The sequence below is a fragment of the Vitiosangium sp. GDMCC 1.1324 genome (assembly GCF_003044305.1).
Taxonomy (GTDB): Bacteria; Myxococcota; Myxococcia; order Myxococcales; family Myxococcaceae; genus Archangium.
In genome coordinates this window covers 749,463-864,805 of sequence record NZ_PZOX01000001.1, presented here as the reverse complement: position 1 = coordinate 864,805, position 115,343 = coordinate 749,463, and the positions used below count along the sequence as shown (strand labels likewise).

The following is a 115,343-nucleotide window of genomic DNA, read 5'->3' as shown; positions in this document are numbered from 1 at the left end:
TCGGTCTGCCCGAAAGCGGGGGCTTCCCACCGGGCTACCTCCCCACGGGGGTCGCCGTGGGCAGCTCGGGGACCATCTACTTGACGTCCGACATCGAGAGCGCCCTCTATCGGTTCGTCCCCGCGCCCTGACCTGAGCGCGAGCAGAGGAGAGCACGGCAATGAAGCTGCAAAAGAAGATCGTCGTCGTGACCGGTGGTGGAAATGGCATGGGCAGGGAGCTCGTCCTCGCGCTGCTGTCGAAGGGCGCGAGCGTCGCCGCTGTCGACATCAACGCGGCTGCCCTCCAGGAAACCGTCGAGCTGGCGGGGATGAACCGAGCCAACCTGGCCACCTACACCGTGAACATCACGGATCGGGCCCTGGTGGATGCGCTCCCGGAGCAGGTCATCTCCCGCTTCGGGGCGGTCGACGGCATCATCAACAACGCGGGCATCATTCAACCCTTTGTCAGGTTGAAGGATCTCGATTACGCGGCGATCGACCGGGTGATGAACGTCAACCTGTTCGGAACGCTCTACATGACCAAGGCGTTCCTGCCTCACCTGCTCGCACGCCCAGAGGCGCACATCACGAACATCTCCAGCATGGGTGGCTTCCTGCCCGTGCCGGGACAGACCATCTACGGAGCCGCCAAGGCGGCCGTGAAGCTCCTGACGGAAGGTCTGAATTCGGAGCTCCTGGGGACGAACGTGCGGGTCACGGTTGTCTTCCCGGGAGCGATTGGCACGAACATCGCGGGGAACTCGGGTGTGGTGATCGACAACCAGCAAGAGAAGCTCCGCGAGGGGCCGATCAAGGTGCTGGCGCCTGGCAAGGCCGCGCAGATCATCATCGAAGGCATCGAGCAGAACCGCTACCGCGTCCTGGTGGGCTCCGACGCCACCCTCATGGACGCGGTCTACAGACTGAACCCCCAGCGCGCGGCGCGGTTCATCTACAACCAGATGAGCTCCTTGTTGCCGAAGTAGGAGTAGGTCCCCCCAAAACCCTGTCCCTGCCCGGAAACACGTCCCCATGGTCGACACCAATCCCCTGACGCTGCCCGAAAACCCCTCCCTGTTCACCCGCCTGCGCGTGGCGCTCTATGCCCTGAAAAAGGTCAGGGGCGACGAGGGAAATCCCGTGTATGGCCAGGCGATCCAGGCCAGCCTGGACCTCAACGTCTACGCATCGCTCACCCAGCGGCTCCGGCTCACCGAGGACGGGCGCCGCATGCTGTCCGAGCGCCCTTCCCTCGATGCCAGGGATCTGGATCTGGGTATGCTCGAGCGCCTGCCCGAGGGAACGCTCGGCCAGGCGTACGCGCGCTACTACCGCGACAACAAGATCTCTCCCTTCGAAACGACGCTCGAGATCAAGAACGATGTCGACTTCATCTCCAAGCGCTACCGCGAGACGCATGACGTGTTGCACCTGGTGACGGGCTACCACACGGACGTGATCGGCGAGATAGAGCTGCAGGCGTATGTCCTGGGCAACCTGGGCATCCGGAGCGCGGCGCTCATCGTGCTGCTCGGCACGCTCGGACAACTCAAGAAGCGGGAATCCGGCGTCGATATGTCCGTGTACGCGCGGCGGGTGTGGGCTGCGTACCGGCGTGGCCGCGCGTCCCCGCTGTTCCTCGACTTCTGGTTCGAGAAGAACTGGGAGACCCTCGTGACCGCGGTGAGCGCGCGGCTGTGCGCCCCCGTGGAGCTGATGAACTGACCGTGGGCTCGAGGGCAGGCAAATCCGATCGGGGCAGCGAGACACGCGAGCTGCTCCTCGTCACCGCGGAGCGGCTGTTCGCCGAGCATGGCGTGGAGGCGGTCTCCAACCGCCAGGTGAGCGAGGCCGCGGGCCAGTCCAACAACTTCGCGGTCGGCTACCACTTCGGCACCAAGGATGACCTCGTGTTGGCGATCATGCGCCGTCACTCGGAGCCAGTAGAGCGTCGGCGTACGGAGATGCTCGCGCAGCTCACCGGCTCGCCCGATCTGCGCGACTGGGTGTCCTGCCTCGTGAGGCCGACCACCGAGCACCTCGCCTCGCTGGGCAGCCCCTCTTGGTTCGCGCGGTTCATCGCCCAGGTGACGACCCATCCCGCCTTTCGGGAACTCATGATCAACGAGTCGTCCACCTCGCGGTCGCTGCAACAGGGCCTCGAAGGCATGTTCCGGCTGATCCCGCCGCTCCCGGAGGCAGTGTGGCAGGAGCGGAGCGACATGGGCCGGTTGCTGATCGTGCACATGTGCGCCGAGCGGGAACGCGCGCTGCAAGAGGGCACTGCCCCACCCCACTCCACGTGGGAATCCACTGCGGACGGCCTGATCGACGCCCTCGCCGGAATATGGCTGGCACCCGTCTCCGCCCGGCGGTGACCTCGCAGGACGGAAACGGCACACCCAGGAAAGGCAACACACCCAGCCGTCCACCTCGCTCATGCGGCACGCGAGGTCAGGACCTGGCCAGGCCGCTGCTTTGAGCATGGAGAGAGGAACGTCACGGCAATGGAAGAGCGCATCGTCATCGTGGGAGCCGGCCAGGCCGGAGGCGAGCTGGCTACCGGCTTGCGAAAGCAGGGCTACAAGGGGCGCGTCCTCCTGTTGGGAGACGAAGCGCATCCACCCTACCAGCGGCCTCCGCTCTCGAAGGGGTTCCTGCAGGGAAAGGTGGCGCTGAGCGACCTCTACCTCAAGCCACTGGCGACCTATGAGCGCTTCGACATCGAGCTCAAGACGGGCACGCGCGCCGAGACCATCCACCGCGCCACGCGAGAGCTCTCCCTGGGGGATGGAAGCCGGCTGGCCTACGACAAGCTCGTGCTGGCCACGGGAGGCCGGGCACGGCCCTTGAGTCTTCCCGGGCTGGAAGGTGCCCGGCCAGAGAACCTGTTCTCCCTGCGCTCCATCTCCGACGTCGAGGCCATGCGCGGGAGGTTCGTCCCCGGCAGCCGCCTGGTCATCATCGGTGGAGGCTACGTGGGACTGGAGGTCGCGGCCGTGGCCGTGCAGCTCGGGCTGCGTGTGACGCTGCTGGAGGCGGCGCCTCGCCTGCTCTGCCGGGTGACAGGTCCGGAGGTGTCCTCGTTCATCGAGCAGCTCCACCGCGAGCGGGGCGTGGAGTTCCGACTCTCGTGCGAGGTGTGGGGCATGGATCTCGACGAGGCACGGCGCCAGGTACGAGGGGTGAGCATCTCGTGTCACGGCGTGCAGGAGTTGCTCGCGGCCGACCTGGTGCTGGTGGGAATCGGCCTCATCCCCAACACGGAGCTGGCCTCCGCGGCGGGCCTGGCCGTCGACAATGGCATCGTCGTGGACGAGTACGCCTGTACGGCCGATCCGGACATCCTCGCCATTGGAGACTGCGCGAATCAGCCCAGCGCCTACACGGGCGGACGCATCCGGCTCGAGTCCGTGCCCAATGCCATCGAGCATGCACGCGTCGCGGCGGCCACCCTGATGGGCAAGCAGGAGCCCTATGCCGCCATTCCCTGGTTCTGGTCGGACCAGTACGGATTGAAGCTGCAGATGGTGGGTCTCTCCACCGGTTACGAGCAGTGCGTCACGCGGGGCTCCGTCGAGGGCAAGGAATTCTCTGCCTTCTACCTCAAGGGCAGACGGGTCATCGCCGCGGATGTCATTGGCCGCCCCGCGGAGTTCATGGCCGCGAAGCGGCTGGTCTCGAGCCGGGTGGAGGTGGACGCCACCCGCCTGGGCGACGCGACCGTCCCGCTCAACAGCATCGCCGCTTGAAGACAGTTCAACCCCCGAAGGACCCCGAGAGGACATGATGGCGAAGATCAAATTCATCGAGGCGGATGGGAAGGAACACGACGTCGAGGCGCAGGAGGGACAGTCCGTCATGCAGGCGGCGATGGACAACCTCGTGCCGGGAATCGTCGCCGAGTGCGGAGGTTTCGCCAGCTGCGCGACCTGCCACGGCTACGTCGATGAGGCCTGGCTGAAGAAACTCCCCCCGCCCGATTCGGCGGAAGAGGGAATGATCTCGTGCGCCTACCACGTGCAACCCAACAGCCGGCTGACCTGTCAGCTCAAGGTGACGCCCGCGGTGGATGGGCTGGTGGTTCGTCTTCCCGTCTCGCAGACGAGCGAGTGAGGACCGGACAGGTCCCCGCGCTTCTTTCTCCGATAATCCGAGAGCTCAAACATGCACGCCGACAGCGGAAGTCAGAAGTTGGACAAGATTCCCGCGCACGTCCCGCCGGAGCTTGTCTATGAATACGACATCTCCAGGGATTCGCGGATGCTGGAGGATCCGCACGCCCGGATGCGCTCCCTCATCCACGAGGCCCCGCCCATCTTCTTCTCCCCGTGTAATGGGGGCCAGTGGATGGTGACGCGGAAGAAGGTCATCGTGGACATGACGATGAACCCGGAGGTCTTCAGCAGTCGCTCCACGGTCACAGGGGGACACGGGGAAGACAAGGACCCGCAACAGGGTTTGACGCTGCTGCCCATCTCGGTGGATCCGCCGCAGCACACGATGTACCGGACGCCGCTCAACCAGCAGCTGTCGGCCAAATCCGTTGCCGGACTCGAGCCGGCGATCCGGGCCATGACGAACGAGCTCATCGACAAGGTGCTCGCCGCGGGACGCTGTGACTTCCTCCCGGACATCGCCGAGCCGCTGCCTGTCACGTTGTTCCTGAAGCTGGCCGGCATGCCGACCAACCGCCTGGCGGAGTTCCGTCAACTGGCCGCGCAGGCGTCGTCCCCCACGGTGGACGCCGCGACCCGCGAGGCGACCTTCAAGCACATCGCGGGAATCCTGGCGGAGACCATCAAGGCCCGGCAGGAGAAGCGCGAGGATGATCTGGTCAGCCGGCTGCTCGACGCGAACATCGACGGCCGCAATCCCACGTTCCACGAGATGTTGGGCTACAGTATCCTCCTGTTCCTCGGGGGGCTGGACACCGTGGTGAATGCCCTGTGCTTTGGTGTCCGGCACCTGGCACGTGATCAGGAGCTGCAGGCGAAGCTCCGAGCCGACCCCAGCCTGCTGCCCGGAGCCATCGAGGAGCTGCTGCGGCTCTATGGCATCGTGACCATGCCACGGCGGGTGGCGCGCGATGAGGTCTGCCATGGCGTCCAGTTCAAGAAGGGCGACTCGGTGTTGTTGCTCCTGCCCGCGGCCAACTACGACGACACGGCGTTCCCCAACTCCGAGCAGTTCATCCTGGGCCGTAAGGAGCAACACCAGACGTTCAACACAGGTCCGCACCGGTGCGTCGGCCTGAATCTGGCCCGCCTGGAAATGAAGGTGTTCTACCAGGAGTGGTTGAAGCGCGTCCCGCCGTTCCGGCTGGACCCCGAGAAGAAGCCGCGGTTCATCGGTGGCTACACCCTGGCGATCACGAGCCTGCCGCTGGTCTGGTAGGCGCCAGAAGCTGCTTTTTCTCCAACAGTCAGAGAGGTTCGAACATGAGTGCCTTTAGCGGACAGAAGTTGGACAAGATTCCCGCGCACATTCCGCCGGAGCTGGTCTAGGAGTATGACAACGCCAGGGATCCGCGAATGCTGGAGGATCCGCACGCCCGGATGCGCTCCCTCATCCACGAGGCCCCGCCCATCTTCTTCTCCCCGTGTAATGGTGGCACGTGGTTCGTGACCCGGAAGAAGGCCATCGTGGACATCACGATGAACCCGGAGGTCTACAGCAACAGCTTCCTCGCCGCCGCGACCTCCGGGGAACACGCGGGGGAACACAAGGCGCAGCAGGGCTTCATGTTGCTGCCCATCTCGGTGGATCCGCCGCAGCACACCGCGTACCGGGCGCCGCTCAACCAGCCGCTGGCGGCCAAATCCGTTGCCGGACTCGAGCCGGCGATCCGGGCCATGACGAACGAGCTCATCGACAAGGTGCTCGCCACGGGCCGCTGCGACTTCTTCTCGGAGATCGCCGAGCCGCTGCCCGTCACGTTGTTCATGAAGTTGGCCGGCATGCCGACCGACCGCCTGGCGGAGTTCCGTCACCTGGCCACGCAGGCGACGTCCGCTACGGTGGATCCCGCGACTCGCGAGGCGACCTTCAAGCGCATCGCGGGAATCCTGGCGGAGACCATCAAGGCCCGGCAGGAGAAGCGCGAGGATGATCTGATCAGCCATCTGCTCGACGTGAACATCAACGGCCGCAATCCCACGTTCCACGAGATGTTGGGCTACAGCATCACCCTGTTCCTTGGGGGGCTGGAGACCGTGGTGAATGCCCTGAGCTTCGGTGTCCGGCACCTGGCGCGCGATCAGGAGTTGCAGGCGAAGCTCCGGGCCGACCCCAGCCTCCTGCCCGGAGCCATCGAGGAGCTACTGCGGCTCTATGGCGTCGCGTCCACGCCCCGGCGGGTGATGCGCGACGTGGTCTGCCACGGCGTCCAGTTCAAGGAGGGCGACATGGTGTTGTTGCTCCTGCCCGCGGCCAACTACGACGACGCGGCGTTCCCGAACCCCGAGCAGCTCATCATCGACCGGAAGGAGCAGCACCAGACATTCAACACGGGTCCGCACCGGTGCGTCGGTCTGAATCTGGCCCGCCTGGAGATGAAGGTGTTCTACCAGGAGTGGTTGAAGCGCGTCCCGCCGTTCCGGCTGGACCCCGAGAAGAAGCCGCAGTTCATGGGTGGCTTCAACCTGGCGGTCACGAGCCTGCCACTGGTCTGGTAACAACCCCGTCTCACGAAGGGCGAGTGAACCCGATGTCCCTGCACCCACCCGAAGAGCCACGAGCCACCCGGTTCTGGCCGTTCATGTTCGCCCTCTTCGTCGGGTCGTTCATGTCCGTGTTGAGCTCCAGCACGATCACGATCGCCATTCCCGAGCTGCAGAGGCATTTCGGTGCCGAACTCTCCCTGCTGCAGTGGACCCTGACGGGCTTCATGCTCGCCATGGGCACGAGCGCGCCGCTCACCGGCTATCTGGGCGGGCGCTTCAGTTTCAAATGGCTGTACGTGGCCAGCCTGGTGGGCTTCATCCTGGCGTCCGTGCTGTGCGGGATGGCCTGGGATACGCGCTCGCTCGTGGTCTTCCGGTTCCTGCAGGGCGCGTTCAGCGGCACCATCATGCCCGTGACCATGACGCTCATCTACCAGCTCATTCCCCGAGAGCGGCAGGCGCTGGCCGCCAGTCTCTGGAGCCTGGCGGCGAGCCTCGCTCCCGCGTTCGGGCCAACCTTCGCGGGCTGGTTGATCACCCTGGGCAACTGGCGGTGGTTGTTCTTCTTCAACGTTCCGCTCGGTCTCGTCGCCGTGGGCCTGGCCGTGCGGACCATTCCCTTCTACCGCCTGCAAGTTCCGAAGGCGTTCGATCTCCCCGGACTGCTCACCGTCATCACCGGCACCCTGTCGCTCCTGATCGCCCTGAGCCAGGGAAGGGCCTGGGGCTGGACGGAGGTGAAGACTGTGTCCCTGTTCATACTCGGGACGCTGTCATTGATCGTCTTCGTCGTCAGGGAATTGAGGACGAGCGCTCCACTGCTCGACCTGCGGGTGTTCGCGAATGGCCGCTATGTGGTGACGCTGATCATCTCGAGCATCATCACGATCAGCCTGTATTCGGGCGCGTTCCTCGTGCCTGTATTCCTGCAGAAGATCCAGGGCGTGACGCCGCTCGAGACCGGGTTGATCCTCCTTCCGGCGTCCCTGGCCATGGCGCTCCTGATGCCCCTGGTCGGACGCCTGTATGGCACGCTCGGGCCGAGCACGCTCATGACGGCCGGTGTCCTGTTGATCGCGGGAGGCACATATGCCTTGAGCCGTCTGACGCCGGACGTTCCACGCACCTACATGGTGGTGTGGATGCTGGTGCGAAACGTGGGGATCTCCCTCTCCATGATGCCGGCCAGCAACGCGGGCATGGAGCAGATTTCACGCGAGCTGAGCGGCCACGCCTCGTCCATCAGCAACTGGTTGCGAAATGTGTTCGGGGCGTTCTCGATTGCCATCTTCACGTCGCTCCTGTCCGCCTTCACGGCCCAAGAAGCGGAGGCGCTCGTGCAGCAGGGGATGACGGAGCGCCGTCACATCGAGTTGTTCTCGTTCGTGGCGGGCATCAACGACGTCTACCTGGTGGCCACGGCCATCGTATTGGTGGCCGTGCCACTCAGCCTGGGGATCCGCAAGCAGCCGGCGGTGCTCAAGGCCGCCGTGGAAGCGCGATAGGGGCTTCAGTGCCGCTGGCCGAGGATGGCCGCGATCCGCAGCGGCCCACCACTGCCACCCTTGATCTTCATCGGGAAGGCGATGACGACGAAGCCGCTGGCGGGCAGCCGGTCGAGGTTGGCGACGTTCTCGAACGCCGGGATGTCGTGCGCGAAGAGCTCCCGATGGCTCTCGAAGAGGCTCGACTGGCCGTAGTCGATGCTCGCCGTGTCCAGGCCAATGGCCTTGATGGAGCGGTTGCCCGTCAACCACCGGGCTGCATCGGGATGGAGCCCCGGAAAGTGGAGCTTCGCGACCGCCTCCGGGCCACGCTCGTCGGTGCCCAGGTAGCTCTTGCGGTCGGGCCACCGCGTGCCGAAGCCCGTCCTCAGCAGGACGATGGCCCCGTTCGGAATCTGCCCATGCTCCTTCTCCCAGCCCACGAAGTCCTCTGGGGAGATCTGGTAGTCCGGGTTCGCCGCGCACTGCCGCGACACGTCGATGAGGATGGCCTCTCCCATCAATTGTTCGAGCGGGATCTGGTCGACGGAGGGATGCCCTTCCGCGAAGTGGATGGGCGAGTCGATGTGCGTCCCGCCATGCTCGGCCGCGGAGAAGCTGTTGGCGGCATAGAAGTACCCCTTGGGCGTCTGCCCAAAGGACTCCTTCTGGAGATGGAAGCCCTCCGCCGTGGGCCAGTAGATGGTCTGCTCATCGAACGGATGGGTCATGTCGATGACCTCTCCCGAAGGGATGCGGGGGCCCGTCGTCGCGCAGGCGCAGACCACGAGGGGAAGGACGAGCAACAGGAGGGGTGAACGCTTCGTCATCCGGACACTCCGGCAGGGGGTGGAGCGCGGAATGTAGCCGAGCGGGCCTGCTCGCGGCGGTGTCTTGTCACGGCCTCTGTTGACGCTTCGGTGCTATGGAGCGCCCCGATGACGAAACACCGCTTTTCTCCCTCGGAGCGTGAAGCCGTCTACCGCGCGATCAGCGAGCGCCGGGACATGCGCCACTTCCGGCCCGAGCCCATCGATCCCGAGGTCATCACCCGCCTCTTGCGTGCGGCGCATCTCGGGCCGAGCGTGGGCTTCATGCAGCCCTGGCGCTTCATTCGCATCACGGATGAGGCGCTGCGCGGTGCGATCGCCGGCATGGTCGAGCAGGAGCGCCTCCGCACCGCCGAGGCGCTGGGCGAACGCGGCGAGGAGTTCATGCGCCTCAAGGTCGAGGGCATCAAGGAATGCCCCGAGCTCTGGGTCGTCGCGCTGACCGACCGACGTGAGCGCTATGTCTTCGGGCGGCGCACCATGCCGAGCATGGACCTCGCGTCCGCCAGTTGCGCCATCCAGAATCTCTGGCTCGCCGCGAGGGCCGAGGGGATTGGCATGGGCTGGGTCTCTCTGTTCGAGCCCGCCCGGCTGGCGGAGCTGTTGGAGGCACCAGAAGGCAGCGAGCCGATTGCCATCTTGTGCCTGGGCCACGTGGACGCCTTCTATGAGCGGCCGATGCTGGAGCTGGAGGGCTGGGATTCGCGCCGGCCGCTGGAAGAGCTGGTCTGGGAGAACCGCTGGCGGAGATGAAGGAGCCGCTGCCCCTCACGGATGCGCGATGACGATGAGCGTTGGCGCCCGGGCCTCGACGCACGCCATCACCTTGCGCATCGTCACGGGATCCAGCGCACCGAAGGATTCGTCCAGCACCACGACCCGGGCCCGCTGCAACAGCGCCCGTGCCAGGAAGACACGGCTCTGCTCCCCATGCGAGAGCTGCCAACCGCGCTCCCCTACCAGCTGCATCAATCCCGAGGGCATCCGCGACAACAGCTCCCCCAGCCCCAGCTCCTCACAGATCGCTCTCGCGTTGTTCAGGTCCTCGAGGGAGGGGGGCCAGGTACGTCCCAACAACAGGTTCATGGCCAACGTACCGGACACGATGTGGTTCTCGTGGAACTGGGGAGCACCCGCGATCTGCGTGCCCCACCCGCTCGTCGTCCAGGTCGCCCTGTCCAGGCCCCCCAGCAACAACAGCCCCGAGCCCTGGCCGCGCAGTCCCGTCAGGATGGAAGCAAACGTCGACTTGCCGGAGCCAGAGGGGCCCTCGAGCAGCAGCCGCTCTCCAGCGCGCACCACCAGCGAAGCCCGCTCGAGCACCGCCCGTGGAGCCCCCGCATGCTTGAAGACGAGATCGCGCACCTCGAGCAGGGCCTGTGTCTCCGGGAGCGCCGCTCCAGGCGAGACAGGAGACACCGCGCCCACCTCGGCGTTGGAGTTCCTCGCGGCGTCCAGGATGGGACGGACGCTGCGAAACAACACGCGCGCACCTGTGAGGGCGAGGACTCCAACGCTCAGCGTCCCCACGGCGCGCGCCGCCATGAGCGCGGCTCCCACACCTACGGCGATCCTCGCGCTCGAGGCTCCCGCGAGCACACCCGGGAGCGTCGCGAGGATCGCCACCGGGAGGAGTCCCCGCCGGGAGAGCGCCGTCACTCTCGCCGTGGCCGAGTCCCACAGCTCGGAGGCCTCGGCGTAATGCTCCAGCTCATGGTCCTCCTCCACGTGCCACTTCTCCGGCTGCTCCTGTGCGAGCCGCGTCCGGTGACCGAGCATGCGCTCGATGAGCGCATGCGTCATGCCGATACGCGCCTCCGTCCATTCGCGAAAGCGTGACGACTGGCGCACGACGAGCACTCCCAGCACGAAGCAGAAGCCCCCCAGCGCCACCAATCCGTACCAGCCCGCGGGGCCGGTGAGCATCACCCCCGCCGCCAGCAGCAGATCGACCACCGCCAGCAGACTGGTGAAGCTGCCCGCGAGCGCCATCTGTTCCATCCCCGCGCTCTCGAAAGTCCTCCCGACGTACTCGCCTATTCCACCGCGGCGCGCCTGGTCCACGGGCAACGCGAGCGCCCCCGCCAGCAGTTGCCTGCGCAGCAGCGCGGAGAGCTCCATCACCAGGGTTCCCTGCGACCAGGCCAGCACCGCCTGGAGCGGGACCATCGTCAACCCCATGAGGGCCCAGGCCCAGATCCACCCCGGGTCGAGCTGCCCCTCGAATGCGCCCCGCCCCATCAGCCACCAACCGGAGAGCACACACACCTGGATGAGCCCCGTCAGCAACAGGAGCATGAGCAGCCGCCATCCGGCCCGCAGCGCCCGCAGGTGATGGACGAGGCGCGCTCCGGGTGGCAGCCGAAGCCTGCGCGCGGCGAAGAGGTAGGTCTGGGCCAGCTGGGCTCCCAGCAACGCCTGCCGGGCCATGGCCCGCTGGGGTCCCCGCAGTCCAGCCCGCTCCAGGACGCGCTCCGCCACGGGCCCCTGCTGATGCTCGACACGCGCCCGCACAGCGGCGGCCAACGTGGAGAAGTCAACCCGGTGCAGCGTCTCGTCCGGGGCGATGACCTGCGCGATCCTCCCCGAGGAAGACAGGCGAAGCAGTGCGATCACCGCGCGCCCGTGGACGCTCGTCATCTCCACGAGGGCCGGAGCCGCACGGCCCAGGGCCCTGTCGACTCCGCCATGGCGCGTATAGAGCACCTCCAGCTCGAGCCCGAGGGTCTGGGCCAGGGTATCCATCCACTCTCCCACGCGATCCGGCTCCGCCGGCACCGTGCGCGAGAGGGCTGGGAGTGGATGAGGGAGCGGCAGCCGCGCCGCACGCGCCAATGCTTCCAGGGCCTCGCCCGCGCGCTCGAGCGGCCAGGCCACCGCCTCCAGCACAGCATCAGTCTCCATGATCGCCCCCCTCCCCGAGCCGCTCGGAGAGCACGCCTTGCTCCAGGACAATCCGCCGCCACCCCTCTCGTCCCGACAACGCCCGCTGCATCGTCTGCTCTTCCTCCAGCAATGAGCGGTAGTGGGAATCCTCGCGCGCCGCGAGCGCCCGCGGCGCCCCATCCTCGACGACCTGCCCGCCCTTGATGACCAGGACGCGGTCGAAGGAGAGCGTCTCCGCGATGTCATGCATGATGCAGAGCAGCGTGACTCCCTCGAAACCCTGTCGCGCCCGCTCCAGCAGCGCCGAGCGGCGGTCACGCTCGAGCCCCCGGAATGGCTCGTCGAAGATGGCCAGCCGAACCCCTGGCCGGAGCAGCGCCCGGCCCAGACGCACCCGCTGCCCCTCTCCGCCCGACAGCAGACCACCACTCTCGCCCAGACGGGTCTGAAGCCCCTGGGGCAGCTTGTCGATCAGCTCGATGAGGTCCGCCTTGTGCAGCACCTGGCCCACCCGTGGCAGCGCCTCGTCCGCTTCGACGCCATAGGCCAGGTTGTCCACCATCGATCTGTTCCAGAGCGACACCTCGGGCTCCACCCACGCGGTCTCCTGCCTCAACCGCCACAGGGCCTCTCCCTCCAGGGGCTCGCCATCCACCTCGACCTGGCCTTGGGACGCCCGGTGCCATCCCAGAAGGAGCCCCACCAGGGATGACTTTCCAGCGCCCGAGGGGCCAACGATGGCGACATGCTCACCCGGCTGAACCGACACATCAATCCCTTGCAGGAGGGTATGGCCTGCGGCTCTCACCTCCACCTGGCGCAGCGCGAAGGAGACCCCCCGGGCCACGCCCGCTGGCGGCTCCGCCCGCTTCCGCGGGGCCAATGCGACGGGAGTGGCCACCTCGTCCGGGGCGAGCAGCGGCTCGATCAAGCGGCCGGTGAGCGACGACGCGGCGGGGTACTGACGCAACCCCTCGGCGATCTGCCTGCCCAGTGTCACCAGGGCCAGTGCCCAATAGACGAGCAGCAGGACAGCGCCGGGCTGTATCCCTTGCGAGAGCGCGTGCAGGACAATCGCGGCCGAGCCTCCGGTGGCGGCAAGGGAGGAGATCGCCTCGACGGTGACGCCACGGCGCAGCAACGCGCGAGCCGAGGAGACGTACTCCTGCAGGGGCTCTTCCTGGGCCCGGCGGAGCGTCGACTCGGCACGGTGGGCCCGCAGGGCCACGGCCCCGCGCAAGGCATCCAGATAGTAGCCCGAGAGCATCCCGTCGAAGTCCCGCAGCCGGCGATCGGCCTCGAGCAGCGAGCGCTGCGAGAGCAAGGGAATGGCGAGCGCCAACCCACCCGCCAGGAAGATCAGCGGTGCGCTACGAGGTGCCAACCACGTCAGCCCCACGAGCGTCACGATCAGCTCGGCGGAAGCGCGCAGCACCTGGACCGCGAGGGTGGGCACGTTGCGGACCAGGTGGATGCCATGACAGCGCTGAGCCATGTCCGAGATGAGCCTGCTGCGGAAATAGCGGTCCCCCAGGCGCGGTATCTTGTCGAGAAACGCAAGCCTGAGACGGAGCTCCAATCGCCGCCCCAGGCGGAGCGTCCCGAACGACAGTGGCAGCTCCAGCGTGAGCAGCAGACCCAGCAGGGCGAGCAGCGTCACGACGCCGGCGATCCGCTGCTCCGCGGTCGTGAGATAGCGCCCCGCATCGATGACACCGCGCAGGAGCAGTGCCTCCACGAAACCGCCCACCGCCGCGGTCATCCCGATGGCGGCGAGCACCACCGGGGTGAGCACCCCATCCCGGCGCAACAACGCCACGAGCTCGCGCAGGGGGCGGGTGGGAGCCTCGCTCAAGGCAGCCTTGAGCTCGGGCGGCAGCGGAGGCTCATCGTCCCCTCTCTCGCGGCGCAGCCCCCTGGCATGAACGCACACGGCTCCACGCAAGATGAGCTGCTCACTGTCGGGCCTTCCCACCGCCGTCCAGTAGGCGGGGGGAATGAGCTCCAGGGCGCGCCCCTCTTCCAGTGCTGTGCGCACCTCGCGCAGGAGTTGTTCGACGAACCCCGCCACCGGTGCACCCCGCTCGATACCGCCGCCCTCCACGAGCGTCTGCACCAACCGCACCGTCGCATCCAGACAGGCCAGGCCCTTCCAGGTGGGGTCTCCGAGGGCATCGGCGACGAGCCGCTCCGACAAGGGCCCAGGGACGAGCGCTGACACCCTGCTGCGCAGCCCCGCGAGAAACTCTTCCGTGCCGGCCCACTCGCGGAACGCCTCGGCGGACACAGGCATCGCGTGCACGAAGAGCCGGCCGAGCAGCTCGGTCACGGACACCCACCGGCGCCCCTGCGCCGGATCCATGATTTGAACGAAGTTGCCCGATCGCTTCCAGAGCACCACGAAGTGGAGGTTGTCGTTCGCGAGCCTCACCACCGCAATCGCTGGCAGCGCCCCGGTCTCGGGGAGGAGCACTTGATCATGCGGGAGCATGCTCTGCTCGGCATCCAATCCCAGCCTGATGGCCATCTCCTCGAGCACATCCACGGACGTACCGTCGATGTCGGTCTGGCAGGCCTCTCGAAGCCGTCCATAGCTGACCGGCACGCCAAAGCCATCGAGCAAGGCCTTGAGGGCCGCCGGACCGCAGTCCATGGCCGACGTCTGGATGACCTCCGGGACGAAAAGACGTGGTGCACCCGTCATGAGCTCAGCTCCCGCCGCCCTTCGGCAACTCCGTCACACCTTGGACCTGCGAAGCCCTGGGGTCCCGAGCCGGTCCGTTGAGCGCCCGCCCCACGGCGCGAAGCACGAGCCACGACGGCGTGGACTGCTCCACGGCGACGTCCACGACGCCCGGCAGGCCATGCTCGAGCGGAATGCCTGGAGGTAGCGAATCCACCGAGAGCTCGACGCGCACCAGACCATCACGCGCCTCACTCGCCACCGCCGTCACCGTGCCCTCGAGCATGCCAAACTCGGTCCAGGAGAAACCTTCCAGCCGCATGCGCGCCCGGTATCCCTCACGGATGCGCCCCAGGGCCTCCGGGGAGAACTGGGCGACGATGCGCACGGGTCCACCCGCGACGACGGTCGCGATGGGGTCCCCGGGCTTGACCTGCGCACCCACTCGCACGGAGCTCGTCTCGCCGAGCACCCCATCCGCCGGTGCACGCACGAGACGGCTCTCCACGTCCGCGCGCAGGCTCTCCACGTTGGCACGCGAGACGCTCTGGTTCGCCTCGAGCTTGGCAATCTCCCCCTGCAGCGCGGCGATGCGGGTGCGCCGCTCGGTGGACTGCACCGTCCCTTCCGATCTCACGCGCGACAACGCGGCACGCGCGGCCTCCGCCGCGGCCTGCGAGCGATCCCGCTCCGTGCGGAACCTGCTCCACTCCATCTCGCTCACCACCCCGCGCTTCCAGAGCTGCTCGGTGCTCGCCGCATCCTCCTGGGCCCGCCGCGAGGCCGCTTCGGCATCGACGAGCCGGGCCCGAGCCTCCTCCACGCCGGCGACCCCCTGCCCCTTCTGCTCCACCAGCCCACGCTGCTCGCCCTCGAGCTCCGCGCGCGCGGCTTCGAGCTGCGGCCCCAATCCTTGAAGCGCGGCCTCCGCCTCCGCGAGCCGCCGCGTCTCGTTCTCCCGGTCCAGCTCGACGAGGACCTCCCCGGTACGCACGGGGCGGTGAAGCTCCACCTGCGTCGACACCACCCGCCCCGCCACGGGTGCATCAATCGAGTACACCTCGCGATGGACTTCCAGCTGTGCCTGGACGCTGCGCTCGTAGACGGTGACGTGCGCCCGGAAGAACCAGACGGCCCAGACCGCGATCAGCCCCACCGGCAACAGCCAGAGCGCCGACCGCCCCCGTCCGCGGACCAGTACGCGCAAGGTCCGTGGGAACATGCCTTCACCCCTCATGGAGGACTCCATGGAGGACTTTGAGAGTGCCAGACAAAATCGCCCCCACCTCGACTGCGCGGTCCTCGGGATGGAGCGCGCCCGCCGGATTGGTGAGGAAGGCTCACGCTGTGGCGGAGCCGCCCTGCCCGTCCTCCAGGCAGGCATTCGGGGAAGTGACTCGGGTCACAAGAGCCCCGCCCGTGCTCAATCCGTGACGGGACTCGGGGCGCCAGACGGGAAGCAGACAGAAGCCTCTCGTCCGGCGCCCCTCTACATCAGGGAGCCCTGGGGCTCAGGGCGCCCAGGGGGCGACCACGCTCCAGCTCACATCCGCGCTGAAGTTGGTGGAGGAATTCCAGGTGCCGCCACCACCGCTGGCGCTCCACAGCTCGGAGGCGTAGTGACGGATGTAGCGGCCCGGGTAGTTGTAGGACTCGAACGAGACACCACTGCCATAGAGCCCCGGCTGCGCGCAGAAGGTGGCGTCCATATCGAAGAGCGTCGAGCCATCGCGCGGATCCTTGTGGATGCGGTCGGAGGCATGCCGCAGGTACTGGCCCGGGTAGTTGCGCGACTCGAAGGAGTAGCAGCTCGAGTCAGCCAGTCCTGGAACGATCTTGAACGTCGCGTCCTGCTTGAGCGTGCTGTCGCTGCTGCTGGTCACCACCTCGGTCCAGCCCAGCGCGTCGCGGTGGCGCGCATAGCGGTCGGTGTAACCCGGCGTCACCACCTGGAACGACTTGTACGTGTTCACCGCCAGGTCCGCGCCACTCTTCCACCAGGGCCCCACCAGGGCCCAGGTCGCGTCCTGCCGGAAGCCCTGGGTGTCCGTGAAGGAATCGACCCACAGCTCGGAGTTGCGGTGGCGGAGATAGGAGCCGGCCAGGTTCTTCGACTCCAGCGAGAAGTTGCCGGAGCCGTCGAGCGCGGCGCGTGCGCAGAAGGTGGCGTCCTGATCGAAGAGCGCCGAGCCGTCGCGGGCATCCCTGCGGATGCGCGAGGCGGAGTGCCGCAGGTAGCTGCCGGGGTAGTTACGCGACTCGAAGGAGTAGCAGCTCGCATCCGCCAGACCGGCCACGATCTTGTAGGTCGCATCCAGCTTGAGCGTGGCGCTGCTCGAGGCGTCGACGACCTCCGTGGCGCCCAGGCTGTCGTAGTGTCGGATGTAGCGGTTGGTGTAACCGGGCGTCGTCACCTGGAACGAGCGATACTGATTGAGCGGCAGCAGCCCCTGGTTGTTGATCAGGCGCGACGCGGCGATCAAATTGTCATGCGCGGCGCGCACCTGGGTCGCGTCCGGCTTCACGATGGACCGATCGTAGGTCAACATGCCGTTGACCTCGTTCTCCACGTCGGTGATCTCCGTGTAGACCGCTGCACTCAGACCGGGCTGGCTCATCAGGGTCTGGACCTGCTGGATGAGGCCAACGTAGCGGGTGGTCAGCGCCGCGCCGTCGCTCACCATCTCGTAGCCAAAGCCATTGCCGGGGCTCCACTCGTGCCCGGTCACCCGCAGACCCAGACCGCCGAACTCGCCCAGCACGGACGCTCGCGAGCCCGAGGGCTGAGGCGCGCCCGGACCGACATAGACGTGCCAGTCCGCCAGATCGCCGTTGCCGCCGTCGACCGCGCCACAGCAGTTGATGCCGCTCATGTTGTCGACCAGCCGGCTGGGATCCCAGCTCTTCACGAGGCTGGCGAGCCGGGCCTGGTCATACTGGCCCCAGCCCTCGTTCTGTACCACCCAGGTGATGACCGAGGTCGCGCTGCGGTGCTCATCCACCAGCTCGCGCAGCTCCGCCTCGAACTGCGTCCGCGCGCTCGTCGAGGGATTCCTGCCGGCCTCCATCAGGGGCATGTCCTGCCAGACCAGGATGCCCAGCTTGTCAGCCCAGTAGAACCAGCGCTGCGGCTCCACCTTGATGTGCTTGCGGAGCATGTTGTAGCCCAGGTCCTTGTGCTTCTGGATGTCGAACTTCAGCGCCGCGTCGGTGGGCGCGGTGTAGATGCCGTCCGGCCAGTAGCCCTGATCCAGCGTGCCGATCTGGAAGACGAACTGGCCGTTGAGCACCGGGCGCAGCGCGCCACCCACCAGCTTCAGGCCCACCGAGCGCATTCCGAAGTAGCTCGTCACCTGCTCCACGGTGTTCGCACCGCTCTTGAGCGACACGCGCAGGTCGTAGAGGAAGGGACTCTCGGGCGACCAGAGCTTGGCGTTGGGCACGGGGATGCGAATCTCACTGCCCACGTTGCCCGTCGTGGAGCCCACCTGCACGGTACCGTCGAACGCCACCGCCTCGATGGTCTGGCCGTTGATGCCCGCGCCCTGGACCGTCAGCCTCAGCGCCTGCCCGGCCACGTCCGGAGTCATGTCCAGACGGGTGATGCGCGCGGCGGGCGTCGGCTCCAGCCAGACGGTCTGCCAGATGCCGGAGGCAGCGGTGTACCAGATGCCGTTCGGCGTGTTGCGCTGCTTGCCAATCGGCTGCCCACCCACGTCGGTGGGATCGTACACCCCGACGATCAGCTCGTTCGTGCCTCCGTTCAGCCGGTCCGTGATGTCGAAGCTGAAACCGTCATAGCCGCCCTGGTGAGAGCCGACCAACTGGCCGTTGACGTAGACCGTCGCCTCCCAGTCGACCGCGCCGAAGTTGAGCTGCACACGCTTCCCACTCCAGCTCGCCGGCACGGTGAAGGTGCGCCGGTACCACATGCGGTCCTGGTGACGTTGGATGCCGGACAGCGCGGACTCGATGGGAAATGGGACCAGCACACTCTCGGTCAGGTTCTGGCCAAACGGAGGAGTCTGTCCCGCGCTGGCATTGGCGAACTGCCACTCGCCATTGAGGTTCAACCAGTCGGCACGTACCAACTGCGGACGCGGATACTCCGGTAACGCGTTGGTAGGTGAAACCTGGGACGTCCACTGTGTCGAGAGCGGCGGTGTCTTGCGCACCCAGGCCGCCTGCGCGTTCCCCATCGGAAACACTTCACACAGTAACGGCAACAACAACAGAGCAACTCTTCCTACAGCCGTGGTTCCTGCTCGCTTCATGGTACTTCCTCCCTCAAAACTCGGAATACCAGTAAAGCAACAGGTACCACTTATTCCTGATATGATCAAGGATTGTCGGTTAAACACGACAAGGCCGCACGAGCCTCCTCGTTCAATCCCATCCATTGGGAGGAAGCAGGACCAATCCCATCCATTGGGAGCGGGACCAATCCCATCCGTTCAAGATGGAATCAATCCCATCCATTGGGAACGAGGGCCGCGCGGTCGCGCTGGCCGCCTACGTTGCCCGCGCCACTCCGACCATGCGCCGCGTCAGTAGCTTCTGCAGCAACACGAACCCGAGCAGAAGCGCCCCAATGGCGACACGTGTCAGCCCCGAGCTCAGCATGCCTTCATACGTCGTGATGGACGTCAGGATGAGGCCGAGCATCAAGACCCCGATGAGCGTGCCAAACACCGATCCAACCCCACCCACGAGGAGGGTTCCGCCAATCACAACCGTGGCGATCGCGTCGAGCTCCATCCCAACACCTTCCAGGTGGCTACCGCTCGACAGGAAGAAGGTGAGCGCGGCACCAGCGAAGGAGGCACAGAAGCCACTCAGCGCATAGACGGCGATCTTCGTGCGCTTGACGGGCAGCCCCATCAGGAGCGCGGCCTCCTCACTCCCCCCGAGCGCGTAGACGTTCCGGCCGAAGGGGGTGAGCACCGCCACGTACCAGCCGATGGCGACGAAGGCCAGGAACAGCACGGCGGTCAGGGGCAGCCGGCCCAGCCGCAGGGTCGCGAGGGCGGTATGGCGCGCATCCACGATGGCAATCGATTCCAGGTGGATGATGAAGGCCAGGCCCCGGACGAAGAACATCCCCGCGAGGGTGACGATGAACGGCTTGATGCCGGTCGTGTGGATGATGGCGCCCTGCAAGGCCCCGAGGAGAGTCGCACACGCGAGCGTCACCGCGATCGCGGCGAAGACGTGCCAATGGTGGTCCATGATGAGGACCCCGATGAGCACGCTGGAGAAGGACATGACGGCCCCGACGGAGAGATCGATCCCTCCGGAGAGGATGACGAACGTCATGCCCACCGCGACGATGCCGAGCACCGCGTTGTTGGAGAGGAAGTTGATGAAGACTGGCAGCGAGAAGAAGCCGTCGTACCTCATCGCCGCGACGGCGTAGAGCACCACGTAGGCCAGGACTCCCGCCACGACCGTCACATGCTTGCGCAGGAAGCTCACGCGCCCTCCACGGCGCGAAACCGCCGGACCAGCCGCTCGAACGCCGCCGTCTGCATGAAGCAGACCCCGAGCGCGACGATGGACTTGATGATGAGCGTATGCTCGGTGATGACGCCTCGCATCTGGAGCATGATGGTGAGTGTCTGGATGAAGGTGGCGCCAATGAGCGAGCCAACGAGGTTGGCGCGGCCACCCGTCAGGCTGGTCCCTCCCAACACGACGGCCAGGATGGCATCCAGCTCGAGGTAGAGACCGCTGTTGGCCACGTCTGCCTCCTGGATGTCGGCCGCCGCGATCAGACCGGCCAGGCCTGCGCACAGCGCGCTCGTCATGTAGGCCGTCATCTGGATGGTGTGGACCCGCAGACCGCACAGCCGGGCCGCCATCGGATTGCCTCCGGTGGCTTCCAGGTACAGCCCCGTCACGGTCTTCCGCAGCAGCAGTGCGACGATGAAGGCCACGACGGCGACGATGAGGACCGGCACCGGGATGCCCAGCACGCTGCCGTTTCCGAGGAAGTCGAAGGCCGGGTTCGAGAAACGGACCTTCTGGTCCTGGGTGAGCGCCTGCGCCAGTCCCCGCCCCATCACCAGGGTCACGAGTGTGACGATGATGGGCTGGACCCCCCCATAGGTGACGAGCGCCCCGTTGACGGCGCCCACGACCAGGGACATGCCGAGGGCGGCGGCGATCGCCACGGGTGCGGACTGCCCATGCTCCGTCAGCAGGAGCGCCGCGACCGCCCCGGCCAGTGCCATTCCCGAGCCGACCGACAGATCGATTCCTCCCAGTGCGATCACGAGCGTCATGCCCACCGCGAGCAGCATGACGGGTGCGCCATTCTGGAAGACATCGACGAGCGCGCCGAAGAGCCGGCCGTCCCGGAGCTCGATCCGCGCGAAGCCCGTGGTGAAGAGGAGGTTGAAGACCAGCAGCGCCACCAGCGCTACCAGCGGCCAGAAGTTCCTAGGGCGCATGATGCTCCTCGCCCGCGATCAGCTTCATGACCTCGGGAAGCGTCGCGCTGGAGAGCTCGCCGACCTTCTTCCGGTCCCGGAAGACGGCGATGCGGTGGGAGAGCCGGAGCACCTCTTCCAGTGCGGCCGAGATGAAGAGGACCGCGAGCCCTCTCTGGGAAAGCTCATGGATGAGGCGCTCGATTTCCGTCTTCGCGCCCACGTCGATGCCTCGGGTCGGCTCGTCGAGGATCAGCACGCGCGGGTCATACGCCAGCCACCGGGCGAGGATGACCTTCTGCTGGTTCCCGCCGCTCAGCAGCCGGACGGGCTGTTCGACCGAGGGCGTCTTGATGCCCAGCTTCGTCACGAGCTCCTGGGCCAGCCGCTCCTGCTGTGCGCGGGAGATGGTGAAGCCCAGCTTCCGCTGGACGACCAGCGCGATGTTCTCGCGCACGGAGAGGTCGGGGATGATGCCCTCCGCCTTGCGGTCCTCGGGGCAGAACGCCACGCCCTGCTCGATGGCCTGCCGGGGGCTCGTCGGAATCGCACCGTTCACCGTGCCACTCCTCGCGCGATCGGCGCCGAAGAGCAGACGGGCGGCCTCCGTGCGTCCGGAGCCCAGGAGGCCCGCGAACCCGACCACCTCGCCCTCGTGCAGGGTCAGATCGAACGGCTCCACGCCCTTCCGGGACAGATCCCGGGCGGAGACCACCGCGGACAGCTTGTCCTCGGTGCGCGGTGGGAGCGAGACCTCCTCGGGGAGCTTGCCCAGCATGAGGGTGACGAGCTCGAGACGCGAGAGCTGGGAGGCATCGAACGTCCCCACGAGCGTGCCGTTGCGCAGGACCGTGATGCGGTCGCTGACCTTGTAGACCTGATCGAGGAAGTGGCTGACGAAGACGATGCCGATGCCCCGGGCCTTCAACCGCCCGATGATGTCCAGCAGCAGCTCCGTCTCATGACGGTCCAGGCTCGAGGTCGGCTCGTCCATGATGATGACTCGCGCGTCCGTCTGGACGGCGCGGGCGATCGCGATGAGCTGCTGGATCGCGGCCGAGAGGGATCCCACCGGCTGCTCGACGTTGACCTGCAGGTCGAAGGACGCGAGGAGCTCCTCCGCCTTGCGCCGCATGGCGCGCCAGTCGATGCCAAACCAGCGCCGGGGCGCGCGGCCCAGGAACAGGTTCTCCGCCACGGACAGGGTCGGGACGAGGTTCACTTCCTGGTAGATGGTGCTGATGCCCTTGCGCTGGGCATCGCCCGGCGAGGTGGGGCGGAAGTCGCGCCCTTCCAGGGAGAGGGTTCCCCCGTCGCGCGAGTAGACCCCGGTCAGGATCTTGATGAGCGTCGACTTGCCCGCGCCGTTCTGCCCCATCAGCGCATGCACTTCTCCCGCTCGTACCTCGAGGTCCACGCCACAGAGGGCATGGACCCCGGGGAAGCGCTTCTCGATCCCTCGTGCGATGAGGACCGGCTCAGTACTCACGGGAGCTGATGACCTGGGCGGCGGTGGACTGCTCGAAGAGCTGGTCCTTGCTCTGGATGAACTTCGGGACCTTCTCGCCAGCGCGGACCTTGGCGACCGTGTCGAAGACGGTGGCGCCCATCAGCGGGTTGCACTCGACGGTGGCGTTGAGCTTGCCCGCGATCATGGCCTCGAAAGCCCCCTTCACACCGTCGATCGAGATCAGCGTGACGTCCTTGCCCGGATTCATGCCGGCCTCCTCGAGCGCCTGGATGGCGCCGAGCGCCATGTCATCGTTGTGGGCGTAGACGGCCTGGATGTTCTCGCGATCCGACTTGATGAAGGCCTCCATGACCTCCTTGCCCTTGGCGCGGGTGAAGTCGGCGCTCTGGCTCTTGACGATGGTCATCTCGGGGTAGTTCTTGAGCGCCGCCTCGAAGCCCTTCTTGCGATCAATGGCCGGGGCGGCGCCGGTGGTGCCCTGGAGCTCGAAGATGCGGGCCTTGCCGTTCGTCTTCTTCGCGAGCCACTCGGCCGCCATCTTCCCCTCTTCCACGAAGTCGCTGGCGATCAGCGTGGTGTAGAGGCTCTCGTCGCTCACCTTGATGCCACGGTCGACGAGGATGACCGGGATGTTGGCCTCCTTGGCCTGGGTCAGCACGGGCTCCCAGCCGGTCTCGACGACCGGGGCGAGCACGATGGCATCCACCTTCTGCGCGATGAAGGAGCTGATCGCGTTGATCTGGTTGGCCTGCTTGCCCTGCGCGTCCGAGAACTTGAGTTCAACTCCGCGCTTCTCGGCCTCGCCCCGGATGGACTTCGTCTCCGCGGTGCGCCAGGCGCTCTCGGCACCTACCTGCGAAAACCCGATGGTGAGCTTCCGGGCCGCGGCCGGCGGCGACCCAGCGGGTTGCTGCTGTGGCTCGGAAGACTGCTGCTTACAGCCGACCAGGGAGAGCAGCGCAACGGCGATCATCCACCTCATGTGTCGTTCCCTTCTCGAATGGCGGCGTCCTGCCGGGGCCGCCGGGTTGATGGACATCCACTGCATCAGCGCACCTGGATATCGGGCCGGGCGTACCCATCCACCTCGAAGGTGGGCCAGCGAGGATCCACGGTGAGCAATTCAATTCCGTCATCCGTGAGGACGGCGGTGTCTTCGATCTTCATGCCCGGCAGCGACGGGTTCCACGCCACGGCATTGCCCGGCTGCAGCACCACCTTCGAACCAGGCCCCGCCACCACGTCGCGCGCGAGGTAACCGCACGAGCCCCCCTGATGGTGAAAGGCCTCCGCGCCGGGATGACCGCGCTCCGCGTAGCTCCGGACGATGGCGGCGTAGACGACCCCGAGCGTCTCTCCCGGCCGTGACGCCTGGAAGGCGGCTGCCTCCACGCGAGCCACATCCGCCAACAGCCGGCGCTCCTCACCCGTCGGAGCACGGAAGGACACGAACCGGGTGAGGTTGGCGTACAGCCCATGCCGGCGCGCACAGAAGACGAGCATGGCCCGCTCCCCGAGCCGCTCCGCGCTGGCCGTGGGATGGCGGTACACCGGAAGCCGCCGCGCTTCCCCCACCAGGACGAGGGCGGGATGGATGCCTCGGGCCCACAGCGCTTCCGCGCCCGCGCCCGCGAGCTGCCAGCCCGTCCACTCCGGCCTGGCCGCGCCCAGCACCTCCGTCATGGCCTCCGCCGCATCGCGTCCCAAGGCCCGGTAGCGAACGAGCTCCTCGGGCATCAGCGAGCTGCGTACCGCCATCAGCTCGGCGGGCAGAGGAACCTCCCGTCCCTCGGGGCGATCCGAGGCCACGGGCCCGGCGCCACTCCGCTCCGCGACGAAGCCCTCGCGCCGCGCGCGCTCCGCCCACGGGCCGGACCAGATGGGCAGGCCAACGGGCACCTCCTCCTTTTCGAGCCGCTCCGCCTCGATGGCGTCCGTCAGCACCCAGGCCCCGTCACGAGAGACAAGCACCTCCGCCACGCCCGTCTCGGCCGCGAGCAGCACGGTGTTCGATCCGCCGCAGGTGGCCCAGGCGAACCAGTCCGTCCCGCGCAGGCGCACCGCGCCCAGCGCGTGTTTCTCCAGGATGGCCCGGACCCGGGCGAGCTTTGTCTCCAATTCCTTCATGGCTTCCTCTCCCCGCTCATGGGACCGGGGCACGCTCGGGGTGGATGTCATCGGGCCGGTGGCCGGCCGACGAAACGCGGCTCTGGCACCCCTCGGAAACCAGGCTCGGTGGCGAAGAGTCCACCCGCGTGGGTGTCGTAGCGCAGGGCCTCCACGGAGAGCCCTTCACGTGCGCTGGTGATGTAGAAGTCCTCGAGCTTGGGCCCGCCAAAAGTGCCGCGGGTCGGCTGCGACGCCGGCACCTGGAGCACACGGTCCACTGTGCCATCGGGCCGGTAGCGCACCACCCGCCAGGCACCCCACTTCGCGTTCCACACGCCGCCCTCGGAATCCACTGCCGAGCCATCCGGGGCGCCGGGCTCGTCGCGGAGATCGACGAAGACGCGATGATTGTCGATCGTGCCATCCGCGCGGTAGTCGCAGCAGCGGATGGTCAGATCATGAGGACCACAGTGGTAGTACATCGTGCCGCCGTCGGGGCTGAAAGCGATCGCATTGCTGATGGAGGCGCCGGGCAGTGGCAGGCGCTCCAGCGTGAGATCGGCATTCAGGCGGTAGAAGCCACCCACCGGTTGCTTCTCGGAGACCTCGTGCAGGGTGCCGAAGACGAACCGCCCCTGGCGGTCACAGGCGCCGTCGTTCGAGCGTGTTTCGAGCCCGGGCTCGACCAGGTGCAGGTCGAAGCAGCGCTCGCTCTGCAGGTGGAAGAAGACGAGCTTCTTGGCGAGCGCCAGCAGCAACCAACCCGGCTCCGCGCAGAGCGCAAATGAGCCCAACCGATCGGGCAGCTGCCACTTGCGCACGGCACCGTCGGATGGGCGGTAGCGCCACAACGTGGACCCGTGGATGTCTGTCCAATACAGCACCTGCTCGCGGTCGCACCACGTCACGCCTTCGCCGAGCGTGTTGCCAACCTCGAGCAGCGGGCGGCCCAACAGGGCCGGAGAGGGCACGCTCATACCCAGCCTCCGTCCACGATGAAGTCCTGTCCCGTGCACATCCGGCTGTCATCCGCGGCGAGGAACAGCGCGGTGCGCGCCACGTCCTCGGCCATCAGGTAGCCGGGGAGGCACTGCGCCCGCGCGATCTCGCGCTTGCCTTCCTCGTCCAGCCACAGGCGCCGCTGCTTCTCGGTGATCACCCAACCCGGTACCAGGGCGTTGATGCGGATGCGGTGCTTGCCGAGGTCCCGGGCAAGGCCGTTGACCAGGCCATGGACCGCGGCCTTGGCAGTGGCGTAGACGGGGTAGCCGGCGTTCTTCTGCATCCAGCCGGTGGAGCCAAAACAGATCACCGAGCCACCCCCTGCATTCTTCATGTCCTCGACCACCGCCTGGGTGGCGAAGAACTGGTGGCGCAGGTTGACCGCGATCCCCCGGTCGAAGCTCTCCGGGGTGGTGTCCTCGAGCGTGTGACGCACATCATTGGCGGCGTTGTTGATCAGCACGGAGATCGGGCCGAGCCGCTCCCGCACCTGGGCGATCCCGGTGCCGAGGGCGGTGAGATCGGTGAGGTCACACGCCAGGAACAACGGCGGATGATGGCTGCCGGCGAGACGCTCGGCGAGCGCAAGCCCCGCGGAGCGATCGATGTCGAGGAAGCCGACCCTCGCGCCCTGTCCGGCGAACGCCTCGACCATGGACTCACCGATGCCCGTAGCACCGCCGGTGATGAGCACGACGCGGTCGCGCAGACTTGGATACGTCGCGAATGACATTCCGATTCCCTTCCCTGCTCAGGCCTGGCGGCCCCGGTTCTTCAGTTGGTCCAAGAGCACGGCGATCAGCAGGATCGCTCCGCGCACGAGGTATTGATAGAAGGCGTCGATGTTGAGCAGGTTCATCACGTTCTCGACCGTGCCCATGATGAGCACGCCGACGACGACGCCCGAGATGGTCGCACGCCCTCCGGCCAGCGACACACCACCGAGCACGCAACCAGACATGACGCTGAGCTCGAAGCCTTGCGCCGCGTTCGGCTGCCCGCTGGTGATGCGCGAGGCCAGGATGACCCCGGCGAACGCGGCCACCGCGCCCTGGAGCAGGAAGATCAGCACACGCGTGCGCTCGACGCGGATGCCCGCCAGACGGGAAGCCTCAGGGTTGCCGCCAATGGCCAGCGTGTTGCGGCCGTAGAGCGTGTTGTTGAGCAGCACTCCGAAGCCGATGAAACAGCCCAGCGTCACCCAGATGGGCACCGCGATGCCGAACAAGGAGACGATGCCCAGCTCGATGAACTGCTCATTGGAAACGCCCACCGCCTGGCCGTGCGAGACGATGAAGCCGAGACCGCGCACGATCTCCATGGTCGCCAGCGTGGTGATGAGGGCGTTGATGCGGAGATAGGCGATCACCGCGCCGTTGATGAAGCCAATCACCGCGCCGGCCAGCACGGCGCCGCCGATGGCGAGGAACAGGCTGTCCGTCGCCTCGAGGATCATCGCGCAGAGCACGCCAGCGAAGGCCACCGTCGAGCCCACCGAGAGATCGAAATCGCGCGAGGCGAGGCAGAACATCATCGTGCAGGCGACCATGCCGATCTGCGACACCGAGAGCGCCAGCCCGAGCATGTTCTCGACCGAGAAGAAGTGGTCGACGGTGAACGAGAGCGCGACGAAGACGGCGGCGAACAGCAGCACCAGGCTGTAGTCGGCCAGGGCCGCCGTCAGCTCGGTACGGCGCGATGGACCCGGCTGCACCGGCTCGCGGGCGGGGGGAACCTCGGGTTCGAGATCGGCGGTGATCTTGGGTTGGACGGACATGGGGGCCTCTGGATGGGGAGCCGCGTGGGGGCTTACGCGGCGGCGGAATCGGCGGGCAGTGCGAGCCGCAGCACGCTGCGCTCGTTGGCCTGCTCCCGGGAGAGCACTCCGGCGATGCGGCGCTCGCGCATCACCACGACGCGGTCGGAGATACCGAGGACCTCGGGCAGCTCGCTGGAGACCACGACGATCGCCACGCCCCGCTCGGCGAGCTGGTAGATGACCTGGTAGATCTCATGCTTGGCGCCCACGTCGATGCCGCGCGTGGGCTCGTCCAGGATCATCACCTTGAGCCCGGGCTCGGCCAGCCAGCGAGAGAGGATGGTCTTCTGCTGGTTGCCTCCGGAAAGAAAGCGCACGTGCTGACGGCGGTTCGGCGTCTTGATGCGCAGGCGCTGGATGAAGTCATCCGCCGTGCGTGCCTCGCGGCCCTTGTCGAGGAACAAGGCCCCGCGCAGATAGTGCCGGCGGCAGCTGATGTTGATGTTCTCGCTGACCGAGCTGTCAGCGATGATGCCCTCCTCCTTGCGGTCCTCCGGGCACAGCACGAGGCCGTGAGCGATGGCGTCGCTAGGGTGGCGGATGCGCACCGGAGCACCGTCCAGGCGCACCTCGCCGGCCGTGCGGCGGTCGGCACCGTAGACCAGGCGCATCAGCTCGCTGCGGCCGGCTCCGACCAGTCCGAAGAAGCCGAGGATCTCTCCGGCGCTGACTTCGAAGCTGGCCGGAGCCGCAAGCGAAGGACCGGCCACGAGGTCCACGGAGAGGCGCACCTCCCCCGCGGGGCGTGCGCGATAGCCGTAGATGTCGTTGATCTCGCGGCCGACCATCTCGCTGACCAGGGCGTCGCGCGTCACCCCGGTGAGGTTGGCGTGGGTGGAGACACGGCGGCCATCACGGAAGATGGTGCAGGCGTCACACAGCCGGTAGATCTCATCCAGCCGGTGGGAGATGTAGATCAGCGTCTTGCCGGCGGCCTTGAGGTCGGCTACCAGGCGGAACAGGATCTCGGTCTCGCCGTGGGACAGGCTGCTGGTCGGCTCATCGAAGGCAATCACCTGCGCGTTGCGCAGCAGGGCCTTGCAGATCTCCACCATCTGCCGCTGGGCGACGGAGAGCTGACCGAGCCGTGCGCGCGGATCCAGATCGACCCCCATCGCCGTGAGCCGCTCACGCACGAAGCGGTGTGCCTCGCCGTGCCGCACCACACCGAACCGGTGGGGCATGCGCCCGAGCAGCAGGTTCTCGGTGACGCTCATGTCCGGAACGTATTGCAGTTCCTGATGGATGATGGCGACGCCCGCGGCGATGGCGGCTGCGGGCGTGGCGAAACGCACCGGACGGCCATCCAGAAGGATGCGCCCGGCGTCTGGCTGGTATTGGCCACCCAGGATCTTGAGCAGCGTCGACTTGCCGGCACCGTTCTCGCCGAGCAGGCCATGCACCGCGCCAGCGTGTGCGTCAAAGCTCACGCCGTCCAGCGCGCGCACGCCGGGAAAGGTCTTGCTGACGCTGTCGAACCGCAAAAAGGCAGACATGTGCCGCCTCCAGTCGAGCTGCCCATCGTGGATGGCCAGGCGGAGAGACCCTGGCGCTACCACCCGTGCGCCAAGGCCGCCGCTCCGTCAGGGATTGGCGTCGAGCCCCATCGCCATACGGACCTCGGTGGTGTTGCTCCGCGTCATCAGCATGCCGTCGGTCAGGGTGAGCATCGGCGGCTTCTGGTCCTTGGTGATCCAGAGGTACATCTGGTCCGAGGTCTCGAGGCCATGGCGCTTCGGGCTGATCAGGATGCTGCCGAAGAAGCCGGTCGGCTTCGCCTTGGCGAACTCGTTGGTGGCCGCCCTGCTGCCGCCGATGCCGATGCCAATCATCTTGTCGGCGGCAAAGCCGCGCTGCTCGGCCGCGCGCACCGCTCCCAGCACGGCCTCGTCATTGAGTCCGAACGCCACCCAGTTCTTGAAGTTCGGGTGCTTGGTGATGGCGATGTTGGCCGCATTGAAAGCGTTTTCAGTATCGGTCTTGGCTTGCGGCGCGTCAACGAGGTTGGCGACCGGAAAGCCCGCGGCCTTCAGCGCGTCGATGGCGCCCTGGGCGCGGTCATGCGCGGTGGGGAGCTGCTCGTAGGAGATCTTCAGCGCGCCGACCTCGCTCGGGTTCCAGCCGCGCTTCTTGATCTCCGCGGCGATCGCCTCGCCCACCTGCTTGCCGATGTTGTACGCCGAGATGCCCATGTGGGGGACGGACTCGATGGGCTGGCCCTTGCCATCCTGGAGGCGGTCGTCCACCGACATGAGCTTGAGGCCATGGGCACGTGCCTTGGCGACGATGCCCGGCCCCAGCTTGACGTCCGGCGCACAGATCACGAAGCCCTGCGCGCCCTGCGCGTGGAGGTTGTCGATCGCCGTCATCACCTGCTCGCCGCTGGGCACGCCAATCTTGACCAGCGTGAAGCCGTTCTTCTGCGCCGACATCGACGCGAACTTCCACTCATCCTGGAACCACGGCTCCTCCGGCTGCTTCACCAGAAAGCCAATCTTCACCGGGTCCGCCGCCGAGGCCGATCGCCCGGGGGCAAACACCATCATCAGCGCCGCCGCCAGCATTCCTGCGCACCACTTGTTCATTGCGACTCCCTCCCATGTGGATACCGAGGTTGCTTCGGACAACAGGTCATTCCCCCAGGACTTCGGACGTCTCCGTGAAGACCCGGGCGCGGTGATGAGGCCGCGGGACTACCACTCGGCCACGCTGCCGTCGGCGTGCCGCCACACCGGGTTGCGCCAGCGGTGGCCGATCCGGGCGCGCTCGGCGACGTAGGTCTCGTTGACCTCGATGCCCAGGCCGGGCCCTCTCGGGATGGTGACGAACCCCTCCTGGTACGCGAAGGCCTCGGGCGTGGTGAGGTAATCGAGCAGGTCGTTGGTCTCGTTGTAGTGGATGCCCAGGCTCTGCTCCTGGATGAAGGCATTGTAGGCCACCGCATCCAATTGCAGACACGCGGCGAGCGCGATCGGCCCCAGTGGACAGTGCAGGGCCAGCGCGACGTCGAAGGCCTCGGCCATGGCGGCGATCTTCCGCGTCTCGGTGATGCCGCCCGCGTGCGAGGGGTCGGGCTGGATGATGTCCACGCCGCCGCGCTCCAGCACGCGCTTGAAGTCCCAGCGCGAGTACAGCCGCTCGCCGAGCGCGATGGGTGCCGGAGAGATCGCCGCGAGTTCGGGGATCGCCTCCAGGTGCTCCGACAGCACCGGCTCCTCGATGAACATCAACTTGTAGGCGCTGAGCTCGCGCATCAGCACCTTGGCCATCGGCTTGTGCACGCGCCCGTGGAAGTCGAGCCCGATGCCGACGTGCGGGCCGACCGCGCTGCGCACCGCCTCGACGTTGGCGAGCACGCCCTCGACCTTGGCGTGGGAGTCCACGAACTGCATCTCCTCCGTGGCGTTCATCTTCACCGCGGTGAAGCCGCGAGAGACCGCGGCCTTGGCCGCCGCCGCGGTGGCCGCCGGGCGATCGCCCCCAATCCAGGAGTACACGCGGATGCGATCGCGCACCGGGCCGCCGAGCAGCGCGTGGACGGACTGGCCCAGGGCCTTGCCCTTGATGTCCCACAACGCCTGGTCAATGCCGGCGAGCGCGCTCATCAGCACCGGCCCACCGCGGTAGAAACCGGCGCGGTAGAGCACGTTCCAGTGGTCCTCGATCGGGCTCGGGTCCTTGCCAATGAGATAGTCGGCGAGCTCGTCCACCGCCGCGGCCACCGTGTGCGCGCGGCCTTCCACGATCGGCTCGCCCCAGCCGGTGATTCCCGAGTCGGTTTCGATGCGCACGAACAGCCAGCGCGGTGGCACGACATACGTGGTGACTTTGGTGATTTTCATGATGAGTCTGTCTCAGGAGCGAGAGGAAGCGGCACGGCGCCAGGCTTCGACGAAGGCGCGGGCACGCACGCTCACGTCCTCCGCGCCACGCCCGGGTGCGTACAGCGCCGAGCCGAGACCGAAACCATCGGCGCCAGCGGCGGCGTAGGTCGCGAGGTTGTCCGGAGTGATGCCGCCCACCGGAATCATCAGCGTCTGGCGCGGGAACACGGCGCGCCAAGCCTTGATGACCGACGGCCCGAGCTGCTCCGCCGGGAACAGCTTGATGGCGTCCGCGCCAGCGGCGAGCGCGGCGAAGCCCTCGGTCGGAGTGGCCACGCCAGGCGTACAGACCATGCCGGCGAGCTTCGCCGCCGAGATCACCGCGGGATCTCCATGGGGCATCACCACCAGCCGGCCACCGGCGGCGGCGATCTCCCGCACGTGGGCGGGGTCGAGCACCGTGCCCGCACCAATCAAGCAGTCCGACCCGAAGGCATCGACCAGGCGGCGGATGCTCTCCATGGGAGAGGACGAATTGAGCGGCACCTCGAGGATGCGGAACCCGGCGTCCACCAGGGCGCGGCCGACGCCAACGGCATCCTCCGGGCGCAGGCCCCGCAGGATGGCGATCAAGGGAAGCTGTTCGAAGTAGGCGCGGATCATGCGAACGTGCTCCCAGCGGTGTCAGTGACGGAGACGGCGTCTACGAGCCCGGCGGTACACGCGATGTGCCAGAGGCCCATGCTCGCCGCGTCCTCGACCACCTCGGGCTCGGGCAGATCGAAGCGCGCGAAGGCGCGCCGGTAGAGGCGGCACAGCAGCGGATCGGCGATCAGGGTCACCGCCGGCAGGGGGTGCACCTCATAGGCGGTGAGCGCGCTGCGCAGCTCCTCGCCAATCAGCATGCCGGACAGGTAGTCCAGGCTCTCCACGGCGGCGAGGGCGCCGGTCAGCACCAGGCTGCGCGCCGAGAACAGCCGCGCCATCACCCCTGCCCTACCGCTGTCACGCACGGTATCCACACCGCGCTCGAAGGCGCTGCCAGGCTCGCCGGTGCGCGCCTCCGCGCCCGCGTCGCGCGCCGGCCTGCCGAGGATGGAGTGCTCGCGCAGCAGCGCGAACAGCTCGCCGGCCATATAGGTTTCGAAGCGGCCAATGGCGCCGTCACGCACCTCGACCCATTTGCTGTGCGTGCCCGGGAGCACCAGCAGCGCGCGCTCGGCGAGCGAGGGGCGCAGCACGAGCGCACCGACGATCTGCGTCTCCTCGCCACGCAACACGGAAGGCACGGGGCCGTCGTGGCGGACGCCGGGCACGATGTGCAGCCTGCTCCCGGAAGCCGTGAGCACGTTGGCGAGCCCGGCGCTGAGCGTGGCCACGTCCGCCGGGCTCCTCACATAGGGCACCTCGCGCCAGCCCTGCGCACTCCCAATCATCCCGCAGGCGAGCTGCGGCAGTCCGCCGGGCACGGCTTCGTGCCAGCCTTCGGTGACCTCGGCGAAGGTGGCGGCGAAATCGCCACCCGGGACGCGCAGGATGCCGCGCGGCATGGCGCGCTGCTCGAGCACGTGGCCATCATCGCCCATCAGGTAGGCACGCAGACTGGATGTGCCCCAGTCGAGACCAATGAGGCAGGGCGCGTTCATCGCGGCCTCCAGCCGAGCTCGATGGAGATCGCCCTGGCCGCGGCCAGCACCTCCGGGACCAGCGCCTGCATGCGGGTCTTCGGCATGTAGGGCCTGGCGCTCGCCACGCTGACAGAGGCCTGGATCGCGCCGCTGGCATCGCGCACAGGCGCCGCCACGCAGCGGATGCCGACCTCGTTCTCCTCGAGGTCGAAGGCAAAGCCCAGACGCGAATAGCGCCGCATGCCAGCGAGGAAGGCGGGCCAGGCGCGCGTGCGGGCGAGAGTGGCCGGGTCGCGGTGGCGCATCGCCTCGGCGTGCAGCGCTGCCAGCGCATCATGGTCGAGGTCGAGCAGCAACGCCTTGCCGAGACCGGTCACCGCCAGCGGCATCCGGTTCCCAATGCGCGAGCGCATCTCCAGCCCACGCACCCCCGGCAGCTTGTCGAGGTAGAGGACCTCGCTCCCATCCCGCACACCCAGGTGCACGGTGTCTCGCGTGCTCGCGGCCAGCGATTCCAGGTGCGGACGCGCGGCCTGGATCAGCGGAAGCGATGCCCGCGCCTGGTACCCGAGGTCGATCAGCCGGGCACCGAGGGCGTAGCCATCACTGTCGCGGCGCAGGTACCCGGCGCGCTGCAGGGCATCGAGCAGCCGGTGGGTGGTGCTGCGCGTGCAACCGATGGCCTCGCCAATGGCAGACAGCGACCGTGCACCCGCGGCCACTGCTTCCATCGCGGCGAGGCCGCGGTAGAGCGCCTGGGCACCAGCGGGAGCGGTGGAATGATCAGTGGCGGCTTCCTTGGTCATGCGCGGCGGACTGTAAAGAGATTGCCCGCGCATCTCAAGGGGCGGGATGCACTCCCACAATATGGGATTGAAACACAATGGCGCGGTGCGCCATGAATGCACAACGCGGCCACACACCGGCCGCTGAGCCGAACCTCCGGGTTCGACACACTGCGTCGCGCCGACTGCCACGAGAGCGAATCTGAAGGGGAATCCGTGACGGAGTGCCTCAGGGGAGCACGGCCCATCCCGGCTGCTCGCAGCCGGCGATACAGCCGAAGCTCAACCCCGAGGCTCCGGAAACTACGCGAGGCGGCCGTGCACCCGCGCCTGGGTCGCCGCGGGCCGCAACCGGGAGGCGGAAGCCGCGCCCGGGATCTCCTGCGCTTCGGAGTGGATGCGGCCTCCGGGGAAGACCGCGGCCGAGTCCACGCGGAAGAAGCTCACCAGCCGCAGGAGGCTCTCCGCCTGTGACGCCATCTCCTCCGCGGTGCCTGAGAGCTCCTCGGCGGCCACCGCGTTCTGCTGCGTCACCTCGTTCAGGCCGAGCATCGCCTTGTTGATCTCGCCGACACTCGACGACTGCTCGCTCGACGTGGCGGCGACGCCCTTCACCAGATGCGACGTCGTGCCGATCGACGGAACGAGCTCGCGCAGCCGCAGGCCCGAGTTCTCGGCGATCTGCACGCTGCTCGATGCAACCGTGACGATCTGCTTCGCGGCGTTCTGGCTCCCCTCCGCGAGCTTGCGGACCTCGGACGCCACGACCGCGAAGCCCTTTCCGTGCGCCCCCGCCCGCGCGGCCTCGATGGAGGCATTCAGCGCGAGGAGGTTCGTCTGGTAGGAAATCTCCTCGATGACGGAGATGCTCGAGGCGATCTGCTTCATCGCTTCCACCGTCTCGGCCACGGCCCTGCTGCTCGCCTCGGCATCGGCCGCGCCCTTGTTCGCGATCGTCTCCACCCGGCGGCTGCTCTCGGCGTTCTTGATGATGGACGCGCCCACGGACTCGAGGCTGGTCGTCATCTCCTCGAAGGTGGCGGCCTGTTCGCTCGTGCGGCTCGCGAGCGACTGAGAGGTCATCGATACCTGCGTGGCAGCCGCCGAGAGCGCCGCCGCGCCGTCACGGACCTCGCCAATCACCTCCGCCAGCCGGTCACGCATCGCACGGAACGCATTGGCGAGGATGCCGATCTCATCCTCCGAGCGATGGTCGAGCGTCCCCGTGAGGTCGCCGTCCGCGATACGGCTGGCGACGGCGGAGATCGTCTCCAGTGGCTTCGTGATGCGACGGATCACGATGAGGACGGCGACGCCGAGCGCGAGGAGCGAGAGCGCTCCGAGAATGAGCGTGAACTGGCGCAGCGCCCGCGCCGGCGCGAGCACCGCGTCCAGGGGAGCGAAGACGGCGAGCGCCCAGGGCGTCACGGTCTCGCCGACGCGGACCGGGACCACCACCTCGATCGCCCCGGCGCCGAGCACGTCGGAGTGGACCCGCGCGGAGAGCGCGCCGTCGTGCGACAGAGCGCTCCTCACCAGGTCTTCCGCGGGAGAGGAACCGAGCTGCTTCGCGCGGCGCTCCTCCGATGGGTGCGCGACGAACGTGCCATTGTTCGAGACGAGCACCGCGTACCCCGTGTCAAAGGGGGCGATCTCCGAGACCTGTTTCTGGACCTGCTCAAGCGAGAGATCAGCTCCGAGGACACCGACGACCCGGCCGTCGATCACGATGGGCACGGCGACGCTCGTGAGCATCATCGGCCTCCCCGACACGGTGTAGAGGTAGGGGTTGATGATCGTCTCGTTCCCGCTCTTGTGCGCGAGGAGGTAGTAGTCCCCCGCGCCTGGCGTCTCGTAGTCGACCAGTGCCTCCAGCTTGACGCGTCCGGCGCCGCGGTTCCAATACGGGATGTAGCGTCCGGTGGCATCCGTGCCGGGCGTGTTCGCGTATTTCTCGTCGAGTCCGTCGAACGCGTTGGGCTCCCACACCGTCCAGACGCCGAGAAGCTTTGGATTGTCCTCGAGGACCTTCTTGAGCGCCGCGTCCGCGAGGCGGCGATCGGCCAGACCGGCGGCCTTCTGGGCCACGAGCGCCTGCGCGAGCGTCCGGGCGGGGATGATCGCCGCGTTGAGCTCGGCGTTGATCATCTGCGCATGGCGCTCGGCCATCTGCAGGGCCGTCTGACCCGCCTGCTCTTCCGCGACACGCGAGGACTGCCGGTTGACAACGAGAACGAGAATGCCGAGCGCGATGCTGATGACACCGCAAAGGGCGACGAGGAGTTTTGTCGCCAGGCTCTTCGTGAATCCCAGGGTGATGGAAGTCTCTTCGCTCATCCGACCCAGAAGTAGAGCACGGCGCGCAATGCCGGTTTGGGCGCGCCGCGTGAGCCAGCGCTCGAACGGCTCCTCGCCCTCCCCCGTCACATGGATGGACGGGCGCGTTTCCAGACCACCTCGCCGGTGGCCGTCCCACCGGTCGTCGGCGTCGGAACGGTGTACTTCAGCTCGTCGCCCGTGAGTGTGAATGTGCGCTTCTGCTCGGTTCCCTCCCAGTTCGGGAAGAAGGCATGTTCGATGTGGAAGGTCACGGTGCGCTCCGCCTCATTGACCGAGTAGCGGCCGAAGTGGGAGTTGCTCCCCTGTACCGCGGCCTTGTTCTCCTCGGGCGTCCCCTTGCTCTTGTCATTGGACGTGAACCTGGCCCGGCCTGCTCGCAGGATCTGCAGGGAGTAGCGGCCCTGGGCGTCGAACATCAGGAGCCCCTGCGGATGGGGGCCATACAGCTCGACCCTGCTCCCATCCGGGAGCACGTTGTCCACCAGGACGAGCGTCCAGGTTCCCACGAGCTCCTCCTGGAGGGTCTGTGGCTCCGCCATGGCGCCGCCCGCGGGCAGCGCGAGTCCCAGGAACAGCAGCGCCCTCGCCGCGAGAATGAGTACGCCGAGCCGGTTCATGGGTGTCTTTGCCTCAGTGGATGTCTGGCTTTCTGGATTCATGGCGTTCCTCACATCAGGTGACCACCGCCGTCCACGGCGAGGACGGTTCCAGTGAGGAAGGGATTGACCATCGCGAAGAGCGTGGCGGCGGCCAGATCCTCGGGCTGGCCCACCCGGCGGGCGGGAGCCTTCTGGGCGAAGTCCGAGAAGAGTCGATCCCGCGCTTCGGTACCGAGCCGATCCCAGAAGGACCCCGAGTCCACCACCCCTGGGGAAATGGCATTCACCCGAATGGGCGCCAGCTCCACGGCCATGGCCTTGGTGAAGGCCTCCAGGCCCCCGTTAACCAGACTGGTGATGGACGCCCCTGGTGAAGGCTTCACGGCCCGGAACCCGGAGAAGAAGGTGAAGGACCCTTCTCGGGCAATGCGCCGGGCGGCGTGCTTGACCAGAAAGATGGGAGCCCAGAGCTTGGCGGCGAAGGCCCGCTCGATGGCAGCTGTCCCCAGCTCCGTGATGGATCCAGAGGCGCCCTGGCTGGCGGTGCTCACCAGATGATCGAACGGACCGATGGTCTCGAAGAAGGCCCCCACCTCGTCCTCTCGCGAGGCATCCAGGGGCCGCACCTCGCGCGGACCCTTCAGCAATGCGGCGGTGGCCTCGAGCGCCTCCCGCTTGCGGCCCGCGAGGACCACGCTGGCTCCCGCCTCCGAAGCAGCGATGGCCACGCTCCGGCCGATGCCAGAACCCGCACCCACGACGATCACTCTCCTGCTCTCCAGCTTCATGGGGACTCCTCCGAGACCAAGGAATCAGTAACCCCTCAAACGGGTTACCAACAGCGGACACACTTGTGGATCGGCCCCCTGTAACTTGTCAAGCCGGTTTCATTGCTCTATTGAGGACCCACATGGCCTCCAAGAAGCCTCGAGCCTCGAGTCAGCACGCGGCGCCGGCGGGCGAGCTGCGAGACGGGTTCAAGTTCCGCTCCGGCCGCCTGGCCCTGGACATGCCCGCCACCCTCGCCGGCCGCCTCAAAGCCGAGCCCAGGGAGTTGCTGGAGACACCTCATGATCTGGGCCGCTGGCTCGTCGCCGCCGGGCTGGCGGCACGGGTTGCGGAGCCCACGGCGGAGGAGCTCCACCAGGCGCGAGAGCTTCGAGAGGTCCTCTACCGGCTGGCGGTGGCGTGCGTGCGGGAGGAAGGATTCGCCTCGGGAGATCGCGCCACGCTGAACCGCTGGGCGGCGGAACCCGCGCCCGTGCCCCAACTGGGGCCCGAGGGGCTCACCTGGACCCACGGCGGCGTGCGCAGCCTGCTGGCGGCGGTGGCGAGGGATGGCGTGGAGCTGTTCGGCGGCCCGCTGGCGGAGCGGATCCGCAAGTGCACCCAGGAAGGCTGTGCCCTGCTCTTCGTGGACACCTCGCGCTCCGGTCAGCGGCGCTGGTGTTCCATGGCGGGCTGCGGCAACAAGGCCAAGGTGGCGGAGTTCCGGCGGCGGCAACGGGAAGACGCCGAGTAACTCGCGCCGGAGCTCCCCGGGCCCACTGACCCGGAGAGCCCATGGCCTCCGTCGTCAGAAGAGGAAGTCGGTGGTGAGGAAGTCCGACTCGCGGCGGGTGAGGATGGACTGCACCAGCGCCGTGTTGGCGGGGGTCGTCTTCGCCGCGACGAGCGTGCGAATCGAGAACACCCGCAGCGCGTCCGCCACCGACAGCGTGCCCTCCGCCGAGTCCTTGCGACCGTTGAAGGGGAACGTGTCGGGCCCTCGCTGGCACTGGCAGTTGAGGTTGATGCGGCCCACCTGGTTGGCGAACGCGTCGATGAGCCGCCCGATGCGCGTCGAGTCCTGGCCGAAGATGCTCAACTGCTGGCCGAAGTTGGAGTCGACGACGAAGCGCACGACCTGGTCGTCGTCGTCGAAGACCATCACCGGAATCACCGGACCGAACTGCTCCTCGTGTGCCAGGCGCATCTCGCCCGTCACCGGGTACACCACCGCCGGTGAGTAGAACGAGCGGTTCGTCCGCGCACCGGTCTGGTTGACGACGCGCGCCCCCTTCGACACGGCGTCATCCACCAGGCCCTGCAGGTACGTCGTCTTTCCAGGCTCGGGCAGGGGCGTGATCGCGACACCCGGCTCCCACGGCATGCCCGGCTTCAGGCGATCCACCGCGGCGTTGAAGCGCTCGAGGAACGGCTCGACGATGCGCCGGTGCACCATGAGCAGCTTGAGCGCCGTGCACCGCTGTCCGTTGAAGGAGAGCGTGCCGGTGATGCACTCCTTCACCGTGTTCTCGAGGTCGGCGTCCTCGAGGATGATGGCCGGGTTCTTCGCGTCCAGGCCGAGCACGGCCTTCAGGCGGTGCGGCCGGGGGTGCATCCGCTTGAGCTCGCTGGCGCCGCGGTTGGTCCCGATGAACGCGAAGACGTCCACGTGGCCGCTCTCCATCAGCGCGCCGACCGTCTCGCGCCCCCGGCCGTAGATGATGTTGATGACGCCCGGCGGGAAGCAGTCGCGGAACGCCTCCAGCAGCGGGCGGATGAGCAGCACGCCGAACTTCGCCGGCTTGAAGACCACGGCATTGCCCATCAGCAGGGCGGGAAAGAGCGTGCTGAAGGTCTCGTTGAGCGGGTAGTTGTACGGGCCCATGCACAGCGCCACGCCAATGGGCGCCCGGCGGATCTGCGCCATGATGCCCTGCTCCTGCACGAAGCGGGACGAGGTGCGATCCAGCTCCTTGAGCGCGCGGATCGTCTCGACGATGAGATCGATGGTGCGGTCGAACTCCTTCTCCGAGTCGGACTGCGTCTTGCCGATCTCCCACATCAGCAGGTTCACCACCGCGGTGCGCTGCGCGCGCATGGCCACGAGGAAGCGCTCGACGTGCTCGATGCGGTCGGCGACGCGCATCGACGGCCAGGCGCCGCGGCCATGGTCGTACGCCTTCACCGCGGCCTCCAGCGCCTCGAGGGACTCGCGGGAGGTGAGCAGCGGCGTGGCGCCAATCACCTTGGGCTCCACACCCCGGGGCGTCTTCACGAACACCGGGCTCTGGACGGGGTTGAGCTCGCCCGTCCAGGTCCGCAGCTCGCCACCCACGAGGTACTCGCGCTGTTCAATGTACCCCGGGAGCCGCACGCCCGCGGGAATTTGCTCTTCTGAGGGGAAAAGGTCGTCGAGGGAGGTCATGGAGAGTGTCCTTTCTTCAACGCTCCCCAATGTACGACCCCGCGGTTTTTCGTGCTCTGGAATCCGAACCTAGAACGTCCCCATGCCCACCAGCCCGAAGGTGTGCCTCGTGGTCCCCTGGACACCGAAGAAGAGCCCTGAGAGCACCGGACCCGTACGCACCGTGGCCGTGGCCATGGCGGCGGTCCGCGTGGTCGCCCACTGGTAGCTGCACACGGCGCGCAGGTCGAAGTGCGCGTGCCGTACGATCGTCTCGACATCCGTCCAGAGGGGCGGCTCGTCATGGTTGGAGCGGACCCCCATGGACAGCTCGAACCAGGACAGCCGGCCTCGCAGGCGGGCCCACCGCGAATCGAGCAGGAACCCCTGGGAGACGCGCGCGGCCGTTCCCCCCACCTCGAGCTGCTCGATCCGGCCGCCGAACACCGGCAGCCGCAGCACCTCCGGCAGGAAGATGCGCGCCGCCACGTCCGCGCGTGCATTCTTGAAGTGGGGCTCGCTCTGCAACTGGATGGACCCCTGCAGGTGCCCATCCAGAATGGTGCCACTGAACACGGGTGTCAGGCCGAGCGCTTGCGCATGCGTGGTGCCGAACTGCCAGAGCAGCCCGAGCCCCGCCACGCTCGCCGCGACCACCGCGGTCGTCTCCTTCCCGGGAATGCTGTCGAGCATCGGGCGCAGGGTCGTCTGGAGCGGGCTCTGGGGCCCTCGGAGCCAGGGGCCAAGGTCGCGCACCCGCATCTGCTCGCCCTGGGGACCGAGCTCCAGGAACCGGGCGAAGCGGCTTCCCGCCGGAAGGTCGGACAGGGTGATGTCCTGCGCCGACAGGGAGAGCACCTCCCAGGCCTCGCGCTGCTCGCGCATCCCGGGCCGCATGAATGCCCAGGCCTTCGCGCGCACGGCGAGTGACAGGGAGGGCGCGGCGAAGCCCCCCTCCAGGGCGCGCTGCGGATCCGCGAAGGACCAGAGGAGCTCCTCGAACGCGTGGCGCTCCGGCAGCTCCGGAGGAGGAACGAAGGGCTGGCGCACCTCGAGGAGCTCAGCCCCTACAGGGAGCGCCCAGAGCGACACCATGAGCGACACTGCCCATGCAATGCACCGGCCCATTGGGGACAAAAGTGGGCACCCTTCCCCCTGGCCGCAAGCAAGCCCCTCGGCGCCCAGGGCAAGGGAGTGCACACTCGTGGTCGGCTGCCTGGGCCCGTGCCGTCATGGGGGAGCAGCCAGGCACACCCGGCGAGCGGGTTCCGAGCGTCAGCTCGCGAGCAGAAAGCCGCTGATGCGCTCCGACAGCCAGCGCCGGAAATCGTCTGTCGTTGGCGGACAGTGACGGCAATCCTTGATGAGCTCCTTGCCGGCGAGCGATGGAAAGAGCTCGGGCGCACGAGCGAGCAGCCGTTGACCCGGAAAGCTCACATCCCTGTCCGCGCCAAGCACGAGCGTGGGCGCCGTCAACCCCTCGAGCTCCTCCGGTGTCGCCAGCGCGGGCACCCGCATGTCCATGTTGTATGAGCGGAGGGCATCACCCAGATAGGGCACCCAGTCATCATCCGTGGTCGTGAGCATGTGACGGACGAACGCCTTCAACCGCTGCTCGGAAGGCGACATGCGGTAGAGCATCATCGGGATGCCCACCTTGGTGAACCCCTCCCACGACGAGCCGTTCACCACGCCCGCCGGAACGAGGAGGACGAGTCGATCGATACGCGCCGGCGCGACGGCGGCGAGGCGGATGGCGACGAAGCCGCCCCAGCTCACCCCCACCACGTGCGCCCGCGGAAGCGAGAGCCCATCCAGGACGTCCGAGAGCCACTCACCGTACTCGTTGTTGGAGACCGAGGGCCGCGCGTCCGCGCTCTTCACCGACTGGCCCACGATGTCGACCGCATGGACCCGGAAGCGCTCGAGCAGCGGGGCCAGCTCCCCCAGCACGTGCGCCGAGCTCGCCAACGCACCGTGAAGCAAGACCACCGGTGGCGCGCCCTCCGGTCCTCCGACGAGGACGTGGGTGTCTCCAAACCGGGTCTTCACGCTCCTGCTCTCGGTCGGCACCTTGATCCGATCCCGGAAGCGGTCGAACCACTGCGAGAGCACCGCCTTCGCCTGCTCGCCTTTGAACGCGGACCTCATGATCTTCTCCTCCTGGACGGCTTTTCACCCGGACGCAGGCCCTCGAGATGTCTGTTTCCTGGATTCGATGAGCATGCCGATCCCATCGAGCACGCGGCGCAGGCCGAACTCCAGCCCATCACTCTCGGACGGGCCGAAGGCCCCCCCCGAGAGCGCGGACACCAGCGCCGGGTAGCGCTCGCCGTGCGTCTCCAGCAACCTCGCGACAGTGGCCACCCACTGCTCTTTGGTGAGGGCCTGCTCGTCACGCGGAATGTCCACCGAGAACTGCGCGGCGATCCGGACGTGGCCGTTGATCACCAGGAACGACTCCATCAACTCCCTGCCCGCGAGGCCGGTTCCGCTCAACGCGGCCAGCGCGGCGTCCAGCCAGCCCAGCTCGTTGGGTCCCATCACCCGCAGGCTGCCCGTGGCCTCCAGGAGCCAGGGGTGCTGATGGAAGACAGCCCAGAGCCGACGCGCCCAGTGCTCGAGCCTGGGACGCCACCCTCCTTGAATTCCGTCCAGCTTGGGCGGCTCGCCGATCGCCGCGTCGATCATGAGCGCGAAGAGCTCGGCCTTGCTCGGCACGTAGCGGTACAGCGCCATCGTCGTGAAGCCGAACTCGCTCGAGACCCGCTGCATCGACACCGCATGGACCCCATCGGCGTCGGCGATCTCGATGGCGGCCTGAACGACCCGGTCGACACTGAGGCTCGGCTTGGGCCCCCGGCTCGGCGGCTCCGCCTCCCCCCAGAGGAGCGCCAGCTCGCGCGCCTGGGCTTCGAAGACATCCCCCTTCTTCGCGGCCCCGCGCGTTCCCTTCGGTGCCTTCCGGGGCCGTCCCTGCCGCTTCTTACCGTTCATCACGAAACTGTGTATAGCTCGCGCCAAATGGTGTGCCACATCCACGGTTTCATGAACACCAAGGGAGCGCTCGACCCTCGCCTCCCAGGATGCCGAGCACTCGGGCCCGCGCCTCACGCCAGCAACTGACCGATCTGCCCCGCCAGCTCGAGATCGAGCGGCTCGAACTCCAGCGCACCAGAGAGGACGGCCATCTTCGCGTCCTTCCGGCCGGTGGCGATCTTCAGGAAGTCGCTGTCCGCACAGCGCACCGTCACCCGGGGCTCCCCCTTCAGTCCCTGGCCGACCCAGCGGTCAGCGCGCGTCAGGTCCACGGTCCACTGACCGCCCTCATCACCACGAATGTCCAGGTGGATGACGGCCTGGATGTCGCGAGCCAGCTCGTTCCTGGCCTTGATACGGCGCGGCAGCTCTCGCTCGATCAGGGTCCGCACGGTGAGAGGCGCCTCGGCACCTTCCTCCGGCTCGGAACTCTGAGCAGCAGCCTTGCGGGACGCCTTCTTCGCGGCGGCCTTCTTCGCGGTGGCGGGCTTGCCCAGGGGCTTCTTCTCTACCGCCTTCTTCGTGGTGGCCTTCTTCTTCGCCGCCGGAGCCGCGGCCCTTGCCTGCTCGGGCTCTTCGTCCGGAGACGGCTCCGCGTCCTGCGCCTTCGCTACTGCGTGGATGTCGGCCTCGTTCTTCTTCCGGAAGTTGTTGAAGGCATCCTTGGAGAAGAGCGAGTTGCCCTCTTCCTTGGCACGCTCGAAGACCTGCTTCAGCTCCTCCTTGCTGGCGTCCGGGTTCTTGAAGTACTCCATCGCCACGCGGCCCATGGCCCAGTTGGCCGCGAAGGCCGGCACCACGGTGAGCAGCGCGCCGAAGACCGGCAGCAGGGCCTTGATGCCCTGCCGAGCCAGGAAGCCCACGCCCGCGGTGGCGCCCAGCTCGAGGATGAGATCCTTGGCGGAGGCCTTGTCCACCCTCCGCCCGTAGATGTGCCCCACCGTCATCACCATGCCCGTCTGGATGGGCAGCATCAGCACCACGTCCGAGAATGGGATGGGAGAGATGGCCACCACCGCGGACGCGTAGGAGCACAGGTTGATGACGTCCCGTGCGGCCTTCTCCCTTTCCTGCGCGGACACCTTGCTGAAGTCCCGCGTCCGAATGTCATCCAACGTATCGAGCCACGACATGGGCACCCCCTTGGACAAAGCGTTAGACTTCCACTCATCGTCTCGAGCTATCGGCGGCGCGAGCAGCCTCGGCACGCGCCATGATCTCGGCAATCACCGTCGACTTGGCATCGGCGTAGTTCTGCACGTACTTCCAGGTGCGTGACGCCAGCTCTCGTTTCGTGGCGGCGTAGAGCTCGCGCTCGGCCTCGTTCGAGCGCAACCAGTCACGCATCATCAGCATGCGGCTGATCTCCCTCGAACCGATGGTGAAGACGTGCATGTTCACGTCGGGATGGGTCCCTTTCAAGAGGCGATGCTGCTCCCACTCCGGTTCGCGAATGCGGAGCTGGTAGCCAACCGCCTCCAGGGCGGGAACGTAGGTCGATTCATCCCCGGAGTCCGCCACGGCGACGATGATGTCGATGATGGGCTTCGCCATCAAACCCGGTACCGACGTGGACCCGGCGTGCTCGATCAGGAGCGCCCGGTCCCCCAGCGCCGCACGAATCTTCTCCGCTTCCCGTGCGAACAGCACCGGCCATTCGGGATCGTAGTCGACGAGCAGGATCTGACCGTTGACCTCGGTCGGCGCACCGATCGTCGCTTCCCGCAGTTCATCCTCCGTCGTCGGTTCTTGTGCCCGGTCGCGCTCAGCCATGGCAACGCATCCTCCCGCCTCCGTTCGAACATCGGAGCATCCGGCCGCTAGAGATTCTCCTGGAAGTAGCGTACCAGCCTCGCCCAGACCCGCTCGTTCATGGCGGGATCGGCGACCATGTGTGTGGACCCGCTCAGCGGCAGCACCTCGTGAGGCTTGCCGGCGCGGAACAACGCATCGGAGAGCTTCAGCGTGTGCGAGAAGAAGACGTTGTCATCGGCGGTGCCATGGATGAGCAGCAGCTTGCCCATGGGCTTGTCCGCCTTCGCATAAGTGAGCAGCGAATTCTTCTCGTATGCATCCGGGTGTTCCTCCGGCAGCCCGAGGTAACGCTCGGCGAGGTGGCTGTCGTAGTCGCGCCAGTCCGCCACCGGGGCGCCAGCGACCGCGGCCTTGAAGACATCCGGGCGCGCGAGCACCGCCAGCGCGGACATGAACCCGCCGTGGCTCCACCCCTCGATGCCCACGCGCGTGAGGTCCATCTCCGGCACCTCGGCGGCGAGCGCCCGCAGCGCGGCGATCTGATCGTCGAGCACGCCGGCGAAGTCGAACTTGATCTTCCGTTCCCACGCGCGGTCGCGCAGCTGCGTTCCACGGCCATCCAGCTTCACCACGAGGAAGCCCTGGTCCGCCATCCACTGAGAGATGAGGTTCATCGCCATGCTCTGGTGGACCACCGGGTAGGCGGCCCCGTAGATCTCGACGATGACCGGCAGCTTCACGCCGGGCTTGAAGTTCCGGGGCCGGATGATCGAGGTCCAGAACCGCTCGGGCCCGACCTGCCGCAGCTCGAACCGGGGCTCATACGGAGGCTCGCGCGCGACCGAAGGCAGCTCGCCGAGGCGCGTCCCGTCGGAGCGATGGACGTACACCCGGCGCAGGCTCGAGGGACCTTCGGTCGTGACGACGATCAAGCCGCCCCGGGCGGAGACGACCGCCCGTTCGAGCGCGGGGCCGCCCGAGGTGATGCGCTCGGGCTCACCGCCGCCCTTGACCCGCCACAGGTACCGCTCGGTCGGGTTGGGCCCGCCCAGGAAGTACAGGACGTCTTCCTTCGGCTGATAGCGCACCAGCGTCTGGAAGCCGGCGCCCGGCCTCACCAGCGACCGCGCCAGGCTTCCGTCGGCGCGGCGGAGCTCCACTTCCGAGGCCCCATTGCGCTCGGTGGACCAAAGGAAGCCACTGCCGTCCTCCAGCCACTCGGGGAAGGTCTGGTCCAGCGCGAGCCACGCGTCGTCCTTCTCGACGAGGAGCGGGCGCGTCTGGCCCGTGCGCGGATCCGCCGCGAGGAGCACCTCTTCCGTCTGCGTGCGGTTCTGTACCAGCAAGGTGAGCGGGCCCGACTTCGGCCACCTCACCGTTGCCATGTAGGGGTACTTCTCCGCGTCCCATTTGACTTCCTTCGCCGGGCCACCCGCGACCGGCACGACGAAGAGCCGCACCCGGGCGTTCGGCTTGCCGGGCCGTGGGTACGCGAACGGTTGGGCGCCCTGCTCCGGGCTCGCCGGGTCGATGATGTGGATCTTCTCGACGCCGGACGTATCGGCCTCGGCGTAGACGATGTGCTTCGCGTCGGGGCTCCACCAGTAGCCGGTGAAGCGGTACATCTCTTCCTGCGCCACGAACTCGGCGAGGCCGTGCGTCCGGTCGGGAGTGCCGCCACGAGTGACCCGGCGCTCTTCGTTGGTGGCGAGCTCGACGCGGAACACGTCGTTGTCGCGGACGTAGGCGACCTGCTTGCCGTCGGGCGAGAACTGCGGGTCGATGACACCCGCGCCCGCGTTGAGCTGGGTGCTCTTCCCGGAGCCGCGCTCGACGACATAGAGCTTGCCCGAGAGCGAGAGCAGCACCTTCCGCCCATCGTTGGAGAGTGCATACGAGGTGAAGCCGCGGCCTGTGACGCGCATGCGCTCACGGCGCGCCTTCTCCTCGGGGGACAAGGTCTCCTGCGCGCCCGCGATGACGCTCTCTGGCGTGAGCAGCTCGCGAGTTTGTCCGGTGGCGACGTCAAATGCAAACAACGAGCTCACGCCGGACGTTGGCGGGCTCCGGAGGAAGAGCACCGTCTCTTCGTCGGGCGTGATCCGCACCGCCGCTGGCCGGCCCAGGTTGAAGTAACGCGTCTCCGCGAGCTGCCGGAAGAGGGAGTCGGATTCAGAGGGTGCGGCAGCGCTCACCAGCGCGACCACGGCTAGCAACGGGATCATGGGGCAGCCGAGTCTGTCAGCCACTTCTGCGGAACGCCCGCGGTTTCGTGGCTCAGCAGAGGACCTCAGGGCCCCATCCCCCACCCCAACCGGAAGATTTCAAAGAAACTGCGATCGGCGGACGCGAAACGGCCCACTCCCGCCGCGAAGCTGCTCGGGGGAGTGGGCCGCTCGAGTCGAGACCTCTACAGACCCTTAAGGCTTGGTCCAGGTGTACGTCGGAGTGTCGTACTGCGCGCCGTTCTTGTTGTAGGTGAACGAGTACGAGAGCGTCACACCCGAGGTCAGACCGTTCACGGGGGTCTCCCAACGGCCCGTGCCGCTGTTGTACGTCATGGTGACGTTCTGCTGCCCGAGGCCCGGGTAGCTGTAGTGGATGATGACGTAGTTCGCCGTGAAGCCGGTGGGCACGAACCACGTAAGCGCCTGGGTGGAGCTGACGCTGCTCGCCCCGTAGGTGAACTCGCTACCAGTGCCGCCGCCGCTCGACTGCGTGGTCGCGCTGGCGGTGTTGCTGGCGGCCGAGACGTTGCCAGCCGCGTCCTTCGCCTTGACCGTATAGCTATAGGTGGTCGAAGCCGTCAGCCCCGTATTGCTGTACGACGTCGTGGTCGACGAGCCAATCAGCGTACCGTTGCGGTAGATGTCATAGCCGGTCACGCCCACGTTGTCCGTCGAAGCACCCCAGCTCAGGTTGATCTGGCTGCTCGACACGGCCGTGGCCGTCAGGCTCGCCGGAGCGGTCGGCGCCTGGGTGTCGCTCCCAGCCGGAGTGGTGGCGCTGGCGGTGTTGCTGGCAGCCGAGACGTTGCCGGCCGCATCCTTCGCCTTGACCGTATAGCTATAGGTGGTCGAAGCCGTCAGCCCGGTGCTGCTGTACGACGTCGTGGTCGACGAGCCGATGAGCGTGCCGTTGCGGTAGATGTCATAGCCGGTCACGCCCACGTTGTCCGTCGAAGCGCCCCAGCTCAGGTTGATCTGGCTGCTCGACACGGCCGTGGCCGTCAGGTTCGCCGGAGCGGTCGGCGCCTGGGTGTCGGTCGGCGGCGGCGTCCCTGTGCCCGCGTACTCAGCAACGGTCTGCCTCATGGCATCGGCGGGAGTGCTGCCGTAGACCCTGCCACCGGTATTGTTGATCACGTGGGTGATCTCACTGCCCGCCATTCCATTCAGCCAGATGGTGGTCATGTGGTGGATCTTGATGCCCGGGTAGTTGGGCGCCTCGATCGCAGTGTTCAGCTTGACGGCCGCGTCCCGGAAGTAGGAGTACACACCCAGACCCCACGCCTCGTGCGTGGTCACCGTGTCGGCAATCTTGTACGACGCGTAGCCGTTCACCGCGCCATTCATCCACGACGCCTGGTTGGGGACGTCGTAGGGAATCTCGGACTGGTAGAAGTACACCCGGCCGCCATTGCCGTTCCACAAGGTCTGATACTCTTCGTGGTGCTCGTTGAACAAGCCGTAGATCGTGACGTTCTTCCCGTTCACGACGAGGCCGTTCTTCGTGATGTTGGTGTTCCAGAAGGCGCTCTCTCCGTGATCCGCGCGCCACAGCCAGAGCTGATCACCCACGACGTTGTTGCTGTTGATCTTGATACCCACGTCGTTCCGCCCGGGGAACGCCCCACCGGTCCGGACGGTCAGATCGTACAGGAAGGTCGGGTTGGCCGAGTGATCGATCGAGCTGCCCGTGGGGCCGACTTCCAGGAGGCTGGCGGAGTTGACCGTACCGGCCTCGAGGATCATGCCGCCGATCTTCACGCCAGGCACGTCGGCGACCGAGATGGCCGGGGTTCCACTCGTCGGAATCAGCGAGGGAACACCAATGCCGAGGAGGATGGTGTTGGCGTTGTTGACGCGAAGCGTGTCATTCAGCGAGTAGACGCCCGGGGTGAACAGGATGTGCTTGCCCTGGCTCAGCGCGCTGTTGAGGCTGGCGGCGCTGTCCGTCTCCGGACGGGCAATGTAGAACTGGGAGATGGGGAGGGACTGTCCCGGCGTGGGGCCCGCGGCCCAGCTGGTGCCCTGGGTATTCGTCTGCAGGTCCGGGACGAAGACGTAGTACTGCCCGCCGCTGGTATAGAGGTAGGGCTTCTCCCGGATGACCGGCGTCCGGTCGACGATCGTGTAGGGCGGATCCGGCCACGAGGCGGCCGGCGTATTGACGCTTCCCACGAACACCATGTTCCACACGGCGTTCGACCAGCTCCCCCACTTGCTGTTTCGGGAGAGCCATTGCTGCTGCGAGGCGGGAACGACGGTCGAATCTACGAGGGAATCGGCGAGAAATCCGCCGCTGGCCCAGCCGGCATTCCAGTTCGCGTCAAAGTCGAACAGGTGCAGCTCGCCCTTGACGTGCAGGCGCCGCAAGGGAGCGGCCTGTGAAACGGCGATCCGCGTGACGCCGTTGGACGGGGTGACGGCGAAGTTCTCGAGGGTGCGCCAGAAGTTGCAGGTCGCGTTGGCGTTGGGCATCCACTGGGCGTTGACGTTCACCCCGCCGTTGATGTTCACGTCGTCCGGGTTCTGTCCCAGACCCGCGACGTGGGTGTAGAAGCCCACGTTGAAGGTGACGTTATACGTGCCCGGCTTGAAGAGCAGCGCATACCGGTCGGTGCCAAACTGATTGGCCTCCATCTTGGTGAAGACCGTATTGGCGACATTGTTGATGTCACCCGCCGCCATGGTCGGATCGAAGACGTAGACGCGAGGGCCAAAGATGGTGGTGTTCGCCTGGGAAATAGGCGTCTGCGCTTCGGCCACACCCGGATAGGCCGCGCACAGGCCCGCCGCTGTGGCCAATGCGGAAATCGTGGATGCCACTTTTTTGATCATTGCATTCTCTCCTGGAGAGTGAACCGCTCGGGTTGAAGCCTTTCAGACTGTCAGGGTTGGGGACGGGTGCTACGCCAAGGTTTCTGGCAAGAAACGAGCGTCACGCCGGCTCGGACGCGAGCCGCGTGGGAGTCCCTCCATCCGGAGGCATGTCCTTGCCTCGGTCTGCGTTTCGCGCTGCGTCAAAGCACCGCAGCTCAGCTCGAGGCTGCTCCGTGCTTTCCACAACAGACTTAAAGCAGATTATCCGGCGAGTAAAGAGATCTTTTGAAAGCGCAGTCAAATAGTGATGGCAGCCTTGTGCGAAAGGCTAGAAATCGAGGGTGATGGCCTCGTGCGTCAAACCCGATGGCAATTCCGCTCAATAGTGGACACTCATAGGGTTTGACGCAGCCAGACAATCCTTCTTCGGGTGGGTGTCGTCATTGACGCAATGTGTTGTTCCAGGTGGCGCACCCATTCCGGGTCCTGCATCGCGTCGCATTTCCGGTCCGCGAGCGAGACCACTCCCGTGGATGGCGAAATCGCTTTCAGCGGGGGAAGTGCCCTGAGGCGGGAGTCACTTCGAGTTGGAGGTTTTCCTGGAAGTGGCTGTAGCCTCCTGCGTTTCGAGGAGGGCTCGCCAGGTGTTCAACGGTCTTCGGTGGTTGGAATCGCTGCTAGAGCGCGTGGGTCTCGCGGGCGTGGTGGGTGAAACGTACGAGACGCTGCGGGACTACGTCCTGGGCAGACAGCCCGGTGAGTCCCTTCGTCCGATGAGAGACACCCCTTCGGTTGCTCCGCGCGGGGAGGTGCACGAGGTCCCAGAGCCCGTCGTGTCGCTCTCACTCCCGCCGCTGCCAGCCACGGGACGCATGGAGGTGCGGCGAGCGGAGACCTGGCGCGAGGCGTCCGCCGGGTCGCGGAAGGCGCCGCGTGCGAAGAAGGTCGCCAGGCCGAAGAAGAAGGCCAGGCCCACCGCCGTGCGCAAGACGGCCTCCGAGAGCCATAAGAAGACCGCGGTGGGGAAGACACCCGGCCCGGCGCGGGCCCCGGCTTCGGAACCGGAGGATGCCGTGGGAACGCTGGTGGACGCGCTACGGGCCCATCCCAAGCAGGAGGAGTTGGTGGCGGCCGGGCGACAGAAGGATCAACTCCTGCGCTCGCTCATTCCGCTCTACCTCGCGCGGAGCCTGGACGTGGAGGTGACGTCGGGTACGACCTCGCGCTTCTGGGGTGAGCTCGGCGTGACGTACGCCGCCCCGAATGCGGCCAAGGCGCTGCGCCTGCACACCGGCTTCGCGCAGGACACGAAGAAGGGCAAGGCGATCACCTCCAAGGGCATCAAGTATGTCGAGTCGGCGCTGGCCCAACGCCGCTGACACCGGGAATCGAATAGGGCGCCCAATGGTCCTTCCATGGGCGCGCCTGTTCGAGCTGGTACGCGAGGCCGAAGAGCAACGCGTCAGCACCCGGGGCCGCGGCGAAGTGTGTGCCGATGGGGAGACCGTCTTTCGGGAAGTGAAGAGGGACGGACATCCCGGGGCACCCCGCGATGTTGTGGATCGGCGTGTAACCGACGGCGCGCCCCGTGCGGCGGATCAGCTCTTCTCGTCCGAGAATCGGCGAGAGGTGCCCGATGAGCCACGGCTCGGTGGCAATCGTCGGCGTGAGCACCACGTCGTACCCTCGTGTCGTCTCGAGATAGGTCTGCACCGCCTTCGCGAAGGCGGCGCGCGATTGTGGCAGCGCGTCGGGACCTCGCGCGAGGAAGGTCTCGACCAGCGCCCAGGTGAATGGCTCGAGCTCATCGTTCTGCACGGGCATGCCACGCAGCTGATCGACCCTCTCGACGATGTCCGCGATGGCCGCACCCGCAACGAGGAAGAACGCGTCGCTCAGCACGGGAGCGTCGAAGCCAGGCGGCGCGATCGGCTCGACCCTGTGACCGAGCTCGGTGAGCAGCGCCACCGCCTCATCGTAGGCGCGGCGGACCGCGGGCTCCGGCTCCGCCCCCATCATCGTCCGCGTCCAGGTCGCGATGCGCAGCTTGCGAGCGATCGGCTCACGCACGAAGCCGACGGGCGCACCACTCGAGCGATCCTCGGTGATCGATAGGAACAGTGCGCTGTCACGCACGGAGCGGCTGATGCAGTGATCGCTCGTCATGTCCCCGAAATCCGAGCTGGCGAAGCTCGCTGGCACCGTGCGGCCCCGGCTCGGCTTGAAGCCGAAGAGACCACACGCCGACGCGGGGTTGCGGATTGAACCGCCCCCGTCGTTGGCGTGCGCGAGCGGGACGAGCCCCGCGGCGACGGCAGCCGCGCTTCCGCCGGACGAGCCCGTGGCCGAGCAGGCGAGGTTCCACGGGTTGTGTGTCACGCCCTCCAGCAACGTCTCGGTGCTGCCGAGCAGACCGAACTCCGACAGCGCGCTCTTGCCGACGCACACGAGCCCCGACTCTTCGAGCCGCCTGCCGTAGGGCGTCTGCTGCTGGGCGACATTGGCCGCGAACAGCCGTGAGCCCATCGACCAACGCAGACCTGGCCACGGCGTGGAGTCCTTCACCAGGAACGGCACCCCGGAGAATGGCCCCGAGCTCGCCGGACGGGGGCGCTCGCGCTCGACCGTGACGACCGAACGCAACAGCGGATTCAACGCCTCGATGCGCGCCATGCACGCGTCGAACAACTCGGCCGCCGAGACCTCTCCCCGAGCACACAGCTCCGCCTGCGCCATGCCGTCGAGGCGGGCCAGAGACACCAACGCCTTCATGAACACCCCCGCTCTGAAGCGGCAACGACATGCTCGTGATCGCCGTCGCGGTCAAGGCCTCACTGTGGCGGCAAGGCAGCGCCAGGGGCGCCGGCCCCCTGCTGCGCCCCCTCGCCCGGGTGCACCGTCTCGGACGGCCCGTGCATGCTGGTGCGCCGGGATTCGGACGCGGCGGCGGAGGCCAGGTAGGCGTGCAACTGCGCCACCACGGCCGCGCCCTCGCCGATCGCGCTGCCAACGCGCTTGACGGAGCCTGAGCGCACGTCGCCGATGGCGAACACACCGGGCAGGCTCGTCTCGAACGCGAGCGGCACCCGTCCGGCGGCCTCCCAGGTATCCGCCTGGAGCGGCTCCTCGCCGAGCTCCGCGCCCGTGCGCACGAAGCCCTTCGCGTCCAGCGCTACACCGCAGCCCGCGAGCCACTCCGTGGCCGGGTCCGCCCCGATGAAGAGGAAGAGGTGGCGCATGTCATGCTCCTCCTCGTGCCCGCTGGGCCGGTGCCGCCAGCGCACGCGCTGCAAGCCGCGCTCGTCCGAGCCCTCCAGCCCAACCACCTCCGTCTCCATCATCAGCTCGATGCGAGGAGACGCGGCCATGCGCTCGATGAGGTAGCTGGACATGCTCGCGGCGAGCACCCGGCCGCGCACGAGCACACGGACCCGGCACGCGTGGTCCGCGAGGAACACGGCCGCCTGGCCCGCGGAGTTGCCACCGCCCACGAGCACGACCTCCTCGCCGTCGCACATGCGAGCCTCGATGGGGCTGGCCCAGTAGAAGACCCCACGGCCCTCGAACCGGCCGAGGTTCGCGAGCGCGGGACGGCGGTAGCGTGCACCGCTGGCCACCACCACAGTCCGCGCGCGCACCTTCCGCCCGTCGGTCAGCGCGAGCGTGAGCGGCGCGCCAGAGGCCTCGCAGCGCAGGGAGGCGACCTCTGCCGGGATGGCCATCTCCACGCCGAACTTCTGCGCTTGCACGTAGGCGCGCGCGGTGAGCGCCTGGCCGGTGATGCCGGTGGGGAAGCCCAGATAGTTCTCGATGCGCGCGCTCGCACCCGCCTGCCCCCCGAAGGCCCGCAGGTCCAGGACGAGCACCCGCAGTCCCTCGGAGGCCGCGTACACGGCGGTGGAGAGCCCCGCGGGGCCCGCGCCCACCACGGCGACATCATAGAGCGTCTCGAAGGCCGCCTCCGGGAGCAGTCCGAGCGCCCGGGCGATGGTGCGCTCCGAGGGGTTCTTCAGGACCGACCCATCGGGGCACACCACGAGCGGGAGCTCCTCCTCGCGCGGCGAATAGCGCTCGATCAGCGAGACCGCCTCGTCGTCCCGCGCCGGGTCCAGCACGAGGTACGGGTGGCCATTGCGCGAGAGGAAGCCCTCCAGGCGCACCATGCCCGCGCACTCGAGAGGGCTCACCAGGACGGGCCCTCCCCCACCCGTCTCGATCAGACCCACGCGACGCAGGATGAGGGCGCGCATGATGCGCTCGCCGAGGTCCGCCTCCGCCACTAGCAGCGCGCGCAGACGAGGCGGGGGAATGACCAGCGCTTCCACCTCGCCCACCGCGTGAGCGTCAACGAGCGCGGGGCGTCCGGAGAGCTGGGCCACCTCGCCGAGAAACTGTCCCGGGCCCTCCTCCACAATGGGAATCGAGTGCCCCAGACCATCGCGCCGGGAGAGGGCCACGCGGCCCTGGACGAGCACGAGCATCCCGGGGCTCGGCTGCCCGGCCGCCACGAGGCATTCCCCATCACGGAAGCGCCGAACTTCACCGAAGCGTTGCATGCGCTCGCGATCCCGGGCGTCCAGGACGGGGAATATCTGGGAGCGGCGCGACTCGAGGTGCGGAGGAAGAGGTGGGGGAATCATGATCGTGCCCAATGCATGGACACGAGACGCGCGAGTGACACGAGCGCGGGCATCCACCTGAGCCCTCGCCCGGATGCTCCCCTCAATTACCTACCACTGGAGCCCGAGACCGCCCCGGAGCGAGCAACTACTGGTCGGCCGCTGCCGCACGGGCCATCGGCTTTCCGGACCCCGCCCGCGACGCGGATTTGCTCTCACGGGCGCGGCGCACCGCGACGGGCGGGTGGGTCGTGCAGCTCACCGATGCGCCGCTCGACCTGGACAACCCTACTCACCTGGATGCGCTCAAACGGGCCTACGAACGCTTCCCGGAGATTGGCGGGCACTCCACCCCTTGAGGCTCGGCACGGCTCGCGGTGGCCGTGCTCAGGGCGCCGCCTTCTGGCTCACCAGGGATGGCGGTGCACCTGGTGGAGCGGGTGTTGCCGCACGTGCCCTACCGGCAGTGGACGTGGATCAATATTCCATCCATATCAAGTTATTATTACCCTTCTACAAGCACGTCAGCTACGGAGCCTCGGGCAACAAGCTCGCCAGCTGCGAGCGCTATGCCGTGAGCACGGCAGGTGGGGCTCCCCCAAACAGGAGCGGAGGAGGCGAACGTGGCACCCCAAGCAGTTGGGTGTGTTGCTTTGGAAGCAATCGGGAAAGCGTCTTTTCCTTGATTCCCAGGCAACAGCGGAGCCATGGGTTGCCCTCCCTCCCGAGTATGGAAGGCTTCTGGCTTCCCTGGCTCGCTCCCTGCATTGGCGTCTGTTCGCTGTTCCCGTCTCGTTTCAAGGAACCCCCTCATGTCCAATCACCCCCGTATCGCCACCACGGCCTCGCGCCGTGGATGGAACATCCTTGCCCTCTGTCTGGCCACCGCCTACGCGCTCGCGGCGAGCCCGTCCGCGCACGCGCAAGACAAGGAGCCCGAGCCCATCCCCGAGGAGGAGGTCTACCAGGAGAAGGTGCTCGACCAGGGCGAGGGCTGGACGTTGCGAAACATCAGCGGCTACACGGTGGATGACACCGGGGAGTACTTCTCACGGGACGTCTACACGGTGAGCGACCCGAAGGCCGTCTTCGAATTGTCCTTGAGCAATGGATTGCGGGAGGAGATCGTCGCCGAGTTCGAGCGGTCCAAGGAGAGAGGCGAGGAGGGACTGGTGCTCTCCGTGGACAAACGGATCGCCGACGAGATCGCGATCTCCGAGGAGATGGGTGAGTTGACCCCTTACCTCAAGCAGATCGCCGAGTCGGCGGAAGACGGGAAGGTGGGGCAGCGCCTCGCCTCGTGCTCGAGCGTCCTGCACAGCTGGAGCAAGAGCTTCTCATTCAATACACCCATCGGCGCCTCCAAAAACTTTGGAGGCGGGTTTTCCGGCTCGCTCAGCACCACGGGCAACATCTCCGGCGGCGCCACGGGCGAGGTGGTGACAGCCACCAAGCGAGTGAAAATCTTCGGGGCGTGTATTCCCTATTCGGTCGGGTTCGACCACGCGCACATCTATGGCAATGCGGCGGTGAGCCACGGTACCACGGTGAATGGCACGCTCAACTACGGCTTCAGCTGGTCGGACGAGATCGCCAAGCCCTATCTCGGCTCGGTGACCGCCTGGGTGGGCCCCCTCCCGGTGCATATCGGCTTCAACCTGCCCATCAACCTGGGACTGGACATCAACGCAAGCGCCTCGGGCACGGTCGCCTACAATGGCCAGCAGACGGCCACGGGTAGCTTCGATTACACCTGCAGCACCGGAGGCTGCAGCGGTTCCGCCAGCTACAGCCTGGGCAGCGCACCTACGCCCCAGCCGGTGACGGGCAGTGTGTCTGGCCACATCTATCCCACGGTCTGGGCCCAGGTCGCCGTGCGTGCCTACCTCTATAATGAGTGGCTCGCCCACGCGCAGGTAGGCGCGCGTCCCTACCTGTACGGCGACCTGTGGGGCTACTACGGCAACACGTGCGGTGACGCGGATGGCGACGGCACCAACGAGACGGTCAGCGCAAGCACCTTCGATCTGGACTGGCAGCTGTTCATCACCGCGCGCGCCTCGGCTGCCGGATACTCACAAGACTGGAACAACCTGTGGAGCACCTCGCGCAGGCACATCCGGTTCTGGGATCTCGTGGGCACGGGCTCCACGGGCTCCACCGCGTTTCGCCCCCTGCTGCTGGGGCCCTCGTCGGTGCCGATGAACAACGCGGCCCCCTACACCACGAGAATGCGCCCCTGCTGGCCCTACTCGGACCCCGTGAGCTTCAAGTTCACCTGGGGGGACGGCACCCTCTTCCCCTTCACCGCGGCCCCGAGCACCCCGACGACCCAGTTCAAGTCCTGGAGCTACACGGGACCCAAGACGGTGCAGGCCGCGGCGCTCAATGACAGCCATGGCCGGGTGCTCAACGCCTACACCGCGCGCTCCATCAACGTCACGGCCAGCACGCCCACCTGGACGCAGTGGATCAGCCGCGATGACGCCGGTGGCTACGGCGACTTCGAGACGCTGGCGGCGATCCAGAGCGAGGGCTACGCGGTGTGTTCCAACCCCATCGCCATTGAGTGCCGGACAATCAGCGGCGTGCCCTGGAACAGCACCGGTCAGGTCTATTCCTGCTCACTGCCCACCGGGGGATATTGCTACAACGCTCAGCAGTCCAATGGCATGTGCCAGGACTACCAGGTGCGCTTTCTCTGCCCCTGAGCCCTGAGACCCGGCGCCCCCTCCGCGGCGAGCGAGGGGACGAGAAGGCACATCATCGCTAGAGCGTTCTGGACGCACCATACCAGGGGGCTCTAGCGTCCGCTCCTCTACCGCTCGCCGCAGCAGCGACTGCGCTGGCCGGAGGTGGACGCGCCGGAGGCCTCGCCCCGCATGTTTCCCTCTTCCTCCGAGGTGGAGCAGAGGTAGCTTCCGGAGCATGCGGAGGGAGAGAACCATGTGGAAGGACCGTCATCCACGCCTGTCCGGCGCGTGCCGCCGTGGCGTGTTCGTGTTCATCGCCATATTGGGAAGTCTGACCGCGGCGTCCGCCAGGGCCAGAGCTTCGGACAAGGCCTGCGACTCGGTGGATCCCTTCATCGGAACGGGAGGTGATGGCCACACCTTCCCCGGTGCCGTCGTGCCGTTCGGGATGATCCAGTTGAGCCCCGACACGCAGATCCGCCATTTCCGCGAAAGCTACAAATGGGCGTCGGGCTATCGCTACGACGACGGCACCATCCAGGGGTTCTCCCATACGCACTTCTCCGGCACCGGGCACTCCGATCTCGGCGACGTGCTGGTGATGCCCCTCGCAGGCGAGGTCCGGTTGGAGCCGGGCGACCCGGACAAGCCGGGCAGCGGCTACCGCTCGCGCTTCAGCCATGACGACGAGAAGGCCGAGCCCGGCTACTACGCGGTCACCTTGTCGGACCCTGGCATCCGCGCCGAGCTGACGGCAAACCGGCGTGTCGGCCTGCACCGGTACCGGTTCTCGAAAGGGACTCCCGCCCACCTGCTGATCGATCAGCGCTCGAGCATCTACAACCATCCCGGCAAGGTGCTGTGGTCGCGCTTGCGCGTGCTCAAGGACGGGACGGTCACCGGCTTCCGCGAGGTTCGCGGTTGGGCACCGGGCCGGCCCCTGTTCTTCGCCATGCGCTTCTCACAGCCCCTGACCGGACACGCGCTGCACAACCGCGAGGAGAAGATCGAATACAAGGGTTTCTCGACCCCGGGCCGAGGAACCGCCGAGCGCGCGCAGCTCGAGGGCCGGGAGCTGGTCGGCGTGTTCGACTTCGGCGACCTGAAGGACCGCGAGCTGCTGGTGAAGGTGGCGATCTCTCCGGTGAGCGAGGAGAACGCCCTGAGCAACCTGGAAGGCGACATGCCGGGCTGGGACTTCGATGCCACCCGGGCCGCGGCGCGCGAGGAGTGGCGGAAGGCTCTCTCGGTGGTCGACATCGACGCGCCGGCTCCGATGCGGAAGATGCTCTACACAGCGCTCTACCACGCGATGATCGCGCCCAGCTTGTTCACCGACATCGATGGCCGCTACCGGGGCCCCGACAACCAGGTCCATCAGGCAGAGGGGTTCTCGTTCTACTCGACGTTCTCGCTGTGGGACACCTACCGCGCCGAACACCCCCTGCTGACGTTGCTCCAGCCCGAGCAGCGCAACAATGACTTCATCCATTCCCTCATCGCATCCCAGCGGGTGAGCCCCTACGGCGTCCTGCCGGTCTGGCAATTCCACGGGTTGGAGACGTGGTGCATGATCGGCTACCACGCGGTGCCGGTGATCGCCGACGCGTACATGAAGGGCATCCGCGGTTACCCGGCGGACCAGGCGCTCGAGGCGATGGTGGCCAGCGCCACCTACAAGCCCTACGGCGGCCTCGAGCACTACATGGCGCTCGGCTATGTGCCGATCGACCAGGAGCCGGAGGCGGCCTCCAAGACGCTCGAGTACGCCTACGATGACTGGACCATCGCGAGGATGGCGCGCGCGCTGGGGCGCGAGGAGCTGGCCGCCCGGTTCGAGAAGCGCGCGCAGAACTACCGCAACGTGTTCGATACACGGACCGGCTTCGTGCGCGCGCGCAAGTCCGATGGCAGCTACCGCGAGCCGTTCGATCCGGCCGCCGTGGGTTACGGCAGTGACTACACCGAAGGCAACGCCTGGCAGTATTCCTGGTACATGCCGCAGGACACCGCCGGGTTGATCTCGCTGCTCGGCGGCGACGCGAAGCTGGTCGCGAAGCTGGATTCCGTCTTCGACGCCCGGGTGTCCGCCGAGTCGTTCGCGCACGTCGAGGACATCTCCGGCCTCATCGGCCATTACGCACACGGCAACGAGCCGAGCCACCACGTCGCCTATCTGTACAATTACGCCGGGCAGCCCTGGCGCACGCAGGAGCGCCTGAAGCAGATCGTCGACAGTCAGTACAAGGCGGCGACCGATGGGCTGGCCGGCAATGACGACTGCGGTCAGATGTCGGCCTGGCTGGTATTCACCGCGCTCGGCTTCTATCCGGTGACACCGGGCAGCAACGAATATGTCATTGGGCGTCCCTTCGTCGAGCGCGCCACGCTGGAGCTGCCCAATGGCAAGCGCTTCACGATCGTGGCCGAGAAGCTCGGAGATGCCCATCCGTACATCGGCAAGGTGACGCTCAATGGCAAGCCGCTGGAGCGCAGCTACGTGCGCCACGAGGAGCTCCTGGCGGGCGGCGAGCTTCGCTTCGTGATGCAGGCCAGACCGGACAAGACCTGGGCCACGAAACCGGGCAGCCGGCCCTACTCCATGTCACCCTACTCGCGCTGAGCCACGACGCCTCCCTCCCGCCGCCTACAGTTCCACGCCGAGCGTGAAGACACCGTAGGCGTCCTCCGAACCCGGGTTGAACCAGTACGCCGCCACCGAGAGGTGCCGGTACGCGAGCCCGATGAGGAAGCCGCGTTGGAACTGGATGCGCGTCTGGACCACCCTGGTCCGCTGCACGGCGAAGCCAGCGCGCGCCCATTCCACCGGCCAGAGCGAAAGCTCCGACCACTCATAGAAGAAGCTGGCGCTCGGCTCCACGAGGTCGAAGACGTACTCGCTCTCCGAGGAGAGCGCGAGCTTCCAGAAGGAAAGGTCGAGCTCGAGCCCGGGCGCGACCCCGCTCATCCCTCCGAAGACCCCGCCGACCATCGGCGTGAGCTCGAGCCGGAGCTTCTCGCCGAAGCCGAAGTTCCACCCGAGGAAGACGGAGGCGGCGTGGAGCTGCTCGTAGTTGTAACGGGCCTCGAGGGCCAGGGGGCCGCGGTTCACATGCGCGCGTCCGACGACGTAGCCCGTGTCATCGGGGAGGATGTAGAGGCTGCCCTCGCCGCCGAACGACCATCGCGGCGCTTCCGTATCCCCGGAGGCGGGAGCATCGCTCGCGGAGGCGGGCGCTGCGGCGAGCAGGAGCCCGAGCAGCGGCCCTCCGAGGCCCGCGGAGAGAGAGAGAGCGGACATGGCCCGCCCTCAATCTGGGGAGGTATTTCAGAGAGGAAAGCGCCGAGCGTTCGTGCGCCCGGTTCCTCGGCCTGATGCCTACTGTTTGGGGAGGAGGATGAGATCCTCGTCCTGCTCCAGGCGATAGACGCCGTCGGGGCCGCGGCAGCGCTCGGCATGCGCGCGAAGCTTGTCATCGAGCTGGCGCGCCTCGTCCTCGCTCAAGGCGGCGAGCTGCTCGTGGGTGTAACAGTCCTCGAGGACCAGGAAGCGGCAAAGGGTGTACATCTCCTCGAAGCTGGAGGCGGAGAAGCCATTCATGGCCGCCGCGACCTCATGGGGGATTCGCTTCTCTTTCAGGAGCTGAATGAGCCGCTCACTGACCGCCTCCGTCGGAGCGAAGTCACAATGCATCTGGTAGCTCTGCCCGCGGGCAGCGCCGAGGACCAGCAGGCAGGCCCCTCCCGGGCGGGTGAGCGCGAGCAGCCTGTCGATGTACCCACCCCAGTCCGCGAGGGGCACGTGGTACAGGACGTGGGAGCAGAGCACGAGGTCATACTGCTCCGGTGAGGCATAGTGCTCCAGGAGGCCGTGAAATATCTTGGCGCCCGCGAGCTCGAACCCGCGGAGCTGGTCCGGATTGGGCTCGATGAGGGTCAGGGAGCCAAACAGCGGTGCGAGCCGTCTGGCGACCGTGCCCGGCCCCGCGCCGACATCGAGCAGGGAGGGCCGCTCGGGCAGCCGGGGCAGGACGCGCTCCTGGATGAGCCGCGCGATGTTCTCGTGATGTCTGGAAGTCCTGGTCAGCAGGCGGAAGGCCGTGGCGTAGTCCTGGGGCGACAGCGTGATGTTCATGCGAGCTCTCCTGGGTCGCGTACCCGAAGAGCATGCCAGAGCCCGGAGTGGTGAAGACGGGCTTCTTCCGATGAGAGGTACTGACACCCTTCATTCTGGTTGGGTAGATTGCATCCCCCCGGGTGCTGTTCGAAGCACCCATTCCCGTTTCCACTACGAGGTTCCCATGAAGAGAGTCGTCGGCGCCCTGTTGCTCTGTGTCCTGGTCACGTCTGGTTGCGTCTCCACTGGAGCGGCCACCCATCCGCCTCCCGCGCCGCTCATTTCGCGGTGCGATGCCACGCAAGCCCAGATCTCCGCTGAGGCGGATCAGCGCGCCAGCCCCTGGAACATCGAGAAGCACGTCGCCAAGAACTTCCCGGGCCGCCAGGTGTCGTGGCTGATGAAGGACAGCGCCTACCAGACGTTCGTCGTCCAGACGAACGCGAAGAACTTTGGCCGGTGCAACGACACCGGCTGTTACCTGTTCGCGGCGCCCGCGACCGTCATCCAGCATGCCGTCCAGGAGTCGATGAAGGACGGCAAGCATGACCCGGCGGTCCTCGGCAAGGCGCTCGGCCTGCCGGCCAAGAACTTCGAGGGGACGCTGCGGATGATGACGCTCGATCTCGATGCCGCTGGCGTCTGCGTGCGCCTGCCCGTCGACAGCGATCCGGGCGTGTGGAAGTGCACCAGCGCCGAGGACACGGATTGTTTCAAGTTCGGCGGGTACACCTCCGGTGGGGTGCCGGAGGCGATGGTGATCAACGCCCCGGTCGCGCAGGCCCGGGTCGAAGAGGTCCCGTGAGCGACGAAGAGGTGCTGCTCCAGAGCCCGCTCCTGTACAGGCTGGTGCGCGACAGGAGCGGGGCGCTGATCATCGAGGTGGTGGTCGGCGGCATCGCGATGTCGGCGGTGCGGGTGCGCCTGAATCCGCAGGAGACGGCCGCCTACGCCCGGGAGGGCCAGGCCTTCGCCGATCGTCTGGCCAAGGCCATCATGGCGGACCCACCATTCGGGGGACGTGCGGTGGACGTGCCCTAGTTCGTCACCCTGCCCTGCCCCACCCTGTCCCCCGTTTGGGCGGCGTGCCGGGTGGGGCAGGACGAACAGCCCCAGGGACCTGGCCTGCCGGCCCTCAGCGGTCGACGATGCCACCGGGCGTGTAGCCGAGCAGGCGGCGGCACGTGCGCGAGAAGTGGGCGTGGTCCGAAAAGCCCGCCGCCGTCGCCGCGGTGGTCAGCGAGACGCCCGACAACGCGATGCGCAGCGCGCGGACGAGGCGATTCCACAACAGCCAGGTGCGCGGCGAGATGCCGATGTCGCGGAGGAAGAGCGCGCGGAAGTGCTGGATCGTCACGCCGAGGTGCGATTGCAGCTCGAGCTCCCCGCCGTCGGCATCATCGAGGTGAGCGCGAAAGCGCTCGAGGGCGTACTCGACGCGCACATCGAAGTTCGCGCGGTGGAGGGTGCTCGGAAACGCGATCGCCTGCAGCTCTTCACCGAGCGCGTCGAGATGCCGCGGGCTCTCGAGATAGCACCGCGTCGACCAGGCCAGGTCGCGCAGCCGGCGCGCCGTGGCCAGCTCGATCGGCACTGTGCCGCCGAGCGCCCGTGTGCTCGCGTTCGGCTCGCGATTGTGCTCCGGATCGAGCAATACCGAAATCACCGGGCCTCGGCTCACCACACACGAGGCGATGTCGCTCGGAATCACTACCACCGGAGCACACACCTGGAGACCGGACGGTTCGCGCACGCTCACGTCGGCGTCGAGCCCGACGATCAGCTTGATCGCGTGCGATTGATGGAGTGTGGTGTCGAGATCGAACGAGAAGCGGGTGGCGCGAGCGTGGCTGATCGTGATGAGGGAATGTGCTTCGTGCCTGGTCTTCACTCTCGTTGATTCCCTCCCCTGCGCCGGGGTGTTGCCAACATTGAAAACCACTACTGCCAGGGAGTCATGGGGCGTCGCTCGTAAGCAAGTTGCATCATGAGAGGCAAGAGGAAGTCAACCCATGGGAATGTATCGATTCTCGGCCCGGGTGTTGACCAGGCTGGCTGACACGTCAGCGTGCCGCGTTCACCTGCTCGAGCGTAGCGCGCAGCGCTAGGGCGTGAGCGCTCAGTCGCGCATGTAGTGGCAGGTGTAGCCGTCCGGGTTCTTCACCAGGTAGTCCTGGTGGTACTCCTCGGCGGGAGTGAACTCGCCCGCGGCGACGATCTGCGTGACCACCGGACGCGGCCACTTGCCCGAGGCGTTCACCCGGGCCTTCACCGCCTCGGCCACCCGGCGCTGCTCGTCCGACAGGTAGAAGATGGCCGAGCGGTACTGCGTGCCCACGTCGTTGCCCTGGCGGTTGAGCGTCGTCGGGTCGTGCATGCGGAAGTACCACTTCTCCAGCAGCGCCTCGTACGTCAGCAGCTTCGGGTTGAAGACGATGCGCACCGCCTCCGCGTTGCCCGTCTTGCCCGTGTGCACGTCCTCATAGGTGGGGTGCGCGAACGCCGGTGAGCCGCCCGTGTAGCCCACGTCCGTCTTGATGACGCCTGGAATCTTGCGCAGCAGATCCTGCATCCCCCAGAAGCACCCGCCCGCCAGGTACGCCGTCTCCGTCGTGGCCGCCTGGACGTCGGCCCGGGTGGATGTCGCGTCCGGCGGCGCCCCCCGGGCCTCGGTGCACGCCCCCGACACCACGAGCACCGCCAGCGCCACGGGCAGGAGCAGGCGCGCCCCCCTCGGCGGGGCGGAACGGACACGGGGCGAGACAAGGGAAGAAGACATGGTCGCGGACCTCCAGGCGCGCCCGTCACGGGCGCTCATCCCTTTGATACGCAGCCGCCGCGATCCGGTTTCAGGCTTTCGTTCGCGCCAGGTGCCCACCGAGCCGCCTCGTAGTCGACGACGGCCGCTCGGGGAATCAGACAGCTGCATGGCCGCACGTTCAGCGGAAGCCGGGCCCGTCGGTCCAGCTCTGCCCGTACTGAGCTTCGAGGCGTGTTACCGCCGCCCACGCAAGCAGAGGTGGAACCCTGCCACTCTGTCACCCGCGAATGGCGAGGCGGGCAACTTGTCACCCGGTGACAGGGCTCGGCCCGTCACATCTCGGGAGGTTACGAGGACGCCTCCAGCCGTGATGCGTTGGCATGCGATGTGCCATGCGCGGGCGTGGAGGTCACACCATGCCCCTGCATTCCATGTCCGGATGCCTGCTCGCGCGAAACACGACACCCTCTCATCTGGCCCGCCCCGCACGGGGCTGGTCCCTGGGCCCGCTGCTCCTCCTCGTCGCGGGAGTGCTCGGTTGCGCGGGCGCGCCCGTGACGCCCCCCGCGGCCGCCTCGTCCACTGCGACCGCTTCGTCCACCGCTAGTCTGTTCGCGTTCCATGTCAGCTCCTGGATCAACCTCCACCAGCAGCTCTATTTCGAGGCACACCCGCCAAAGGGACTGACGGTCCAGCACCCCGAGGAGGATCGCTGGACACCCGCCGAGCGTCAGGCGTGGGACGCGGCTGTCACCACCTATCGCGAGCACACCCCCGAGGGAATGTTCGCGCTGTTGAGTGACCCGACCTTGCTGTCCATGCGGTGGGCGCTCGAGAGCGTCCCTGAGGATGGCTCCCTGGCGGGCCGTCCGGGGATCGATCCGACGCTGGCGGCGGCCCTGGAGCAGGCCATGAGCCCCTACCGCGCGCACTACTGGCCGGAGGCCACACGCGAGGCGCACGCGTGGGTGGCCGCGCTCGAGCCGCAGCTCCGCCAGTACGGCCAGGACATTGCCCGCGAGCTGTCCGAGGTCTATCGCGTGCCCTGGCCCGCGCAGCCCTTCTCCGTTCAGGTGTCCCGGCACGCCAGCCGATTCGGCGCGTACACGCTGGTGGATCCAACGGTCATCACCGTCTCGAGCCACAAGCTCTCGAACCGCGAGGAGGCCCCGCTGGAGACGGTCTTCCACGAAGCCTCGCACGCCCTGGTGGACCCGATGATGAAGGCGCTCCGCGCCGAGTTCGACCGCCAGGGTAAAACTCCGTCGCGGACGCTATGGCACGCGCTGCTGTTCTTCACCACGGGCGAGGTGGTGCGCCACCATCTCGGGCCCGGCTACGTGCCGTACGCCTCCGCCAATGGTCTGTATGCCCGGGACCCGGAGTGGGCCGCCTTCGAGCCCGTGATGCGCAAAGCGTGGACGCCGTACCTCGAGCACCAGGTGGACCTCCAGACGGCGCTGCGCGACCTCGTGGCGGGCTATGTGCCGGCCTCGCCAGGGCCTCGCGCTCCAGCCCCTTGAGAAGAGGCCAGCGGTTCCTGCTCGCGCCACGCATGGACGCGTTCATGCGCAACCGGGCGGTGCCGCTGGCCACCGCGGCGGTGTTCATCTACCCTATACTGCTCCGCCGGGCAGGGTCGTGACGGCGCGTCCGTCTTGCTCCTCCGTCGAGCTGGGAGACCCGAGTGCAAAACAGGCGCTGGTACACTGCGGATGTCGTCATCATCCACGCGTGGGCGCTCTCGGCGGAGGAGAGACAGCGTGCCCAGCAGCCGCTAGAGCGCCGCTCCTTCCTCTCGCTGAACCATTCCACCCAGGGGCTGACGAATCAGCAACTGGAAGAGATGGCCCTCTCCATCGGCGTCCCCCGCTCACACCTGGCCGACAAGCGGATGGTCTGGGAGCAGGTGCGGATGGCGTTCGACCAGGGACGGCTCATTGCCTTGCGCCGGCTCCCGGCAGGGAAGGAAGGCGGACAGGGTGACGGAGAGGCCAAGCAGCGCACAGGCATGGTGACAACCGCCTCATCCAAAAAGGGGGCAAGCCCTGGGGAGGCCGCCAACGCCGCTCCCGTCAACAAGGATCACCTCCAGCTCGGGTTCATCGACCATCAGGATGGCGCCAACATCCGGACGCTCCCAGCCGAGTTGCCAGGCTCCAAGTGCCTGACGCCCTCGCCGCTGCCGTCCGGCACGCGGGTGGTCGTGACCGGCACCTACCCTCACAGTCCGGGCTGGTCCTATGTGAGCGTCGTGATTGGCGGCAATCTGCTGCGCGGGTACGTGCAGGGCCTCCGCATCACGACGGACCTCCCCGAGCCCGCCGCGACGCTCTACCGCGTCAAGCGGAACGACGTGCTCGAGCCCATCGCGGCACGCATCTACCACCAGGCCATCGAGCCGGGCCGCGATCTGCGCTTCTACGAGAACGTCATCCTCTACGTGAACCAGCAGGCAGGCCGGGCGGGCGTGCGGCGGGTCAATGGCGACGTGCAGCTCGTCGAAGGGCACAACATCTGGCTGGTCAGCGTCGCCTTTGCCAATCAGCTGCAGAAGATCGTCCCGAGCGGCTCCATCACGGGAGGGCTGATTGCCAAGGCGCGAAGCGTGGGCCGGCGCCTGGAGGACATCATCACCTCCGTGGAGCGGTTTCCCGAGTTCTTCCGGGAGGTGGCCGGGGAATATGCGAGCGCGATCCTGGAGCACAAGTGGGAGATCGCCGGCATGGTCATCGCGTTCCTCGCGGCCGAGGCGCTCTCCTTCGCCCTGGCGGCGATACCGGCGGGAGTGACCCAGCTCGCGGCGGCCATCATCCAGCTGGGGCTGGCGATCCTGGGAGCGCAAGGCGTGGTCGAGGCCGGCGTCGCGGCGCTGAACCACGCCAAGGACTGGCTGACCCTGGCCTGGAAGGCCAATGGGAGCGCGGCGATGATCGCCGAGGCCAGCAAGAACTTCTGCCGCATGCTGGTGGACATCGCCCTGGCGGTGATGGCGGCAGCCGGCATGAAGTCGAATCTCGGGCGTGGACTGAAGCTGGCCGAGGGCGTGAAGTTCACGCCGCCGAGTCTGGCCATGATGCAGGTGGCGGGGACGAACCAGACGGTGGTCGTCTTCAACTCCGGCATCAAGGCCTCGGCCGTGGCCTCCTCTCCCATCAACCCGATGACGGGTTCGGCTGCCGCGCTCTCGAAGAATGCCAAGGGCTCGCAGGAGACGCCGAAGACCTCCCAGGAGAAGCCGAAGATCACCAAGGAGCCGCTCGATGACGCGGCGGTGGAGAAGCTGCTGGAGAAGCTCCCGAACTGGGAGCACATCAAGGAGTTCGTCGGACGCCGCATTCCAGAGCCCGGTACGCCGGAGTTCGCCGCGCTCAAGAAGGAACTGGAGCAGGCGGGCTACCAGTTGGATGTGATGAAGGAAGGGTCACAGCCCTACCGGCTGCGCCGCGCGGCGGGGAAGGCCCAGGGCGACGAGCTCGCGGCGCTCACGGTGACCGAGGAGGGGCGGGTCGTGCTCAAGGTGGGCACGAAGAACCGCATCAGCGTGTACAGCCGCGCCCGGAAGAATTATCTGGATTGGCTCGAGAAGACCCATGGCGAGCAGGGCAAGGCCGTGAGAGCCGCCGCCGAGACTCGAATCAGCCGCGGCAATCAGTTGCACCACCTGATCCCGGATGAGGTGGCCCAGATGCACGAATTGGTGAAGGAAGCGCTCGAGCGCCTCGAGAGCTACACCATTGATCGCGGGACGAACATCCTCGATATGCCAGCCTTCAAGAATGATGGGCAGCAGATCATGCACCTGGGCAGCCATCCGAAATACAGCAGGTTCGTGGGTTCCAAGCTCGACAAGGCGCTGCGTGAAATCACTCGAGACAAGAAGATAGCCCTTCGCAGCGTCAAGCCCGAGGAGCTCAACAGGGCGCTCATGGAAGTGGAAGCCGAGCTGCGCAAAGCCATCGAGAGCGGAAACCTGCCGGATGAGGTGCTGAAGGAACTTCTGGAGGATGGTGTGCCCGTGGGCAAGAAGCTGGCGCTTCTGGAGATCCGGCGTGAGGGAGAGAGTTATTTCGCATGATCTACGAGCTGTTGCCGGATGCTTCACATATTGAAGAGGACGAGGAGCTCCTGTTCGACGCCGTGCTCATCGAGTTCGATGGGTACGCGGAGGTGAGCTTCTTCAGCCCGGACGCGGACTATCGTCAGCAGCCCGGTGCACCGGAGGTCATCGAGTTCGTCGGGAACCTGGAGCACGCGGCGTGGCTCGATCACATCGGCACCGCTCCCCAGGGGTTCTTGCTGATCTCCAAGAGGATGGTGCGAGTGCTGGAGTCCGTCAGGCCCTTCCGGTACCGGTTGATTCCAGCGGTCATCTATTCGGAGAAGATCGCGCACCTCGTCCGAGATCCCGTGAAGAAGCGAAGGACCTGGTACCAGGTCGAGGACCCAACGTTGCGGAACGATGACTTCGTCATCCTGCAACTGGTGGATCAGTTCGACTGCCTCGACCGCGATCGCACCATGGTGGGGGGAGTGCCGTTCCGCCAGACCGGCAGGGAGTACCTGAGCAGCGACAGGGCGGAGCATCTCGAGCTCCGCGCACCGGAAGGCGGATTCCCGCCGGTGTTCTTCGTGCCCGAGCTGCTCTTCTACTGCTTCACGGAGGAGGCGAAGCAGGCCTGTGACAAGGCCGGCTTGAAGGGCTTGTGGTGGCGCCCGCAGCCATGAATGGAGGCGACGGGATTCGAACCCGTAGGCAGGGCGATGGAAAACCCCAAGCAGGACGCGCTGTTACCCGCTAACGCCTTAATTCTCCTCGGGTTCGTCATCCCGTCCCGTCCCACCCCGTGCCCTCGTGTTCCGCCCCGTTCCCCGCTGGAGGGGCACACTGGGGGCACAGGCGCCCCACCTCCTCGCCTGCGGCCATCCCTACGCCGGGCGGTGTACGACTGGCGGGGAGCAACAGTCGCGGATTAGAAAGGCGGACCTGGACCAGGCCAGGGCTCTGCTCTTTCAGGCGCGCAATGACCTGGAGCCACGTCAAGCGGAGGGAATCGAATCCGCCCCCCCTCCACCACCCTCCCCTACTTCAGCTCGCGCTGCAGCTTCGCCAGGAGGTTGAGCGCGTCCAGCGGCGTCGTCTCGTCCAGCTTCATGGCCCGCAGCGACTCCAGTACCTTCTGGTGGCTCGGCTCCAGCTTCGGCCCGGGCTCGGCCACTCCGCCGAACAGTCCGAGCTGCCCCGGAGACGGTGCGCGTGAGGTCTTCCGCGCCACCAGCCTCGGCCGGCCGCTATCGTCGAACTCGCCGGACTCCAGGTTCTGAAGAATATCCCTCGCCCGCGTCACCACCTCGGGCGGCAGTCCCGCCAGCCTCGCCACTTCAATGCCATACGAGCGGTTGGCCCCTCCCGCCACCAGCTTGCGCAGGAAGAGCACCTTCCCTCCCTGCTCCCGCACCGCGATGCACATGTTCCTCACCCGGGGCTTCTCCCGGGCCAGGTCCACCAGCTCGTGGTAGTGCGTGGCGAACAGCGTCCTCGCCCCCACCTTGTCATGCAGGTGCTCGGCCACTGCCCACGCAATGGACAGACCATCGTAGGTGGACGTGCCTCGGCCAATCTCATCCAACACCACCACGCTGCGCCGCGTGGCGTGGTGCAGGATGTGGCTCGTCTCCGTCATCTCCACCATGAAGGTGGACTGCCCTCGCGCCAGGTTGTCCGCCGCTCCCACGCGCGTGAAGATTCTGTCACACAGGCCCAGGTGCACCGAGGACGCCGGTACGAAGCAGCCCGCCTGCGCCATCAGCACCGTGAGCGCCACCTGTCTCATGACGGTGCTCTTGCCCGCCATGTTCGGGCCCGTAATCACCAATATCTGCCCGTCCCCCGAGTCCATCTTCACGTCGTTGGGGACGAAGGCCTCGCCCGCCCCCAGCATCCGCTCCACCACCGGGTGGCGCCCACCCGTGATGGTCAGCACCTCGGACTCGTCCACCACGGGCCGCACATACCCGTACTCGGCCGCGCACCGCGCGAAGGACAGCAGCGCATCCGCCGTGGCCACCGCCTCCGCCGCCGAGCGCAGCCGCGGCGCCTCCTTGCTCACCTGCGTCCTCAGCTGCTCGAAGAGCTCCAGCTCCAGCGCGCTCCGCCGCTCCTCCGCCGTGAGCACCTTCTCCTCGTACTCCTTGAGCTCCGGGGTGATGAAGCGCTCGGCCCCCACCATCGTCTGCTTGCGGATGTAGTCCGAGGGCACCAGGTGCAGGTTCGCCTTCGTCACCTCCAGGTAGTACCCGAACACCTTGTTGTAGCGGATCTTCAGCGAGTTGATGCCCGTCCGCTCCCGCTCGCGCGTCTCAATCTTGAGCAGGAAGTCCTTGCCCGAGGTGGACAGCTCCACCAGCTTGTCCAGCTCGGCGTGGAAGCCCGGCCGGATGAAGCCGCCTTCCTTGAGGCTCGTGGGCGGCTCGTCCACCACCGCGCGCAGCAGCAACTCCGTCAGCTCCGGCAGCGCCCCGAGCGGCCCCGCCAGGGACTTGAGCAGCAGGGACTCGCAGCGCGCGAGCACCGCCCCCAGCTTCGGCAGCTGCGCCAGCGACAACCCCAGCGCCCTCAAGTCACGCGCGTTGCCCGCGCCCAGCGACAGCCGGCCGCACAGCCGCTCGATGTCGCCCACCTCCTTGAGGAGCGTGGTCATCTCCTCGCGCCACACGCTGCGCTGGGACAGCTCCTCCACCGCGTCCAGGCGGGAGTTGATCTCCGGCAGCGAGCACAGGGGCGCGGCCAGCCACCGGGCCAGCTTGCGCGCGCCCAGGCCCGTGGCCGTCCTGTCCAGCACGCCCAGCAGCGACCCCTTGCGTCCCCCGTCCCGCAGGGTGCGCAGCACCTCCAGGTTGGAGCGGGAGGCCTCGTCCATGAGCAGGTGCCCCCCGCGCTGCTGGCGGCTGAGCCTGTCCACGTGGGCCGCGGGCGTCTTCTGCGTGTCCTTCAGGTAGCGCAGCGCCGCTCCCGCGGCCCCGGTCGCCAGGGGCGCATCCTGGAGCCCGAAGGCCTCCAGCGACTGCACCGCGAAGTGGCTGCGCAGGTAGGCCGTGGCCCGCGTGGGCTCGAAGGCGGCCTTCTCCAGCTCCGCCACCGCTGGGGGCTTCGCCAGCCGCGTCACCACGAAGGTCGTGTCCGGGGAGTCCTTCTCCCCCTCCGGCACCAGCAGCTCGCGGGGCTCGACCCGGGCCAGCGCCTCCACCAGCTCCTGCGTGGTCTCCGCCTCCAGGGAGAAGAACTCGCCCGTGGAGGCCTCCAGCAGCGCCGCCCCGAAGCCCTGCGCCCCCGGGTACACGGCGGCCAGGAAGTTGCTCGCCCTCGGCTCGAGCGCCTCCTCGTCCAGCACCATGCCAGGGGTGATGACGCGCGTCACCTCACGCTTGACGATCCCCGGCCCGCTGCCCGCCTCCTCCACCTGCTCGCAGATGGCCACCTTCAGCCCGTGCTCCACGAGCTTCGCGATGTACCGGCGCGCCGAGTGGTACGGCACCCCGGCCATGGGCACCTTCTCCGCGTTCTTCGCCCGCGCCGTGAGGGTGATTCCGAGGATCTCCGAGGCACGCACCGCGTCCTCGAAGAACATCTCGTAGAAGTCCCCGAGCCGGAAGAAGAGGATGGCGTCCGGATTGAGCGCCTTCGTCTCCAGGTACTGCCGCATCATCGGGGTGAGCGAGCCGATCTCCCGCGCCCCGGCCGGCGGCTCGCCCGCCGCTTCCACCAGCGCCCCGGCCTCGTCCTCGTGTCCCTTGCCTGCCTTCACTGCCTTCACTTGCGTCGCGCCCATCGCCGCCCCTTGTGTCATGCGTCCGGTCGAGGATCAACAGAACACATGACTTCCGCAGTCCCCCCGTCCGCACCTACTCCCCCGATGGCTAGCATGCCCCCCTGACATCCGACCGTCGCCGAGCCGGAAAATCGTGGGGGGCCCGGCCGAAAACGGTGGTCCGGAGGCATCCTGGACATGCAACCTGTCGCGCGCCATGGAGACCCGTCCCATCCGTCCCGTCCCCCGGCTCTTCCAGGTCGCCGTCGCGCCCCTCCAGGCCTTCTTCCAGCTGGAGGCCAGCAGCGGCATCCTCCTGGCGCTGTGCGCCGTGGCGGCCATGGTCTGGGCCAACTCGCCCTGGGCCGACAGCTACGTGGCCCTGTTCGATGCACCCCTGGCGCTCGGGCTGGGGGGCTCGCTCTTCCATTTCACCGTGCGTGAGCTCATCAACGACGGGTTGATGACGATCTTCTTCTTCCTGGTGGGGATGGAGATCAAGCGCGAACTGGCCGCCGGGGAGCTGCGCACCCTGTCCCGGGCACTGCTGCCGCTCATCGCGGCGGTGGGCGGCATGGTGGTGCCGGCGCTCCTCTACGCGGCGCTCAACGCGGGCACGCCGGCGCTCAAGGGGTGGGCCATCCCCATGGCCACGGACATCGCCTTCGCCATCGGGTGCCTCACCCTGCTCAAGGGGCGGGTGAGCCACGGGCTGGTGGTGTTCCTCACCGCGCTGGCCATCTTCGACGACATCGGCGGCATCCTGGTCATCGCCCTGTTCTACGGCACCGGGGTGCACGTGGAGTGGCTGCTGGGGGCGCTGGCCCTCACCGGACTGTTGGGGCTGTGCAACCGCTACGATGTGCGCAATGGCCTGGTGTACGCGGTGCTGGGCGGAGCGCTCTGGTACGCCATGCACCACGGTGGCGTGCACGCCACCATCGCCGGAGTGGTGGTGGGAATGATGATCCCCGCCCGGCCCACGCGCCGCGGCCGGGATGTGCTGGAGGAGCTGCACGCCTTCATCGGCCAGCTGCTGCGCGAGCCCGAGGACGAGTCCGTGCGCACCAGCCAGCTGCTGCACATCGAGGAGCAGCTGGAGGACATCGAGCCGCCGCTCACCCGCTTCGAGCACCTGTGGCACGGGTGGGTGGCGTACGGAATCGTCCCGCTGTTCGCGCTGGCCAACTCGGGCATCTCCGTGAAGGGGATGCACCTGGCGGATCTGATCAAGCCGCTGCCCCTGGGGGTGATGCTCGGCCTCTTCGTGGGCAAGCAGGTGGGTATCTTCCTCTTCACCTGGGTGGCGGTGAAGCTGAGGTTGGCGGAGATGCCGGGGCAGGCGACGGCCCTGCAACTGCACGGGGTGGCGGTGGTGGGGGGCATCGGCTTCACGGTGGCGCTGTTCGTGGCCGGGCTGGCCTTCAGCGGCGAGCCCTCGCTGCTGGCCGAGGCCAAGCTGGGCATCCTGCTCGGCTCCCTGCTGTCCGCGGTGGTGGGCTACCTGTTGTTGCGTTTCGGGCCCACTCCCCGCTCCCAGACGGAGCCCACCTCCAACGCCCCCTCGCCCAAGGCCGCTTGAGGCAGGCGCCCGGGGCGGAGCTATTCTGCTCTTCGCGAGGAGGAGTGCCGGGACATGCCACCGAGCGCCGCCATCACCCACACCGTCTCCGCACGCATCATCCGCCTCATCCTCGGCCTCGCCTCGCGCGCTGGCGTGGCGCCCGAAGCGCTGCTCGCGCATGAGGGGCTGCGGCCGGAGATGCTGGAGGGCCCCGATGTGCGCGTCCCACTCGAAGCCGAGGGCCGCCTCTGGGAAGAGGCCGCCCGGCTCACGGGGGACGACTGCTTCGGCCTGCACGCGGCCGAGCTGCTCCAGCCCGGTGCGTTCGACGTGCTCGACTATTCCGTCCGCAGCAGCCCCACGCTCGGCGAGGCCGTGCAACGCTTGAGCCGCTACAACCGGCTCCTCCACGACGTCGCCGAGATCCGCCTCGAGGTCCGCGGAGACGAGGCGCGCGTCCGCCACCGTTTTCCCACGGATCCCCGAGGCGCCGTGCGCCAGGCCGCCGAATTCACCGTCGCCTCCTGGGTCATCGTCGGCCGCCAGGCCTCGGGGCAGGCGCTGCCGCTGCGCTCCGTGGGGTTCCAGCACCCGGAGCCCGCCTCCACGCAGGAGCACCGCCGCCTCTTCGGCTGTCCCGTCCGCTTCGGTCAGGACTGCAACGAGCTGGTGCTCGAGCGGCGCATGCTCGACGTCCCATTCCAGAAGGCGGATCCGGGATTATGCGCCGTGCTGGACCGGCACGCGGAGGAGCTGCTGGCGCGGCTGCCCCGGGCGGAGCCCTTCGACGAGGCCCTGCGGCGGGCCATCTGCGAGGAGCTCAAGGGGGGCACCCCGAACATCCGCACCGTGGCCGCGCGGCTCCGCATCAGCACGCGCACGCTGCAGCGCCGGCTGGGCGAGGAGGGCTCGTCCTTCCAGGAGCTGGTGGACACCCTGAGACGCGAGCTGGCCCTGCGCCATCTCGCCGACGAGCGCACCGCCATCGCCGAGGTGGCCTTCCTGCTGGGCTTCTCCGAGCCCCGCGCCTTCCACCGCGCATTCAAGCGCTGGACGGGGCAGACGCCCGGCGAGTACCGCCAGCACGCCGCGCACTGACGCCGGCCCGTGGCGCGCCGGGTCCTTCCTTCTGGCGCGCCGGGTCCCTGTGTCAGCCCCTCCCCTTGCGTACCTTCTCCCGCGTCACGACACACCGACCGGAGAAGACCATGCGTCCCCTCGCCCTCACCCGCCAGCTGCTGACCGCCTCGCTGCTCGCCCTGTCCGCCTGCGCCTCCCTGCCCCAGGAGACCCCCTTCCCGCTGCCGTCCCAGAGCGGCTCGCCCACCGACTGGACGGCCGTCTTCGCCAGGCCTACGGACATCGAGGTCATCCCGCTCGTCACCGGGGAGATTGAGGTGGACCGGAGCCTGCTGCTCGACCTGGACAACACCGCGCTGGCGGATCGGAAGGATCGCAAGCAGTGGGTGCCGGTGGTGGCGTACCTCGTGCGGCACCCGACCCGCGGCGCCTTCCTCATCGACACCGGCTTCGACTCCAGCTTCTCCCGCTCCGGCCATGGCAACTTCGGCGGCCTGGCCCCCCTGTTCGACTTCGCGCGCCAGAGCCAGGGCCACGACACCGCGAGCCTGCTGCGCGAGGCGGGCACCCCGCCCGAGGAGCTCCAGGGCATCTTCCTCACGCACATGCACTCGGACCACACGGCCGGCCTGCCCGAGCTGCCCCACTCCGTGCCCGTCGTCACCGGCCGCGGGGCGCTCTCCGGCTACGAGTCTCCCGTCTACGCGTCCAACGATCACCTGGAGGGAATCCGCGAAGTCCAGGCGCTCGACTTCTCCTCCGTGCCCGAGTCGCTCGGTGGGCGGGTGCTGGACGTGTTCGGTGACGGCTCCCTGTTCGCGCTCTCCACGGCGGGCCACACGGAGGGCAACGTGTCCTACCTCGTCAACGGCCGTCGCGGGCCGGTGCTGCTCACGGGCGATGCCTCGCACACGCGGGAGGGCTTCGAGCAGGGCGTGGCGCCGGGCAAGGTGGAGGACCGGAAGGCGGCAAACGCGAGCCTGGCGCACCTGCGCGAGCTGATGGCCACGCACCCGGAGCTGCACGTGCGCTTCGGCCACGAGGCGAGCGACTGGGACCTCTCACGGGGCATCCAGGACGCGCTGTAGCACGGAGCCCGGCCGGCCGCCGTCCCCGGGAGGAGGCACGCCGTTGTCATGTCCTGGACTCCGCCTCCGAGGGGCCCCGGGCCAGCTCCGGTGAAAGCGCTTGGGGTTTGCCGGCCGCACGGGCCCGTGGAAAGGTGCCGGCCACCGTGCTCCTCCAGGATTTGAACCGCGTCCGGCAGATTGGGGTCATCGCAGCGCGCCACGGCTTCGGCGAGTGGCTCGAGCGGGCGGGCGTGTGGCGTCTGCTCGGGCGGAAGGAGAAGGTCGAGGTCTCGCCCGAGTCCCAGCGCGCCTCCACCGCGCGCCGCTTCCGGATGCTGCTCAACGATCTGGGTCCCACCTTCGTGAAGCTGGGGCAGATCCTCTCCACGCGTGCGGACCTGCTGCCGGGCGAGCTCATCGAGGAGCTGGCCACGCTGCAGGACCAGGTGGAGCCGATTCCCCTCGAGGACGTCTACGAGCGGATCCGCGAGTCGCTGGGCCGAGACCCGAAGGAGCTCTTCAAGGAGATCGATCCCCAGCCGCTGGCGGCGGCGTCGATCGCCCAGGTGCACCGGGCGGTGACGCTGGAGGGGGAAGAGGTGGTGGTGAAGGTGCAGCGGCCGGGGATCGCCGAGCAGATCGACTCGGATCTGATGGTGCTGCGCTCGCTGGCGAGGCTGCTGGAGGCGGTGGTGGAGGAGACGGGCATCTACACGCCCACGGGGATCATCGACGAGTTCGACCGGGCCATCCACGAGGAGCTGGACTTCGTGCACGAGGCCGCGAACATCCGAGCGTTCCTGGAGAACCACCGCAACCGGCCGTACATGAAGATTCCGCGGGTGTACGCGGCGCTCAGCAGCCGGACGGTGCTGACGCTGGAGTTCATCCAGGGGGTGAAGATCAGCCAGGCGGAGCTGTCGATGGAGGACCGGCGGGAGGTGGCGGGCCACATCCTGGACGCGAGCTTCCGGCAGCTCTTCGAGGACGGGCTGTTCCACGGAGATCCGCACCCGGGGAACATCCTGGTGCTGGAGGGCAACCGGCTGGCGCTGCTGGACTTCGGCGTGGTGGGCCGGCTGTCGCGCGCCATGCAGGAGACGCTGGTGATGCTGGTGCTGGCGGTGGCGCTGAAGGACAGCGACTCGGTGGCTCGCATCCTCTACCGGGTGGGCGTGCCGGACGCGCGGGCGAACCTGGTGGGGTTCCGCAATGACATTGAAGGCCTGCTCGGAAGGCACCTGGCGACGACGCTGGGCCAGGTGGACGCGCGCAGCCTCATGAGGGACTTGCTGGACCTGGCGGTGAAGTACCGGATCCGGATCCCCAAGGAGTACGCGCTGCTGAGCCGGGCCTCGGTATCCACCGAGGGCATGATGCGCAGCCTGTACCCGGACCTGAACATCCTCGAAGTGGCGATGCCCTACGCCAAGGAGTTGCTGGCGGACCGGTACGACCCGAGCCAGTTGCAGGGCGGGCTGATGAGGACGCTCTTGCGCTTCCAATCGCTGGCGGCGGATCTGCCCACGCAGCTGTCACAGATATTGCTGGACCTGGAGTCGGGGAAGTTCAGCGTGACGGTGCGCGCGGAGCAGTTCGACAAGCTGAACGAGAACCTGCGGAGCGCGGCGATCATCCTGTTCCTGGGACTGTGCGCGTGCGGGTTCATCGTGGGGGCGTTCATCTCGTTCGCGCAGACGCAGTGGCAGTACCACGGGGTGCCGGTGCTTGGGATGCTCGGCGTGGCGCTGTCGGCGGCGCTCTTCGGGGCGACCTTCACCTGGTACCTGTTCGGCAAACGCTTCGGGAAGGTGCGCGTGAGCCGCTGGCTGGGAACGAAGCGCACCAGCGGACGCTGAAGCCTTCGCGACCTCCTCCGCTCACAGCATCCTCTTCCCTGCTACTCCGCTTTTCCATTGATTGCGACCTTCACTCCCAGTGATGGTGCGCGCCTACAGCACCTTCTCGGGCGTCTCGCTCGTGGGCTCCTACTGAGCCCGTGCGCTGACCTCGAGATGCACGGACCCCTCGGCCATCCACGAGGGGCCCGCGCGAATCCACGGCGTCAGCTTCCCGCGAGCCGGGGCTTTTCACTCTCGGCCACGGGGGTGCCCTCTCCTCCGGAGCCTGAGCCATGCTCGTCCGAGCCACCGGAGCCACGGCCCAGCCTGCCCAGCCGCGCCTTCATGCGGTCCGCCACCACGTAGAAGGCGGGCACCACCAGGAGGCTGAGCACGGTGGAGACGGAGAGGCCGCCCAGCACCGCCACGGACATGGGGGTGCGCGTCTCGCTGCCAGCGCCCAGCGCCAGCACCGCGGGCACCGCCGCCATCATCGTGGCCAGCGACGTCATGAGAATGGGCCGCAGGCGCACCGGGCCCGCCCGCTGCATCGCCTCCACCGCGTCCGCGCCCAGCTCGCGCTGCTGCAGCGCGTAGTCCACCAGGATGATGGAGTTCTTCTTCACGATGCCCATCAGCAGCAGCAGGCCGATCATGCTGAAGATGTTGAGTGTCGTGCCGGTGCCCCACATCGCGAAGGCCGCGCCCGCCACCGACAGCGGGAGGATGGTGAGCACCGTGACGGGGTGCAGGAATGAGTTGAACTGCGAGGCGAGCACCATGTAGGCCACCCCGATGCCCAGGAAGAGGGCGAAGAGGAGGCTGCTCATGGACTCCTGGAAGGCCACGCTGGAGCCGCCCAACACCACGCGGGTGCCGCCGGGCAGATCCTTGGCCAGCATCTCCACGGTATCCAGCGCCTCCTGCTGCGTGGAGCCGGGGGCCACGTTGGCGAAGATGCTGATGGCGCGCTCACGGTCCTTGCGGGTGATGGCCTGGAGCGCCGGGCGCTCCTCGTGCGACACCAGCGAGGCCAGCGGCACCAGCTCGCCGGAGCTGGTGCGCACCTTCAACAGCGTCAGATCCTCCGGCCGCGAGCGCTGATCCTTGAGCAGGCGCAGCCGCACGTCGATGCGGCGCCCGCCGGTGCTGTACTTGCCCACGCGCACTCCGCCCACCAGGGCGTTGAGGGTGGAGCCCACGTCCTGCATGGACACACCCAGATCCGCGGCGCGCGCCCGATCCGGGGTGATGCGCAACTCCGGCATGCCGAGCTGGTAGTCCGTGTCCACGTCCACCACCTTGCCGCTCGCCTGGAGCCTGTCGCGAATCTCCGTGCTGGACTCGATGAGCCGCTCCCAGTCCGAGCCACGCACGCTGAAATCCACCGGGAAGCCGCGCGAGGCGGTGAAGCCGCTCTGCGACAGGTCCATCACCACCGCGCGCAGGCCCGGGTACGAGTTGAGCTCCTTGCGAATGACCTGGTTGAACTCGGCCATGGGCATGCGCTTCTCGGGCGGCACCAGGGTGATGAACAGCATGCCGCCATTCACCCCGCCGCCGCCGCCGCCCACCACCGAGAACAGGCGGGTCACCTCGGGCCGGTGGCGGAGGAACTCCTCGGCCCGCAGGAAGAGCCGGTTCGTCTCGTCCACCGTGCTGCCCACCGCCGTCTGCAACCGCACCATGACGCGGCCCTGATCCTGCGAGGGGACGAACTCGCTCGACAGGCTCTTGAAGGCGAAGCCGGACAGCGCCAGCAGCGCCACCGCGCCGCCCAGCACCCACCAGGGCCGCTTCAGCCCCTGGGCCAGCACCTTCCCATAGCGGTGCTCCAGCCAGGTGAAGGCCCGGTCCACGAGCAGGCCCACCCGGCCGCGGCCCTCGCGGCTCGTCTTGAGCAGCTGCGCGCACCGGGCCGGCGCCAGGGTGATGGCCTCCACGTAGGACAGCAGCACCGCCACGCACAGCGTCACGCCGAACTGGAGGAAGAACCTGCCGATGACGCCCTTCATGAAGACGACGGGCAGGAAGATGGCCACCACCGCCAGCGTGGCCGCCAGGGCCGCGAAGGTGATCTCGTGCGTGCCCTCGCGCGCCGCGCTCACCCGCTCCTTCCCCTCTTCCGCATGCCGGAAGATGTTCTCCATCACCATGATGGCGTCATCCACCACGATGCCCACCGCCAGTGACAGGCCCAGCAGCGTGAAGGTGTTGAGGGTGAAGCCCAGGAAGTAGATGACGGCCACCGTCCCCAGCAGCGACATGGGAATGGCCAGGATCACGTTGAGGGTACTGGAGATCGAGCCGAGGAACGCCCAACACACCAGCGCCGTCAGCATGCAGGCCAGCAGCAGCTCGAACTCGATCTCGTGGACGCTCTCCTCGATGAACTGGGTGGAGTCGAAGTTGATGCCCACCTCCAGGCCCTCGGGCGCGTCCTTCTGCACCTGGGCCAGCTTGGCGCGCACGCCCTGGGCCACGGCCACCGCGTTGGCGCCGCGCTGCTTCCTCACCCCGAGTCCCTGGGCGGGGTTGCCGTCCACGCGGGCGATGCGGCGCTCGTCCTCGAAGCCGTCCTCCACCAGCGCCACGTCGGACAGGTACACGGGAGAGCCGTTCACCTCGCGAACGATCAGGTGGCGCAGCGTCTCCAGGTCCAACGCCTCGCCCATGACGCGCACGTTGACCTCGCGGCCCTCCGTCTCGATGCGGCCCGCGGGCAACTCCACGTGCTCACGCTGCAGCGCGGAGACGACGTCGGAGACGGTGAGGCCGCGGGCGTCCAGCTTCTGCGCGTCCACCCAGATGCGCACGTTGCGCTCCAGCGAGCCGCCCAGCGTCACCTCGCCCACTCCCGGCACCGTCTGCAGCGTCTCCTTCAACCGGTAGCGGGCGAAATCGGAGATGAACTGCCGCGAGAAGGGCCCGGACACGCCCACCTGGATGATGGGCTGATCCTCCGGGTTGCTCTTGGAGATGACGGGCGGATCGATGTCCCGCGGCAGCCGGTTCTGCACCTGGCTCACCTTGGACGTCACGTCCTGCAGCGCCTGATCCACGTTGCGCGACAGATCCAGCTCCACGGAGATGTTGCCACCGCCCTGGCTCGACTTGGAGGTGATGGCCTTGACGCCCTCCACCTGCATCGCCGCTTCCTCGATCGGCTCGATGATGTCGCTTTCCACCGCCTCCGGCGAGGCCCCCTCCCACGTCACGTTGATGCCGATGACGGGTTGGTCCACGTCCGGAAACTGGCTGATGCCGATGCGCTCGGCCGCCACCAGCCCGAAGACGATGGTGGCCGCCATCAACATCCAGGCGAAGACGGGCTTCTTGATGCACACCTCGGTGATGCTCATCGCGCCGCGCCTCCATTGCCGCCGTCCGTCTCACGGCGCAGCTCCCCGGAGAACGTGGGCTTCGCGCCCTCGGCGATGCGCACGGCAACTCCGTCCTTGAGCGCCTCTCCGCCGCGCACCACCAGCTGCTCGCCGGGCTTGAGGCCGTCGCGCACCTCCACCAGCCCGTCCGCCGTCCTCAGGCCGAGCTCCACCACGCGCTCGCGCGCCTTGCCGTCCTGCACCACGAAGGCCAGGAAGCCGCGCTCGCTGGGCCGCACCGACGTCTGGGGAATGACCGGAGCCCCCTTGGCCGTCTCCACCGGCACCGACACCGTGGCGAAGGCCCCCGGCCGCAGCGCCTTGGCCTCCGGCCCGCTCACCTCCGCCGTCACCTTCACCATGCGGCTGGCCGGATCCGCGGCGTCCGCCACGTAGCTGATGCGGCCCGCGTACGTGCGCCCGTCCGAGCGCACCGTGAAGCGCGTCGTCATGCCCGGCTTCAACCGGGCCACCTCCGACTCGGCCACGGTGAAGCGCAGGAGCAGCGGATCGCGCCGCAGCAGCGTGGCCAGCACCGTGCCCGGCTGCACGTACTGCCCCGTCTGCACCGTGCGCGTCTGCAGCACCCCTTCCATGGGCGCCTTCACGTACGCATCACGCAGGTTCAGCTCGGCCTGATCCAACGCCGCCTTCGCCGCGCTCGCGTCCGCCGCGGCGGTGCGCGCCCGGGCCGTGGCGCTGTCGAGCTGCTCGGCCGGCAAGAGCCCCGGCTTCACCTCGTTGGCCGCCGTGCGCCGCCCCGCCGCCGTCTCCGCCTCCGCCTTCGCCGCATCCGCCTTCTCCAGCGCCGCCTGCGCCGAGCGCACCGCGATGCTGTAGCGCGCGGGCTCGATCTCCGCGAGCACCTCGCCCTTCTTCACCGACTGGCCTTCCATGAAGCGCACCTGCTCCACCACGCCCGCCACGCGCGCGGTGATCTGCACCTGCTCGAAGGCCTCCACCGAGCCCACCGCGGAGACGACGTACTCCACGTCCCGCGCCTCCACCGCCGCTACTTCCACCGGGAACTGGATGGGCCCGCGGCCACCGGGGCCACCTCCCTTTCCACCCGCTCCACCCTTCGCCGCCGCGGCACCCGGAGGGCCACCGGCCTCCTTGCCACACCCCGTCCCCAGGGCGAGCACGGCGCCCAGTGCCATCGTCACCACATGGATCTTCACTTACGGCTCCTTCCCCAGCGGATCGAGTCCCACGGCGGCCCGCAACTCCAGGAGCGCGGACCCCAACGCATAGCGAGCCCGGGCAAGAGCCACCTCGGCCTCGAACTGCCTCACCTGCGCATCGCTCAAGGCCAGGGACGAGGCAAGCCCCTGGCGATACAGGATGCTCGTCTCCTCCGCGTTCTGGCGGGCCGAGTCGAAGGCCACCTGGCTCTGGCTCAACGCCGCCTGCGCGGTGCGCAGCGACACGTGTGCCCGCTCCACAGACACGTCCACCCGCCGGACCTTCGCCGAGGCGTCCAGGTCCAGCGCCCGGGTCAGGGCGAGCCGCTCGTGGCGATCGGCATAGCGCTCGCCGCCGTCGTAGAGCGTCCAGGTGAGGTCCACCGTGAGGAAGCCGTTGAAGGTGCGACCGGTGAGCCCCGACTCATTGGTGACGCTGCCCTGGGCGGAGGCGGACAGCGCGGGAAACAGCCGCGCCAGGGGCTCGCGAGCCAGGGCCCGCTGCTGCTCCACCCTCAGCTTCGCGGAGAGGATGTCCGGGCGGCGCTCCAGCGCCTTGTCCGCCAGCCCCGCGAAGGAGTCCACGGGACGGGAGGCCTCGCCCAGCAGCGTCTCCGGCGCGGCCAACGGCCCCTCCACGGGCGCCACCACCAGGTAGCCCAGCTCCAGGCGGCCCGCCTCGGCTTGACCCACCGCGTCAGCGAGCTGCGCCTCGGCGGTGGCCACGTCCAGCTGTGCGCGCGTCACGTCATTGGTGCTGGCCAGGCCCGCATGGGCCCGGGCTTGCGCCTCCTCGAGGGACTGCCGCGCATAGGTGAGCCGGCGCTCGGCCGCTCCCGCCACCTGCTGCAGGCCCAGCGCGCCGAGGAAGGCATTGGCCGCCTGGAAACCCACCTGCCGGCGCGCCTCCACGGCGTCCAGCGCCGTCGCCTCACTGTCCCGCTTCGCCGCCTGATAGAGCGGGAAGCCGCGCGCATCGAAGAGGGTGATACGGGCAACGGCGTTGCCGCTCAGGGCATTGAAGCGCTGGAGCACCACCGTCTGATCGCCCACCTGCCGCGTCGACTCCTCCGGGCGGCGGATATAGCTGCCGCTGACAGTGAGCTTCGGCAGGAAGAAGGCGCGAGCCTTGTCCACGCGGGCCTCGGCCGCTTCCGCACGGGCCCCCGCCGACAGCGCGGACTCGTTGCGCTCGGCCGCGAGCGACACCGCGCGCTCCAGCGTCAGGGGCTCCTGCGAGGGCTGCGCCGCCGGAGCCTGCGATGGGGTGGGCGTGGAGGGAGCCTCGGACCGAGGCCCCGGAACGGGCTGCTGCTCTTGCGCGCGCACCTCGGGCGCACATAGGACGAGCCAGGCACACACGGGGACAGCGACGGCGGATCGGATCAAGTGCATGAGCGAGCGGGAGGGGGCGATCCGGGAGGGAGGACGTCGAGCCCATATACAGAACCCGGCCGGGCAGGGCCAAGAGAACGACGGGCCTGTCTGGACGGTGAATCGCACATCGGGCTAATGGGGAGACAGACGAGGACCTTTCACGTCGGGCGCGGCGCGCCCGGGAATGCCTGAACGATGCGTTTATTCCTGCTGGCGGTAGGAATGTGGGCGATGGCGGGCTGTCGTGAGGTGGAGGCCGGTGCGGGTGCGGTACGTGTGGAAATCTTCTACGCGACGTTCCGCCCCGGATGCCTGACGGTGACGGCACGGGACGCGGCGGACAAGAGCCTCACCGAGACGCAGCAGCTCCCGGTGGAAGAGCGGCACAGCGACAGCAAGACGGTGGCGGTGTTCCGCAAGCCGGACTGGGGCCGGGAGCTCCTGGTGACGGCGAGCGCGTACGAGGGCTCGTGCTCGGGACCGGAGGTGAGCACGAGCACGCAGCAGGTGCGGGTCCCCGAGAAGGGCACCACGGTGACGTACCTGGACCTGCGCGCGGAGGACCTGGACGATGACGGCTTCGTCTCGGCGGCCAGCGGGAGGGGCACGGACTGCGACGACTCGGATGCCACCGTGCACCCCGGGGCCGCGGAGACGTGCGACGGCAAGGACAGCAACTGCTCCGGGGACGAGGAGGACGCCACCGACAAGCGCGCGTGGTACGTGGACGCGGACGGGGATGGGTACGGCAACTCGCTCCAGGTGGTGAAGGCGTGCGTGGCGCCCCCGGGCACGGTCGCGGAGGGCGGGGACTGCTCCCCCGGGGACCCCGCCGTGCACCCGGGCCAGGCCGAGCTGCGCTGCGACGGGCTGGACGAGGACTGCGACGGCACGGCGGACGACGAGTTCCACGTGGGCACCGCGTGTAAGACGGAGCTCGGCTGCGCGGGCCAGTGGGAGTGCACGGGGGACGGCCTGGGCTCCCGGTGCAACAGCGCGGAGTCTCCGAGGCAGTGGTACGTGGACGCGGATGGAGACGGGCGCGCGGGCACGTTCTCGGCGCTGGCCTGCGAGGCGCCGCCGGGTGCGAAGCCCACCGCGGACGACTGCGATGACACCTCGCGCTTCATCGGTGGCGCCGAGGTGTGCGACTGGCTGGACAACGACTGCAACGGAAGCGTGGACGAGCTCGCCGCCTGTGCCGCGAACCAGTGGACGGCACGCAATGTCGGAGGAGGCACGGCGTGGGAGGCCGTGACGACCTACGCGCAGGGCAAGGCGTGGCTCGCGAGCGCGGGCGGCCGGCTCGTGCACGTGAGCGGCTCCACGGTGACGGACGTCACGGGCTGCGGCTCGGGAGACTGGAAGGCGGCCTGGGCGAGGCCGAGCGACGGGCGCGTCTTCCTCGGCTCGGCGCGAGGAGAGATCGCCACCACGGACGTCTTGGGAACGGCATGCACCACGGCCTCCGCGGAAGGCGTGACGAGCGTCATCACCAGCATGGTGGGCTTCGAGCGAAGCGGAGTCACCACGGTGTACGCGGTGACGGGCGGTGGCCACATGCTGCGCTGGGAGTGGCCGGACGCGCCGGTGACGCCCGCCGCGCCGGTGGTGATGGAGCAGGTGCCCGCGAGGCTGCGGAGCGTGCACGGCCTGGGCCCGGACTCGCTGTTCGCGGTGGGCGCCGAGAACTACCTGGCGGGGAGCGAGGCCCTGCCCCGGGTCTTCCGGCTCGACACGGCCTCGGGACATTGGGTGCGCGAGGCGCTGCCCGCCGACGCCGGCACGGGCTCGCTCAATGGCGTGTCCGTGGTGGGAGGAGGACGGGTCTACGCGGTGGGTACCCGGGGACTGGTGCTCGAGCGGCACGACGGGACCTGGACGAAGCTGACGCCTCCGGATGGCGCGGCGGCGCCGGACCTGATCGACGTGGTCGCCTTCGACCCGACCGCTCTCTTCGTCCTCTCCAACAAGGGCGGCACCTACCTCCACCGCTTCAATGGCAGCGCCTGGAGCGAGCCCTTCCCCCAGGCCCAGGCGCTCCTGTCGCTCGACGCGCTCGGACCCACGGAGCAGTGGGCCGCGGGCCAGGGCGGCACGCTGGTGCGCTGGGGCCCTCCCTGAGCCCCGGGTGACATGGAGCTGCGCGCGGACAAGCTCTCGGTGCGAAGGGATGCGAGGCCCGTCCTTCAGGACGTGGACTGCACCCTTCCTCCTGGCAGCCGGGTGCTCGCGCTGGGGCGCTCGGGCGCGGGCAAGACGGCGCTGTTCAAGGCGCTCGCGGGGCTGGTGACACCGGCCAGCGGCCAGGTCCTCTGGAATGGAGAGGACGTGGCGAGGATGGGCCCCGCGCAGAAGCGTGCGCGGCAGGCGGCGTTCGGCATGGTGTTCCAGACGGACGCCCTCTTCGACTCGATGACGGTGCGCCGCAACGTGCTGCTGCCATTGGAGCGCCGGCGCGTCCCTCGCGACGAGGCCGAGGCCCGCGCGGACGAGGTTCTGCGCGCGGTGGGCCTGGCGGACGCCGCGGACGCCCTGCCCGAACGGCTGTCCGGAGGCATGCGGAAGCGAGCTGGCATCGCGCGGGCCCTGGCGGCGAGACCCTCGGTGCTGCTGGCGGATGATCCCTTCGCGGGGTTGGATCCAGGCACGGCGCGGCAGGTGGCCCGAGTGCTGCTGGACGTGGCCGGGAGCGGCTCGCTGATCGTCGCCGCGCCGGACGTGCCGCCGGAGCTGCCGCTCTCGCGCTGGCTGTACCTGCGTGACGGGCGGCTCCTGTACGACGGCCCGCCGGCTCCGGAGGTGGAAACGCTGCCGGACGAGGCGCTCGCATGACCGAAGCGCTGGTGTGGCTCGGACAGGAGACGCTGGGCGCGGTGCGGGCCGTGGGAGCCCTGACGCTGGTGCTGGCGAGGACGGTGCTGGGGCTGGTGCGGATGGATCGCCGCGAGCTGCTGCGAGGGCTGGTGCAGTTCGGCTGGGGCTCGCTGCCACTGGCGGTGGCGACGGGGGCGCTGACGGGGGCGACGGTGGTGGTGCAGACAGCGCTGTACGTGGAGCGCTTCGGGGCGCGGGCAGTGCTCGGGTGGGCGGCGGGTTACGCGGTGCTGTGGGAGTTCGGCCCGCTGCTGCTGGGGCTGGTGATGGCGGCGAGGCTGGGGGCGCGCAACGCGGCGGAGCTGGCGACGATGCAGGTGGGCGGACAGCTCGAGGGCCTGCGGGGAATCGGGTTGGATCCCTTCGCGGTGCTGGTGGCGCCTCGGGTGGTGGCGATGACGGCGAGCATGTCGGGCCTGTCCGCCCTCACCTTCCTGGTGGCGGTGCTCTTCGAGTCGGCGGCGGCCCTCTTCACACTGGGGCTGCCAGTGCGGTCCTTCTTCGACAGCTTCGAGCACATGCTGCACGCGACGGATGCACTGGGCGGCATGGTGAAGGCGAGCACCTTCGGGCTGGCGATCGCGCTGGTCTCGACGGCGGTGGGGCTGAGGGCGCGGGGAGGCGCGAGGGCGGTGGGCCAGGCGGCCGCGGGCGCGGTGGTGCTGGGATGCGCGGCCATCTTCCTGCTGGACTTCCTGCTCACCACCACGCTGGCGAGGTGGGTGACATGAGAGCACCCACCCCGCTCACTCCGCGCGACCGATCGATCCCGCGGTAGCGCTTCACCTCCGGAGGGTGCTCGTCGGCTCTGGCTTCGGTAGCCCCGCCGTCAGGTCGGTGCCTTCCTCGTTGTGCACGCTGCACTCGTAGTTGGCGAGCAGCCATTCGAGGAAGGCGCGCGAATAGGGGCCAAACTCAGGCCCGGCGAACTGGTTGACGAGGATCTCGTCAGGTTGAGCTCTGATCAGCAGCACATAGGGCAGTGGAGCGGCGGGGTCGCTCTGCCGTCTGGCACGGCAAACCTCTCGCGATTCCCCATCCCGGAAGATCAAGAAGATCGACGGCACGGCTTCGTCCCGGTACGAGAAACCAAGCGGCCGGATGACCTCGGCCACGCGCTCGACATCGAACTCCCCGGACAACGGAGTGAAGTACAGCTCTTGTTGTTCGAGGAGTTCGTCCACGGGGTTCTTCATGGGTTGCGGTTGTCGGAGCGCCTTGGGTTTGCCGTTGAGATGCTCGTTGCCCCCGACGCACCACTCCCTATCACGTTGGCGAGGTGGCTGACACGATGTGCCGGGCGCCTCCGAAGCTGGCTTCACCCCTGGATGGACGTGTTCTCGGAAGCAACGTGCTCACGCACAGCAGCCATACGAAGCCAGGGAACCGCGCGAGCGGGAGGAGATAGGCGGCCTGCTGGAAAACGAGGCTGAGCGCGGAGAGCTCGGCGGCAATCGCGATGCCGAGCCCGAACCACATCAGCCATCGAGGAAGACGGCGGGTGAGCCCAGCCGAGACCGACACCCCGGCGACGAGCAGTCCGAACAGGACGGCATACCCCGGTCCTCCCGAAGCAAACGCCAGGAGGTGCAGCATGCGCACGACGCCGGGAGCATCGGCGATGCCCGGCTGTCCGAGCGTCCATTGAGCCATGGCGCTCAGGAAAAGCATGAGCGCGGCGCCCAGGCCGCCGAACAGCGCGATGGACACTCCTGCCACGTCGACTCCGAGGAAGCGGAGCCGGCTCACCACGGTCGCGCCGAAGATGCCGAGCGGCACCGCGCAGCAGAACTGAAGAAACCCGCCCATGCGGACGGCATCTCCGTGTTCGGCGAAGTAGGCGCGGGACAGGGCCTCGGGCTCGAACGGCGACGGAAAGTGCCCGCCGCCCGCCATGAGGGTCGACGCGATGAGGCTCGACAGGAAGAGCGCTACGTAGATGCCCGCCACCATGAGCAGCGGCGGGCCGATGTGCCGCGCGGTGGCGGCTTCGTGTCTGGCAATGTTCGTATCCATGGCGGTCTCCTTCACAGCGCGATCTCCGGCGCGTAGACGAGGGGGCGAAAGCGGACCATGCGGCGCCTGCCAATGATTCCCACGAGCAGCTTGCGGAAGAACCACGGCTGCTCGCCAAAGAGGGCCGTCTGCTCATCCGCGTCCAGCGAGTGCACGAGGAACATCGCCATCCGCAGACCGCGCGACCGATTGGCCCTGGCGCTCGCCCGCGACACCTGGGCGAGCTCCACCTCCGGGAGCATCTCGGCCAGGTGCCTGGGCTCGAGAATCTCCTCCTCCGCTCGCAGGTGCGGCCGCAGAAACTCCTTCAGCTCGAGACTCCTCCTCACGATCTCCCGCCGGGCCTGACCGTCTCCGCGAGCCAGCCGGGCGGACGCGCTCGCGAGCTCCGCGCTCGCGGCGGCGACGTCCCGATGCTCCCTGGACCACTGTTCGAGGTGCGCACCATCCGTGCTTCGACCCGGTGAGTGCTTGCGCAACGCGGGAAAGAAAAAATCGTCCTCGCCGCGGTGATGGACGTCCAGGAACTCGACGAACAGGCCGACGAACGCGGCCAATTCCTCGTGGCCACTCCGCGGAGACTCCTCCGCGAGGCTCGCGAACCGATCCAGGTTGCGCAGCAACGCCGCGTGCGAATACCGCATGCCCAGCGCGAAGCGCTCATACTCGCTCTTCATCGTCATGCCCCTCCGGCGAGCCGTCCGCCGTCGATCGGCAGGACAGCCCCCGTGATGAAGCTCGCGGCATCCGAGCAGAGCCAGACGACCGTCGCGGCGACCTCTTCCGGCAGTCCGATGCGCTCCATCGGCACGGCTCGGACGATGGGGGCTCGGCGCTCTTCCGGTAGGTCGCGGATGCGATCCGTCAGGATCGGCCCCGGCGCGACGACGTTCACGCGGATCTTCTGCGACGCATGGTCGAGCGCCGCGCTCTTGCTGGCGCCGATGATCGCGTGCTTCGTCGCGGAGTACGCCCCCATGCCACGCACGCCGGAGAGCCCCGCGGTCGAGGACATGTTGATGATGCTGCCACCCCCACGAGCCAACATCGCCGCGAGCTCGAGCTTCATGGCGACGAGAATCCCGCGCAGGTTGACGCTGATGGATTCGTCGATGTCTTCGACGGTGAGCTCCGAGAACGGAGCCGGACGGTGACCGGAGCCCGCGTTGTTGAACGCCGCGTCCAGCCGTCCATAGACCGACACCGTCTGGTCGATGAGCGCCTTCACCTGGGCCGCATCGCGAATATCGGTCCGAACCGGGAGCGCCTCGCCGCCGCTCGCCCGGATGCTCTCGGCCACCTCGCCCAGCCCGCGCTCATCGCGCGCCGCGACAACGACCCTGGCGCCAGCGCGAGCAAGCGCACGAGCACTTGCCGCTCCGATGCCCCGGCTCCCGCCGAGAACAAGAGCCACCTTGCCCGAGAGAAGTCCCTGCTGGGCGGGGATCCTCGCGGGGTCCTGCGAATACGTCGAAGCGTTCATGTCATGCCTCCGAGACACTCGATGTCGAGCACAAATCATTCATGCTCTAAATCATTTATCCGCGCAACGATATTGGCGTGATGCCCCTCGTCCATGGGCCGTCCAGGCATGGCACTCAAGTTGCTTGCGTAAATAGTTCATGAGTGTAATGAATCGAGTGTGAAGAAGCATGAAGCCCGCCGTGCGGCGTCAGCGTCGTTCCTCCTCGCCCAGATCGGGGCGCATGCAGCCTCCAGGTTCGCCGAGCGCCTCCAGCCACTGGGGCTCAGCCCCCCGCACGCGGGAATTCTGCGGGTGCTGCGGGGCTCCGCGGGCTTGAGCCAGCAGGAGCTCGCCGTGACGCTCAAGCTCCACCCGAGCCGCCTGGTCGCGATCGTCGACGAGCTCGAGACGCGTGGCCTCGTTTCAAGGCGCGAGAACCCGAACGATCGGCGTACGTACGCGCTCTTCCTCACGGAGACGGGAGAGGCCACGCTCGCGGAGATCGGCCGGATTGCCACCGAGCACGAAGAGGCGCTGTGCGCCTCGTTGAACAAGACAGAGCGCGAGCAGCTCGCGCAACTGCTCCAGCGAATCGCGGAAGAACAGGGGCTGACCGCTGGCGTTCACCCCGGCTTCAGCCGCATGGGGAAGAAATCCCCTCCGGCCGAGTAGCGTCAGGTCCGAAGAGAGCAAGCTTCCGGCGACGCACTCGCCGCCGCTCACGAGCGCCGCAGGTAGCGAGTAATCAGCCGCGTCAGTTCATCCACGAGCTCGGGGCTCGCCGCGTCTTCCGGGCGCTCCACGAGGGCATTGTGGATGACCGCGTGCGCGGCCGTGAGCGCGATCCACAGCGAGAGCTCCTGGTTCCGGCCACTCAGCGGCACGCCCTCCAGCAAGAGGCGCCACTCAGCGAACATCTGCGAGTCAATGTCCGTCTGGATGGGCTCGATGCCGAGGCGCGCTCCCTCCCTGGCGAAAACCTGATGCAGCTTGGGATCGACCGCGTGTGCGGCGATTCCCGCGGACACGAGCGTGCGCACCGTCGCCTCGAGCCCCGTGCCCCGATGAGCCATCAAGATCTTCAGCGTCGCCGCCCGCGTCTCGGCCGAGTGCCGCCGGAGAAGCTCCGCCAGCAGCGCCTCCTTGCTCGGGAAGTATTGATACAGAGACGCGATGTTGACCCCGGCGCGCTCGGCCACCTTGTTGGTGGTGAGCCCTGCGTAGCCCTCGCGGCTCAAAATGTAAGTCGCCGCTTTCAAAATCGCGTCCACGGTCTGCCGCGAGCGCTCTTGTTTGGGAATCTTCCTCGGCTCGGTTCTCGTCCGCTTCGGTCTCATGGAATGCAAGTTGCCGGAGTAAGCTTTCACTTGCATTCTTTCACCATGAACCCACCCACTCCAAGAGACTCCTCGATGAAGGCCGCTGTCGTTCATACCCAGGGCCAGCCGCCTCGGTGCGAGCCGTTTCCCGAGCCCATTCCCGGGCCGGGGGAAATCCTCGTGAACGTGCGTGCGGCCGGGCTGCATCAGCTCGTGAGGACGATCGCCCGCGGCGCCCATCTCACGAGCACCGGAGAGCTCCCGTTTGTTGCCGGGGTGGACGGTGTGGGGCGACTCGAAGACGGCACTCGCGTCTATTTCGGTCTGCCGCGATTCCCATACGGAACCATGACAGAGCGGAGCGTCGTCCCTCGCGAGATGTGCTTTCCGCTTCCCGAGGGCGTGGATGATGCGGTGGTCGCCGGCATCATGAACCCCGGGCTGTCCTCATGGATGGCGCTCACCTGGCGCGCCGAGCTCGTTCCCGGCGAGACCGTCCTCGTGCTCGGTGCCACGGGTGTCGCCGGACGGCTCGCGGTGCAGATCGCCAAGAGGCTCGGAGCGGGGCGTGTCATCGCCGCGGGACGGAACGAGGAAGCGTTGAACGCCCTTCGTGCGCTGGGCGCGGACGCCACCCTCCGCATCGATCAGCCAGACGAGGACTTGCAGCGGGCGCTCGCGCGCGAAGCCGGGGACACCGGAATCGACATCGTCCTCGACTACCTTTGGGGAGCCCCCACGGAAGCGGTGATATCCGCGCTCGCACAGAAGCGTTCCGGCCATTCGGCGCTCGTGCGCGGTGCCACCGCACGTCGCACCCGCCTCGTCGAGGTCGGCGAGATGGCCGGAGGGACCCTCACGCTTCGCGCCGCCGTGCTCCGGGCAGCGGACATCACCCTGGCTGGCAGCGGCGGTGGCAGTGTTCCCATCGGCCGCTTCGTCGAGGCCATCCCCGAGCTCCTCCGCCGGGTTGCGCGCGGCGAGCTCCGGCTCGACGTGGAAGAAGTCCCCCTCGCGGAGGTGGAAGACGCCTGGGGACGCAGTCCACGAGGCCGGAGGCTGGTGGTCGTCCCCTGACTCACCATTTGCACCTCCCTGCCCCGGGGCTCGATACTTCCGAAGAACCAGGAGCCCCCAAGCCCCCCATGAACATCCTGGCGTTCTTCGGAGCCCCCGCCCTGATGCTCGCGCGCTCGGTGCGTGCGAGCGTGCGTCATGGCCTGTCCTGGCGCGAGTGCCTGCGTCAGCTCCATGAGATGGGCTCGCGGAGCACGTGGCTGGTGATGTCGGGCATGGCCTTCTTCGGAGCGGTGCTGGTGACGTTCGCGGACAGCCAGGCGCGCAAGGTAACGGGGAACCTGCCAGTGGTGGGCCCGCCCTACTTCGAGCTGTTGGTGCGCGAGTTCGGCCCGGTGGTGTCCGCGCTCCTCGCCGCGGCGCGCGGTGGAGCGAGCCACAGTGCCGAGCTGTCCACCATGAGCGTCCACGAGCAGGTGGAAGCGCTGGAGATGTCGGCGGGAGATCCGTACGCGGACCTGGTGGCGCCGCGAGTGGTGGCGGGACTGGTGGGAGTGCCCCTGCTGTGCGTGGTGGGAACAATGGCGGCGACCCTGTCGGCGGTGGCCACGGCGAGCTGGGTGTTCGGGGTGGACGGAACGGCCTTCATGGACGCGCGGTACGTGGACGGGTGGGACGTGGTGGCGGGGCTGGCGAAGGGAGCGGGCTGCGGCCTCTACATTCCGCTGGCGGCGTCGGTGGCGGGCCTGTCCGCACGGGGAGGCGCCGAGGCGGTGGGCGAGGCCACCACGCGCGGAGTGGTGGCGGCGTGCTTCGGCTGCCTGCTGATCGACTTCGTGGTGGCGCTCGGCTTCCAGGCGCTGGGAGTGTGAGCGGGGATGCTGCGCTTCTCGGAGGTCGCGGTGACGTTCGAGTCCGGCCGGCGGGTACTGGCGGGACTGAGCGCGGAGCTGTCCACGCGCGAGCTGACCTTCGTGGCCGGGGCGAGCGGCGCGGGCAAGAGCGTGCTGTGCCGGCTGGCGGTGGGGCTGCTGCGGCCGGAGGCGGGCCAGGTGGAGCTCTTCGGCGCAAGGGTGGACACGCTCCCCGAGCGCGCCCTGCGGGCGCTGCGCCGGCGAGCGCCGTACCTGGTGCAGGGCCCAGCGCTGCTGGACTGGCGGACGCTGCGGGAGAACGTGGCGATGGCGGCTCCGGGGCTCTCGCCTGACGCGGTGCGCGAAGCCCTGGCGCAGGTGGGCCTCGAGGCGGCGGCGGATCGACTGCCCACGGAGCTGGGCCCCGGGGCGAAGAAGCGGGCGGCCATTGCCCGGGCCCTGGCGCTACGGCCGGAGTACCTGCTGCTGGACGAGCCCACCACGGGGCTGGACCGGAGGGCGGCGGCGCAGGTGGAGGAGGTGCTCGGCTCACTGAAGGCGCGAGGGCTGGGCGCACTGGTGGTGTCCCATGACTACCGGCTGCTGCGGACGCTGGCGGATCGAGTGCTGGTGGTCGGCGGAGGCCGCTGTGCCTTCCTGGGCACGCCCGAGGCGTTCCTGGCATCCTCGGAGCCGGAGCTGCGCGCCCTGACGGCGCCCTTCCTGGAGACCGCATCGGATGGATGAGCGTCGCTTGGAGATGAAGGTGGGCGCCCTGGTGCTGGCGGCTCTGGTGGGCGTGCTCGGGCTGCTGTGGCTGATGGGCGAGCTGACGCTGGGGCGGGACACGGTGCTCTCGGTGGACTTCAGCCACACGGGCAACGTGGTGAAGGGAGCGCCAGTGAAGCTCGGGGGCGTAGTGGTGGGCCGGGTGGAGGAGATCCACCTGGAGCCAGACCGGAGGGACTCGCGAGGCCGGCCGCTGCCGGTGCGGATGGGGCTCTCGGTGAAGCCGGAGGCGCTGGCATCACTCCGGGAGGACACGCGGGTGACGGTGGCCACGGTGGGCCCGCTGGGCGAGCCCTACCTGGAGCTGAACCCGGGCTCCGCGTCCGCGCCTCCCCTGCCCTCCGGAGGCACGCTGCGAGGCACGGACGCCCCCCGGCTGGATCTGGTGGCACAACAACTCTCCGCCTTCCTGGACGCGGCGAGCGGCGCACTCGCGGAGGACCCGGAGGGGCTCCAGAAACTGGCGGGCAACGTGTCGCGGCTGACGGGCACGCTGGACGAGGTGTTGAACGAGAACCGGGGCGACCTGAAGACGCTGACGGTCGAGCTGTCCGCGGCGGCGAAGGATATGCGGGCCCTGGCGAAGCTCGCGCGGGAGTCGATGCAGCCCGGAGGCACGGGAGCGCGGCTGCTGGGAGACGCGGCGGAGACGGCGGCGCTGATGAAGCGTGAGTTGCCCGGGATTTCGGGCTCGGCGGCGAAGACGCTCAACGGTCTGTCGATGATGACGGGCGGACTCGACGCGAAGGATGGCGAACGGCTGAAGCAGGCGCTGGAGCGTTACACGGCGGCGGGCGAGAAGCTCGACCAGATGGCCGCGAAGGCGGACCGGCTGCTCACGCGCATCGAGGCCGGCGAGGGCACGGTCGGTGCACTGCAGAAGGACAAGCAGGTCTACGAAGATCTGAAGAGCCTGCTGTCGGACCTGCGCAAGCATCCATGGAAGATGCTCTGGAAGGAGTGAGGGGATGGCGAAGGCGGTATCGGCGATCCACCTGAACTGGTTCTGGGGATGCACCGGCCCCTCGCCAGAGACACATCACCCTGAGGAGTGCGTTGCGTCGGCGCACGCTCCGGTACGCCGGGCGGCGAGATCCAGCACGAGCCATGGCTGGTATCCCACCTTGACGCAAGTTTCGCAATCTCTCCAAGGTCTCTTCCGCTGATGCGGTCTTACGCCTCGTGCTCATCGGTAATCCAAATAGCGCTCGGCTTGACGGCAGCTGCCGCATGATGGGGAGCATGGCCTCGACCGCGTCGAAGCGGAAACCAGTACGAGTATCACCGCACCTCCTTGCTCCTGGGCTCTGTAGCCCCCCTTGGATTCCCCTCGGCGAATGGGCCGAACAACTCCCTTCGTGGTCGGGTCAAGGTTCCCTACGCATCTGGGTCATCCTCGAGTTCCGTCGGCAATGACTCGCCAACTCATGGCGCTCTTCCGAACCAATTTCTCGCCGCACAACCAGCCTTCCACGCTCCAGCTCAAAGAGACGCGTGATCTCGGGCTCCCGTAGCAACTCGATCGCGGCAGCCAACTCGTCTGCCTTATCCGGCGTGAACACACGGTCATCAAGCTCGTCGGGGAGACACCCGCCCCCCGGAGCCTCGACCGAACTCAAGAGCCTGACCATTCTGCAACAAACCGCGCGTAGTGGCCCCTTTCCGACGGCATTCGCATGTCGAACTGCGAGCCCCATCGAAAAATCTTGACCACACACGGCCTGAAGTTCCTCAACAATCGGACTCATAGGTCCAACCATGCTGCACAAAGAGAACGCAAGGGATTGGACTCTGGAGGCCAACACCACGCAGAAGTAGGCAGCTCCGGCCGGCGTGCTCGGCTCCCAGCAGGAGCCGCACGCCGGCTGGCTCACAGGGTCGCGCTCACTGCCCGCCGTTCGCCGCACTCGCGTTCTGCGTGGCCTTGCCCGCTGCGTACTGGGTGAGGAGCTGGTTCATGTCCATCGTCTGAAGCGTGGCCCCGCTCCGCCCGCTGGGCATGAAGAGGATCTGCTTGCCCTGGAGCGCCTCGGCGATCCGCAGCTTCACCATCGTCCGGCCGCCCGCTCCCGCCAGCGCCTCGTTCTCCTTGGCGATACCCTTCGACTTCGCCTCGGCCTCCTTGAGGCTCGCCGTCGCCTCGTTGTTGGCTCGCACCAGCTCCGCGTCCGCCGCCAGCTTCGTCTGCTCCAGCTCTCCCTGCGCCTGGGCGATCTTCTGCGACACCGTGCCCTTGGCCGACTCCAGGTTGCGCTTGGCCTCCTCCGCCGCCGCCTGCGCCTCCGAGCGCAGCTTCTCCGCCATCTGCTCCGCCAGCTTCTTCTCGCGGATCACCTTCTCGTACTCGGGGTTGAAGCGGTGCTCCTGCAGAATCACCTGCTCCACGATGACGCCCTCGGGCTCGAGCGCCTCCTCCAGCAGCTTGCGCGCGTTCTCCGCCGCCGCGAAGCGCTTGTCCGCCGTGTAGAAGTCCTCCGAGCGCAGCACGTTCAGCGCATCCCTCACCAGCGCCCGCGTCGCCGGCCTCACCAGCCGGTTCTCCACGTCCAGCGTCGAGCGCGCCACCTTCTGCACCAGGTGCGGCGCCTTCGCCGGATCGATCCGCCACGCCACCGTCACGTCCACCGCGATGTCGTTGCCGTCCACCGTCTTGAACTCGATGTCGTCCGTGCGGCCCTTCTCGTCCTCGGCCTTCGCCCGCATCCGCAGGTTCTGCAGCTTCGTCTCGAAGGTGTTCCAGTCCGTGGAGAACGGCGGGAAGAAGAAGTACGTGGCGCCCGGTGCATACGTCTCCGGCTGCACGCCCCTCGAGCCCACCACCGTGAACTTCCGTGTGAGCACGCCCACCTCGTTCGCGTCCGTCGAGTGGCACGCGCACCCCTGCACCACCGACATCCCCAGCACCACCAGCAGCCCCAGCATCCGCAAGTCCATGCGCTTCATGGCCTCACATCCCCTTCACGTCGAAGCGCTTGAGCGCCGCGTTGAGATCCAACGGGTTCACCCCGCCCTCACCGTCCGTGGGCACCACGATCACCTGCGTGCCTCCCAGCACGTCCGCCATCCTCAGGCCCACCATGTTCTCGCTCCCCGCCCCGCGCAGCGCCACGTTCTCCAGCTCGATCCCCTTCGCCTTCGCCAGCTTCACCACCAGGTCGCCCTGCGCCGCCTGGGTGCGCCGGTACAGCTCCGCCTCCGAGCGCAGCTTGGCCACCTCCGCGTCACCCCTCGCCAGCTCCACCTGCACCTTCGCCTGGCCCTCGGCGATGATCCGGTTCTTCTCCGCCTCGGCCTGCGCCGCCGCGGCCTCCGCCATGTTCTTGAAGACCGACTGGTCCTGGATCTTCCGCTGCTCGATCGCCTGCTGGTAGCGCGTGTCGTACCGGTACTGGCGCAGCAGCACGTGCGTCACCGTGATGCCCCGGGGCTGCAGCTCCGTGACCAGCAGCTTCTGCGCCTGCGCCATCGCCTTGTCGCGCTGGTCTCCCTTGTAGAAGTCGTCCGAGTCCAGCTCGCCCAGCGTCCGCCGCAGCACCTGCTCCGCTCGCGGAATCACCGCCGAGTCCTCGTACAGCCTCCCCGGCCCAATCTGCGTCATGACCTTGTACGGATCCTCGATGCGGTAGAGCACCGTGACGTCCGCGGACACCGTGTAGCCCTCGGACGTCTGGATCTTGATGGCCCGCACCACGCGGTGATCCGCGCCCTCACCCACCTCGGCGCGGTTGTCCGCCATCTCCAACACCTGCAGGTCCGTGGGGAACAGGTGCATCCGCTCCGCTCCCGGCGTCACCCAGTGCAGGCCCGGCCCGTACACTCCCTCCCGGATGCCCTTCTCTCCTCCGAGGATGACCTGCTTCACCCCCATTTCGTACGGTCGTACGTAAACGGTGCACGCGTTGTACGCGAAGAGGCTCGCGAAGAACGCCACCCCGATGGGCCAGATCATCCGGGTCCGCGGCTGCTTCAGGGCCGCGAGGATCCGATCTCCCGCCTTGCTCATGCCTTCTCCTTGGTTTTCGTCTCGCCGCTCCCAGCCGGGGACCCCGGCTCGGAGAGGGGCTCGAGCGCCGACGGGACGGACTCGTCCAGCGGCCGGTAGGCCTCGAGCTGCTGCTGCTCCACGCCCATGTCCCTCACCAGCGTGGCGAGCTGCCGCCGGAAGCGGCGCTCGAAGTAGGACTCCTGCATGTCCGGCAGGAAGGGTCCGAAGAGGATGAACGCGAAGGGCAGCGGCTCGAGCCAGTCCGGCACCCGCGTGAGGGCGATCACCACCGCCGCGGCGATGCCCGCCCCCGTGTAGGCCACGCGCGAGAGCAGATCCCCCCCACGCCACAGCCCGTACTTGCGCCGCTGCAACGCGTGGTGCTCGCGGGCCAATTGGAAGTAGCGCGGCAGCGCCACCGCGAAGAGGCTGCGCTCCAGGCGCTCCCAGTAGCCGGGATCCACCGCCACCTCGGCGAAGCGCCGCGACACGTCGGCCAGCGCCAGCCGCGCCTCGGCCAACAACTGCGCCTCCACCTCCGCGTCCCACACTCCGAACCCGGGCCGGCGCCGCTCCAGCCACGCCAGCACATGCTCGGTGACCTGGGGCAGCCGGAAACGATCGGGATACACGCTGGGATTCCCCCTCCATGCCGCGCCAGACGGCGGCCCGCCGAGTCTTCCATGTGCGCCCTTTCCCCCACAATGCCCGGCCGCCCCTCGCACTCCCAGGCGATCCGGATCGGACCGGGCGCTCCATCCAGGTGCGCCACAATGGAGCAACCGGGTTTCGCAATCGCCCTGGATTCCCAGCAAATCCAGCCATTTGGCGTTGGCAACGTCCTTGCTCTACCCGCGAGGCAACCAGCTTTCGAGGAGGAGCAGCCATGGAAGTGCGTTTCTACGGAGTGAGGGGGAGCATCGCGGTGTCGGGAGCGCACGCGGCGCGAATCGGCGGAAACACCTCGTGCCTGGAGGTGACGAGCCAGGGGCACCGCCTCATCCTGGATGCCGGCACGGGCATCCGCGCGCTGGGCGAGGCGATGATGCGCGAGGGCGGGCCGCAGAAGGCGTCGATCTTCTTCTCGCACCTGCACTGGGATCATGTGCAGGGCTTCCCGTTCTTCACCCCGGGCTACCTGCCCACCACGGAGCTGGCGCTGTACGGCCCGGGGCCGGATGGGGCGCAGGCGCTCGAGTCGGTGCTGGCTCGACAGATGGAGCCGCCGAACTTCCCGGTGCCGCTGTCCACCATGCGCTCGCGGATGACGTTCGACGCGGCGCTGCACGGGCGCACGGTGGAGGTGGGGCCCTTCCGCGTGACGCCCTTCGACGCGCCGCATCCCCAGGGGTGCCTGGCCTACCGTGTCGAGGCGGATGGCCACTCCTTCGTCTACGCCACGGACATGGAGATCTCCCTGGCGACGTTGGATCCCCGCGTGGCGCGGCTGATGGAGGGCGCGGATGCGCTGTGCCTGGACGCGCAGTACACCCCGGACGAGTACAACGGGAAGAAGGGAATCCCGAAGAAGGGCTGGGGACACTCCACCATGGTGGACGCGGCCCAGGTGGCCTCGGCGGTGAACGCGCGCCGGCTGTTCCTCTTCCACCATGACCCGGCGCACAACGACGACCAGGTGGAGAACATGGCCGAGGAGGCTCGCAACCACTTCGCCGCCACCGAGCCGGCGCGTGAAGGCAAGCGGATCGTGCTCGGGGCGGCGTGCGCCTGACCGGGAGGGGCGCATGGGCCCGCACTGCGATAGTCTCCCCCCAGGCTTCGAGCTTCCTCCCCTCCCCCTCATGGCCACTTCCTCGGATGTCAGTCAGGTGCTGCTGCCCATTGGCGGGCTCGTCGGGCGAGAGATCGATCTCGACGCGTTCCTGCAGACGCTGATGGATCGCATCGCGGTGACGATGCAGGCGGACCGCGGCACGCTGTGGTTGTTGGATCCAGCGCGGGGCGAGCTCTTCTCGCGAGCGGCGCACCTGCCCGAGGTGTCGCAGATCCGGGTGAAGCGGGGCCAGGGAGTGGCCGGCTACGTGGCCGAGCACGGCGAGCCGGTGAACATGCCGGACCCCCGGGGCGAGAGCCGCTTCTTCGCGGACATCGACCGGATGACGGGCTACCGCACCACCACGATCCTGGCGGTGCCGCTGCGTGATGCGGGCGGGGCGCTCTACGGGGTGCTGCAGGTGCTCAACCGGCGGGGAGGCGGGCGCTTCACGGACGATGACGTGGAGCGGCTGATGGCCATCGCGGTGCAGGTGAGCCATGCGCTGCAGAGCACGAGCCTGTACCAGGAGCTCCAGCGCGCGAAGGATCAGCCGCAGGCGCCGGTGGGCTACTTCTTCAACCGGATCATCGGCGAGTCCGAGCCACTCAAGGTCATCTACCGGCTCATCCAGAAGGCGGCGCCCACGGACGCGACGGTGCTGCTGCGGGGCGAGAGCGGGTGCGGCAAGGAGCTGTTCGCGAGGGCGGTGCACGTCAACGGCCCGAGGCGGGACAAGCCCTTCGTGAAGGTGGACTGCGCGGCGCTGCCGGCGTCGTTGATCGAGAACGAGCTGTTCGGCCACGAGAAGGGAGCCTTCACGGGGGCCGACCACCGGGTGCCGGGGAAGTTCGAGGCGGCGGATGGCGGCACGGTATTCATCGACGAGATTGGAGAGCTGCCGCTGCCGGTGCAGGGCAAGCTGCTGCGGGTGCTGCAGGACCGCGAGTTCGAGCGGGTGGGCGGCACGCAGACGCTGAAGGTGGACGTGCGGATCGTCGCGGCGACGAACCGGGACCTGGCGAGGATGGTGGCGGAGGGGAAGTTCCGGGAGGATCTGTACTACCGCATCAAGGTGGTGGAGCTGGTGCTGCCGCCGCTGCGCGAGCGCGGTGGCGAGGACATCGAGCGGCTGACGCGGCACTTCATCGCGGCGTCGGCGAAGCGGCACCGGCTGCCCCTGCCGAGGCTGAGCGCGGCGGCGCTGGAGCGGCTCAAGCGCTACCGGTGGCCGGGCAACGTGCGCGAGCTGGAGAACTGCATCGAGAGCGCGGTGGTGCTGAGCGAGGGGGAGATCCTCGAGGAGCACCTGCCCCTGCCGAAGGTGGTGGGCGTACCGCCGGCCCAGACGGAAACGGGCGCCCCCGCGCTGCCCGAGAGCCTCACCGGGGAGCTGCTGCCGCTGGCCGAGGTGGAGAAGCGGCACATCCTGCGGGTGCTGGACTCGGTGAAGGGCAACCGGACGGCGGCGGCGAAGGTGCTGCAGATCGGCCGCAACACCCTGGGCCGGAAGCTCAAGGAATACGGCATCGCCGACGAAGGGTAGCGCACCGCCCTTCTCCAGCTGACTCACGAACGAGCCCACTCCCGCTCCCGCCTTTGCAGACCGCGCGCCCACCCTCATCCATTCAGGGTTGGATTGGAGCGCGATGCCCTCGGGCCACCGACAGACGGCCACACACCGATTGTTCTCGCTCGCCCTGCTACTGACCGCCGCGGTGGGCGTGGTGCTCACGCTCGGGCTGCTCAGGTTCGACCAGCGGGCCCGCCAGGGGAAGGAGCGCGAGGCCCTCGCTCAACAGACCGCGCGCGCCAGCAAGTTGGCTGCCGAGCTGGAGGCCCAGCTCGACATTGGCAAGCAGCTCCTGAACACCCTGGCATCGCTCGCCGGCCCCCTGCATCGTCAGCAGGAGATCGAGGATCTGTTGAGCCGCATGCTCGCCTCATCCTCGGAGAACGCCATCTACGGGGTCGGAGTGTGGTTCGCGCCCGGCAAGTTCGAAGCGGGGCGGTACTACATGGGCCCCTACATCCACCGAAGAATGGACGGAAGCAAAGAGCCCCCGACCGTCACCTACGAGTGGGAAAGGCCTGACTACGACTACCCCTCGCAAATCTGGTACCAGCAGGCCTGGAAACTCAACGGGGGCATCGTCATCCCCGAGCCCTACATGGAGGTGGACCAGCTCGCGTACGAGTCGCTCACGCGGCTCTTCTTCGACGACCAGGGCCAGCCCAGGGGCGTGGTGAGCCTGGACATCCTCATCCCCCGGCTGCGGGAGCTGGTCCACCACGCCAACGTCTCCGAATCGGAACAATTCTATGTCGCCAGCCAGGCGGGCCTGCTCATCGCGCACCCCCAGGAGGAAGCACTGCTCACCTGGGCGCGCGAGCACGGGCACTCCCCGCGAGACCTGTCCGAGCTCTCCCTCTCGGACCTGCGGGAATGGGAGCACGAGCAGGGACTGGACCGCGGACGGCACACCACCGCGGTGACCGTCCAGGATACCGGCTGGAAGGTGTTCGCCTCGACGAACGAGAGCACCCTCTTCGCGGCCGCGCGCAACCAGCAGTGGCTGGTGGTGGCCCTGGGCATCGTGCTCTGGGCGGGGCTGGGGGCGAGCGGCGTGGCCATGGCCCGCTCAGAACGGGCGCGCTCCCTGCTGCGCACGCTTGCCGAGCGCCAGCGTCAAGAGGAGGAACGTCAGCGGCTGCTCGCCCAGGTCCGGCAGCGCTCGGCGGAGCTCCAGGCCATCATCGAGAGCATGGTGGACGCCGTCGTCGTCACCGACACCAGAGGAAACATCACCCTGGTCAACCGGGCCGCGCTGGCGCTCTCCGTGGTGCCATCGCCCGGGACCGAGATGCGCCGCCTGGACACCATGTATCGGCTCTACCCCCCTCGGGAGCTGGATGGGGCGGAGCTTCCCTTCGACGCCATTCCCTTGAACCGGGCCCTGCGCGGTGAGCAGGTGGGCGACACGGAGTTCGTCCTCAACACCCCCCAACACTCCCAGAAGCTCGTCCTGCGGGTGAACGCCGCCCCCATCCGGGACGAATCGGGGCACGTCGTCGCCGCGGTGTCGGTGGCACGCGACGTTACCCAGTCCATCGAGTTGGAGCGTCTCCAGAGCGAGTTCGTGAAGATGGCCGCGCACGAGCTGAAGACCCCCCTGACGGTGATGAAGTCCTTCGCCCAGCTCGCCCAGCGAACGGAGAATCCCTCGCCCGCCCTGCGCCGGCTCCTCGAGGGCGTTGGCCGCGGCGCGGATCGGATGGATCGGGTGATCCGCACGCTGCTGGACGCCTCCCAGCTCCAGCTCGACCAGCTGCGCTTCGAGAAGGAGGAGGTGGAGCTGTGCGCGCTGCTGGAGACCACTGCCGCGCGCACCGCCGCCTACCACCCGCGCAATCCCATCCACGTGCGGCCAGGGCCTCGGGCGTGGGTGCTCGGCGATCCCGCGCGGCTGGAGCAGGTGCTGACCGAGTTGCTGGACAACGCCGCCCGTTACTCGCCCGCGAACCACCCGGTCGAGGTCTCCCTCCGTCTGGACTCGGACGAGGTGGAGATCTCCATCCACGACGAGGGCATTGGAATCCCGGAGGACCGGCAGGCCCGTGTCTTCGAGCGCTTCTACCAAGCCCACGCGGGGACGCCCCACGACCGGGGCGGCATGGGCCTGGGACTGTACCTGGCGCGAGGCATCATCCTGCACCATGGTGGCCGGATTGAGTTGGAAAGCCGGGAGGGCCAGGGGACCAGCGTGCGCCTCCGCCTGCTGAGACTGCCCGAGCGGCAATCCGTCCGGTGGAGGGCCTCCTGCGAGGCTCCAGCGCATCCTCCTGTTGAACCGGAGAATGGAGGACCCAGTCGATGACGGGCGCACACATCCTCGTCGTAGATGACGACCCGGATCTCCGCGAGGTGGTCACACTGATGCTCGAGGCCGCTGGCTATCGGGTCCGCCAGGCGGAGAATGGCCAGATCGCGCTGGAGCGGATCAAGGAAGAACTGCCAGGCCTCATCCTCCTGGACATGAAGATGCCGGTGATGGACGGCTGGAGCTTCGCGGCCGAGTTCCATGCCCGCTACGCGCACCGCGTGCCCATCGTGGTGATCACCGCCGCCGAGGATGCCCGCCACCGCGCCCGAGAGGTGGAGGCCGAGGGCTGGATTGGCAAGCCGTTCGAGCTGGACGAGCTGGGCACCGCCGTCCTGCGCCACCTCACCTCCGGGGAAGGCGGGAGCGGGAGGGTCTGGCTCGGCTGAGCCCCTCCTCGCCCCCGGGTGCGGCCCTGCGGCCGAGCGGCAGTCCCACCCCGAGGGGCGAGCCACGTTCCGCTTCTCCCCTTCTCCCTTCGTGCGAACCCTCGACGAGAGGATTCACAGGGCACGGCGCGTGGGGTGCGTGCCCGGGATGGTGGCCTATATGGGGACGGCAGCGGCCTTGCCTCGCCGGGTGGCGATTGCTCGCAAGGTGCGAGCGCAGCCCCGGCGCCTCATTCCCTTGGCGGTGGTGGTGCTGGCGCTGATCGCCTGGGCGGGCTACCGCGCCTGGGCCGCTCGCCAGCCATACACCTGGGCGGGCACCGTGGAGGCCCGTGACATCGCCGTGGGCTCGCGCGTGGGTGGCCGGGTGAAGGAGGTGCTCGTGCAAGAGGGCGAGCGCGTGGAAGCAGGTCAGCCGATCGTCCAGCTGGAAGCAGGAGACCTGAACGCCCAGCGGCTCCAGGCGGAAGGCCAGCTCCTGCAGGCCCAGGCCGCGCTCGACAAGATGATGGGCCACACCCGTCCCCAGGACATGGGCAAGACACGCGCCCAGGGAGGCCCGGCCCGCGTGGAGCCACGCCCGCCCCTGACGGGCAGTCTCGCCGAGCAGGTGGCCCGCGCCCGCGCCGAGCTCACCGCGGCCCAGGTGGCCCTCGACAAGGCCGAGCTGGACGCGCGGCGGGCCCGCTCCCTCTTCCAGCAACAGGTGAATACCCGCGCCGATCTCGATACCGCCGAGGCCTCGCTCCGGCAGGCCCGCGCGACCCGGGACGCCCGCCACGCCCAGCTCCAGGAGTTGCAGCAAGGCACGAACGCGGACATCCGCGCGCAGCAGGGCGCGGTGGAGGCCGCGCGAGGACGGCTGGAGGCCATCGACGTGGCGCTCAACGAGCTCACCATCCGCGCCCCCCTGGCCGCGCGGGTGGAGTCGTTGGATCTGCGGCCGGGAGATCTGCTCCAGCCCAACGCCACCGCCGCGACCCTGGTCGAGGACGATCAGCTCTACGTGCGCATCTACGTACCGGAGACGCACCTGGGCAAGCTGCGGCCAGGGAGCGAGGTCCCCGTGCGCGTGGACTCCTTCCCGGGCCGCACCTTCACGGGCGTGGTGGAGAACATCGCCTCCGAGGGCGAGTACACCCCGCGCAACCTCCAGACGCCGGACGAGCGTGCGTGGCAGGTCTTCGCCACGCGCGTGGGCCTGCGCGAGGAGGGCCAGCAACAGCTCCGCTCGGGGATGGCGGCCTACGTCACGGTGCCGAAGTGAGCACACCCCAGCCCGCCATCTCCGTCCAGGGGCTGACCCGGCGCTTCGGGGACGTCACCGCGTTGGATGGCGTGGACCTGGAGGTGCACAGCGGCTCCATCTACGGAATGCTCGGGCCCAACGGCAGCGGCAAGTCCACGCTCATCCGCATCCTCTGCGGGCTGCTGGCACCCTCCGGGGGCAGCGCGCGGGTGCTCGGGCTGGACGTAGCGAGCGAGGGCGAGGAGATCCGCCGCAGCATCGGCTACATGAGCCAGCGCTTCTCGCTCTACGAGGACCTCACCGTCCTGGAGAACCTCCGGTTCTACGCCCGCATCTATGGCCTGTCCGGGACTCGGGCGCGCGAGCGGCTGGAGGCGGCGGTGGAGCTCACGCACATCCGTCCGTACCTGGATCGGCGCGCGGGAGTACTGTCGGGCGGGTGGAAGCAGCGGCTGGCGCTGGGGGCGGCGCTGATGCACCAGCCGCAGGTGGTGTTCCTCGACGAGCCCACCGCCGGCATCGATCCCGTGGCCCGGCGAGAGTTGTGGGATCTGCTCTTCCTGCTCGCTGCCGAGGGCGTCACGCTCTTCGTCACCACGCACTACATGGACGAGGCCGAGCGCTGCGGCGAGGTGGGGTACCTGTACCTCTCGAAGCTGCTCGTCACGGGGACGCCGGAGGAGCTCAAGCGGCTGCCCGCGGTCCACCGTTCGGGAGAGCGCCGCCTGGCGGTGGAGACCCTCCATCCCGCGCGAGCGCTCGCCTACCTGAGGACCGTGCCCTGGTGCCGTGGAGCGACCCTCTTCGGACAGTCCGTGGAAGCGCTGGTGGACACGGGCCTGGAGGACGCGGAGATGCTCGCCCGGCTGAAAGAAGCGGGCTTCCCCGGCGCCCAGGTGCGTCCCATCACGCCCTCGCTGGAGGACGTCTTCGTGGCCCTCACCGAGCAGGCCGCTCGGGAGCGGGAGGATCCGGAGAGCCGAGTCCTCCGGACCGAACTCGCGGAGGTGCATCCATGAGCACGCATCGCATCTGGGACTCCTTCGTCGCCATCATGCAGAAGGAGTTCGTCCACGTGGTGAGGGACCGGGCCACGCTCATCGCCGCGCTGGCCATTCCCCTCTTCCAGCTCACCCTGTTCGGGTTCCTGGACCAGACGGTGCGGCACGTGCCCACGGTGGTGGTGGATCAGGATCGGACGAGCGCCAGCCGGCAGTTCGTGGAGCAACTCGAGGCCACCGACACGTTCCGTGTGGTGGCGGTGACGTCGGACCCGCGCGAGGCCCGTGAGCGGATCGTCGAGGGACGGGCCAGGGTGGGCGTGGTGCTGCCACCCGAGTTCGGTGCCGCGCGCGCGCAGGCGGATCCGTCGAAGCGAGCCTCGGTGCTGGTGCTCATCGACGGCTCGGACTCGGTGGTGAGCGCACAGGCGTTGGCGGCGGTGAACGGGGTGGCGGCGAAGGTGAATCTGGACACGATCTCCGAGCGGGTGGGAGCCGCGGCCCAGCCGGTGATCGACGCGCATCCCCTCGTCCTCTTCAACCCGAGTGGCCGCACGGCCAACTACATCATCCCCGGACTGGTGGCCATCCTGCTGCAGATCGTCGCCACGGTGCTCACGGCAGTGGCCATCGTGCGCGAGCGGGAGAAGGGCACGCTGGAGCAACTCCTGGTGACGCCGGTGCACCCGCTCGGGCTGATGCTGGGAAAGCTGGCGCCCTACCTCATCCTGGGCATGGGGGAGATGGCCCTCATCCTGATGGCGATGCGCTTCGCCTTCCAGGTGCCCATCCAGGGCAACCTGGTGTTCCTCTTCGTGATGGCCGTGGTGTACCTGTTCTCGCTGCTGTCGCTGGGGCTGTTCGTCTCCACGCGAGCGAAGACCCAGGCGCAGGCCCAGCAACTGGCGCAGCTCTTCTTCCTCCCGTCCGTCTTCCTCAGCGGGTACATCTTCCCGGCGTCCGGCCTGCCACGGCCGTTGTATGCGATTGGCCGGGTCCTTCCGGCCACGCACATGGTGGAGATCATGCGCGGCGTGGTGCTGCGCGGCGCGGGGCTGATGGATCTGCTGCCCAACGTGCTCGCGCTGATCGCCATCTCCACCGTGCTGCTGGGGTTGAGCGTGCGCCAGTTCCACAAGGTGACGGCGTGACCTCGGCCCCCGGGACCGCGGCATTCCGAGCCACGGCCCCGGGGCGATGAACGGCTCAACCTCGGATCACCGGCCCGTGCTGGCGTCCTCCGGCTGCAGGCTGGAGGTCGCCGTGCCCTTGGCCAGCTCGGCCACATAGGCCGCGGCGAGCTTCGCGAACTTGACCGAGTTCTGCGCGCTGCCCGCCGTCTGCGTGAGGGTGTCGTTCGCGGTGTGGATGTACGGGTTGTCCTGGCCCATCAGTGCCTCGAAGGGGATCGAGGCCGCGTAGCCCTGGTTGTACCAGGAGGCATGGTCCGAGCACGCGTAGCCGCAGCGGGTGCTGGTCGAGGTCACCCCGGGCAGGTACTTGCTGATGAGGTTGGTGAGGAAGGTGTTCTGGGCGGCGTTGGTGTAGTCGGACACCAGGACGATGTCGTAGCTGGAGCCCCGGTAGTTGGTCATGTCCAGTTGCAACACGCCCACCACGTTGACGCCGCTGCTCTTGTGCTGAGCGGCAATCGCGGCCGACCCCTTGAGCCCAATCTCCTCGGCGGCGTAGGCCATGAACTTCACCGTCCTCGACGGACGATAGCCCTTGGCCATGGCCACGCGGATGACCTCGGTGAGCGAGGCCACGCCCGAGGCATCATCGTCCGCGCCGGGCGCGCTGTACGAGGAGCCACTGCCATTGATGGAGTCCAGGTGCCCGCCGAGCACCACCACCTCGTTGGGCAGCGTGGTGCCGGTGATGGTGAGGATGACGGACGGCTGCGGAGTGACGGAGGCGGAGTGCGTGAAGAGCGACACCGAGACGTCACTGCGCCCGTTGGCGAGGGTCGTCCACTGGCTCTTGAGCCAGTTGGCCGCGTCGATGCCCGACTGCAGGTTGTGGCGGCGCGAGGTCCACTTCGTGGACAACGACGTGATGGTGCTCCGGATGTTGGCCTCCTGGACGGCAGACAGCAGCGCATTCGCCGTCGTGGCGTTGTCGATGGTGTAGCTCACCAGGGTCTGGAGGGCCCGCGAGGGATTGCTGGCCTCCACCGCCGCCAGCGCCTCCTGCTCGGTGTCATGGGCGATGAAGCCCGCGCATCGGTTGAGCTTGTCGTGCACCAGCCCGGCCAGCGTTTCGAGCTGGGACTCGCGCACGCGTACCACCGCGACTCCGTCCTTCTCGTGCGCCGCGGCGGGCAGCTCCCGGCCCGGTCCCCGGAGTGAAGTCCGTGCCGTCTCCAGTACGTCCGTACCGAGGGTGATCCACACCTCCTTGTCCTGAGGACCCGCGAACGAGTCCTGTGAGCCCGCGAACGCGGGCGTGGCGCACACCAACCACAACGCAACCGCACCGAACTTCTTCGTTCCCATACAGTGCTCCCTGCGATGGATGATGCCTTCAGTGAATTCCAGCTTGGCGCGCATTTCCTGCCTCGCCGGGAGGCCGGACTTATCCGCGTATGCCGGGCTGGATCTAGATTCAGCCTGTAACGGAATGGTCTCGACTGTGAGATCCAGAACAGTTCCGGTCCAGGCAATCCAAGGCGGGGACGTCCGGGCGGGAGGAGCCGCTCCGGCCGATCTGACAGAGGGAAACGCGCCGTTCAGCGCAGCTTGCGCCGCAGGTGGTTCAGCAGGTCGATGCGGGTGATGAGGCCGATGAACTCCTCCCCGTCCACGACGATGGGCACGAAGCCCTTGTCGAGGAGCGTGAGCAGCTCGGGCACCGGGGTGCTCACGTCCACGGTCTGCAACCGTGTGGACATGAAGTCGCGCACCGGCAGGCGCAGGCGCGTCTCGTCGTTGATCGCCGCGAGCAGCAGGTCCGACTCGTCGATCATCCCCACGACCTTGCTCCCCTCGAGCACCGGCAACTGGGAGACGTCGTAGAGCTTCATCCGCGCGTAGGCGACGAGCAGCGTGTCCGTGGGCGACAGGGTGACCACCGCCCGCTCCGCGTAGCGGCGGGTGATGACGTCGCGCAGATCGCCATGAGACTGGCGCGGCAGGAAGCCCTGGTCCGCCATCCAGAAGTCATTGAACATCTTCGACAGGTACTTGTTGCCGCTGTCGCAGACGAGGGTGCACACGCGCTTGGGCGTGGTCTGCTCGCGGCAGTAGCGCAGCGCCGCCGCGATGAGCGTCCCCGAGGACGAGCCCGCGAGGATCCCCTCCTTCTTGAGCAGCATGCGCGCCGTCTCGAGGCTCTCCGCGTCGGGAATGCTGTAGGCCTTCTTCACCCGGGAGAGGTCCGCGTTGGCTGGCAGGAAGTCCTCGCCAATGCCCTCGACAACCCACGAGCCCGCCTTGCCCATCTTGCCCGTCTTCACGTAGTCCGCGAGCACCGAGCCCTGAGGGTCCGCGAGCACCATCTCGCACTCGGGGATGGCCTTGGCGAAGTAGCGCGACAGGCCGCCCAGGGTGCCGCCCGAGCCGACGCCGCACACCATGGCATCGATCCGGTTGCCCAGCTGCGCGGCGATCTCCGGGCCGGTGGTGGTCTCGTGGGCGAGCGGGTTGGCCGGGTTGGAGAACTGGTTGACGTAGAAGCCGCCCAGTTCCCGGGCGATGCGCTCGGCCATGTCCTGGTAGTAGTCGGGGTGGCCCTTCTCCACGTCCGAGCGGGTCATCACCACCTCGGCGCCCAGGGCCTTGAGGTGGAGCACCTTCTCCTGGCTCATCTTGTCCGGGATGACGAGGGTGAGCCGGTAGCCCTTCTGCGCGGCGACGAGCGCCAGGCCCAGGCCGGTGTTGCCCGCGGTGGCCTCGACGAGGTGCATCTGGTGGGGCCCGAGCTGACCCGCCTTCTCCGCCGCCGAGATCATCGACAGGCCGATGCGATCCTTGATGGAGCCGCCGGGGTTGTGGCTCTCGAGCTTGAGGAACAGCTCACACGGTCCGGTGTCGAGCTGGGTCACCTTCACCATGGGGGTGTTGCCGATGAGGCCGAGGAGGTCGACGGGGGGCGGAGCGATTCGCATGGTCGCTCAGAGTACAGCCAACGCGGGACCCTGGCACCCTCACCCCGTCCCTTCAGGTGTAGTCGAACACGAGCTCGAACTCGTCGTCGCTCGGGTGGAGCGGGCAGTAGAAGAGCGAGGCCTGCTCGTAGAAGCGGATGCCACCCAGGCTGTCCCATACCTGGAACAGGTGCAGCATGGGCTCGCCTGCGCATAGCGGTGTCTTATCGGACAGGTTGGTCCATGCAGGCCACCCTCCTACGAAGCGTTTGAACGCATCGTCGATCGGTACGGGGCATACCTTCCTGCTGACCCGCGCATAGCGTGAGCCAGGGTTCGTGACGCCTTCGGCCTGCCAGCGCGCCAGGATGCCCAGAGGATCCCGCGCCTCCACGATCGTCCAATCCGGCAGGCTCCAGCCTTCCTCGAAGCGCAGCCGGCGGCGCACCTTCTCGGGCTGACCGGCGGGGATGGAGCGCGCCCGGTGCTTGGAAGGAGCGGGGTTCGCATAGGCGTACACCCTGAAGTTCTCCCCGTGCTCGGCGTAGCTCAGGCTGCATCGGCGCTTGCAGTCCTCATGGTTGCAGACGAAGAGCGAGAGGAGGGTCAGGCGCTCGGGAAGGATGATGCCGTGGTCGCGGGCGTGGAGTTGCACCGTGAACGACATCGGCCGATGGCAGAAGCAGCAGACAGGCCACTCGCGCTCAGCCTCCAAGTAGGGGTGCCCGCCGATGAAGCTGCCCAGTACATCCTCGCAGGGCTCCTGCGTCTCGTGCACGCGCGCCGCGGGTGAGCGCAGACGCTTGAGCTCCTGCTCGAACCGAATGTCCAGGTCCGTCGTCATCAGGCGGCAAATCATGACCAGCCGGCCAGCGTTCCCGCAAGGCGAGTCTCTTCAGCCCGCGAGCACCCAGGCCGCGGCCACCGTGAGCCCTCCCGCCGCCACGAACATCCTCCACGCCCGGCGTGTCAGCACCGTGCCCGTCCCCTCGCCCGCGTTGCCCAGAATCACCATCGCCGGTCCACCCTGCCTCCCGCGCAGCTCGTAGACTCCCGGCACCGGGCCCTTCCTCAGCTCTCCCACCACCAGACACTCCTCGCCGAGCTTCCCCACCCGCTCGTACGACAGCGCCTCCTCCACCACCCGGCCTTCCGCCGGCACTCCCGTCCCCGTCTCCGTCAGCGGCTTGCCCATCTGACAGCGGCGGATCCGCACCGGCGCCAGCAACAACTTGGGCGAGAAGCTCACCGCCGCCTCCGCCCGCTCGCCTCTCACCTGCAACACCGGCGCATACGCCCGCTCCACCGACAGCAGCGACCCCTTGCTCCCGTCCGGCATCACGCCGCGCAGCTCCGCCTCGTAGAAGGCGCACACCACTCCGCCCGGCGATGTCACCTGATCGCTCGACACCAGCCGTCCCCGGTACACGCCCCACCCCGGAGAGCGTCCCTCGCGCAGGGCCGCCACGCCTTCGTCAATGCTCCGGGGCGCCTCAGCCCTCAGCACATCCGCGCGCACCCGGACCCGAGAGCCCGTCACCGCCAGCCCCGCCGCCACCACCAGCAGCGCGAAGCCCAGGCCGTCGCCCAGCACGCCCGGGGACACATACATGAATGGACCGGCCCGGTATCTCAGCGCGACGATCGCGAAGAGCACCGCCAGCAGCCCGAACCAGGCCAACGGCCATTGCGGCATGAAGGTCCGGGCATCCTTCCTCCCAAAGGAGAACGCCGCGATCACCAGTGCACCCAGGCCCGCCGCGTACAGCGGGGCAAATGCCCACCGCAAGTCCATGGCTCCCCCTGCCCGGAACCCGCACCGTGGCCCACCACCACGCTCGGGCCCCGGCCCGGCCAAAGGTGCGCCCGTCCCCTCGACACGGCAAGGGCACACCAGGGCCATGCGCCCGTGCACCACCGGACACGGACTCGCCCTCCAGGAGGAGCCTTCCCGTCACTCCTGTTGGGTTTCCGCCACCTTGTTGTGCTTGGACTTCTCCGTCTGGAGGCCTCGCACCACCACGTCGTCGAAGGTGCAGACCAGGTTGCGGCAGCCCAGCGCTACCTTCGCCGAGCGCCCCTGGAGGCCCTCGAGGAACTTGTGCGCGAAGGGCTCGCTGCCGCCGTTCAGGTAGGCCTCCACCTCCACGCCGTTCTTCTTCTTCTTCAGTTGCAGCTTCACGCGGAAGGGGCCCTGGGGAACCGGCGTCTCGTCCTGCACCAGGCTCTCCACGTCCTGCGCGCTGTTGCCCACCACTTCCTTGCCGTCCGCGGTGGTGTAGCTCCAGCTCAGCCGCATGCCCGCGTCCGGAATGGCGAAGACAGACACCTGCACGCCCGTGACGCGGAAGGACAGCTCGGCGTAGTGCTGCGCGTCCGGCTCCTCGGTGTAGCCCTTGCCCAGCGGCTGCGCGCTCATCAGCACTTCGGCGGAGAAGTCGTCGCTGGAGAAGTAGCGGTGGGCCAGGTACGCGCGGGGAATCAGCTGCCCGCCGCTCGCCTCATTACCGCCCTGGATTGCATGGAGCCGCCCGTCCACCAGCGTCCACGTCCCCGCGTGGGCGTTCAGCTCCTCCTCGCCCGCCACGAAGTCCACGCCCAGGCGCACCCGCCCGTCCGCGAGATCCTCCACCATGGAGCTCACGAACAGGTCTCCCTCGGTGTTCGCCGGCCACGGCTTGTCGCCCGGCGCGAACCGCGGACCCCAGGAGCCGAGCACCACCTTGGTGTCACCCCATTGGAAGAGGTCCACCTTGCCCAGCACCTTCCTCGCCCCGGCGGAGAGCGCCACCAGCACGCCCAGCGCCGTGAACACGGTGCTCACCTTGCGCCAGCCCCACTTCAGCCGGCGGCGCACCACGCTGTCCCGCTCCGGAGCCTGCGCCAGGCCCGGCGGCAACGCCGGTTGCGAGATGCTCGTCACCAGCGCCTCGAGCGCCTGGCACACCTCGGCGGCCCGCGCGTAGCGCGCTCCCGGCTCGTTCTCCAGCAGCCGCGCCACCACCGCGTCCACCCGCGAGTCCAGACCGGGCACGCGCTCGGAGGGCAGCTTGAAGCGCCCCACCGGCAGCTCGCCGGTGAGCATCTCGTAGAGCACCACGCCGAACGAGAACAGGTCCGCGCGCCCGTCCACGTTCTTCGCGTCCCGCCGCTGCTCCGGGGCCATGTAGTTGAGCGTCCCCATGGCCACCGCCGTGGCGGTGAGCTGCAGCCTCGAGTCCGGCCGGCGGATGCCCGCCAGTCCGAAGTCCGCCACCTTCACGTGCCCGCGCCCGTCCAGCAGGATGTTTTCCGGCTTCAGGTCGCGGTGGATGATGTCCTTGTCGTGCGCGCTCTCCATGGCGCGCGCCACCTGCAGCGCCACGCGCAGGGACTCGGAGGGCGACAGCTGGCGCATCACCTCGCGCAGCGAGCGTCCCTCCACGAACTCCATCACGAAGAAGTAGTGCTCCCCGGCCACCCCCCGGTCGATGATCTGCACGATGTTGGGGTGGTTGAGCGCCGCGAGCGCCGTGGCCTCCTTGTCGAAGCGCGTGACGAACTCGGGATCCTTCGCCAGCCGCGGCGGCAGCACCTTCACCGCCACCATGCGGCCCAGGGACTTCTGCCGCGCCTGCCACACCTCCCCCATCCCGCCCCGGCCCAGCACCCGCACCAGCTCGTAGCCCGGCAGTTGCATCGCCGAGCCGACGAAGGTGCCCTCCTCCTCGGGCACGCGCGTATCGACCGGCGCCCCCACCACGGGCAGCGAGGGACGCAAAATGGTGGGCTCGGACAGCTCGGGCTGCTGCACGGAGGCGGCCGGCGCGGACACACGCACGGCGAAGAGGACGCCACAGGCACACGTCACCTGGTGACCCTCGGACAGACCGCTCACGTCGTGCGCACGAGCGCAGCTGGGACAGTTCTGGGTCTTCATCCGCCCTTGGAGTTGTTGGTGATCTCCAGCCCGATCACCCGATACGCCTGGACGCCCTTTTCCCTGCCCTTCACCTGGGTGATGGGCAAGGGCTCTGCTTCGAAACCATCGCCGGCCTTGTGGATGGTGCTCTCGTTGGCCACCACCTCTCCGCCCCTGGCCAGCCCGCACAGGCGCGAGGCCGTGTTCACCGTATCGCCAATGGCGGTGAACTCATGGCGCTCGGTGCTGCCCATGTAGCCCACGACGGCCTGGCCGGTGTTCAATCCGATGCCCACCTCGATGGGCGGCTTGCCCGCGGCCATGCGCGAGCCGTTGAGCACCTCCACCGCGTCCTGCATCTCCAGCGCCGCGCGCAGTGCCCGCGCCGGATCATCCGGGTGCGACAGCGGCGGGCCCCACACCGCCATCACGCAGTCGCCGATGAACTTGTCCAGGTTCCCCTCGTGGCGGAACACCACGCCCGCCATCAGGGTGAAGAACTCATTGAGCATGGACACCACCTCCTGCGGAGACTCGTTCTCCGACAGGGTGGTGAAGCCACGGATGTCCGCGAACAGGCACGTCACTTCCGCCAGCCGGCTCTGACGCAGGTCATCCGTCTCGCCGCGGATCACCGCCTCGGCCACCGCCCGGGACAGGAAGCGGCTGAGCTCGGCGCGGGTGACGGCCTCGGCTTGAATCTGCGCGGCCAGGGCCGCGTTCTCCAGGGCGATCGCCGCCTGCGCCGCGATGCCCGACAGGATGGTCAGATCCTTCTCCGAGAAGGCGTTGGTCTGCTGGCGCGAGTCCAGGAACAGCACCGCCTCCAGCTTGCCCTTGGACAAGAGCGGCACCGCCATGGCCGAGCGGATGCCCTGCGCCACGATGCTCTCCGAGGAGGAGAAGCGCTCGTCGATGATGGCGTCCGCGGTGAGCACGCCCTTCTTCGTCTCGGCCACCTTCTGCAGCACGGTGTCGGACACCATCACGTTCACCGGGCTGCCCGGCCGGTGCTTCACCGCCATCGGGCTGAACTGGCCGTCCGAGCCCCGCTTGAGGATGACGCCGTGGTCCGCCGCCAGCAGCTGGAAGGCCACCGAGAGGATCTGCTCGAAGAGATCCGTCTGCTCGCCCTGCTGGCTCACCTGGCGGTGGAACTCGTAGGCGATGCGCAGCTTCTCGTACTCGCGCTTGAGGGTGGCCAGCTCCTGGATCTGCTCGGCGGGCCGGAAGTTCTGCGGCACCTGCTGATCCATCTGCGCGAGGAACGCGGGGATGGAGTGCGACTGCGCCACCACCGTCACCCGGGGACCGGCACGCCCCGGGTTGGAGTTGGGACCCGGCACCGGCGGAGCGGCCACCGCGGGCGCCACACCCGACGCCTCTCCTGTGTGGAAGACGAGCTTGGAGGCGCCCAGGGCGATCTCATCCCCGTCGCGCAGCCGCAGCTCCGCCACGCGCCGCCCGTTGACGAACGTCCCGTTGGAGGAGCCCAGATCTCGCAGGATGAAGTCCCGCCCCATCCGCTCGATGGTGGCGTGTTCCTTGGAAACCTCGCGGTCCACCAACCGCAGCGTGTTGGACGGGTGCCGCCCCAGGGTCGTCAGCTCCCCGAGCGCGAACTCTCCTGTCGTCCCATCCGGGAAGCGCCCCTTGAGGTGCGGTCCCCGCGGACCCGTGGATTTGGAGGA

92 protein-coding genes and 1 pseudogene (2 of these 93 cut by a window edge) are annotated in these 115,343 nt (G+C 68.0%); 39 read left to right on the top strand and 54 right to left on the bottom strand.

Annotated features, from left to right (window positions below; all coding sequences use genetic code 11):
• The 9 genes from DAT35_RS03360 to DAT35_RS03320 all read left to right on the top strand — a co-directional run.
• A protein-coding gene (locus tag DAT35_RS03360) for a gluconolaconase (protein ID WP_108065395.1) crosses the window boundary here: on the top strand, positions 1-131 show its 3' end. Its footprint begins 1,519 nt before the window's first position; 131 of the gene's 1,650 nt are visible here — the last part of the coding sequence; the start codon falls outside the window, past its left edge; the stop codon is at positions 129-131.
• 29 nt (positions 132-160) lie between these two features.
• Complete coding sequence (locus tag DAT35_RS03355) at positions 161-970, top strand: SDR family oxidoreductase (protein ID WP_108065394.1); 810 nt, start codon at positions 161-163, stop codon at positions 968-970.
• A 46-nt stretch (positions 971-1,016) separates the two neighbouring features.
• Entirely contained in the window at positions 1,017-1,709 is a 693-nt protein-coding gene (locus tag DAT35_RS03350; RefSeq protein WP_108065393.1) for a Coq4 family protein, read from the top strand.
• Positions 1,710-1,711: 2 nt separating this feature from the next.
• Positions 1,712-2,362, top strand: a complete 651-nt coding sequence (locus tag DAT35_RS03345) for a TetR/AcrR family transcriptional regulator (protein ID WP_108065392.1) — start codon at positions 1,712-1,714, stop codon at positions 2,360-2,362.
• A gap of 129 nt (positions 2,363-2,491) precedes the next feature.
• Complete coding sequence (locus tag DAT35_RS03340) at positions 2,492-3,736, top strand: NAD(P)/FAD-dependent oxidoreductase (protein ID WP_108065391.1); 1,245 nt, start codon at positions 2,492-2,494, stop codon at positions 3,734-3,736.
• A 34-nt stretch (positions 3,737-3,770) separates the two neighbouring features.
• A complete protein-coding gene (locus tag DAT35_RS03335; protein ID WP_304466044.1) occupies positions 3,771-4,100 on the top strand; it encodes a 2Fe-2S iron-sulfur cluster-binding protein in 330 nt (109 codons plus the stop codon).
• 51 nt (positions 4,101-4,151) lie between these two features.
• Complete coding sequence (locus tag DAT35_RS03330; protein WP_108065390.1) at positions 4,152-5,381, top strand: cytochrome P450; 1,230 nt, start codon at positions 4,152-4,154, stop codon at positions 5,379-5,381.
• Between the two features lie 161 nt (positions 5,382-5,542).
• Positions 5,543-6,661, top strand: coding sequence for a cytochrome P450 (locus DAT35_RS03325; RefSeq protein WP_233261273.1), 1,119 nt, complete (start codon positions 5,543-5,545; stop codon positions 6,659-6,661).
• 32 nt (positions 6,662-6,693) lie between these two features.
• Positions 6,694-8,154: a DHA2 family efflux MFS transporter permease subunit gene (locus tag DAT35_RS03320; protein ID WP_108065389.1), complete on the top strand. Its 1,461-nt coding sequence runs from the start codon at positions 6,694-6,696 to the stop codon at positions 8,152-8,154.
• Positions 8,155-8,159: 5 nt separating this feature from the next.
• Here the strand turns inward: DAT35_RS03320 and DAT35_RS03315 are convergent, their stop codons facing one another.
• Positions 8,160-8,963 (bottom strand): cyclase family protein, encoded by an 804-nt coding sequence (locus DAT35_RS03315; protein ID WP_108065388.1) that lies wholly within the window; start codon positions 8,961-8,963, stop codon positions 8,160-8,162.
• Positions 8,964-9,071: 108 nt separating this feature from the next.
• Between DAT35_RS03315 and bluB the strand changes: the two genes are divergently transcribed.
• Entirely contained in the window at positions 9,072-9,716 is a 645-nt protein-coding gene (gene bluB / locus DAT35_RS03310) for a 5,6-dimethylbenzimidazole synthase (RefSeq protein ID WP_108065387.1), read from the top strand.
• A 15-nt stretch (positions 9,717-9,731) separates the two neighbouring features.
• Here bluB and DAT35_RS03305 read toward each other — a convergent pair whose 3' ends face one another.
• The 21 genes from DAT35_RS03305 to DAT35_RS03205 form a co-directional block, all read right to left on the bottom strand.
• Positions 9,732-11,867: an ABC transporter ATP-binding protein gene (locus DAT35_RS03305; RefSeq protein WP_146209555.1), complete on the bottom strand. Its 2,136-nt coding sequence runs from the start codon at positions 11,865-11,867 to the stop codon at positions 9,732-9,734.
• Positions 11,857-14,553: an ATP-binding cassette domain-containing protein gene (locus tag DAT35_RS03300; protein ID WP_108065385.1), complete on the bottom strand. Its 2,697-nt coding sequence runs from the start codon at positions 14,551-14,553 to the stop codon at positions 11,857-11,859. Before DAT35_RS03300 ends, DAT35_RS03305 begins: the two co-directional genes overlap by 11 nt.
• A 4-nt stretch (positions 14,554-14,557) precedes the next feature.
• Positions 14,558-15,754 carry an HlyD family secretion protein gene (locus DAT35_RS03295; RefSeq protein ID WP_158501530.1) on the bottom strand — a complete coding sequence of 399 codons (1,197 nt, stop codon included), beginning with the start codon at positions 15,752-15,754 and terminating at the stop codon, positions 14,558-14,560.
• A 289-nt stretch (positions 15,755-16,043) separates the two neighbouring features.
• Entirely contained in the window at positions 16,044-18,731 is a 2,688-nt protein-coding gene (locus DAT35_RS03290; protein WP_233261272.1) for an AbfB domain-containing protein, read from the bottom strand.
• Positions 18,732-19,044: 313 nt separating this feature from the next.
• Positions 19,045-20,007: a sugar ABC transporter permease YjfF gene (locus DAT35_RS03285; protein ID WP_108065382.1), complete on the bottom strand. Its 963-nt coding sequence runs from the start codon at positions 20,005-20,007 to the stop codon at positions 19,045-19,047.
• Positions 20,004-20,984, bottom strand: a complete 981-nt coding sequence (locus DAT35_RS03280; RefSeq protein ID WP_108065381.1) for an ABC transporter permease — start codon at positions 20,982-20,984, stop codon at positions 20,004-20,006. The genes DAT35_RS03285 and DAT35_RS03280 overlap by 4 nt, the downstream gene beginning before the upstream one ends.
• The gene (locus DAT35_RS03275; RefSeq protein ID WP_108065380.1) at positions 20,974-22,452 is read right to left on the bottom strand and encodes a sugar ABC transporter ATP-binding protein; all 1,479 of its coding nucleotides are present in this window, start codon (positions 22,450-22,452) and stop codon (positions 20,974-20,976) included. Before DAT35_RS03275 ends, DAT35_RS03280 begins: the two co-directional genes overlap by 11 nt.
• Positions 22,442-23,416, bottom strand: a complete 975-nt coding sequence (locus DAT35_RS03270; RefSeq protein ID WP_199242785.1) for an ABC transporter substrate-binding protein — start codon at positions 23,414-23,416, stop codon at positions 22,442-22,444. Before DAT35_RS03270 ends, DAT35_RS03275 begins: the two co-directional genes overlap by 11 nt.
• A 65-nt stretch (positions 23,417-23,481) precedes the next feature.
• Positions 23,482-24,561 (bottom strand): Xaa-Pro peptidase family protein, encoded by a 1,080-nt coding sequence (locus DAT35_RS03265; protein WP_108065378.1) that lies wholly within the window; start codon positions 24,559-24,561, stop codon positions 23,482-23,484.
• 47 nt (positions 24,562-24,608) lie between these two features.
• Entirely contained in the window at positions 24,609-25,520 is a 912-nt protein-coding gene (locus tag DAT35_RS03260; RefSeq protein WP_108065377.1) for an SMP-30/gluconolactonase/LRE family protein, read from the bottom strand.
• Complete coding sequence (locus tag DAT35_RS03255; protein ID WP_108065376.1) at positions 25,517-26,278, bottom strand: SDR family NAD(P)-dependent oxidoreductase; 762 nt, start codon at positions 26,276-26,278, stop codon at positions 25,517-25,519. Before DAT35_RS03255 ends, DAT35_RS03260 begins: the two co-directional genes overlap by 4 nt.
• Positions 26,279-26,296: 18 nt before the next feature.
• Complete coding sequence (gene araH / locus DAT35_RS03250; RefSeq protein ID WP_108065375.1) at positions 26,297-27,322, bottom strand: L-arabinose ABC transporter permease AraH; 1,026 nt, start codon at positions 27,320-27,322, stop codon at positions 26,297-26,299.
• A gap of 32 nt (positions 27,323-27,354) precedes the next feature.
• A complete protein-coding gene (araG, locus tag DAT35_RS03245; RefSeq protein WP_108065374.1) occupies positions 27,355-28,860 on the bottom strand; it encodes an L-arabinose ABC transporter ATP-binding protein AraG in 1,506 nt (501 codons plus the stop codon).
• An 87-nt stretch (positions 28,861-28,947) separates the two neighbouring features.
• Positions 28,948-29,928: an arabinose ABC transporter substrate-binding protein gene (locus DAT35_RS03240; RefSeq protein WP_108065632.1), complete on the bottom strand. Its 981-nt coding sequence runs from the start codon at positions 29,926-29,928 to the stop codon at positions 28,948-28,950.
• 129 nt (positions 29,929-30,057) lie between these two features.
• Positions 30,058-31,206 (bottom strand): galactonate dehydratase, encoded by a 1,149-nt coding sequence (dgoD, locus tag DAT35_RS03235; RefSeq protein WP_108065373.1) that lies wholly within the window; start codon positions 31,204-31,206, stop codon positions 30,058-30,060.
• Between the two features lie 12 nt (positions 31,207-31,218).
• Entirely contained in the window at positions 31,219-31,851 is a 633-nt protein-coding gene (locus DAT35_RS03230) for a 2-dehydro-3-deoxy-6-phosphogalactonate aldolase (protein ID WP_108065372.1), read from the bottom strand.
• Complete coding sequence (locus DAT35_RS03225; RefSeq protein ID WP_108065371.1) at positions 31,848-32,834, bottom strand: 2-dehydro-3-deoxygalactonokinase; 987 nt, start codon at positions 32,832-32,834, stop codon at positions 31,848-31,850. Before DAT35_RS03225 ends, DAT35_RS03230 begins: the two co-directional genes overlap by 4 nt.
• A complete protein-coding gene (locus DAT35_RS03220; protein ID WP_199242784.1) occupies positions 32,831-33,622 on the bottom strand; it encodes an IclR family transcriptional regulator in 792 nt (263 codons plus the stop codon). Before DAT35_RS03220 ends, DAT35_RS03225 begins: the two co-directional genes overlap by 4 nt.
• A 282-nt stretch (positions 33,623-33,904) precedes the next feature.
• On the bottom strand, positions 33,905-35,938 hold the full coding sequence (locus DAT35_RS03215; protein WP_146209554.1) for a methyl-accepting chemotaxis protein: 2,034 nt from the start codon (positions 35,936-35,938) through the stop codon (positions 33,905-33,907).
• Positions 35,939-36,024: 86 nt separating this feature from the next.
• Positions 36,025-36,558, bottom strand: coding sequence for a lipocalin-like domain-containing protein (locus tag DAT35_RS03210; RefSeq protein ID WP_108065368.1), 534 nt, complete (start codon positions 36,556-36,558; stop codon positions 36,025-36,027).
• A 50-nt stretch (positions 36,559-36,608) separates the two neighbouring features.
• On the bottom strand, positions 36,609-37,328 hold the full coding sequence (locus tag DAT35_RS03205) for an SDR family oxidoreductase (RefSeq protein ID WP_108065367.1): 720 nt from the start codon (positions 37,326-37,328) through the stop codon (positions 36,609-36,611).
• A gap of 122 nt (positions 37,329-37,450) precedes the next feature.
• On the opposite strand from DAT35_RS03205, the gene DAT35_RS60460 reads away from it, so the two are divergent.
• Positions 37,451-38,062 (top strand): ABATE domain-containing protein, encoded by a 612-nt coding sequence (locus DAT35_RS60460; RefSeq protein ID WP_108065366.1) that lies wholly within the window; start codon positions 37,451-37,453, stop codon positions 38,060-38,062.
• A gap of 54 nt (positions 38,063-38,116) precedes the next feature.
• Here the strand turns inward: DAT35_RS60460 and DAT35_RS03195 are convergent, their stop codons facing one another.
• The 8 genes from DAT35_RS03195 to DAT35_RS03160 form a co-directional block, all read right to left on the bottom strand.
• A complete protein-coding gene (locus DAT35_RS03195) occupies positions 38,117-39,733 on the bottom strand; it encodes an NADP-dependent glyceraldehyde-3-phosphate dehydrogenase (protein WP_108065365.1) in 1,617 nt (538 codons plus the stop codon).
• Positions 39,734-39,802: 69 nt separating this feature from the next.
• Positions 39,803-40,807 carry a hypothetical protein gene (locus tag DAT35_RS03190; protein ID WP_233261271.1) on the bottom strand — a complete coding sequence of 335 codons (1,005 nt, stop codon included), beginning with the start codon at positions 40,805-40,807 and terminating at the stop codon, positions 39,803-39,805.
• 180 nt (positions 40,808-40,987) lie between these two features.
• A complete protein-coding gene (locus DAT35_RS03185) occupies positions 40,988-41,863 on the bottom strand; it encodes an alpha/beta fold hydrolase (protein WP_108065364.1) in 876 nt (291 codons plus the stop codon).
• A gap of 24 nt (positions 41,864-41,887) precedes the next feature.
• A complete protein-coding gene (locus DAT35_RS03180; RefSeq protein WP_108065363.1) occupies positions 41,888-42,709 on the bottom strand; it encodes a TetR/AcrR family transcriptional regulator in 822 nt (273 codons plus the stop codon).
• 113 nt (positions 42,710-42,822) lie between these two features.
• On the bottom strand, positions 42,823-43,884 hold the full coding sequence (locus tag DAT35_RS03175) for an SCP2 sterol-binding domain-containing protein (protein WP_146209553.1): 1,062 nt from the start codon (positions 43,882-43,884) through the stop codon (positions 42,823-42,825).
• Positions 43,885-43,918: 34 nt separating this feature from the next.
• Positions 43,919-44,524 (bottom strand): GrpB family protein, encoded by a 606-nt coding sequence (locus DAT35_RS03170; protein ID WP_108065361.1) that lies wholly within the window; start codon positions 44,522-44,524, stop codon positions 43,919-43,921.
• Between the two features lie 47 nt (positions 44,525-44,571).
• Positions 44,572-46,731: a S9 family peptidase gene (locus DAT35_RS03165; RefSeq protein ID WP_108065360.1), complete on the bottom strand. Its 2,160-nt coding sequence runs from the start codon at positions 46,729-46,731 to the stop codon at positions 44,572-44,574.
• A gap of 195 nt (positions 46,732-46,926) precedes the next feature.
• Positions 46,927-49,569 (bottom strand): fibronectin type III domain-containing protein, encoded by a 2,643-nt coding sequence (locus tag DAT35_RS03160; RefSeq protein ID WP_108065359.1) that lies wholly within the window; start codon positions 49,567-49,569, stop codon positions 46,927-46,929.
• A 626-nt stretch (positions 49,570-50,195) separates the two neighbouring features.
• On the opposite strand from DAT35_RS03160, the gene DAT35_RS03155 reads away from it, so the two are divergent.
• Entirely contained in the window at positions 50,196-50,930 is a 735-nt protein-coding gene (locus tag DAT35_RS03155; RefSeq protein ID WP_233261270.1) for a hypothetical protein, read from the top strand.
• Here the strand turns inward: DAT35_RS03155 and DAT35_RS03150 are convergent.
• Both DAT35_RS03150 and DAT35_RS03145 read right to left on the bottom strand, forming a co-directional pair.
• Positions 50,893-52,323: an amidase gene (locus DAT35_RS03150; RefSeq protein WP_108065630.1), complete on the bottom strand. Its 1,431-nt coding sequence runs from the start codon at positions 52,321-52,323 to the stop codon at positions 50,893-50,895. The genes DAT35_RS03155 and DAT35_RS03150 overlap by 38 nt on opposite strands.
• 59 nt (positions 52,324-52,382) lie before the next feature.
• Entirely contained in the window at positions 52,383-54,191 is a 1,809-nt protein-coding gene (locus tag DAT35_RS03145) for an FAD-dependent oxidoreductase (RefSeq protein WP_108065629.1), read from the bottom strand.
• Between the two features lie 128 nt (positions 54,192-54,319).
• Between DAT35_RS03145 and DAT35_RS03140 the strand changes: the two are divergent.
• The 3 genes and pseudogenes from DAT35_RS03140 to DAT35_RS03130 form a co-directional block, all read left to right on the top strand.
• Positions 54,320-54,529, top strand: a pseudogene (locus tag DAT35_RS03140) (DUF5953 family protein); the annotation flags it as partial.
• 453 nt (positions 54,530-54,982) lie between these two features.
• Positions 54,983-56,881 carry a hypothetical protein gene (locus DAT35_RS03135; protein WP_146209552.1) on the top strand — a complete coding sequence of 633 codons (1,899 nt, stop codon included), beginning with the start codon at positions 54,983-54,985 and terminating at the stop codon, positions 56,879-56,881.
• A gap of 235 nt (positions 56,882-57,116) precedes the next feature.
• Positions 57,117-59,486, top strand: a complete 2,370-nt coding sequence (locus DAT35_RS03130; RefSeq protein WP_108065356.1) for a GH92 family glycosyl hydrolase — start codon at positions 57,117-57,119, stop codon at positions 59,484-59,486.
• A 24-nt stretch (positions 59,487-59,510) separates the two neighbouring features.
• On the opposite strand, the gene DAT35_RS03125 is transcribed toward DAT35_RS03130, so the two are convergent.
• Positions 59,511-60,164 (bottom strand): hypothetical protein, encoded by a 654-nt coding sequence (locus tag DAT35_RS03125; RefSeq protein ID WP_108065355.1) that lies wholly within the window; start codon positions 60,162-60,164, stop codon positions 59,511-59,513.
• 78 nt (positions 60,165-60,242) lie between these two features.
• Positions 60,243-60,998 (bottom strand): bifunctional 2-polyprenyl-6-hydroxyphenol methylase/3-demethylubiquinol 3-O-methyltransferase UbiG, encoded by a 756-nt coding sequence (locus DAT35_RS03120; protein ID WP_108065354.1) that lies wholly within the window; start codon positions 60,996-60,998, stop codon positions 60,243-60,245.
• Between the two features lie 166 nt (positions 60,999-61,164).
• Here DAT35_RS03120 and DAT35_RS03115 point away from each other — a divergent pair, with 166 nt between their 5' ends.
• Positions 61,165-61,785, top strand: coding sequence for a hypothetical protein (locus DAT35_RS03115; protein WP_108065353.1), 621 nt, complete (start codon positions 61,165-61,167; stop codon positions 61,783-61,785).
• Entirely contained in the window at positions 61,782-62,021 is a 240-nt protein-coding gene (locus DAT35_RS03110; RefSeq protein WP_108065352.1) for a hypothetical protein, read from the top strand. Before DAT35_RS03115 ends, DAT35_RS03110 begins: the two co-directional genes overlap by 4 nt.
• Before the next feature lie 94 nt (positions 62,022-62,115).
• On the opposite strand, the gene DAT35_RS03105 is transcribed toward DAT35_RS03110, so the two are convergent.
• Entirely contained in the window at positions 62,116-62,871 is a 756-nt protein-coding gene (locus tag DAT35_RS03105; RefSeq protein ID WP_158501529.1) for a helix-turn-helix transcriptional regulator, read from the bottom strand.
• 228 nt (positions 62,872-63,099) lie between these two features.
• On the bottom strand, positions 63,100-63,759 hold the full coding sequence (msrA, locus tag DAT35_RS03100) for a peptide-methionine (S)-S-oxide reductase MsrA (RefSeq protein WP_108065350.1): 660 nt from the start codon (positions 63,757-63,759) through the stop codon (positions 63,100-63,102).
• A 398-nt stretch (positions 63,760-64,157) separates the two neighbouring features.
• Between msrA and DAT35_RS03095 the strand changes: the two genes are divergently transcribed.
• The 3 genes from DAT35_RS03095 to DAT35_RS59780 all read left to right on the top strand — a co-directional run bounded on the left by DAT35_RS03095 (position 64,158) and on the right by DAT35_RS59780 (position 68,469).
• Positions 64,158-65,264: a hypothetical protein gene (locus DAT35_RS03095; protein ID WP_108065349.1), complete on the top strand. Its 1,107-nt coding sequence runs from the start codon at positions 64,158-64,160 to the stop codon at positions 65,262-65,264.
• Positions 65,265-65,428: 164 nt separating this feature from the next.
• Positions 65,429-67,819: an AHH domain-containing protein gene (locus DAT35_RS59785; protein ID WP_199242783.1), complete on the top strand. Its 2,391-nt coding sequence runs from the start codon at positions 65,429-65,431 to the stop codon at positions 67,817-67,819.
• On the top strand, positions 67,816-68,469 hold the full coding sequence (locus DAT35_RS59780) for a hypothetical protein (protein WP_199242782.1): 654 nt from the start codon (positions 67,816-67,818) through the stop codon (positions 68,467-68,469). Before DAT35_RS59785 ends, DAT35_RS59780 begins: the two co-directional genes overlap by 4 nt.
• A 356-nt stretch (positions 68,470-68,825) precedes the next feature.
• On the opposite strand, the gene mutS is transcribed toward DAT35_RS59780, so the two are convergent.
• On the bottom strand, positions 68,826-71,447 hold the full coding sequence (gene mutS / locus DAT35_RS03065) for a DNA mismatch repair protein MutS (RefSeq protein ID WP_233261296.1): 2,622 nt from the start codon (positions 71,445-71,447) through the stop codon (positions 68,826-68,828).
• A gap of 319 nt (positions 71,448-71,766) precedes the next feature.
• Here mutS and nhaA point away from each other — a divergent pair, with 319 nt between their 5' ends.
• From nhaA to DAT35_RS03045, 4 genes are all read left to right on the top strand, one after another.
• Positions 71,767-73,131, top strand: a complete 1,365-nt coding sequence (nhaA, locus tag DAT35_RS03060; RefSeq protein WP_108065347.1) for a Na+/H+ antiporter NhaA — start codon at positions 71,767-71,769, stop codon at positions 73,129-73,131.
• A gap of 54 nt (positions 73,132-73,185) precedes the next feature.
• Positions 73,186-74,211 (top strand): AraC family transcriptional regulator, encoded by a 1,026-nt coding sequence (locus tag DAT35_RS03055; RefSeq protein ID WP_108065346.1) that lies wholly within the window; start codon positions 73,186-73,188, stop codon positions 74,209-74,211.
• 110 nt (positions 74,212-74,321) lie between these two features.
• Positions 74,322-75,281, top strand: a complete 960-nt coding sequence (locus tag DAT35_RS03050; protein WP_108065345.1) for an MBL fold metallo-hydrolase — start codon at positions 74,322-74,324, stop codon at positions 75,279-75,281.
• A gap of 146 nt (positions 75,282-75,427) precedes the next feature.
• Positions 75,428-77,122, top strand: coding sequence for an AarF/ABC1/UbiB kinase family protein (locus DAT35_RS03045; protein WP_108065625.1), 1,695 nt, complete (start codon positions 75,428-75,430; stop codon positions 77,120-77,122).
• 206 nt (positions 77,123-77,328) lie between these two features.
• On the opposite strand, the gene DAT35_RS03040 is transcribed toward DAT35_RS03045, so the two are convergent.
• Genes DAT35_RS03040 through DAT35_RS03030 form a run of 3 tightly spaced genes read right to left on the bottom strand, consistent with a single transcriptional unit; the run spans position 77,329 to position 83,000 of the window.
• Positions 77,329-80,466, bottom strand: a complete 3,138-nt coding sequence (locus DAT35_RS03040; RefSeq protein WP_108065344.1) for an efflux RND transporter permease subunit — start codon at positions 80,464-80,466, stop codon at positions 77,329-77,331.
• The gene (locus DAT35_RS03035) at positions 80,463-81,647 is read right to left on the bottom strand and encodes an efflux RND transporter periplasmic adaptor subunit (protein ID WP_108065624.1); all 1,185 of its coding nucleotides are present in this window, start codon (positions 81,645-81,647) and stop codon (positions 80,463-80,465) included. Before DAT35_RS03035 ends, DAT35_RS03040 begins: the two co-directional genes overlap by 4 nt.
• A 21-nt stretch (positions 81,648-81,668) precedes the next feature.
• Positions 81,669-83,000 (bottom strand): TolC family protein, encoded by a 1,332-nt coding sequence (locus tag DAT35_RS03030; RefSeq protein ID WP_369945023.1) that lies wholly within the window; start codon positions 82,998-83,000, stop codon positions 81,669-81,671.
• A 279-nt stretch (positions 83,001-83,279) separates the two neighbouring features.
• Here DAT35_RS03030 and DAT35_RS03025 point away from each other — a divergent pair, with 279 nt between their 5' ends.
• From DAT35_RS03025 to DAT35_RS03015, 3 genes are read left to right on the top strand one after another with little or no spacing between them, the layout of a single operon-like run.
• The gene (locus DAT35_RS03025) at positions 83,280-85,172 is read left to right on the top strand and encodes a putative metal-binding motif-containing protein (RefSeq protein WP_158501528.1); all 1,893 of its coding nucleotides are present in this window, start codon (positions 83,280-83,282) and stop codon (positions 85,170-85,172) included.
• Between the two features lie 12 nt (positions 85,173-85,184).
• Positions 85,185-85,883, top strand: a complete 699-nt coding sequence (locus DAT35_RS03020) for an ABC transporter ATP-binding protein (RefSeq protein WP_108065341.1) — start codon at positions 85,185-85,187, stop codon at positions 85,881-85,883.
• On the top strand, positions 85,880-86,656 hold the full coding sequence (locus DAT35_RS03015) for an ABC transporter permease (protein ID WP_108065340.1): 777 nt from the start codon (positions 85,880-85,882) through the stop codon (positions 86,654-86,656). Before DAT35_RS03020 ends, DAT35_RS03015 begins: the two co-directional genes overlap by 4 nt.
• 51 nt (positions 86,657-86,707) lie before the next feature.
• Here the strand turns inward: DAT35_RS03015 and DAT35_RS03010 are convergent, their stop codons facing one another.
• From DAT35_RS03010 to DAT35_RS02995, 4 genes are all read right to left on the bottom strand, one after another.
• Positions 86,708-87,109 (bottom strand): hypothetical protein, encoded by a 402-nt coding sequence (locus DAT35_RS03010; protein ID WP_108065339.1) that lies wholly within the window; start codon positions 87,107-87,109, stop codon positions 86,708-86,710.
• 82 nt (positions 87,110-87,191) lie between these two features.
• Positions 87,192-87,941, bottom strand: a complete 750-nt coding sequence (locus tag DAT35_RS03005; RefSeq protein ID WP_199242781.1) for a hypothetical protein — start codon at positions 87,939-87,941, stop codon at positions 87,192-87,194.
• An 11-nt stretch (positions 87,942-87,952) separates the two neighbouring features.
• Positions 87,953-88,624 carry a hemerythrin domain-containing protein gene (locus DAT35_RS03000; RefSeq protein ID WP_108065338.1) on the bottom strand — a complete coding sequence of 224 codons (672 nt, stop codon included), beginning with the start codon at positions 88,622-88,624 and terminating at the stop codon, positions 87,953-87,955.
• Complete coding sequence (locus DAT35_RS02995) at positions 88,621-89,424, bottom strand: SDR family NAD(P)-dependent oxidoreductase (protein ID WP_108065337.1); 804 nt, start codon at positions 89,422-89,424, stop codon at positions 88,621-88,623. Before DAT35_RS02995 ends, DAT35_RS03000 begins: the two co-directional genes overlap by 4 nt.
• Before the next feature lie 159 nt (positions 89,425-89,583).
• On the opposite strand from DAT35_RS02995, the gene DAT35_RS02990 reads away from it, so the two are divergent.
• Complete coding sequence (locus DAT35_RS02990; protein ID WP_108065336.1) at positions 89,584-90,078, top strand: MarR family winged helix-turn-helix transcriptional regulator; 495 nt, start codon at positions 89,584-89,586, stop codon at positions 90,076-90,078.
• 47 nt (positions 90,079-90,125) lie between these two features.
• Here DAT35_RS02990 and DAT35_RS02985 read toward each other — a convergent pair whose 3' ends face one another.
• Positions 90,126-90,665, bottom strand: coding sequence for a TetR/AcrR family transcriptional regulator (locus tag DAT35_RS02985; RefSeq protein WP_158501527.1), 540 nt, complete (start codon positions 90,663-90,665; stop codon positions 90,126-90,128).
• 153 nt (positions 90,666-90,818) lie between these two features.
• Here DAT35_RS02985 and DAT35_RS02980 point away from each other — a divergent pair, with 153 nt between their 5' ends.
• The 4 genes from DAT35_RS02980 to DAT35_RS02965 all read left to right on the top strand — a co-directional run bounded on the left by DAT35_RS02980 (position 90,819) and on the right by DAT35_RS02965 (position 94,349).
• The gene (locus DAT35_RS02980) at positions 90,819-91,802 is read left to right on the top strand and encodes a zinc-binding alcohol dehydrogenase family protein (RefSeq protein WP_108065334.1); all 984 of its coding nucleotides are present in this window, start codon (positions 90,819-90,821) and stop codon (positions 91,800-91,802) included.
• 68 nt (positions 91,803-91,870) lie between these two features.
• Positions 91,871-92,614, top strand: a complete 744-nt coding sequence (locus tag DAT35_RS02975; RefSeq protein WP_108065333.1) for an ABC transporter permease — start codon at positions 91,871-91,873, stop codon at positions 92,612-92,614.
• Positions 92,615-92,620: 6 nt separating this feature from the next.
• Positions 92,621-93,343 (top strand): ATP-binding cassette domain-containing protein, encoded by a 723-nt coding sequence (locus tag DAT35_RS02970; RefSeq protein WP_108065332.1) that lies wholly within the window; start codon positions 92,621-92,623, stop codon positions 93,341-93,343.
• Positions 93,336-94,349, top strand: a complete 1,014-nt coding sequence (locus DAT35_RS02965; protein ID WP_108065331.1) for an MlaD family protein — start codon at positions 93,336-93,338, stop codon at positions 94,347-94,349. The genes DAT35_RS02970 and DAT35_RS02965 overlap by 8 nt, the downstream gene beginning before the upstream one ends.
• 920 nt (positions 94,350-95,269) lie before the next feature.
• On the opposite strand, the gene DAT35_RS02955 is transcribed toward DAT35_RS02965, so the two are convergent.
• The 3 genes from DAT35_RS02955 to DAT35_RS58755 are packed head-to-tail and all read right to left on the bottom strand — an operon-like array spanning position 95,270 to position 98,002.
• Complete coding sequence (locus DAT35_RS02955) at positions 95,270-96,328, bottom strand: prohibitin family protein (RefSeq protein ID WP_108065329.1); 1,059 nt, start codon at positions 96,326-96,328, stop codon at positions 95,270-95,272.
• 4 nt (positions 96,329-96,332) lie between these two features.
• Positions 96,333-97,388, bottom strand: a complete 1,056-nt coding sequence (locus DAT35_RS58760; RefSeq protein WP_158501526.1) for an SPFH domain-containing protein — start codon at positions 97,386-97,388, stop codon at positions 96,333-96,335.
• Positions 97,385-98,002: a hypothetical protein gene (locus tag DAT35_RS58755; protein WP_158501525.1), complete on the bottom strand. Its 618-nt coding sequence runs from the start codon at positions 98,000-98,002 to the stop codon at positions 97,385-97,387. The genes DAT35_RS58760 and DAT35_RS58755 overlap by 4 nt, the downstream gene beginning before the upstream one ends.
• 254 nt (positions 98,003-98,256) lie before the next feature.
• Between DAT35_RS58755 and DAT35_RS02945 the strand changes: the two genes are divergently transcribed.
• The 7 genes from DAT35_RS02945 (at position 98,257) to DAT35_RS02915 (ending at position 106,815) form a co-directional block, all read left to right on the top strand.
• Positions 98,257-99,102 (top strand): MBL fold metallo-hydrolase, encoded by an 846-nt coding sequence (locus tag DAT35_RS02945; RefSeq protein WP_108065327.1) that lies wholly within the window; start codon positions 98,257-98,259, stop codon positions 99,100-99,102.
• 70 nt (positions 99,103-99,172) lie between these two features.
• Positions 99,173-100,690 carry a sigma-54-dependent Fis family transcriptional regulator gene (locus DAT35_RS02940; RefSeq protein WP_233261269.1) on the top strand — a complete coding sequence of 506 codons (1,518 nt, stop codon included), beginning with the start codon at positions 99,173-99,175 and terminating at the stop codon, positions 100,688-100,690.
• A 103-nt stretch (positions 100,691-100,793) separates the two neighbouring features.
• A complete protein-coding gene (locus tag DAT35_RS02935) occupies positions 100,794-103,022 on the top strand; it encodes an ATP-binding protein (protein ID WP_108065325.1) in 2,229 nt (742 codons plus the stop codon).
• The gene (locus DAT35_RS02930; protein WP_108065324.1) at positions 103,019-103,414 is read left to right on the top strand and encodes a response regulator; all 396 of its coding nucleotides are present in this window, start codon (positions 103,019-103,021) and stop codon (positions 103,412-103,414) included. The genes DAT35_RS02935 and DAT35_RS02930 overlap by 4 nt, the downstream gene beginning before the upstream one ends.
• Before the next feature lie 160 nt (positions 103,415-103,574).
• Positions 103,575-104,681 carry an HlyD family secretion protein gene (locus DAT35_RS02925; RefSeq protein ID WP_158501524.1) on the top strand — a complete coding sequence of 369 codons (1,107 nt, stop codon included), beginning with the start codon at positions 103,575-103,577 and terminating at the stop codon, positions 104,679-104,681.
• The gene (locus tag DAT35_RS02920; RefSeq protein ID WP_199242779.1) at positions 104,678-105,682 is read left to right on the top strand and encodes an ABC transporter ATP-binding protein; all 1,005 of its coding nucleotides are present in this window, start codon (positions 104,678-104,680) and stop codon (positions 105,680-105,682) included. Before DAT35_RS02925 ends, DAT35_RS02920 begins: the two co-directional genes overlap by 4 nt.
• On the top strand, positions 105,679-106,815 hold the full coding sequence (locus DAT35_RS02915) for an ABC transporter permease (RefSeq protein ID WP_108065322.1): 1,137 nt from the start codon (positions 105,679-105,681) through the stop codon (positions 106,813-106,815). Before DAT35_RS02920 ends, DAT35_RS02915 begins: the two co-directional genes overlap by 4 nt.
• 66 nt (positions 106,816-106,881) lie before the next feature.
• On the opposite strand, the gene DAT35_RS02910 is transcribed toward DAT35_RS02915, so the two are convergent.
• The 6 genes from DAT35_RS02910 to DAT35_RS02885 all read right to left on the bottom strand — a co-directional run.
• Positions 106,882-108,162: a M20/M25/M40 family metallo-hydrolase gene (locus DAT35_RS02910; protein WP_108065622.1), complete on the bottom strand. Its 1,281-nt coding sequence runs from the start codon at positions 108,160-108,162 to the stop codon at positions 106,882-106,884.
• Between the two features lie 233 nt (positions 108,163-108,395).
• Positions 108,396-109,772: a pyridoxal-phosphate dependent enzyme gene (locus tag DAT35_RS02905; protein WP_108065321.1), complete on the bottom strand. Its 1,377-nt coding sequence runs from the start codon at positions 109,770-109,772 to the stop codon at positions 108,396-108,398.
• Positions 109,773-109,824: 52 nt separating this feature from the next.
• Positions 109,825-110,595 carry a DUF1963 domain-containing protein gene (locus tag DAT35_RS02900; protein ID WP_158501523.1) on the bottom strand — a complete coding sequence of 257 codons (771 nt, stop codon included), beginning with the start codon at positions 110,593-110,595 and terminating at the stop codon, positions 109,825-109,827.
• Positions 110,596-110,646: 51 nt separating this feature from the next.
• Positions 110,647-111,546 carry a hypothetical protein gene (locus tag DAT35_RS02895; protein WP_108065319.1) on the bottom strand — a complete coding sequence of 300 codons (900 nt, stop codon included), beginning with the start codon at positions 111,544-111,546 and terminating at the stop codon, positions 110,647-110,649.
• Positions 111,547-111,705: 159 nt separating this feature from the next.
• A complete protein-coding gene (locus DAT35_RS02890; protein WP_108065318.1) occupies positions 111,706-113,670 on the bottom strand; it encodes a serine/threonine-protein kinase in 1,965 nt (654 codons plus the stop codon).
• Positions 113,667-115,343 carry the 3' portion of an adenylate/guanylate cyclase domain-containing protein gene (locus DAT35_RS02885; RefSeq protein ID WP_199242778.1) on the bottom strand. 12 nt of this gene lie beyond the right edge of the window, so 1,677 of the gene's 1,689 nt are visible here — the last part of the coding sequence; its start codon lies off the right edge, out of view; its stop codon occupies positions 113,667-113,669. Before DAT35_RS02885 ends, DAT35_RS02890 begins: the two co-directional genes overlap by 4 nt.

Bases quoted from the DNA above. Each gene is read 5' to 3' on its own strand.
- DAT35_RS03355 (WP_108065394.1), top strand. From the start codon at position 161: ATGAAGCTGCAAAAGAAGATCGTCGTCGTGACCGGTGGTGGAAATGGC.
- DAT35_RS03350 (WP_108065393.1), top strand. From the start codon at position 1,017: ATGGTCGACACCAATCCCCTGACGCTGCCCGAAAACCCCTCCCTGTTC.
- DAT35_RS03340 (WP_108065391.1), top strand. From the start codon at position 2,492: ATGGAAGAGCGCATCGTCATCGTGGGAGCCGGCCAGGCCGGAGGCGAG.
- DAT35_RS03335 (WP_304466044.1), top strand. From the start codon at position 3,771: ATGATGGCGAAGATCAAATTCATCGAGGCGGATGGGAAGGAACACGAC.
- DAT35_RS03330 (WP_108065390.1), top strand. From the start codon at position 4,152: ATGCACGCCGACAGCGGAAGTCAGAAGTTGGACAAGATTCCCGCGCAC.
- DAT35_RS03325 (WP_233261273.1), top strand. From the start codon at position 5,543: ATGCGCTCCCTCATCCACGAGGCCCCGCCCATCTTCTTCTCCCCGTGT.
- DAT35_RS03320 (WP_108065389.1), top strand. From the start codon at position 6,694: ATGTCCCTGCACCCACCCGAAGAGCCACGAGCCACCCGGTTCTGGCCG.
- DAT35_RS03315 (WP_108065388.1), bottom strand. From the start codon at position 8,963: ATGACGAAGCGTTCACCCCTCCTGTTGCTCGTCCTTCCCCTCGTGGTC.
- bluB (WP_108065387.1), top strand. From the start codon at position 9,072: ATGACGAAACACCGCTTTTCTCCCTCGGAGCGTGAAGCCGTCTACCGC.
- DAT35_RS03305 (WP_146209555.1), bottom strand. From the start codon at position 11,867: ATGGAGACTGATGCTGTGCTGGAGGCGGTGGCCTGGCCGCTCGAGCGC.
- DAT35_RS03300 (WP_108065385.1), bottom strand. From the start codon at position 14,553: ATGACGGGTGCACCACGTCTTTTCGTCCCGGAGGTCATCCAGACGTCG.
- DAT35_RS03295 (WP_158501530.1), bottom strand. From the start codon at position 15,754: ATGTTCCCACGGACCTTGCGCGTACTGGTCCGCGGACGGGGGCGGTCG.
- DAT35_RS03290 (WP_233261272.1), bottom strand. From the start codon at position 18,731: ATGGGGAACGCGCAGGCGGCCTGGGTGCGCAAGACACCGCCGCTCTCG.
- DAT35_RS03280 (WP_108065381.1), bottom strand. From the start codon at position 20,984: ATGCGCCCTAGGAACTTCTGGCCGCTGGTAGCGCTGGTGGCGCTGCTG.
- DAT35_RS03270 (WP_199242785.1), bottom strand. From the start codon at position 23,416: ATGAGGTGGATGATCGCCGTTGCGCTGCTCTCCCTGGTCGGCTGTAAG.
- DAT35_RS03265 (WP_108065378.1), bottom strand. From the start codon at position 24,561: ATGAAGGAATTGGAGACAAAGCTCGCCCGGGTCCGGGCCATCCTGGAG.
- DAT35_RS03260 (WP_108065377.1), bottom strand. From the start codon at position 25,520: ATGAGCGTGCCCTCTCCGGCCCTGTTGGGCCGCCCGCTGCTCGAGGTT.
- DAT35_RS03255 (WP_108065376.1), bottom strand. From the start codon at position 26,278: ATGTCATTCGCGACGTATCCAAGTCTGCGCGACCGCGTCGTGCTCATC.
- araH (WP_108065375.1), bottom strand. From the start codon at position 27,322: ATGTCCGTCCAACCCAAGATCACCGCCGATCTCGAACCCGAGGTTCCC.
- araG (WP_108065374.1), bottom strand. From the start codon at position 28,860: ATGTCTGCCTTTTTGCGGTTCGACAGCGTCAGCAAGACCTTTCCCGGC.
- DAT35_RS03240 (WP_108065632.1), bottom strand. From the start codon at position 29,928: ATGCTGGCGGCGGCGCTGATGATGGTGTTTGCCCCCGGGCGATCGGCC.
- dgoD (WP_108065373.1), bottom strand. From the start codon at position 31,206: ATGAAAATCACCAAAGTCACCACGTATGTCGTGCCACCGCGCTGGCTG.
- DAT35_RS03230 (WP_108065372.1), bottom strand. From the start codon at position 31,851: ATGATCCGCGCCTACTTCGAACAGCTTCCCTTGATCGCCATCCTGCGG.
- DAT35_RS03225 (WP_108065371.1), bottom strand. From the start codon at position 32,834: ATGAACGCGCCCTGCCTCATTGGTCTCGACTGGGGCACATCCAGTCTG.
- DAT35_RS03220 (WP_199242784.1), bottom strand. From the start codon at position 33,622: ATGACCAAGGAAGCCGCCACTGATCATTCCACCGCTCCCGCTGGTGCC.
- DAT35_RS03215 (WP_146209554.1), bottom strand. From the start codon at position 35,938: ATGAGCGAAGAGACTTCCATCACCCTGGGATTCACGAAGAGCCTGGCG.
- DAT35_RS03210 (WP_108065368.1), bottom strand. From the start codon at position 36,558: ATGAACCGGCTCGGCGTACTCATTCTCGCGGCGAGGGCGCTGCTGTTC.
- DAT35_RS03205 (WP_108065367.1), bottom strand. From the start codon at position 37,328: ATGAAGCTGGAGAGCAGGAGAGTGATCGTCGTGGGTGCGGGTTCTGGC.
- DAT35_RS60460 (WP_108065366.1), top strand. From the start codon at position 37,451: ATGGCCTCCAAGAAGCCTCGAGCCTCGAGTCAGCACGCGGCGCCGGCG.
- DAT35_RS03195 (WP_108065365.1), bottom strand. From the start codon at position 39,733: ATGACCTCCCTCGACGACCTTTTCCCCTCAGAAGAGCAAATTCCCGCG.
- DAT35_RS03190 (WP_233261271.1), bottom strand. From the start codon at position 40,807: ATGGTGTCGCTCTGGGCGCTCCCTGTAGGGGCTGAGCTCCTCGAGGTG.
- DAT35_RS03185 (WP_108065364.1), bottom strand. From the start codon at position 41,863: ATGAGGTCCGCGTTCAAAGGCGAGCAGGCGAAGGCGGTGCTCTCGCAG.
- DAT35_RS03180 (WP_108065363.1), bottom strand. From the start codon at position 42,709: ATGAACGGTAAGAAGCGGCAGGGACGGCCCCGGAAGGCACCGAAGGGA.
- DAT35_RS03175 (WP_146209553.1), bottom strand. From the start codon at position 43,884: ATGTCGTGGCTCGATACGTTGGATGACATTCGGACGCGGGACTTCAGC.
- DAT35_RS03170 (WP_108065361.1), bottom strand. From the start codon at position 44,524: ATGGCTGAGCGCGACCGGGCACAAGAACCGACGACGGAGGATGAACTG.
- DAT35_RS03165 (WP_108065360.1), bottom strand. From the start codon at position 46,731: ATGATCCCGTTGCTAGCCGTGGTCGCGCTGGTGAGCGCTGCCGCACCC.
- DAT35_RS03160 (WP_108065359.1), bottom strand. From the start codon at position 49,569: ATGATCAAAAAAGTGGCATCCACGATTTCCGCATTGGCCACAGCGGCG.
- DAT35_RS03150 (WP_108065630.1), bottom strand. From the start codon at position 52,323: ATGAAGGCGTTGGTGTCTCTGGCCCGCCTCGACGGCATGGCGCAGGCG.
- DAT35_RS03145 (WP_108065629.1), bottom strand. From the start codon at position 54,191: ATGATTCCCCCACCTCTTCCTCCGCACCTCGAGTCGCGCCGCTCCCAG.
- DAT35_RS03135 (WP_146209552.1), top strand. From the start codon at position 54,983: ATGTCCAATCACCCCCGTATCGCCACCACGGCCTCGCGCCGTGGATGG.
- DAT35_RS03130 (WP_108065356.1), top strand. From the start codon at position 57,117: ATGTGGAAGGACCGTCATCCACGCCTGTCCGGCGCGTGCCGCCGTGGC.
- DAT35_RS03125 (WP_108065355.1), bottom strand. From the start codon at position 60,164: ATGTCCGCTCTCTCTCTCTCCGCGGGCCTCGGAGGGCCGCTGCTCGGG.
- DAT35_RS03120 (WP_108065354.1), bottom strand. From the start codon at position 60,998: ATGAACATCACGCTGTCGCCCCAGGACTACGCCACGGCCTTCCGCCTG.
- DAT35_RS03115 (WP_108065353.1), top strand. From the start codon at position 61,165: ATGAAGAGAGTCGTCGGCGCCCTGTTGCTCTGTGTCCTGGTCACGTCT.
- msrA (WP_108065350.1), bottom strand. From the start codon at position 63,759: ATGTCTTCTTCCCTTGTCTCGCCCCGTGTCCGTTCCGCCCCGCCGAGG.
- DAT35_RS03095 (WP_108065349.1), top strand. From the start codon at position 64,158: ATGCCCCTGCATTCCATGTCCGGATGCCTGCTCGCGCGAAACACGACA.
- DAT35_RS59780 (WP_199242782.1), top strand. From the start codon at position 67,816: ATGATCTACGAGCTGTTGCCGGATGCTTCACATATTGAAGAGGACGAG.
- mutS (WP_233261296.1), bottom strand. From the start codon at position 71,447: ATGATGCGGCAGTACCTGGAGACGAAGGCGCTCAATCCGGACGCCATC.
- nhaA (WP_108065347.1), top strand. From the start codon at position 71,767: ATGGAGACCCGTCCCATCCGTCCCGTCCCCCGGCTCTTCCAGGTCGCC.
- DAT35_RS03055 (WP_108065346.1), top strand. From the start codon at position 73,186: ATGCCACCGAGCGCCGCCATCACCCACACCGTCTCCGCACGCATCATC.
- DAT35_RS03050 (WP_108065345.1), top strand. From the start codon at position 74,322: ATGCGTCCCCTCGCCCTCACCCGCCAGCTGCTGACCGCCTCGCTGCTC.
- DAT35_RS03040 (WP_108065344.1), bottom strand. From the start codon at position 80,466: ATGAGCATCACCGAGGTGTGCATCAAGAAGCCCGTCTTCGCCTGGATG.
- DAT35_RS03035 (WP_108065624.1), bottom strand. From the start codon at position 81,647: ATGGCACTGGGCGCCGTGCTCGCCCTGGGGACGGGGTGTGGCAAGGAG.
- DAT35_RS03025 (WP_158501528.1), top strand. From the start codon at position 83,280: ATGGCGGGCTGTCGTGAGGTGGAGGCCGGTGCGGGTGCGGTACGTGTG.
- DAT35_RS03020 (WP_108065341.1), top strand. From the start codon at position 85,185: ATGGAGCTGCGCGCGGACAAGCTCTCGGTGCGAAGGGATGCGAGGCCC.
- DAT35_RS03015 (WP_108065340.1), top strand. From the start codon at position 85,880: ATGACCGAAGCGCTGGTGTGGCTCGGACAGGAGACGCTGGGCGCGGTG.
- DAT35_RS03005 (WP_199242781.1), bottom strand. From the start codon at position 87,941: ATGGATACGAACATTGCCAGACACGAAGCCGCCACCGCGCGGCACATC.
- DAT35_RS03000 (WP_108065338.1), bottom strand. From the start codon at position 88,624: ATGACGATGAAGAGCGAGTATGAGCGCTTCGCGCTGGGCATGCGGTAT.
- DAT35_RS02995 (WP_108065337.1), bottom strand. From the start codon at position 89,424: ATGAACGCTTCGACGTATTCGCAGGACCCCGCGAGGATCCCCGCCCAG.
- DAT35_RS02980 (WP_108065334.1), top strand. From the start codon at position 90,819: ATGAAGGCCGCTGTCGTTCATACCCAGGGCCAGCCGCCTCGGTGCGAG.
- DAT35_RS02975 (WP_108065333.1), top strand. From the start codon at position 91,871: ATGAACATCCTGGCGTTCTTCGGAGCCCCCGCCCTGATGCTCGCGCGC.
- DAT35_RS02970 (WP_108065332.1), top strand. From the start codon at position 92,621: ATGCTGCGCTTCTCGGAGGTCGCGGTGACGTTCGAGTCCGGCCGGCGG.
- DAT35_RS02965 (WP_108065331.1), top strand. From the start codon at position 93,336: ATGGATGAGCGTCGCTTGGAGATGAAGGTGGGCGCCCTGGTGCTGGCG.
- DAT35_RS02955 (WP_108065329.1), bottom strand. From the start codon at position 96,328: ATGAAGCGCATGGACTTGCGGATGCTGGGGCTGCTGGTGGTGCTGGGG.
- DAT35_RS58760 (WP_158501526.1), bottom strand. From the start codon at position 97,388: ATGAGCAAGGCGGGAGATCGGATCCTCGCGGCCCTGAAGCAGCCGCGG.
- DAT35_RS02945 (WP_108065327.1), top strand. From the start codon at position 98,257: ATGGAAGTGCGTTTCTACGGAGTGAGGGGGAGCATCGCGGTGTCGGGA.
- DAT35_RS02940 (WP_233261269.1), top strand. From the start codon at position 99,173: ATGGCCACTTCCTCGGATGTCAGTCAGGTGCTGCTGCCCATTGGCGGG.
- DAT35_RS02935 (WP_108065325.1), top strand. From the start codon at position 100,794: ATGCCCTCGGGCCACCGACAGACGGCCACACACCGATTGTTCTCGCTC.
- DAT35_RS02930 (WP_108065324.1), top strand. From the start codon at position 103,019: ATGACGGGCGCACACATCCTCGTCGTAGATGACGACCCGGATCTCCGC.
- DAT35_RS02925 (WP_158501524.1), top strand. From the start codon at position 103,575: ATGGGGACGGCAGCGGCCTTGCCTCGCCGGGTGGCGATTGCTCGCAAG.
- DAT35_RS02915 (WP_108065322.1), top strand. From the start codon at position 105,679: ATGAGCACGCATCGCATCTGGGACTCCTTCGTCGCCATCATGCAGAAG.
- DAT35_RS02910 (WP_108065622.1), bottom strand. From the start codon at position 108,162: ATGGGAACGAAGAAGTTCGGTGCGGTTGCGTTGTGGTTGGTGTGCGCC.
- DAT35_RS02905 (WP_108065321.1), bottom strand. From the start codon at position 109,772: ATGCGAATCGCTCCGCCCCCCGTCGACCTCCTCGGCCTCATCGGCAAC.
- DAT35_RS02900 (WP_158501523.1), bottom strand. From the start codon at position 110,595: ATGACGACGGACCTGGACATTCGGTTCGAGCAGGAGCTCAAGCGTCTG.
- DAT35_RS02895 (WP_108065319.1), bottom strand. From the start codon at position 111,546: ATGGACTTGCGGTGGGCATTTGCCCCGCTGTACGCGGCGGGCCTGGGT.
- DAT35_RS02890 (WP_108065318.1), bottom strand. From the start codon at position 113,670: ATGAAGACCCAGAACTGTCCCAGCTGCGCTCGTGCGCACGACGTGAGC.